Consider the following 115343-nt stretch of genomic DNA (forward strand, 5'->3'; position numbering starts at 1 on the left):
CAGGAAGCGGCATAATCAGATACTCTCACCACCGGCATGATGCAGTTGGGGTAGCTTTTCCACGCCCGAAGCCCGATCGAATATCGAGAAAGTCTTGGCCTTACGCCATAAACCAGTCCAATTTTTATCCCTCCCCCCTTCTTGAAGATACCTCCACACGTGAAGATCATCTTCTGATCAATCATGAGCATGGTGCACTTGCGAAGAAGGAAGTCCGTCAGGCGCTGGACATGGCGATCGACAAGCAGTCGATTGTCGATACCGTGACATTCGGGATTGGTCAGGTTGCGAATTCCTACATACCGAAGGGCGCTCTGTATCATTATGCCGATAATCTCAAGCGTCCATACGATCCCGAGAAGGCGAAACAGATGCTGGCCGATGCTGATGCAGCGGGCCTGTCGCTCAATTACATCGTCAATGCCGGCAACGAAACGGACGAACAGATCGCAGTTCTTCTACAGCAGCAGCTCCAGAAGGCAGGCGTTACCGTCAACCTCCAGAAAGTCGACCCTAGCCAGAGCTGGGATATGTTGATTGCTGGTGATTACGATATCTCCGTCATGTACTGGACCAATGACGTTCTTGATCCTGACCAGAAGACCACATTTGTTTTGGGTCACGATACCAATATGAATTACATGACCCGCTATAACAATGAGAAGATAAAAGACCTCGTTGCAGCAGCGCGTCTGGAGCTTGATCCAAAGAAGCGTGAAGCCATGTATATTGATCTTCAGAAAATGGCGAAGGATGATGTCAACTGGATCGATCTCTATTACAGCCCTTATATCAATGTCACGGGCAAGAATATTGAGAATTTCTACCAGAACCCGCTTGGTCGTTTCTTCCTGGAAGATACTGTGAAGAACTAAATTTGTCGTGGTGAGGCGCAAATGTTGCGGCGGGCAACGCCCGCCGTCTCTTATTCGTGTTATTTGCCGACGCGATAATTGACCTCAAAAAACTCAAGTTCGAGACGAACAGCGCGCAGGAAGAAGTCTCGACATATTTCTGATTGCGCTGGACCAACCCGGTCCAGTTCGGATTTGAGGAAACCTACAAATTCCCGGAAATGAGGATTGTCATGTAGTGTAATCCATTCTGCATGAACGAAATTATTTGGAAAGGGTGAGGGCGTACGCGATGCCCAGTCGAGATAAAGGCCTTCGGCAACATTGAGAACCGAGAGGATTGCGGCGTAGGAGCGTGTGACAGCAGCTTCACGCATGATTGCTTTGAACCCGATGGTTGGTTCGGTATCGGGGATATTTGCGCGTGCCTCTTCACTCACATCGAGTGCTGCAAAAGCACGGAGAAAATAGGTGTTTTCTTCTCCGGATACCATTCCGGCAAAGCGGCCAAAGCGCAGTCGCGCCTCAAATGTATCTGCTGTGGCCATTGCCGCACCCAGCAAAGTGAGAAAACTGTCGAGAAAACGATGATCCTGAACCAGATAGGATGCCATCGCTGGATCCGAAAGGGTGCCTGCACAGAGTTCTTTGACGAAAGAATGTTCAACGGCCTGCGTCCACAATGGTTCGCTTGCTTGCTTCAGTTTTTGAGAGAAATGTTCAGTCATAAAGCTACCTTTCTGCTGGTAGCGAGACCGCGTAAATTTGGCATTATACGGCCTCGCAGTGAGGCCGGCAAAAGGCTGGCTTAAACTTCCCCATCCCTTCGCCGGCATGATCCGGATCAGGTTCGAAGGGTCACGGCGCTGCGTTTGCCAGCCGTATCTCAGCCCCTTGCGGGACACCCCTTGGTGTTAGAAATCTTAATCGAGACTCTCGCCAATGTCGAGCCGTTGGGTAGTCGATGGTTTGGATATAACCGAACTGAAATCATCGTATCAACGATGCGCTAGTCAGTCAGTCTTGTTGGATTCCGCAAGTTCAGCCTCTCTTCGTCTCAGCATCTCGAACATGGATGTGGTACGCAGATTTGTCTCGCGATCAATCTCGCCGCCCTTTTGCCAGATGCCATATTTCTCACGGAAGTAATCGATGACAAGGAGATCTGCTTCGATACGGTCATGCCCTTCCTGAACCAGATTGAGCAGCGCATCTACTCTGCTACCTTTGCCTTCACGAAGGTGGCGTCGTTTTCCGGTATTCCAGATTGGAATGCCTACACGTTCCAAGTGTCCGGAAATCCATGGATCGTCTACTGTCCACATCACATCAGGAATATCGTAAAAAAGCTCATCGAACCATTCAGGGCGCACCAGAACACCAGCAAAGCCGGAAATCTGATCGACATATCCGGGAGTGGTTAGGTTGGGTTTGATGGTGAAAAGGCAGAGTATCCGTTTCACTCTGTATATAGAGTCTTTGTGTTTCCAGCGGCTGCGCGGGAGCCTGTCTGATGGGCGGCAATCATCGGATATATCCGGGAATGTTTCACCCACTTCAATAATACATGTATTCGGTTTCTTGGCCGCTTCGTTCTTAAAGCGTGCATGCCAGCCGCGATCATAAATCTTATCGTCGTCGCAGAATAGAATGTCGATATCCTGTCCCTTCAGATCCCGGGCTGCTGGAAGGACTTTCGTCGCAGGGCCATAATCCCGGTCACAACGGCAGATAGTTATGCCCTTCGGTACTACCGGCGGCGTTCCATCCCAATCCGGAAAGCGGCGGTATGTCTCAGGTATGTAAAGCCGAATTTCTTGAGCTTTTAAATTCTGAGATAAAAGAGACTTCAGAGTTGGCTGTAACAGATGAAAACGCGAAGGTATCGATGATAAGCTTATGATAGTCGGTCTTCTCAATGTCGACCCCTTTGAGCAATCTGGTATGTTGAAACGCGATTCCATGCGTTCCGATTAAATGCGTTGTTAGCTACAATTTTATCAAATGAAAAATTATATGAACTAATGAACAGCTCTACTCGTATTATATGCTTTGATCGAAGTTTGATAGCAAAAATGTTAGAGCTGCAAATACGACAATGCAAGCCGCAAAAAGCTGCGATTGAAACATTGAACCAGTACATGATCTATAATTTTCACACCCCTGCACTGCATAAAGATGACTGTTAAAATCATATTTAAATTGCAAGGGCTCTTATATGCACTGCAGAAGTTTTTTACTGCCTTGGCAGGCGGAACTATTCATGCCGACGAACATAACAGGCGAGCCGACGTGCTGCGCTTTTTTCAACGAGCGATGGCGGGATTCGATGGCATACTGCAATGGCAATAGGGCGCTGAGTGGAAAAGCTGCAGCCCTTGGGTGGATTGGCCGGACTTGGCAGATCGCCACGCAATACAATACACTTGCGCTGGCGCTGGGATATCGCTGGTCGGCAACCAGCATACCGAGGAAGCCATTGATCTTATCAGGAAGACCGAGACATTTGTCGTGGAAGGCTGGGTCACTGACAATGTGCTCGACATGGCGGTTGGCTATTCCATGACAGATGCAATGAGCAATGTCCTGCCTTCTACTGGAACGAGATCGCTGTCATATCGGCTTTGTGGGATATGGAGGCGCGTCTGCGCGTCGATACAGTGACCGTCTCCCGGCCTTTGAGGAAACCATGGCTGCGGCAGGTCTGGAATATCACCGGGTCTGCATTGTGGATGAGGTTGAAGGTTTTAGTGCTAGTCCCAAGACACTTGAAGCGCCGCGTTGTATCGATCCTGATATCGATGGTGTGATCTGTCCCACGGATATCGTGGCGGCTGGTGTGATATTCGAATGCACGCGCCTTGGGTGGAAAGTACCGGAGCGTCTTGCTGTCACCGGATGGGGGACTATGAAATCGCGTCGGAAATAACGTCGGGCCTATCGACGATCCAGCCGAACGCCTATGAAATGGGTGTAAAGAGCATGGAAATGATTGTCGACCGCGTCTCTGGAGTGGCAGCGGCAGACGTCGTCGTCGATATCGGTTATGATGTCGTGAAGCGCGAGAGTGCGTAAAGCACTCAGCCTCCACCGTTTGTTCAGGTGGCCCCTTTTTTGCGGAATGAAGAAGCGTCGATGCCGAGCCGGTTCAATCGGGCGTAGAGACTACGACGTGGTAGCTGCAACAATTCGGCAGCTTCTCCGACATCACCATTCAGGCGTGCAAGTGTGTCCTGCAAGACCTTGGCTTCAAACTGATCCATCTGCTCTGCAAGCGGCAGAGAGCTGGGTTCATTCGTTGGATCGTAACTTAGTCCCAATACCACTTGCTTTGCGAAATTTCGCAACTCCCGCACATTCCCCAACCACTCATCGGCGTTGAGCCGGGACTCTATCGTTGCATTGATGTCCGGACGCGGCTGACCGAACTGGTTTGCAGCTTCATCGAGAAAATAAGCGAATAAAAGCCCGATATCTTTGCGGCGCTCACGCAAAGGCGGGATGCGAAGCCGTACGGTTTCAAGCCTGTAGAAAAGATCTGACCTGAAGTGCCCGGCATTTACGACGCCTTCGAGATCTCCTTTGGCAGCAGCGATAACGCGCAGATTGACGGCGCGAGGTTCGCCCGTCATCGACGGCAACTCACGTTCTTCGACGACGCGCAAGAGCTTGCCTTGTAGGCTTGTTGACATGCTGTCGATTTCATCAAGAAAGAGTGTCCCGCGATCCGCGTCGGCTATGCGCCCACGTTGAATTCTATTGCCGAAAAGCACCTCATCGGCAATCGCGTCGGGGAGTGCTGCACAATCGATTGCGACAAAGCCGCGAGCGTGGCGTGTGCTCCAGCGATGAAGCAGTCGGGCAACAAGTTCCTTTCCGGTGCCAGTCTCGCCTTCGATCAGCACATCTACATCGACACTTGCAAGCTGGCGGATAGTCTCGCGCAATCGCACCATGACGGGTGTTTCACCCAGCAACGGGAAATCTTGCTCAGCTTCCGCAGCGGCTTTGCGAAGTCTACGGTTTTCGAGAACCAGACGGCGCATTTCCAATGCCCGACGAACACTTGAAACCATGTGATCGGCAGAGAAAGGCTTCGCAATAAAGTCGAACGCACCTTTTTTGAGTGCTGCCACTGCCATGCTGATGTCGCCATGTCCGGTCATGAGGATGACTGGCAACTCGGGGTCGCGTGTCAGCAGCGCTTCCATCACGGCATGACCATCAATGCGTGGCATCCGGATATCTGTGACGACGATCCCGGGAAAGTCGGCACTCAGATTGGCAAGTGCTGATTGTCCATCGCCATAGGTCTCGATATCCAGCCCAGCGATCTCGAAGGAATCTGCAAGAGCTGTGCGGAATGCCACGTCATCATCGATCAACATGACGCGGAGTGGTTCAGTGCCTGTCATGTTTGTTTTGCTCGCTTTACCGTGGCTGAGAAGGCAGCGCCGCCCAATGGCGAAGGCACGATACGCAACGTGCCTTCGAGCTCTGTCATGATGTCGCGTGCAATACCTAACCCAAGGCCCAACCCTTCCGGTTTTCCGGTTACAAAGGGGCTAAACACTTCATCGGCCAATGCTTGATCTATGCCGGGTCCGTTATCCGCGACAATCAGGGACACAAGTTGTTCCTCTTCCGAGATGAACAAAGCGATGCGCGGTTCAGATTTTTCAGCAACCGCATCAAGCGCATTTTGCAGCAGATTGACCAACACTTGTTCCAGCCGGACGCGATTTGCTAGAACCGCAAAATTGGACCCATTGGGCATTTCAAGAGTCACACCAGCTTTGTGAAAGCGGTCGCCCATCAAAAGAAGTGTGCCTTCTATCAACTCATCAAGGTGGACCGGAGCCAAGTCGCGGTGTCCGCGTCGCGCAAAGCGCCGCATTTCCTGTGTAATAGAACCAATACGCGACGTAAGTTCGACGGAAGTGGCCAGGTTGGCTGCGACTTTGTCCAGTTTGCCCTTTGCCAGGTGGTGTTGTGCATTTTCTGTAAGTGTTTGAATGGTGGCGACGGGTTGGTTGATCTCATGGACGAGACCTGCGGTGATAGACCCCAGCGATGCGAGCCTGTTTGCCTGCCCCAGTTCTTCGCGCGCTTCCCGAAAGCGTTTGTCGGCGCGCTCGCGCTCTGCCATTTCAGCGCTGAGTTCGGCCGTGCGTTCTGCAACTACGGTTTCAAGGGCTGCGCGGTCTGCAGCCAGGCGTGCTGCGCGCGTTATTCGCCAATAAACTGCACCGGCAAGCACGATGAGGATCAGCAGCGCTGACACAGTTATAAGTCGTGCCAGATCGTGTGCCGCTCGCATTGATGGGGCTACGGCTTCAACGTGGAGAAGTCTTAATTCTGTTCCGGCAATTGGCTCACTCACCGTGAGAAATTTTGCACCGGATGGTCCGCGCATCATGTTTTCGGGCTCGAAAGCATAATGGCTGGGTTGTAAGTCCGCGATATTGAACTGTCCGCTCTGGCGTATCTTTGCACGCTCTGCTTCGGAGATTGGTAGAAACGAACGCAGGTCTTCTGCCTTGTCCGTTGATGCCAATATGATGCCACGAGGATCAACGACGAACGTTTGGCCGGGATCGTTCGACCACGTTTGGACAAGCCGGTGAAATTCAAATTTGACGACTACAACACCAACGGGATTAACTTCATCACCAATGCGCCTTGCGAGGAATAGGCCAAAGCGCCTGCTGAGATCGCCTATAGCATAATATTCAGCAGCCCCTGCGGCCATCGCGCCTTGAAAATAAGGACGGTAGCCGTAATTGCGCCCAACGAAACTTTCAGGCGTATTGGCATTGGAAGAAGCAATGACGGTGCCATCGCGTTTGACAACATATATGATCGGTGAGCCGATCTCATAGGCAAGAAATTTCAGCTTCTCGTTAAGTCGTTCTGTCGCGTCCTGTCTCTCACCAGCAAGGACGTCGTTAAGGTCGCTATACTCTTTCAGAACAACCGGAAGCAGGCGGAACTTGGCCAGTTCGCTATCGATAAGACGGGTTTGTTGACGCGCAACAAGTGTCGCGGCCTCGCTCAAACGATCAAGCGCGCTTGTCTCAGTCCATGACCGTGCAATCGTCCAGAGGCCTATCGCCAGCATGAACGCGAGCGCGATCATCAGGATTCTGCGGAGCTGTCGCCATTTTTTCATTTGTGCAGGATTATGCATTTATTTGAGTAATGTCACGCATATTTTTGCACAAATTGAATGTTCAAAATGTGTCAAAATCGAGATTCTGCGAGTTAATTCAACAAACTAAACTTTTTAATCCGCCGCTCTGGCGGTCGACAGCCATGTCCCGCATTTTGGTACCACTTCGAAAGTGGGAGTTTCGTAGGGAGGAGCTAATCCGTGCAACCACAAAATCGTGTCTTTGTTCTCGCCCGATTTCTTGAAGGAGATCTGGGTATTGCGATGCAGGCTCAGGAAACTGAAAGCCGGCCAGACCAAGGGGCGCGGATCTAGAAATCAATCAATCAGGCCCATTTCCCAACAGGGGTTTTCGCCTTTTTAAGCTCTTCTTGGGCGCGGTTGCGACAATTCCCCAAGACAATCAGAAACACCCTAAAATATGCGTGGCTAATGGCGCGCTCACCACGGGTGAACCTCAAAAATCGTGAGATTTGAAGGAGTGACCGCATGGTCTCAATAACGTCCGAACAGAGTGCTGTGCCTAGCACCAACAGCCGACTGAAATCCATTATTGGCGGATCGACCGGTAACCTCGTTGAATGGTTTGACTGGTATGTATACGCAGCTTTCACGCTCTATTTCGCACCGCACTTTTTTCCTTCGGAAAGCCAGACTGCGCAACTTTTGAGCGCTGCTGCAGTTTTTGCCGTTGGTTTCATCATGCGCCCGATCGGTGCGTGGATCATGGGCATCTATGCTGATCGCAAGGGCCGTAAGGCAGGTCTGGCGCTGTCTGTGACGCTAATGTGCGCAGGTTCGCTTATCATTGCCCTGACACCCGGCTATGAAACTATTGGCCTTGTTGCCCCGGCGCTTCTGGTTCTTGCACGCCTCATGCAGGGCCTGTCTGTTGGCGGTGAGTATGGTGCCAGCGCGACCTATCTATCCGAAATGGCGGGCAAAAGCCGTCGCGGCTTCTTCTCGTCCTTCCAGTATGTGACGCTGATCTCCGGCCAGCTTTTGGCAATTTTGCTACTGATCGTGCTTCAGAGCACGATGGAAACCTCTGCCCTTGAAGCCTGGGGTTGGCGTATCCCGTTCTTCATCGGTGCATTGCTTGCGGTTGTCGTCTTCTGGCTGCGCCGGGGTCTTGCTGAAACCGAGAGCTTCAAGAACGTTAAAGCCAAGGGCGCACCGAAGTCAGGCTTCTGGACATTGATCAAGTATCATCCGAAGGAAACCGCACTGGTCATGCTTCTGACCGCTGGTGGTACGCTCGCCTTCTACGCATACTCGATTTACATGCAGAAGTTCCTGGTCAATACATCTGGCTTCAGCCGCGAAGTGGCCAGTCAGATCAACGCGGTCACGCTGTTCATCTTCATGTGCCTTCAGCCTGTCGCCGGTGCATTATCGGACAAGATTGGTCGCAAGCCGCTGATGATTGCCTTTGGTGCAGCAGGGGTGCTGTTTACCTATCCGATCTTCGCTACGCTCGAACAGACACGTGACCCTTGGGTTGCTGGGATGCTCGTCATGGGTGCCTTGATCATTGTAACGGGTTACACCTCGATCAATGCAGTGGTGAAGGCAGAACTCTTCCCGGCTCATATCCGTGCGCTTGGTGTGGCGCTGCCTTACGCTCTGGCGAATACTTTGTTTGGCGGAACAGCGGAATATGTAGCGCTGAGCTTTAAGAACGGTGGCTGGGAGCGTGGCTTCTACTGGTACGTAACCGTCATGATCGGCATTTCGTTGGTCGTTTATCTGCGGATGCGCGATACCAGCAAAGACAGTATGATCAAGGAAGACTAAGAAACCACAATGCCGGGCCAAAAGTCCGGCATTTTTTATTCCGCATCCGCCCTTCGGCCGCAGGATTATTTCATCGTAACGACGACGTAGGTCGGATAGACCTCAACGAAAATCAATGGTGTCGCGTTGATGATTGTCGCCTGATCGATTGGTGAAATGCGGACATTGGCAAGCATATTCTCGAGCTTGGCACGATTGTCCTTGCTGCTGAAGAATTTGTCTTTTTCATCTTCTGCATCGACTTTGCCAAACTGGTGAACATTGGCGCGGTCCTGTCTGATGATGCCTGCCACTTTGCTGAGGCGCTGGCCGGATGAGCTATAATGATCGCGCTCGCTTAAACGGGCGTAATAAGTGTCGATTGGTTTCTCAGCGGCTGTCGCCGTTCCTGTAACCGCCAGCACCATGGCTGCCATGATAGTCGAGCGCATGATATCTCCTTATATCCACCTCAACCACTAGCAGTTTCGGATGTGTTATTCAGTCTATTCCTGGCGTTTTACCCGAATTTTTATGGCAATGCAGTAACGGGTGAGTAATCAGCCGCATCGCAGGTCATTGCAGATCAGTTTATTCCGTAATGCAACTGAATCTCTGATTGTCAAAAAATCAGCCGCATTTTCATTACGCTATCACCTTGGATCTACAAATCACGTCTCGCCACCGTCTGGCGCTCAATGAGCTTAAAGCCAACATCAACGAGTGAAGATGATGCGGGACGTTCATCTGCATCGCCTTTTTCGAAAAGATTGAGCAGTAATTCGCCCGTTTTCACACCAATTCCGATCGCGTCGATACGTATTGTCGTGATCGCAGGAACCGACTGACGTGCGATATCGAAATCGCCAAAACCCATTAGGGACAATTGCTCAGGCACTCTAATGCCACGACGATGGCATTCCATAAGTGCTCCAAATGCCGAGATGTCCGATACTGCGAAGACAGCGTCTACATCGGGTGCGCGCTCAAGCAAAGTCGATATGGTGCGGGCCCCATGGTCGTGTGAAACGGGTGCCGTTCCTTCGCGTACGATCAGTTCGTCACTCATCCCCGCCTCCCGTAAAGCAGAGGCGAAGCCCATTAATCGGCTTTCACCACGCAAGTCGATAGCGTCGGCATCTGTGCGCGAGCCGAGTGCGCCAATGCGCCGATGTCCGAGTGACAAGAGGTATCGTGCGGCAGCGCGTCCAACTTCATAGTTGGAGAATCCAACCGAATGATCAATCGGCTTGTCGGGCTTGCCCCATATTTCGATGATCGGAATATCAGCGCGCAGCAGCATTTCAGTGGCTGCTTTCGTGTGAACCGTTCCCGCGACTACAATTGCATCGGGGCGGCGCTCAAGCATGGCACGAATGATGCGCTCTTCTTCCTCCAACTTATACATCGTGAAGCCGATCAGCAGCTGATAGCCTTTCGGACGCAAAGATTCTGCCAGTCCTTGAGCTGTATCGGCGAAGTTCGAGTTCGTCAGGGTTGGCAGAATGGCCGTGATGAAGTTGGTGCGTCGGGAAGAGAGGCTGCCCGCTACCCGGTCTGGAACGTAACTCAGTTGTTCAATGGCTTCCATCACCCGCTTGCGGGTGGCTTCAGACACCAGATCCGGGTCTGCGAGAACGCGTGACACAGTCATTTGCGATACGCCCGCGAGGCGGGAGACGTCTCGCATGGTTGCTTTTCTGGCGGGCGAGGTGATCATGCAAAGTCCTGTTTGATCGGTTGGTTTATCAGACGGTCAGCGTCGCGTCAGTTGTCGGTATCTGCTCATAGACGACATGATAGAAACGACCGTCAAACATTTCCATCATCCGGTCTGTGATGACACGCCCTTCAAGCCGTACCGGCGAAGCCAAGGCTTCCTCGACCGCCGCCATCGACGGATAATCTATTTCCTGCACCATGGCGATAGACGGCGAACCGGGGTCCACATTCAACATGCGCATGACCCGCACCGCTTGCGCGTTTGGCATGCGCTTCCAGACTGGAAGCAACTCTTCTTTCACGATGCGAAAAAAATCCTCCTCGCGTCCAGGATGGATTGTGCCTTCAAAAATTGCTGAACGTGTATGCATGACGGGTTCCCTAGTACTCGTTTTTATGTTGCAATGATATCGATAACATGCACTATTGCAAGCAACAAGAATGGGAATGCATAACTTCACAGCGGGTAATTGGATTTCGGCGCTGATTTTCAGCGCAACCAACAGATCAGGAGAATTTGACCTGCTGTTGTTACGGGAGAGAAGCTTGATATCTAACAGGGTTTAAGGGGTGCAATTTCGTGAATTGACGATGTTATCGAAAACATCGATCAATAACATCAGAGCGAATGTCAACGTATAACGATGATGCCTCGCTTTCATTCAGGGAGGGTTGAGTGAAGGCGGGAAACTGGAGGAGAAATCATGCGTATTCTGAAAACAATTCGTAATTTGGCCATGGGCTTAACAATGGCTGGCATGTTCGGCATGGCCGATGCCCATGCTGTATCCATTAGCGATATTTCGGCTCGTGGCACGGTCAAAATTGGCGTGCTGACAGGTGCCCCGCCGATGGGGATGGTTGATGAAAAGGGTAATCCAGCAGGATACGACGTCGATGTCGCCAATCTGCTTGGTACCTATCTTAATCTCCCGGTTGAACTGGTTCCGTTAACACCGCCAGCACGTATCCCGGCGCTGCAAACCGGCAAGGTTGATTTCCTCGTTGCTACGCTTTCTCCAACGGGCGAGCGTGCAAAAACGGTGATGTTCACGCAGCCATACAACGCTTTTAATATGGATATCATTTCTGGTCCGGATCAGAATTTTGCCAAGCTTGAAGATCTTGCAGGTAAGCGCGTGTCGGTAAACCGTGGTTCGACCCAGGAAACAGCGCTCCGCAAAGCTGCGATCCAGGGGCTTGAAATCGTTGTCTATGAAGATGATTCAACGAGTGCCCAGGCTCTGATTGCCGGACAGGTAGACGCCGTGGCGCTACCTTCAACGGTTGGCGAAGCGATTATCAAACAGCGTCCCGAAGCAGGCCTCAAGGTCGGTTTCACCTTCTTCAAACAGGGCAATTCCATGGCGACCAAGCTTGAAGATTTCGAGCTTCGTCAATGGTTGAACACGGCAATCTATCTGATGAAGATTTCAGGCGATCTGGACAAGATTGCGGTGAAGTGGACGGGTCGTCCGATGCCCGACCTACCATCATTCTGATTGTTTCGCCGTCGGTGCCCCAAAGCACCGACGGATTTCTTCACATCGTTGCATAAAAGAATCCGCACAAGCGCTGTTATTCAGCGGGAGGCCGGACCATGTCCTACACTTTTCAGTTCGGAGTCATCGCTCAATATCAGGATGCTCTGCTGGCAGGCATTTGGCTGACAATCAAGCTGTCGGTCATGTCTATCGTTTTGGGTTGCGCGGGTGGCGTTTTGTTCGCTTCGCTGCGTTCGATGAACAGCGGCATAATTCGCTTTCTGGTTGATGCCTATGTCGAAATCATCCGCAATACGCCATTCCTGGTGCAATTGTTCATCATCTATTTCGGGTTGCCTGCCGTGGGCTTCCGTGTGGGTGCCGAAGTTGCCGCCCTCATTGGCATGACAATCAACCTCACAGCCTATTCTACGGAAATCATCCGCTCAGGTATTGAGGCTGTCCATAAATCGCAGATTGAGGCGGGTGAGGCGCTGGGTTTCACGCGATTGCAGATTTATCGCCATGTGATCATTCTGCCAGCCTTGGCAAAGGTCTATCCGGCTTTGTGCAGCCAGTTCGTGTTGATGATGCTCGCATCCAGCGTTTGCTCGGTTATTTCAACGCAGGAGCTGGCCGCATCCGCTGCCTTTGTTGAATCCCAGACCTACCGCTCATTCGAGGTCTATATCGTCGTAACCCTGATTTATCTGGGACTGGCATTGTGTTTGCGCGCAGTCCTTGCACTGGTCGGGCTTTGGCTGTTTGGCCGTCGTGTCGCCCGTCGTGCGGTTGTAGCAATTCCGGAGGCGTCAGCATGACTTTTCGCAGCTTCGGACCAGACGAATTTCTGTTTCTGCTTGCGGGCTTGCATTGGACGGTACTACTGACCGCTATCGCATTGATTGGCGGCGGCATTGCTGGCTTTTTAATCGCGCTGGCCCGTGTTTCAACAATCAAATGGCTGCGTGTGGTCGCTGGCACTTATATCCAGATCATTCAGGGTATCCCCGTGCTGATGATCCTGTTTCTCTCTTACTATGGTTTGAGCCTCGCAGGATTTGATCTGCATCCACTGGTCGCTGCCGGAGCGTCGATGTCAATCTATGCGTCGGGCTATCTGGCAGAAATCTGGCGCGGTTGCATTCAGTCAGTTCCCAAACAGCAATGGGAAGCATCTGAGTCACTCGCTATGACGCGTGCTCAGCAGTATCGTTATGTGATCCTGCCGCAGGCTGTCCGTATTTCCTTGCCGTCAACGGTCGGTTTTGCCGTACAGGTCGTCAAGAACACCTCGATCGCGTCGATTATCGGCTTTGTCGAACTGGCCCGGGCAGGCACGCTCATCAATAATGCAACGTTCCAACCATTCCGCGTCTTTGTGGTGGTCGCAGCGCTTTATTTTGCCGTTTGCTACCCATTGTCATTGCTATCGCGCTGGCTGGAAAGGAGGCTCAATGTCTGAAGTCGTCATTAAGAATGTTCACAAGAGTTTCGGCAATGTCGAAGTCCTCAAAGGTGTCTCGCTTGCAGTTGAACGCGGTGAAGTTTTTGCCCTTATCGGTCGTTCAGGCTCGGGGAAAAGCACATTGCTGCGCTGCATCAATGGGCTCGAAAAGATCAACTCTGGCGAGATCGAAATCGCTGGTCATAAAGTGACCAGTGACGCCGCTCAGTTGCGTAAATTGCGCAAAGATGTGGGCATCGTCTTTCAAAGCTACAACCTGTTTCCGCATCTGACAGTTGGGGAAAACATCATGCTCGCGCCGAAAATCGTGAAGGATGTTCCAAAAGCAGATGCGAGAAAAAAAGCCGAGGAGGTTTTGAAACTCGTCGGGCTTTCGGAAAAATTCGATGCTTATCCGGATCAATTGTCGGGTGGTCAGCAGCAGCGTGTTGCTATTGCCCGTTCTTTGGCGATGCAGCCCAAGGTGATGCTGTTCGACGAAGTGACGTCAGCACTTGATCCGGAACTCACGGAAGAAGTGCTGAATGTGATGGAGGAACTGGCACGCGGTGGCATGACGATGATCCTTGTCACGCACGAAATGGCATTTGCCAGACGTGTCGCGACGAAAACCATCTTCATGCATCAAGGCACGATCTGGGAAGAGGGGCCTTCAGCCGAGCTGTTTGCCAATCCCAAGACGGCTGAACTTCGTCAGTTCGTTAAATCTGACGTCAAATAGCTCCCGAAATATCCATTGAAGAGAAATAGTATGTCCGTTGAAATACTCCAGCTTTGCCCATTGATCCCCGCAATGGAGCAAAGCCTGAACGAGCAGTATAAAGTCCATCGCTGGTTCGAGATTGCAGATCAGAATGCGTTTCTGAATGCCCATGCCGACAAGATCAAAGGCGTTGTCACCGGTGGTCATATTGGGATTCCCAATGAATTGGCAGACCGCTTGTCCACGCTTGAAATCGTCGCCATCAATGGTGTTGGGTTTGACAAGGTCGATCTGCCAAAGGCCCGCCAAAGAGGGTATCGTGTTTCAAACACGCCTGATGTTTTGACAACCGATGTTGCTGATACGGCGATTGGTCTCATCATTGCACAGGCGCGCCACATTGCGACCGCTGATGCCCATGTCCGTAAGGGCAGTTGGCCAAAAGCGGAAATCGGGCTTGGTACGCGCGTCAGTGGGCGGCGATATGGGATATTTGGCTTAGGCCGTATCGGCAAGGCAATAGCCCGACGGTTGGAAGGCTTTGATGGGCGGATCAGCTATACGGGCAGGGCAAAGCAGGATGTTGCTTACGACTATTACCCAAGCCTTCTGGAGCTTGCGCAGAACTGCGATGTTCTGGTGATCGCCGCTGCAGCAAGTGCTGAAACCCGACATGCGATCAATGTCGACGTACTTGCGGCCCTTGGGCCAAATGGTGTGCTGATCAATATCGCGCGTGGTTCGCTTGTCGATGAAGTGGCGCTGGTTAAGGCGTTGCAATCCGGACAACTTGGCGGTGCCGGGCTTGATGTCTTTGAGAATGAGCCAACGGTTCCCGCTGAACTTTTCGACATGCCCAATGTGGTGCTTACACCGCATATCGGCAGTGGAACGCATCAGACCCGAAAGGCAATGGCGGATCTGGTCTTGGCAAATCTGAGCGCGCACTTCAGCGGCAAAGAACTGGTGACTCCGGTCGTCTAGAGCGCCGTGCGCCCTCTTGGGCGCACAAAGGTCGCTCTAACAGTTTAAATTATGCAGTAGCCGAGCATTTCGAGCAGGCTGAAAACAATGAAGGCGGCCAATGGCCGCCTTTCTTACGATAACTTGCCGTCGAGCAGGCGCATCATCTCGGCGGAATCCCTATCGCCCAATCCTGCTGCGCAGAGAAGTCTGTGAATTTCAACCACCTGACCTGTCATCGGTAGCGGGGTCTTCGTCTTCATGGCGAAAGCCTGAAGCGAGTCCAGATCTTTCAGCATATTGTCGATGCGGCCGGTGGGGCTGTAGTCGCGCGCCGCAAATTTTCCCATGAACTCCTGCATGATACGGTTATCGGCTCGCCCGCCTGCCAGTGCTTGCGGAACGATTGCCGGGTCCACGCCGCCGGCTTCTGCGAGCTTGACGGCTTCCGCCACGGCCTGAAACGCCACGGCGCAGAAAAGCTGGTTGATGAGCTTGGTTGCCTGGCCCGCTCCACTTGGGCCCATCAATGTGTAGTTGGTGCTAAGGTATTGCATCACAGTATAGGCATGATCGAAGTCTTCTTTTTCGCCGCCTGCAACGATGGTCAACTCACCGGTCAGTGCGCGCGGTGCACCGCCAGACAGTGGGCAATCAACCCATTTCATACCGGTTTCAGATGCGAGTTGCTTGGCCATCTTTGCAGTTTCTGACGGATCGATGGACGACATGTCGATGAGGGTTTTCCCTGCGGATGCTGCCTGTGCAACGCCGCCCTCTCCAAACACAACGCTGCGAACGATATTGGCATGGTTGAGGCTCAGTATGACAAAGTCGCTTTGTGCGGTTGCTCCAGCTGGAGATTCGGCAGCTGTTGCGCCTTTCTCGACAAGCTTGGTTACCTTATCGGTATCCAAGTCAAAAATTCTCACACTATTGCCAGTTTCAAGCAATCGGGTGGCGATTGCCGTGCCCATGATGCCTGCGCCAACGACAGCGACATTTGAAGTCTTGCTCATCAATCTTCTCCCATGATTGACGTGAAACCCGCGCTCAGACGCTGGCGGTCATGCCACCGTCAACATGGAGTACCTGGCCGTTGACGAAGGACGAGGCGTTGCTGCTCAGATAGACCGCAGCCCCTACCAGCTCTTCCACATTACCCCACCGGCCTGCGGGTGTGCGCTTTTCAAGCCAGCTGGTGAACTCTGGATTGTCGACCAGTGCCTGATTGAGCGGCGTTTTGAAATAGCCAGGAGCGATAGCATTGATCTGGAGGCCATATTGGGCCCAGTCGGTGGCCATGCCGCGCGTCAGATTGCGCACAGCGCCCTTCGTTGCAGTATAGGGAGCAATGGATGGGCGCGCCAATTCACTCTGAACTGAGGCAATATTGATAATCTTGCCGTGCTTACGCCCGATCATATGGCGTGCCACAGCTTGGCCAACATAAAAGACGCTGGAAACATTGGTTGCAAGCAACTGCTGCCATTTGTCGTCGGGAAAGTCTTCAAGTGGCGTACGGAATTGCATGCCGGCATTATTGATAAGAATTTCGATGAGCCCGATTTCGTGTTCAATCGCGTCGACACCTGCCTTCACTGCTTCAATATCAGTGACGTCGAAATAGGAGGCATGTGCCTTGTGGCCTGTATCTCTTAGATTTTTTACTGCTGTATCGACTTTGGTCCGGTCGCGACCGTTAATGACGACCTCGGCGCCGTGCTCTGCGAGGCCTTGAGCCAGTGCTAGGCCAATTCCCTGGCTGGAGCCGGTTATCAGGGCCAGTTTGCCCGTCAGGTCGAAGAGCGGAAATGTCATTGGTTCCTCCCAGATATCGAAATGCTTTATCAGTCATTGACAGTATTGTTCTTGCATAAATGTTATCGATAACATATGCAAGTTAGATCAGGGAGGACCGCATGAAAACTGTCGTCATTCACGCCGCTAAGGACCTCAGAATTGAGGAGCGCGAACCTGAAGCTGTCAGCTCAAGCCAGGTTGAGATTGCCATTGAGGCAGGTGGGATTTGTGGTTCCGACCTTCACTATTATAACCATGGCGGTATCGGTGCCATTCGCCTGCGCGAACCGATGATACTCGGTCATGAAGTGGCGGGAACCATCACAGCTCTGGGGAATGGTGTGAGTGGTCTGGCTATTGGCGATCAGGTGGCTGTCTCGCCGAGCAGGCCTTGCAATGCTTGTCAGTATTGCCTCAAGGGCATGCAGAACCACTGCCTCAATATGCGCTTTTATGGCAGCGCTATGCCCATGCCACATATTCAGGGTGCCTTTCGTCAAAGACTGGTCGCCGAAAGCTGGCAATGCCACAAGGTCGGCGACGGTATCTCCATTCACGAGGCTGCATTTGCTGAACCTTTGGCTGTGACACTTCACGCTGTCGCACGCGCTGGATCACTGCTGAACAAGCGCGTGCTCGTTACAGGCTCTGGACCAATTGGTGCTTTGATTGTCATTGCTGCACGCGCCCATGGTGCGCGCGAGATCGTCGCGACCGACGTGATGGAGCCTGTGCTCGAAAAAGTGAGGGAAGTTGGCGCAGATCGGACCATTAATGTGGCGGAGAACCCGGAGCAGTTGACGAGTTATGCGGCAAACAAAGGCTACTTCGATGTCATGTTTGAAGCATCTGGCAATGAGCGCGCAATGCGGGCGGGATTAGAAGTGCTGAAGCCGCTTGGCATTCTGGTACAGGTCGGCCTTGGGGGCGATGTTTCCGTTCCACAAAATATTGTGGTCTCAAAAGAAATCGATATGCGTGGCTCATTCCGTTTTCACGAGGAATTTGGTCTTGCGGTCGATATGATCAACCGCAAAGCCGTCGATGTGAAGCCACTTCTGAGTTCCGTCTATCCGCTTGAAGACGTTCTTTCAGCTTTTGAGATTGCCGGGGACCGCAACCAATCCATGAAGGTTCAATTGACGTTCTAGGCCGTGGTGACGCTTTAACTTATCAGCGGCGCGAGCGGGATTTTGACGCTGGCGAGGAGAAGTGAGCGATGAGGAGTTATTCCTCCTTGAGCGAACTTCGACAAAGCCAGAGGGGAAATCCGCCGCGTCCCTTGAGGGATATGGTGAAAATCGCCCATCTTGTCGTCGTAAAACCTCAATGGAGAATACTCCACCTTCGGTTTTACTCCTAAAGCTGAACGATTTTCCCTCATACCGCTGCAAAAGTGAAATCGTCACCACGGCCTAGAGCGTGTCGCGCTTAATTGCACCCATGGCGCTCGCTCTGGATTCTTTTAATAGTCGCATGTTCGCGAACGCTAAATGACTCCATTTAGCTGCGACATGCTTTAGAGCCTCGTTGGTCAGGTTAGCAATTGTTATCGTTTAAGAAAGTGCCAGAAGCGCATCCGCGGCATCGCCATCTATAATAAGACCGTTGACAATGCCGCTTTTTAACAGCGCTTTTGCTGCGGCTGCTTTTTCCTGACCGGCGATGAGCAGAACCACTTGAACTTTCTGCAACTCTTCAAAACCCAGCGCTATGGTGCGCTGGTTCATTTCGTGATCGATCTGACGGCCTTCCTTGTCAAAGAAGATGCCATTGGTATCACCAATGGCACCAGCAGCACGCAGGCTTTCGAGTTCAGATTTGCTCAACATGTTCTGACGGCGCAGCAATGAATCTTCGGTCAACTCACCTGCGCTGATGAAGCAGACCGATGCGGTCCGAGCGATCTCCATTGCGCGTGCGACCGAGCGTTGGGAAATCAGCACTTTTCGATCTTCCGCAGAATCGGCGATGAACGGAACAGGCAGGAAAAAACCCTGTCCACCCGTGCGGCGGGCCAACATGTGCACAACCTCAAAGGGATTATAGGCGGAGTTTGCCGTCAGAGATCCCATAACTGAAATGAACCGGGCTTGCGGCGCGCGTACACCCGCAAGTTGCAATGTCATCTGCTCAATGGTTCGCCCCCAGCCTGTACCTACTGTGGCTTCCTGATTGTCAGCCAGAAAATTTTTGAGGTAAGTTGCAGCCGCCACACCAACGGCTCTGAACGAAACCTGCTTGCGGATTTCCGATGCTGTATCGTCAGCCATATCGAAGCCAAACGGCGGCGTTGAAACACAAAAATTCAACCCATATCGCCGCATCAGCTCGTTCTCTACGGGCAATGTGCCAGCATTCTGATGATCGATTGAAATACTGACAAGACCGCTTTCGCGGGCTTCGCCGAGGATTTTGTTCACGCGGGCACGTGTTAACCCAAGTCTCGAAGCAGTCGCCTCCTGGTTGAATCCGCCAACATAATAGAGCCATGCCACGCGCACCATCAGCCCGTCTTCTGATTCACTCATTGGTCCCTCGCTCAAATAGCAGTCTCTGAATTACAAATGTATTTCTATTTGACATTTGTAATTTGTCGACGCTTAATATCAAACATTCCGACGGACAAGAGCGCGAAAGAGCGACCGGGTCAATTGGAATGCGGGGCTGAAGTGATAGCGGAATGAGGGCGTCTTTCTCTGGAGGAGCAGAGTCTGACGACCGCGTTGCGACAGTTTTGGAGGAGCAGCGGGGGCATGCGCGGCGCGCGTAGTTATCGCTGAAAGTGTCTGGGGCGGATGCTGCATCAAACTTGATGTCATCACCGACCTCCGGTGCTGAGGTTTAACAATTTGAAGCCAGACGGTGGAGCCAACCACGTCGCTTCTGGGAGGAATAAAATGGGATCGGGATTTTTCAAGAAATCTGTCGCTGTTGCAGCTCTGGCCGTGCTGATGGGCACGGCGAGCGCGTCAGCCACGAATGTTGCCTGGGTTCATTCCAATGCTGCCGCGCAGTCTGAACAGCGTGCGAAGGCGGGCTTTGATGCATGGCTCAAGGAAACCGCCAAGGACTGGAAGATCAGTGTTCTTGACAGCGGTGGCTCTGGCGAGCGTACGGCTTCCAATATTCAGGATGCTGCGTCGCGTGGCGTGGATGCGATTATCGTCAGCATGTCGGACCTGCGGGCATCGCGTGCGGCTATTGATGCTGCCGTTGCCGCTAAAATTCCGGTCTTTGCCATCGATAGTGGTCAGGTAGATGGTGTGCTCGTCGACGTTACGACCAACAACTGGGCCATGTCGGCTTCAGTATCTCCTTATCTGCTCAACGAAATGGGCGGAAAAGGCAATCTCATTTTCTTGCGTATGGCAGAGCATCACGGCACCCGCAAACGCGGTGACGTCATGGCGACCGTGCTGAAGGAATATCCTGAAGTGAAGGTCCTTGCCGAACACAACATCGACTATACGGCCTTCTTCGAAGATACCACCAGCACGATGCAGGACTATGCTTCGCGTTTTGGTGAAGAGATCAATGCGGTATGGGCGCCATGGGATGAGCCGGCACAGGCGGCTATCAATGCGCTCAACGCTGCTGGCCTGAAGAACGTGAAAGTCATCGGTATTGATGGTCATCCGCAGGCAATCGAGGAAGTCTGCAAGCCAGACAGCCTGATGATCGCAACAGTTTCCCAGCCGTTTGAAAAAATGGGCGCGCAGACTGGCGAATGGATCGAAAGCATTGTGGTCAAGAAGGAAGATGCCGCAACCGTCATTCCTTCCAAGACCGTCTATCTCGACGCGCCGCTGGTAACAAAGCAGAACTGCAAGGACTTCCTCCCGAAGAAATAGGCACCCATGCCTGCAACTGGCCGGGGCGTGTTCGTTCCGCGTTCCGGCCGCTTTTTCTGAATTCGAAATTTAATCCACGGGAGCTCTTCGATGGCCGTAAGCCTTTCGCAGATCGTCATGTCCTATCCCGGCACGCTGGCCCTTGATCAGGTCAGCGCTGAATTCCGGTTTGATGAGGTGCATGGCTTGATCGGAGAAAATGGCGCAGGGAAGACCACGTTGGTCAGCATCCTTGGCGGCAGTAAAAGTCCGACTTCCGGTCATATCACAATAGACGGGACTGAGGTGAAGCTCAGCAGTGCCGGTGACGCCCTGCGCAAGGGCATTGCCCATGTCTCTCAGGAAGGCAGTCTTGTTCCCGGCTTGACTGCTGCACAGAACATTCTGCTTGGCGATGAGCCGCGAATGGGACTTGGTGTCATCGACAAACGAAAGCTTATCGCTCGCGCGGAAGAGCTTCTCAATCGCTGGTTTCCGCAGGTGTCGATTGATCTCGATGAGCAGGTCGATATGCTGCCGATGGCAGATCAGAAAATCATCGAAATTATCCGCGCTCTGCGCGGCAATGTGCGGCTGCTTATTCTCGATGAACCGACGGCAACATTACCCGCTCGCGAAAAAGAGAGCCTTTGGGAAATCATCAAAACCTTGCCACAACAAGGTGTTGGTATCGTTCTCATCAGCCACTTCTTGTCCGAGATTAAAGCGCTGAGCGACCGTATTACCGTTCTGCGGGATGGCCGCCATATCGCGACGCTTCAGGCTGAAGATTCAAGCGAAGCGCAATTGATCGACCTGATGCTTCAGCGCTCCTGCGGCAAAGATGCAGTCGAACAGGACGTTCCGCACACGCGCAATCTCGGGTCTGTGGTTCTGGAAGTCAGCGATTGGCAGGCTGGTGGTGTCCGTGCCGATCATTTCATCATCCGCGCTGGCGAGATCGTTGGACTTATCGGTCTGACAGGGGCCGGGCATTTTGGTTTTGCTCGTTCACTCTATGCCGCAAGCGGCGTGATTTCCGGGATGTGTCGGTTTCAAGGCGAGGTAGTCAGCAAAGTCGATGCCCGAACCATGCAGAAGAAGGGAGTGGCGCTTGTCCCTGATCATCGCATGGAAAACTCTCTCATTGGCGATTGGGACGTGCGCGAAAATCTCGCAATGGTGCATCCATCACACGCGACCTTTGGCGGTACAGGCATATTGTCCATGCGCCGCGAAGCAAGTGAAGCGGACCGCACAATGCAGCTTATGAACGTCAAGGCGCATTCACGCAGCCAGTTCGTGAAAGATCTGAGCGGTGGCAACAAACAAAAAGTCTCGATTGGTAAATGGCTTTATGGTGCTGATGATCATTATCGCCTGATGATCTTCATCGAGCCCACGGAAGGCGTCGATATTGGTGCCAAGCGAGAAATTCACGCGCAGATGCGCAGGCTCGCCGACAGGGGTGTCGCTCTCCTCGTCACATCGTCCGATCTTCTGGAAATCGCAGACGTGGCAGACCGCGTCATTCCCTTCGTGAATGGTGGCCCCGGGCCTCAGATTGAACGCGGCGCGTTTTCCGAAGCGAAATTTATTGCCGCAATGGCAGGAGTTACCCCATGAATGCTCGATTTTCAGCGGTTTCCCCGCAATCATCCCGCCATGCTCAAAGCTTCGGTAAAAAGCTGAAAGGCGAATGGCTGCTTAAATATAGTACGCTCTTCGTGCTGTTTCTTTTGTTTGCGGGCTTTTCGCTGACTGTTGACCGCTTTCTGACTGCAAACAATCTTCTCAATATCATTCAGCAGATTTCCATGCTGACGATTGTTGGAGCCGGACTGACTTTCGGCTTTGCGGCGCGTGAAATGGACTTATCGGTCGGCTACATGGTCGGCATGGCAGGTATTCTGGTGCCACTTATGCTGGTCGCGGGATTTCCTTTGCCCGTGGCTTTGCTTGCTGGTCTTGCTGCCGGTCTGGTGGTGGGTTCCATCAATGCAATTCTGGTCACATTTGTCGGCGTGCCGTCGCTGATTGCAACGCTGGCCATAGGCTCCATTCTTTACGGCATCAACTTTCTGATGACCGGCGGGCGGGCAATCTATGGTGGTCTTCCGGCGAATTATCTCTGGCTCGGTCAGGGCCAGTTGTTCGGAATTCCTGTGCTTGCCTATGCCATGGTGATTGTCGTTCTATTCGCCTGGTTCCTGATGGAGCGCACCGTGTTCGGTCGCTACATCTACGCAGTGGGCGGTAATCTGAAAGCTGCAGAGCTTTCGGGCGTGAATGGTCGTTTCTATCGCGCTGCGGCTCTTGTTGTCTGCTCGATTTTTGCGGCGGTTGCCGGTGCGCTTCTTGCGGCACGTCTTGGCTCTGGCCAGCCAAATGCAGGCGAACGCTATCTGCTCGATGGACTTGCCACGGTGTTTATCGGCATGACGATGTTTCGTCCGGGCACAGCCACGATTGCGGGCACATTCTTCGGCGCACTCTTTATCGGTGTCATCAATAACGGCCTCAACCTTATCGGCATGGACACATACATCCAGAGCATCGTGAAGGGCCTTATTATTCTTGTAGCGGTCGCGGTCGTTTCGCGCACCACCAAACTGAAGCTCCTTTGAGAGCACACGTGAGGCATTGAACTAAACATCATGAAACAAATGCAACAGACAAGTCTGTCGGAGGCGCACGTGCAAAATCCGAGTAACTCCAATCTTCTCGAACTCTACCGGACGATGCGGCGCATCCGCACCTTTGAAGAACGCGTGGGCGAATTGTTCGTACGCGGTCAGACGGCAGGTTCGATGCTTCATCTCTCGATTGGCGAAGAGGCAGCCGCTGCCGGTGTTTGCGCGGCAATGCAACCACAGGACACGTTCACCACGCACCATCGCGGCCATGGTATCTTTCTGGCGCGCGGCGCTGATCCCAAGCAGATGATGGCTGAAATCGGCGGTAAGGAAACCGGTTATTGCCACGGCAAGGGCGGTTCCATGCATATTGCCGATATGGCACTTGGCCACCTTGGCGCCAATGCGATTGTCGGCGGTGGCATTCCTTCGGTCGTTGGCGCGGGTCTTTCCAGCAAATATCTCAAGAAGAACTCTGTCTCGCTCGCATTTTTCGGCGACGGTGCAATGCAGCAGGGTATTCTTTACGAGAGCATGAATATGGCGGCTCTCTGGGGTCTGCCAGTGGTGTTTGTCTGCATCAACAATCAGTATGGCATGGGAACGCGCGTCGATCAGGCAACGGCCAATACGGCATTTGATCAGCGTGCCCATGCATTCGGCCTCAATGGCGCGATTGTCGATGGTATCGATGTGGAAGAAGTTAAAGCCGCGGCGCAAGGTCTGATCGACGATGCCCGCCTTGGAAAACCGGGCTTCCTGTCCGTCAGTTGTTATCGTTTCTTTGGCCATGCCCGCATGGACAAGAGCCCGTATCGTGCGGAAGCGGAAGAGGCCGAAGGACGCAAGAAAGACCCGGTGAAATTTACACGCGACCGGCTGGTTTCCGAAGGTTTGGCCGAGGAAACAGTGCTCGACGCGATGGACAGCGGCATTACTGCTGAAATGGACGCGACTATAGACTTCACAGTCGAGTCCAAGGCACCGCCGCTCACTTCAATGTTCAAGGATGTCTATGCGGTGGGTGAACCAGAGCCGGAACCCGTCCGCACCCGTATCGACCGCGTACTTTCCAGGGATGAAGCATAATGGTTGCCATGACTTACCGCGATGCGCTGCGTAAAGCGCTGGATGATGCCATGGCTGAAGACAACACCATTGTCGTTATTGGCGAAGAAGTGGGCCGCTATGGCGGCGCTTATGGCGTGACGAAAGACCTGATCGGCAAATATGGCGCTGAACGGCTTATCGACACACCCATTTCCGAGCCTGCGATCATCGGTGCCGCTGTTGGGGCTGCGATGACCGGTCTGCGCCCTGTTGCAGAGCTGATGTATATCGATTTTCTTGGCATGACGATGGACCAGCTTGCCAATCAGGCTGCTAAAATCCGCTATATGTTCGGTGGACAGATTGGTGTGCCGATGGTGCTTCGCACGCAGGGCGGCACCGGTCGTTCGGCGGGTGCACAGCATTCGCAGAGCCTTGAAGCATGGATCATGCACACGCCGGGCCTGCGGCTTGCCATGCCTGCCACAGTCCAAGATGCTTATCATTTGTTGCGCCAAAGCCTGACGAAGCCGGATCCGGTCGTCTTTATCGAGCACAAGGCGCTCTATACCCGCAAGGAAGAAGTCGATCTGGATGCGGAACCGCTTGAGTGGGGTAAGGCCGCAATACGCCGTACGGGCAAGGATCTGGTTATCGTGACCTATTCGCGCCAGCTTCACTATGCGCTGGAAGCTGCCGAAAAGCTGGCTGCCAAGGGTATTGAAGCGACGGTCATTGATCTTCGCACGCTCAACCCGCTTGATTTTGACACCATACGCGAACATGTCGAGCGCGTCGGAAAAGCCATGGTCGTTTCCGAAGGCGTGATGACAGCTGGTGTTGCAGCCGAACTTTCGGCCCGTATCACAGAAGAATGCTTCGACTATCTCGAACAACCTGTCGTTCGCGTTGCTGGTGAAGATATTCCGATTTCGGTTTCGCAGGACCTTGAAACTGGCAGTGTGCCGACAGTGGATCTTATCCGGTCGGTCGCAGAGAGAATGCTGTCATGACAGAACGTATTCTGAAAATGCCGCGTCTCGGCGAGACAATGGAAGAGGGCAAGATTGTCGGCTTCCTCGTCAATCCCGGCGATAGTTTCAAGCGCGGTGATTCAATCATCGAGATTGAGACCGACAAGACGGTTGCCGAGTTTCCCGCACTTGGCGACGGCACGCTCAATGAATGGATCGGATCGATTGGGGATCATGTCGTTGTCGGTGCGCCGCTGGCGCGCATCGATATCGGATCTGGTCCCGACTGGACCGAAGAGGGCAGCGAAAGTGCTACCTCCTCGGTGGAGCCGGCTGCGTCGCACCCCGCGCCCGCAGTCGGCTCACACCATGCACATGTTGTGACCAATCTCGACATGCCTCGTCTTGGTGAGACGATGGAAGAGGGTCGCATTGTCCGCTGGTTGAAAGCGGAGGGCGATAGTTTCGAGCGTGGCGAAGCCGTTCTTGAAATTGAAACCGACAAGACGGTTGCAGAATTTCCGGCACTCGTCGGCGGTAAGCTCGTCGAAATCCTGCGCCAAGAAGGCGACATGGTAACTGTTGGCGATGCCATTGCTCGTATTGAAGTGGCGGCGGATTCAATCACGCAAAAGACTGAAGCTGTCTCTCATGCAGAGACAGCGGCTGAAACGGCTCAACAGTCTGCTGTTTCGCGAGCTGCAAGAGCCGCGAGCCAGGGACAGCGCACGCGTGCGACGCCGCTTGCCCGCAGACTTGCGCGCCAGAAGGGCATCGATATCAACACGCTTTCAGGCTCTGGCCGCAGAAGTCGTGTGGAGAAAGAAGATGTTCTGGCAGCCTCTGGCAATGCGCCAGCAAGTGCTGATGTGAACTTCGTTGACCTTGCAGATGGCCGCGTTGCCTATACCGATATTGGCCCCAAAAACGCACGCGTTATTGTGCTGCTTCATGGCTTTTCGGGGGACCGGACGACATGGAGCAACGTTGCATCCGGACTGCGCAGGGCGGGCTTCCGAGTGGTCGCGCCCGATCTTCCGGCGCATGGGTTGACGACGATCAATGCTGCGAATGCTGACCAGCTTAGTCAGTTCCTTCCGGCATTCCTTGATGCTCTGTCGATCAAAAAGGCGGACGTCGTCGCGCACTCTCTTGGTGCGGTCGCAGCAACTGTATTTGCCTCTGCTCATACCGCCCGCGTTGCAAGTCTGACGCTCGTCGCGCCAGCGGGACTTGGCTCTGATATTGATGCCGGGTTTATTTCAGGTATGGCACAGGCAACGTCCACAGGCGAGATAACGCATCTTCTACGGCGTATTGCAGCAAAGCCTGTCGAACTCTCGCCGATGTTGGTGGCGGAGTTTGCCGCAACTATGGCCAGGGGGCGTCTGAAGGATCTGGCAGAAGCTGTTGTCGGGCCATCAGGACAGCGAACCGACATTATCGCATCGCTTGAAAAGCTTTCGCGCTCAATGCCGGTCCGTGTTCTGGTCGGATTGCAGGATCGTATCATTCCATGGCAGCAGGTGACTTCGTTGCAGCCGTCAATTGGCGTTCACTTCCTCGCGCAGTCTGGTCATATGCCGCAATGGGATCAGGCGAAGGACGTGACCGATCTGGTTTTAAACTTTGCTGGAGGCACGAATGACTGATGTGAAGCTGCGTCTGAAAGAAGCCCAGTCGCGACTGGGTGCTTTTGCCAAAGCAACGCCGGAACTCATGTCCGGCTTTGCCAGGGTCAGCAAATCTGCAACGGCTGCGGGTGCATTTTCTTCTGCGCAAAGAGAGTTGATTGCCGTCAGCATTGCTGTTGCCAAAGGTTGCGAAGATTGCATCCTTTATCACGTGGATGCAGCCATCCGTCATGGTGCGACTGAGAAGGAGCTGATCGAAGCGCTGGAGGTTGCCGTTGAAATGGGTGGTGGTCCGGCTGTGATGTATGCGGCCAAGGCACTAGACGCATTTCGCGGACTAAATTGAACGATTGCACGGTGATGCGCTCCGAGAGCTGGAGGAGCTTTCGGAGTGGCATTTGGGAGGATTTGAATGGCCTATTTTCTGACCGCCGATGGAGGAACGGAAAGTATCCGCGCGCGGGTCTATGATCTTTCAGGCACGTGTCTGGCGAGTGCCGCTGTGCCTTATGAAACGAAATTTTCAAGCGGAGCGCGTGCGGAACAGAACCCTGAAGACTGGTGGTCTTCGTTCGTTCAGGCTGCACGCAAGGCCATATCGGAATCTGCGATCGACCCGGCCGCAATCGAAGCTATTACACTTGCTACGACAAGCTGCACGGTCGTGGCGCTCGATGCGGATGGCAAACCTCTACGCCCGTCGATCATCTGGATGGATGTGCGTGCGAGCGATGAAGCTGAAGCAGTACTCGCGACCGGTGATGACGCGCTTCAGGCGAATGGCGGTGGGCGCGGCCCCGTATCAGCAGAATGGATGATCCCCAAGGCACTGTGGATAGCGCGCAACGAGCCGGAAGTCTTCGAGAAGGCAGAAACCATCTGCGAATATCAGGATTTCATGACGCTGCGATTGACAGGAGAGAAGGCGGCAAGTCTCAACAACGTGTCTTTGCGCTGGCATTATTCGACAGATCGCGGTGGGTTTCCAAAGTCTCTACTCGAGAAGCTGGGCCTTGAGGCGTTGTTGCAGAAATGGCCGTCACGGGTGGTTGCCCCCGGTGAAGTGATCGCCAATCTGAGTGCAAACGCTGCATCCGAACTTGGGCTCTCACAGAAGGTGAAAGTCGTACAGGGTGGCGCTGATGCGCTGATTGGCATGATCGGTCTTGGGGTTGCCAAGCCGGGGCAGCTTGCCTTGATAACTGGCTCATCTCACTTGCAATTCGGTGTTTCAGATAAGCCTCTCCATGCGCCCGGTATCTGGGGCAGCTATCCGGACATGGTCTATCCGAAACGTTATATCATTGAAGGTGGGCAGACATCGACAGGTTCGGTTATTGCCTGGCTTGGCCGCATGATGAACGGCACAATGGATATGGAAGAGCTGAACCGCAAGGCTGCTGTTCTAGAGCCGGGCGCGGATGGACTTCTGGTCCAAGATCATTTTCAGGGCAATCGCACGCCTTATACCGATGCCCTGTCGCGCGGGGCAATTGTTGGCCTGACACTTGCACATGAGCCGCACCATGTTTTCCGTGCCATCATGGAAGGCATCAGTTTCGGTACACGTGCGATCCTCGATGCCATGGCGGAAGCCGGTTATAGTGGTCAGGAAATCACGGTCGGCGGCGGCGCCAGTGCATCACCGCTTTGGCTGCAAATCCACGCCGACACAGCTGGGCTGCCCGTTTGTGTGCCGCAATCACGTGATGCGCCTTCGGTTGGAGCTGCCGTTCTGGCTGCCCATGGCGCCGGGCATTTTGCCAGCATTGACGACGGCATCGCCGCCATGGTCAAGCCGGGCACCCGTATCGAGCCACGTCCGCGTGAGACGGCCATCTATAACGAGATTTATCAACAATATCGTGCGCTGTATCCAGCTTTGAAGTCGGTTCGGGGTGCCTGAGGAAGATATTCGGGAGAAGACAATGCTCAAGGATTTTCAGCTGACGGGTAAGAGTGCTGTCATTACTGGCGGTGCCAAAGGTATTGGACGGGCTATCGCCGAACTTTTTGTCGAGGCCGGTGCCAATGTTATCATCACCGACCGTGATGAGGCTGCGGGTAAGCTAACGGTCGCAGAACTCAATGCCCAGAGAGTCTCGTCAGCGCGACTATATGTGCTTGATGTAACGGACAAGAATGCTGCCGAACGGGTGGCAGAGGCAATTTCCAACGAGATTGGCGTGCCGGATATTCTGGTCAACAATGCCGGTATTGTCAGAAATGCCGCCGCCAGCGATGTGACTGAAGATGATTGGCGGGCGGTGATCGACGTCAATCTCAATGGCGTTTTCTACTGCGCACAGGCGTTCGGAAAGCGCATGGCTGCGGCGGGTCGGGGCGCAATCGTCAACATCTCGTCGATGTGCGGGGAGATTGTCGTCTATCCTCAGCCGCAGGTGGCCTACAACGCTGCAAAAGCGGGTGTAAATCTCATTACCAAGTCACTGGCTGTTGAATGGGCAAAGCAAGGCGTGCGCGTAAATGCGGTCGCGCCCGGTTACACTGCAACAGAACTGACGCTTGCGGGACGCAGCAACGAAGAATGGTTTTCGACCTGGCTCGCCATGACGCCCCAAGGGCGGCTTGGTGAACCGCGTGAGATTGCCAATGCCGTTTTGTTTCTTGCATCCGATGCAGCAAGCTTCGTGACAGGCACAGTGCTGACAGTCGATGGCGGCTATACCGCTCTTTGATTTCTGGGATTTCTGGAGGATGAAATGACTGAACAGGCAAAAATAGCACTCGTCACAGGTGCCAGCCGCGGAATTGGACGTGCAATCGCTATTGGTATGGCCAAACGCGGCTTTGATGTAGCCATCAACGATATCGAACGCCAGAAGGATGCGTTACAGGATGTGGCGAAGGAAATTGAAAAAGCCGGTCGCCGGGCATTGACCGTTTACGCGGATGTCAGCCGCAAGATCGACGTCGAAGCAATGGTGAAGAACACCATCGACGCTTTTGGCCGTATCGATGCTGTCGTCAACAATGCAGGTATTCTGATTGCCAGCGACGTCGAGCATCTCAAGGAAGAACATTGGGACAGTGTTCTTGATGTAAATGCCAAGGGTACATTTCTGGTCGTTCAGGCCGTGTTGCCTCACATGAAAAAGCAGAAATACGGTCGCATCGTGAATATTGCCTCTATCGGTGGCAAGCATGGCGCACCAGAACAGGCGCATTATTCTGCATCAAAAGCTGCGGTCATGGGGTTCACACGCGTATTGGCACAGGAAGTGGGGACTTTCGGTATTACCGCAAACTGCGTCTGCCCTGGCATCATTTTAACTGACATGGGTCGCGTCAATCTTGACGATGTCGCAATACGCGAGGCCTGGCAGGAAAAGACCGCCATGCGGCGGATCGGTGATCCTGAAGACGTGGTTGGACCGGTTGCCTTCCTAGCTTCAGACGACGCAGCTTTCGTGACCGGCCAGAGCCTCAATGTCGATGGCGGTATCGTACTGAGCTGAACATAGTCGTTTTACAGCCACGACAAAGCGGTCCGCAGTGATACTGGCGGGCCGTTTTCATTTGCGACGTGTGTCACAAAACATCGAATAATTTCTGCTGTCTTGCATTAGCCACTTCAAATCTCACTCATTGAGAGATAAATTGTCATGGAGTGGATTCCTGTTAAATTAGGACAATCGATGTCTTGTAATGATCTTGTGACCATTGATGTTTGGCAACCAGCGCTGGAGATGCGAAAGGGAACCACCAAACATCGGCTTCTGACTGAAAAGATCGTTGAGGATATTGAGAAGGGCGTCCTGAAACCTGAGACGCGTATGCCAACGCATCGTGATCTCGCGCACAAACTGGGGCTGTCCGTTCAAACGGTCAGTATCAGCTACAAAGAAGCCGAGCGGCGCGGCTATCTGCGTGGCGAAGTCGGCCGGGGAACTTATGTCTGCAATCGCGTGACGGAGCGGGCTGATCGCTTCATGCTTGATCGGGATCCCAGCGGAACGGCGGATCTGTCCATCATTCGCGCCGTCTATACAGAAGCCCACGAGAATGGCTCGCGTCGTCTGCTGGAGGAAATGAGCCAGTCGGACAATGCAAGCTTCATGCGTCCGTGTCGTCCAATTGCTGGGCTGGACCGGCATCGTGCTGCCGCACGGGACTGGTTGCGTGGCCTGTCGGTTGATGTTGATCCGGGTCGCATCATTATTACGAATGGCGCTGCTCATGGCCTGTTTCTGGCAGTCGCAGCGGTTGTGCAGCCGGGAGAGGTAGTGCTGACGGAAAGCCTAACCGATCATGGCATCATCGGTCTTGCCAATGTGCTTGGCTTCACGCTGCGTGCGTTGCCGACGGATAGAGAAGGCATATTGCCTGATGCTTTTGAAACTGCGTGTAAGGCGGGAGATGTAAGGGCACTGGTGCTCATCCCAACGCTTGGCAATCCGACCAGTCATTTGATGGGAGCCGAGAGGCGTATCGCGGTCGCGGACATTGCGCGGCGATATGGCGTTTGTGTCATTGAGGATGAAGTCTACAAGCCGATCCTCGAAGAGCCTCTGCCGTCAATGCCGGAACTGCTGCCAGAGCTGGGCTTCTTCGTAACAAGCTTCACCAAGACAGTTATGACTGGCCTAAGAACAGGTTATCTTGTGGTGCCAGCGCATTATTCTATTCGCGTGACGTCGATTTTGCGCGTGACGAGCTGGAGCGGCGTTAATCTCGTTGCAGAGATGGCCAGCCGCTGGATCGAGGACGGAACGGCGACTGAGCTTCTGGATATTCAGCGTAGCGAACTGCGTTCAAGGCAGACATTGGTAGCCGATATTCTTGAGCCTCACATTGCAGGCAGCAATCCGCTGTCGCTTTGTGCCTGGTTGAAAATCCCGCGCAACTGGTCGGAGGATGGTCTGGTCCGTGCTCTGGCAAGCAAGGGCGTCGCTGTCACACCTTCTGATCCATTCGTGGCGGGCGGTGAGCGGGGGGATGGGGGTATCCGCATCTGCCTCGGCGGAAGGCTTTCGCGATCTGCCTTGCAGACAGCTCTGGAAACTATTCGCGAAACCTTCGCACAACTGCCGCCAGTCTATGACGTCAGTTCTATAGCCTGAGCGCTATAGAACTGATTGCAGAAACTCTTTCGTCCGCTCTTCAGTCGGAGACTGGAATATCTGTTCGGGCGTGCCCTGTTCGCAGATGCGTCCCTTGTCGAAAAAACAGACACGATCGGAAACTTCGCGTGCAAAGCGCATCTCATGGGTGACGAGGAGCATTGTCAGATCATGTTCTTGCGCCAGACTGCGAATGACCGCCAGAACTTCGCCGACAAGCTGTGGATCAAGTGCCGATGTAGGCTCGTCAAAGAGTAGAACACGCGGACGCATAGCCAATGAACGCGCAATCGCAACGCGCTGCTGCTGGCCGCCTGAAAGCTGTGATGGGTAGTGATCTTTCTTGTCTGTCAGGCCGACAAGAGCGAGAAGATCGAGTGCACGCGCCTCGGCTTCGTCCCGCTTCATACCGAGAACGTGAACCGGCGCCTCGATGATATTGCGCAGCACAGACATATGGGGAAACAGATTGAAGCTCTGGAACACCATGCCGACATGCGATCTGATTTTACGCAAGTGGGCTTCGCTCGCCCGAAACTGTCCTTTGCCGTTTGGTTGGTGATAGGACATATCTGCGAGTTCGAGCGTACCCTCCTGAAACGGCTCCAGTGTCATGAGAATGCGGAGCACCGTCGATTTTCCCGATCCTGATGGGCCGATCAGCGTTACTTTCTCGCCTGTCTTGACCGAGAAATTGAATTGATCCAGCACAGTCAGTGCGCCGAAACGCTTGGCTACGTCCTGAAAGCGGATAATTTCCTGGGTCATTTGAGGGCGATCCCGTTCTTTGGAAGTGTGCGTTCGAGCAGGCGTATGAGCGCCGAGCAGATGAGGGTCAGCACGAGGAAGATCAGGCCGACCATCGACAGTGGCACCAGATATTCGAAGGTGCGGTCGCCGATCAGATTGGCGAGGTTCAGCATGTCAACGATACTGACGACAGACAGAACCGGGGTCTCCTTCAGCATCGAGACAAGGTAGTTGCCCATAGCCGGGATGATCCGGGGTATGGCTTGCGGAATGACAATGTCGCGATAGGTGCGCCATGGTGTAAGGTTCAGGGCGCGCGCTGCTTCCCATTGTCCGCGCGGAATGGCTTCGATACCTCCGCGATAAACCTCCGACGTATAGGCCGAATATTGAAGGCCAAGCGCCAATGCGCCGGTCAGGAATGCGGGCAGAACAATGCCATAGACAGGCAGCACGTAGTACAGGAAAAACAATTGCACCAGCAACGGCGTATCGCGCAGAAACTCCACAACGACCACGGTCGGCCAGGATATGATTTTGTATGGGCTGCGGCGCAAAAGCGCGAAAACGAGGCCGAGCACCAGCGCAATCGCGAAGCCGGTGGCTGCGGCCTTGAGTGTTACTGTGAGGCCAATTCCCAGAATTGGTAGAATGGAAATCGCAAAGGATAGCGTGGACGAGGTGTCCCATGCATAGCCGTAGATCATGCGAAACCTCCTGCCATTGTCTGGCGTTTCAGTCGTCGCTCAAGCCAGCGGATCGCGGAGGCGAGCACCAGAGCCATTGCAAAATAACCGAGTAGTGTCAGCGAATAGATCGTCACATTGTCGAGCGTCAGATTGCGCAAACGCTGGGCCTGGAAAGTCAGATCGCTGATGGCGATAAGCGAGGCGAGTGCTGTATCTTTCAGATTATGAATGGCCAGATTGCCGAAAGCCGGCATCATCTCGACAACCGCCTGTGGCAGGACAATGTGAAACAGTGTGTGGCCTCTGCTGAAGTTGAGGGCTCTTGCGGCTTCATGTTGCGCTTCAGGAACGGACTGCAAGGCGCCACGAACGACCTCAGCACCATAAGCACCGATATTGAGGCCAAGCCCCATAATGCCGGTCGTGATCGGATCGAATGAAATGCCGATCAATGGCAGGGCGTAATAGAGCCAGAACAATTGCACGAGCAGTGAAGTACCCCGGAATATCTCGATATAGATCACCGCAATCGTGGAAAGGATCGGCCCACCCGCAAAACGGGCAATGCCGGCTGCGAACGCCAGCAGAGTGCCGATAGCCATCGAACTGAGGGCAAGAACGACGGTGATTTGTGCGCCTTTGAAAAGGGCGGGAAGATACTCCGTCCAGTGCATATGGTCTTCTCCCGATAGAGATGAGACAAGGCCCGCCGAACCAATCATCATGGCACGGCGGGCGACAAAAGCGTTACTTTGCGTTGCAGAGGCTGGCCGTATCAACAGTCCGCGCCGCTTCGACGCTCTCTTCGCTAAGCCCATAGGTCATCAGGATTTTCTTGTAGTCATCGGTCTTCTTGAACTCGATGAGTTCCTTGTTGAAGGCGTCGTAGAATTCCTTGTCCTCTGGACGGAAGCTGAAAGCGCCGAAACTGCGCGCGGACTTGCCATCCACAACCGGATCGGTAAACGGATGCGCCTGTTCCAGTTGTGGCGAATTTTCAACGAGCTTGGCCACTGTCAGCTCTGTTGCGGCATAGGCATCCGCACGACCAGTCTGAACCGTGGATGGAGCGTCAGCATTGCCCTGAATCATGATGATCTGCGATTCATCGATACCCATTCCATGCAGGAAATCGATCTGATCGGCACCCGAAACAATTGCGACTTTCAGAGACGGATCTTTCTTGATGTCGTCATAGGAATGAATGTTTTTCGGGTTGCCTTTTGGAACCAGCAAACCTTCACCATAGCTGGAATTGGCGACCGTGAACTGAACCTGTTTGCAGCGGTCGGGCAAAACATTCTGCTCGGCGGCGACAAACTCAAAGCGTTTGGCTTTCAATCCGGGAATAAGCGAGCCGAATGGCGTAACAGTCCAATCGACTTCTTCAATTCCGAGTTTCTTGAAAATTGCTGCGGCAACGTCCGGGCCGATGCCTTTGGCTGCACCACTTGCGTCCATATAACCATAAGGCACTTCGTTGGCAGTCGCTCCTCGCACAAACCCTGCGCTTTTCAGATCGTCAATGGTGACGGCCTGTGACGGGATTGTAAGAGCTGCAAATGCTGTCGCGGAAAGCAGAGCGGAAATCGTATGAAGTTTCATGCGCATGGTGTTCACTCCTCTTTATGGATGCCGGTTGTTTTTGGTCCGGCTTTTCAATTGGTCGGTACTGATTGATTTAAGACGAAGACGGCTCCTCGCTGATCGTGGCGATGACCGAAAGGCAATCACCCATCTTGATGAGACCCGGAAAATGGCGGGCGGCCAAAACGCCGTCGAGAGCAGCACGATATTCCTGCGGCGCTCCGCCAGTGCGCGTCACGTTATGAACGCGGGCAATGAGGTCGCCCTTGCGTATTTCCGCGCCAAGATCGACCAAAGGTTCAAGCAAACCTTCGGTATCGGCAAAGCCGAAGCATTCCTGCGATGGCATATCGAGCCATGTGGTGGGCGAAAGCTCCACCTCTCCTTGCAGAATGTCTGCGTGGCGCAATAGGTTGCGGATGCCGCGTTTGGCGATTGCTGCCGACCGTGCTGAAATCGTGCCGCCGCCAGAAAGCTCGGTCGTCACAAACACCTTGCCCGCTTCTTCAGCGGTCGTGTCGTACATGCCTACAGCATCGATCTCGATCATTCGCATGGAGAAAGGGGCGGAGAATGCTTTGACGGCAGCAAAGCATTGGGCTTCCTGAGTTGCATCGGGCAGGGCGTGCGCGGCGGCATAGGGTAGGAAGTCGAGTGTTCGTCCGCCGGAATGAAAATCCATGACGATATCGGCTGTGGGCAGCAGATAGCGGGTGAAATAATCGGCGATCTTTTCAGTTACCGTGCCATCCGGGCGGCCGGGAAAACTACGATTGAGATTGCCTTTATCTATCGGCGATGTGCGTGTTCCCGCCGTGAAAGCTGGAAAATTCATTGCAGGAACAATGATAACGCGTCCGTTGATCTCAGCCGGTTTCAGATTGGCGGCGAGGTCGTAGAGGGCAACCGGTCCTTCATATTCATCGCCGTGATTGCCACCCGTAAGAAGGGCGGTCGGGCCGTTGCCGTTACGAATGACGCAGATTGGCAGCATCAGCGAGCCCCAGGCGGAATCGTCTCTGGACCAAGGCAACCGCAAATGTCCGTGCTGCACGCCGTCGCGGTCAAGATCGACAGTCGGCGTGATCGGGGAGGAACGTGATGGAGGCGAGCTAAGCATCATCGCAGCGTCCTAGTCCTTGACCACGAGCTTGCGTGGCACATTCGACAGGCATTCGACACCGGTTTCGGTGATCACGATGCTCTCGGTAATCTCGAGCCCCATGGTTTCCAGCCAGAGACCTGTCATGAAATGGAAGGTCATCCCGGGCCGCAACTCGGTGCGATCGCCGGGACGCAGGCTCATCGTGCGCTCGCCCCAATCCGGCGGATAGGACAGACCGATTGAATAGCCGGTGCGGTTGTCCTTGATGATCCCGTATTTCTTCAAAACAGCGAAGAAGCCGTTGGCGATATCTTCGCACGTGTTGCCGGGGCGAGCAGCAGAAAGTCCCGCTTCCATACCTTCGAGCGTTGCTTTTTCTGCATCAAGAAAAGCCTGCGTCGGCTTGCCGAGAAATACAGTCCGCGACAGTGGGCAATGATAACGCTTATAGCAGCCGGCGATTTCGAAGAAAGTACCTTCTCCGGTCTTCATCGGTAGATCATTCCAGGTCAGGTGCGGGGCGGAGGCGTCAGGTCCAGAAGGCAGCAGTGGCACGATGGCAGGATAATCGCCGCCGAAATTGTCAACGCCGCGCGTGCCTGCATCGTAGATTTCAGCAACCAGATCGCATTTGCGCATACCCGGCTCGATCTTTTCGACGATGCGCCGATGCATGGCTTCCACGATGCGACCAGCTTTGCGCATATAGTCGATCTCGGTTGCACTCTTCACCGCACGCTGCCAGTTGACGAGTCCTTGCGCATCTTTGAAACGTGCGTTGGGCAGATGCTTCTGCAGAGCATGATGCGCTGCAGCCGTGTACCAGTAATTATCGAACTCGACGGCAATCGTCTTGTTGCCCCAACCCTTTTCCTCAAGGATCGAAGCCAAAAGATCCATCGGGTGGCGTTCCAGCGATTGCACGTAATGGTCGGGATAGCCGATAATGTTGTCATGGCTTATCCACGCGGTGCGTTTAGCACCGTTGCCATCCTGACCGCGACCATACCAGATCGGTTCGCCTTCCATCGAAAGCACAACGCATTGATGGACATAGAAGGACCAGCCATCATAACCGGTAAGCCAGTGTATGTTGGACGGGTCTGTGACGATGATGACATCGAAGCCTGCCTTCTCCATGGCGCGACGGGTTTTGGCTATCCGCTCATCATATTCCGCGCGGGTGAAGTTGAGTTCCACACTCATCGACTGGCTCCTGCAGTTTTGGTTGAATCAATTTTCGTGCCTGCGTCGCGCAGGCTGGCGCGCTCCGTCGCAAGACGGGCGATTGCAGTATCCTGAACCCCGGTGCCCGTGAGGTCGCAGAAGGTTATGTCCTCTGCCTTCCGCTGGAATGTGGAGGCATTGAGAACGATCTGGCCCAGTTCTGGAAAGACAGTATCCGCTGCAACAATCCCAGCCGAAATTGCGTGGTGCAGTTCGCCAAGCCTGCGTGTCTGGGAGAGGCTGTCAGCGACATAGATGATTGATCGCTGGAAAAGAGCAGGGTCGATCTCGTTCTTATGTTCGGCATCCGATCCCATAGCAGTAACGTGCTGACCGGGTGCAAGCCATTCAGCCTTTATGAGCGGCGTTTCCGATGGCGTGGTCGTGACGATGATGTCAGTGCCATCACAAGCTTCCTTTGCATCTGCGATTGCCGTCACCGGTATTCCGAGCTTTTGGGTAAAGTTCTGCGCGGCTTTTTTCGCGCCATCGAAGTTGCGTGCCCAAATCCGCGCCTCGGTGATGGGGCGCACAAGCGTCAGCGCTTCAAGCTGCATTCCCGCCTGCATGCCCGCACCGAAGATGGTGGCGACACGGGCATTTTCCCGCGCCAGATATTTTGCTACGACAGCACCGGCAGCCGCTGTACGCACATCGGTCAGATAGCCATTATCCAGCAACAATGCTTCGATAAGCCCGGTCTTTGCCGAAAACTGGATCATCAGCCCATTGGTGGATGGTAAGCCGATGGAAGGATTGTTGAAGAAGCCGGGACTTACCTTAATGGCAAAGCTGTCTAATCCAGGAATATAGGCCGTCTTCACATCGACTTCGCCACGCTCTGCAGGGATATCCAGTCGAAGAATGGGCGGCATGCTGACACCGCCACTGGCGAGTGCCCGGAAAGCATCCTCCACGCACGCCACGCTTTCAAGGTCGAGGGCTATGATCTGTCGCAGATCAGCTTCGGTCAGAATTCTCATTTCAGCCATCAGCCTGCCCTCCGATAGCGGTCTTCCATGATTGCGCGGTGTTGTTCGGGATCGATATTGCCACCTGAGACTATGATGACGGCCGGTCCTGTCGGCCTGATCTTGCCACTCAACAAGGCGGCAATACCGACGGCCGCGGCCCCTTCGATGACTTCGCCTTCTTGCGTTGCGGCATGTCTGATCCCCGCTGCGATCTCCTCTTCATCGAGCAGGATCACATCATCAAGCAGCGAGCGGCACATCTCAAAAGTCCAACGGTTATCGAGGCCTATGCCACCACCGAGGGAATCTGCCAGCGTATCCTGTTCCTCAACATTGACTGGTTTGCCCGCTTCAAGGCTCGCTTGCATCGCCGCGCCGCGGCGCATGGAAATTCCAATTACCCGCGCTAGTGGGCGTTTTGCTTTCACTGCTGCAGCCACTCCGGCGGCAAGGCCGCCACCAGAAAGCGGAACAAGCACGGTGTCCAGTTCAGGGAGGTCTTTGACAATTTCCAATCCCATCGTTCCCTGTCCGGCAATGATGCGCGGATCGTCGAATGGTGGGATGGCATTCATGCTTTCATCACGCACAAGTCGCATGACTTCTTCCATCGCATCGTCCTGTGAGTTCCCAACGATGCGCACATCCGCACCAAGATCGCGGATTGCCTCGACCTTATTGCGCGGTACAAGCGATGAAAGGCAGATCGTGGCGGTCAACCCTTGCGTGGACGCCGCATGAGCCAATGCGCGCCCATGATTTCCGGTAGAGGCTGTGACAAGTCCCTGCTTGCGTTCATTTTCGGACAGGCTGAGAACGGCATTTGTTGCGCCGCGAAGCTTGAAACTACCCGTTGGTTGTCTGTTTTCAAGCTTGAGAAAAACCGGCACACCTGATCGCCTGCTGAGACTTTCGGAGTGGATCAGCGGTGTTCTTTGGACATGACCATTCAGCCTGTCTTGGGCTTGCTCTATTTCGTTGAGGCTGATCATTTGCGACACACTTCCCGACATCCGCACTGCCGTTCAAAGCGGCGTGACAATGGGGAATACTGCACCAAGCAAAGCACTTCTCCGCTGCAGGCGAGCAAATTGAGGGCGCAATAAAGCACCATATGCGAAACCATTAGGCCGCATTCTCGTTCCCCATTTATTTGATTTTTGTTCTTGGCTATATGTGTGAAAGACCAATTACATCATGTCAATAATTATATTGGATCATTACAATATTGCTCTGAAGTGATTTATTACTGGCGCAGGCTTGCCTGTGCTATGCGACCATGCCAATGAGAATGGCCTTGAAACGCAAATACTCACTTACATTGGACCGTTATAATGAAATCCGCCCTCAAGCTTGATGCTGTTGATCTTCGCATTCTGGAAGCGGTGCAGCAGAACGCGCGGATCACCAAGCTCGCGCTCGCAGAGCAGGTGGGTTTGTCACCGACACCGTGCTGGCTGCGATTGCGCAAGCTGGAGGAGGCGGGCGTTGTAACGGGTTATCACGCGCGCATTGCCTATCGCAAAATCGCCCCCATCGCGCATGTCATGGTTCAGATCACGCTCGGTAATCACCGCCAGAGCGATTTTGACCGCTTTGAGCGCGCAATTGCTGTCATTCCCGAAATTGTCTCGTGCTGGTCGGTCGGTGGCGGCATAGATTATTTTCTGATGATCATGGCCCGCGATATAGATAGCTATCAGCGTCTGATTGACCGCCTGTTGGATCAGAATATCGGAATCGAACGCTATTTCACATACATCGTGACGAAGCTTGTCAAAGACGAGCGGACTGGAACACCCTTGTCGATCCTCGCCGACGATGTGGAATAGTCCAAACGATCTGTTTGATTGCTGAAGTTTAGTCCAATCCTGCTGTTCTTCGTTATGCCTTTGGTCCGAATAATGGCCCAGCCTATGAGATGTTTCTTCCAGAATTGGGAGAAGCACAATGAACGCCGTTCTGGATCATCCGATACAACATGATGGCCTTAACAGGCTTCGGGACAAACATCTTTTTCGCGAGCTTGGCTATATTGATGGACGCTGGTTTGCGGGACAAAAGGCCGAAACCTTCCCTGTTCTCGATCCTGCAACTGGTCAGCGGCTTGCCCGTGTGGCTAGTCTTGGCGAAGCTGAGACGACGCTCGCGATCGATGCGGCAGTAAAGGCCTTTTCGGCCTGGCGGGATAAGCTGCCCCAGGAACGATCCGCGGTCTTGCGGCGTTGGTTCGAGCTGGTCACGGCAAATCGCGAAGATCTCGCATTGCTGATGACGCTGGAGCAGGGCAAGCCGCTGGCGGAATCGCGCGGCGAAATCGACTATGGCGCATCTTTCATCGAGTGGTTTGCAGAGGAGGCCAAACGGCTCAACGGCGAAACCATAGCGAGCCATCTCCCCAATGCCGAGATGCTCGTGCGCCGCGAGGCGTTGGGTGTCGTAGCACTTGTTACTCCATGGAATTTTCCGCATGCCATGATCACCCGCAAGGCGGCTGCAGCGATTGCCGCCGGTTGCCCGGTCGTCGTGCATCCGTCTTCAGAAACACCGCTTTCCGCGCTTGCCTTGGCCGAGCTGGCCGAACGAGCTGGGATGCCTGTGGGTATCTTCAATGTGGTGACTGGCAAGGCCGCGCCTATCATCGATGTATTGTGCCGCGACGAGCGTGTACGGGCACTGAGCTTCACCGGTTCGACTGAGATCGGCAAGCTGATCGCCACCAAATGTGCGAATACGATGAAGCGGCTCGTCATGGAGCTTGGTGGGCATGCGCCTCTGATTGTCTTCAACGATGCAGATGTTGACCGTGCAGTTGATGTTGCTATGGCCGCCAAATTTGCGACCTCTGGTCAGGATTGCCTTGCTGCAAACCGCATCTTTGTTCAGCGCGGCATTCTGAAAGCGTTCACAAAGGCTTTTGCAGCGCGCATTGCGGCGCTGAAGGTTGGCAACGGTCTTGATCCGACGGTGGAAATTGGGCCTCTGATGCACAGCCGGGCGGTGGACAAGGTCGAAGAGCACGTGCGGGACGCGGAAAAGCGCGGCGCTCGTATCGAAGTGGGTGGCAAGCGGATTGGTGATCAAACGCTTTTCTTCGAGCCGACATTGCTGACCAATGTGCCTGACGATGCGGCGATTATGCACGAAGAGACATTCGGACCGGTAGCTGCCGTCACGGTTTTTGACGATGAGGACGAAGTCATCGCCCGCGCCAATGCCACACAATATGGTCTGGTTGCCTATGTCGTAACGGCGAATGGTGCCCGACAGCTCCGTATGGGGCGCGCACTCGAATATGGAATGGTAGCCATCAACCGCGCGAAAATTACCGGCGCACCGATCCCCTTTGGCGGCTGGAAGCAATCCGGTCTTGGCCGCGAAGGCTCCCATCAAGGCATCGAAGCCTTCACCGAACTCAAATATCTCTGCATCGATACCGCCGCGTGAAAGCGTGGCGACAGGAAAGGAACATAACCATGTTGAATAATAGCAATGAACTGACCGCTTGGGATCGGGATCATTTCTTTCATCCGTCCACGCATATGGGTATGCATGCCCGTGGTGAAACGCCAACGCGCGTGATCGAAGGCGGCGAGGGTGTGTACATTGCCGACGTGAATGGCCGGAAGAGCCTTGATGCCTTCGCGGGTCTTTATTGTGTCAATGTTGGTTATGGCCGCACGGAAATTGCGGATGCAATTGCAGAACAGGCTCGGAAGCTCGCTTATTACCATGCCTATGTCGGCCATGGCACCGAGGTGTCTATCACGCTTGCCAAGATGATCATCGACCGTGCACCGGACCATATGAGCCGCGTTTATTTTGGTCTGTCCGGTTCGGATGCCAACGAAACCAACATCAAGCTGATCTGGTATTACAACAATATTCTTGGCCGCCCGGAAAAGAAGAAGATCATTTCTCGCTGGCGCGGATATCATGGTTCAGGCGTGATGACGGGAAGCATGACGGGTCTTGCAACCTTCCATAATGCATTCGATCTGCCGCGCGCTCCGATCTTGCATACGGAATCGCCATACTATTTCCGTCGCGCGGACCGCTCGATGAGCGAAGAACAATTCTCGCAACATTGTGCCGACAAGCTCGAAGAAATGATCCTTGCAGAAGGCCCGGAGACAATCGCAGCCTTCATTGGTGAACCTGTTCTGGGCACCGGCGGTATCGTTCCGCCACCTGCTGGCTATTGGCAGAAGATTCAGGCCGTTCTTGATCGCTACGATATTCTGCTGGTTGCCGATGAAGTGGTCACCGGTTTTGGCCGTCTTGGCAGCATGTTCGGTTCCGACCATTACGGGATGAAGCCCGATCTGATTACCATCGCCAAGGGCCTGACCTCGGCCTATGCACCGCTCTCGGGTTCAATTGTATCGGATCGTATGTGGCAGGTGCTGGTTCAGGGGTCTGATCAGATGGGCCCGATTGGTCACGGCTGGACCTATTCCGCCCATCCGATCTGTGCCGCAGCAGGCGTAGCCAATCTCAAGCTCATCGACGAGTTGAAACTGGTTGAAAATGCTGGCTCCACAGGCGCCTATTTCCGCAAGGCACTGCAGGATGCTCTTGGTGATCACAAGCATGTCGGCGAAGTTCGCGGCGAAGGTCTGATGGCGGCAATCGAATTCGTGGAAGATTGCGATGACCGCAAATTCTTCGATCCTTCGCTGAAGATTGGCGCACAGGTTTCAACGGCACTTCTTACCAACGGTGTTATTGCTCGCGCTATGCCTGAAGGCGATATTCTCGGTTTCGCGCCGCCTCTGTGCCTGACGCAAGAAGAGGCCGATAAAATCATCGATGCCACCAAGAAAGCCATTACGACGGTATTTGTCTAATCTGATCTTTGTGAGCTTGCGATATCAGCCTTCACCATCTTGTCGGGTGGTGAAGGCTTTCCTTTAACGCGCAGATTGTCGATTCATTGAACCTGTATGTCGATTGGTCCTAAAGCTATTGCTGATTTAAAGAAACACACGAGAAACTACTTGCTGATTTGAATATATTTCAGGGCGGCAAGGAATGACTGTTTTTGATTTGAGACAAGGCCACGCTTATGTCCCTACTCAGCGTCATCGTGGACAAACAGATTTTACCGGGCAAGTAAAACCCAATATTCAAATCCGAAGACAATCGCTCAAAGCATCGACAGCGATGTCCAGTGTTTTTGCTGTTATCGCAGCCATGGCCACTTTTTCTGGCCTTGCATTGTCGACAGTTCCTGTTCTTGCGCAGCAAGTGTCAGGACATGGTGGGGCAGGTGGACAACATGCGATCAGTCGTCCTCGGGCGGGGGGCTCCGGTGCCGCTGCCATCTTCTATTCAGGTGGCGGCGGTGGTGGCGGTGGCGGAAAAAACTCGACCTCTGCTTCAGAGGGTATTGGCGGAACTGGCGGAAGTGGCCCACATGCGCGGGGCGGTGGAAGTGGCGGTCAATGGAACCAGCCTGGCCGTGATGGAACCAAAGGGGCTGATGGTGTTGCGAAGGGCTGGATTTGGACACCCGGTAACTTCGGCCATGATGGTGGCAGTGGTGGCGGAGGAGGAGGTGGTGGTGTGAGTACCTCACTCGCTTCCGGTCGCGCTTATGATATCTCTGCCTCCATAACTGGAGGTATTGGCGGCAGGGGCGGGAATGGCGCCATTGGTGGCATCGGCTATTCAGCTGCAATATTGCCGTTCTCCTCTTTTTGGGATGGAAGCGGTGGTGGTGGTGGCGCTGGTGGCGGCGGCGGTGGCGGTGGAGCTGCTCTTACTTTCAGCTCTTCGAACCAGGGGCCAATGCCTGCCGGGCAAGTCGCGGCCAATATTTCGGCCAATATTACCGGTGGAGCAGGTGGCGATGGTGGTTACGGCGGCGACGGCGGTGCCGGTGAAGCCAGAGGAGGTGGTGGCGATAGCGATTATGCCTCTGACTATAACCTTGGTAATGGCGGCAATGGTGGAGATGGTGGGGCCGGTGGAACGGGTGTTGTGTTGGGCGGGTCGAACGCGGACCAAAGCCACATCATTCTGGGCGACGGTGCCAGCGTCAAAGGCGGAAAAGGCGGAGAGATAGGGTCCGGCGGAGGCGCCGGGTTTGTTTACAAAGGTACAATGTCGCCAAACAACGGTATGGACGGTCGCCAAGGCAATGGCGGCCAAGGCGTCTGGCTGAGTTCCGGGAATGGGCTTCGCATTGAGATGGGGGCTGGTGCCGTTATTCAGGGGGGCGACGGAGCCTCCGGCGGGATTGGTATTGAAGGCTCTGCATCGCAGTCGTTCGTAAGCGCTGCAGGTACCATATCGGGCGGACGTGGTTCGCATGGAACCCATGCTGCAGCAATCTCCATTAACGGCACGAACAACGTGCTTCAGCTTCTCAATGGTTATCATTTTGTCGGTGGCGTTAATCTTGGCACTGACGCCACGTTAACTTTGGCTGGCGCGGAGAATTCTACGTTCGATCTTTCTTGGGTGGGTACGCAGTTTCAAGGTTTCAACCACTTCCTCAAGGATGATCAGAGCACATGGACGCTGAGTGGAAAAGCCAACACAAAATTTAAAGATGTCACCGTCTCTGGTGGCGTTCTGGCGCTTGGTCCTGACCAAACAGAACTGCAATCGGATAGGGGGCTTATTGATGGCGGTAAGGTCATTGTAGCTGGCAATGGTGCCCCCAGCCCTGCAAAATGGTCTGTTGAACAATCTTTGGTCGTTGGCGACATCAAAGCAGGTGACCTGGAGATTTCCAATGGTGGGATGATCAAGGCTGGCGGTGATTTGATCATAGGTAGTCAGAACTCAGCGTCAGGCACCGTAAATATCGCTGGTTCGCAATCAAGCCTGACCGTGGATGGCATGCTGGCTGTTGGCGATTCCGGCAATGGAACGATGATCGTTTCAGATGGCGCGCAAATCCAGTCCGGTAAAGTCGCAATTGGGAGAAACACTGGTTCGACTGGTTCCGTTCTTATCACTGGAGCAGGCACGAAATGGGCGGCGCGGGACATCTATGTCAGTGGTGGTAATGCTGATAATGATGGAGGTCATGGTTCGTTGACCATCGCCGACGGCGCGGTTGTTGGTACGCTCGGTGGAATGATCGATGTCGGCGATAATGGCGCTTATGGTGTTCTGAATTTTGGTGCGGCTGAAGGTGAAAGCGCTGTTGCTCCGGGCATCTTTGCCGGTCGCTATCTGATGCTTTCACCGTTTACCGATACGGTTTTTAATCACAATGCGACTGACTACAGTTTTGATGCTTCAATATTGGGTTCTGGGAATCTCAAGTTTCTTTCAGGGAAGACGAAGCTGACAGGAGTCAGCTCGTCTTTCGAAGGCAATGCAACCGTATCCAATAGCACTGTAGAAGTCGCTGAGAGAGTGAAACTGAATGGTACGTGGGCAGTCAATAATGCAGGGCGGTTGGAAGGGGCGGGCCAGGTTGGTACGACGACCATAAATGCAGGGGGTGTTTTGGCCCCAACCGGCACACGCTCATTGACACTAAATGGTGGGCTCACCCTCAATGCGGGTGGCTCCATTTTACCCAGCGACGCGGCTTCGCTCATTGTGAACGGTAAGGCAACGTTCAACAACAGCGGGCTTTATACGTACAATCTCGCTACTGGCAGTTCAGGGACGACCGCAACGACTGTTGTGAACGGTGATGTTGCGCTTAATGGAACGACGCTGAATGTAACGGGTGCACCTGCGATCGGTTATCACCGCGTCATTTCATACACAGGCGCTCTGACACAAACTAATGGTGGCCTAAATGTTGGAACGACGCCCAACACAACACCATTCGGCTTCAACTATACGATTGATACAACACAGGCACGGGCTGTTGATCTTTTTGTCAGTCCGCAAGGCTTGAACATTCTCCAGCTATGGGATGGTGGAACTCCGGGTAGCGGTAATCAGGATGGTGTATGGAACAGCACGAACCAGAACTGGTTAGACCCTGTCGGTGGCATTGCTGACACCGCATGGGGTAGCGGCTATGCTATTTTCCGTGGATTGGGTGGCACAGTCACGATTGATGGTATGCAGTCAGCTGTCGGATTGCAGTTTGCGGGCGGTAATTTCAGAATTGAGGGTAATTCCGGTGCAACGCTCGATCTGACTGGCTATAGTGGATCCGGCATCAATATCGAAGTCCCGGAAATACGTGTCCTTGACAACGAAGGGGCGCTGATAAGTGCCTCGATTACCGGCACGTCGGGTCTGGAAAAAACCGGAGATGGATTGCTGGTTCTTTCGGGAGATAACACTTATTCCGGCAATACCTATCTCAGCGGCGGCATTCTTCAGATCGCGTCCATGCAAAATCTGGGGTCGGCAAACAACACGCTGAATATTAACAATGCTACCTTAAGAACCGCCGATAGTTTCGATCTGACACAAGCCGTAACTCTGGGTGGCATTTCGACGATCGATGTTTTTGTCGATAAGGAAACGAAACTCACGGGCGGCGTTTCCGGTGACGGAATGCTGCTCAAGGATGGTGGCGGCACGCTTCTGCTCAGTGGATCAAACAACTGGTCGGGTGGCACATGGATCAATGATGGCACATTACGTCTTGAAGCAGGTAATCTCTCGGCGATTGCCTCCAACTCCGATTATGTTCTTACAGGTGGACAGTTTGATCTGAATGGCAATGCCTTGCAGATGCGCTTCTTGATCGGAACCAGTGGTGAAATCTCAATCGATGGGACGACACTGACAATTGCGCAAGACACCGACACTATTTTTGCGGGTAGAATAACGGGTAACAATTTCAATAGTAATCTGGTCAAGAGCGGCAGCGGGATGCTCGTGCTTTCCGGGACCAATAGCTATTCGGGGAACACCACCATCAATGGTGGATCTCTGGCTATTTTTGATGCGGCAAATCTCGGAATCAATTCCAGCGCCACAGCACTTGAAATCAACAATGCGGCGCTCATAACGCTTGGTGATATAGATCTTACTCATCAGGTGGCTTTGAGCGGGACAGGTACAGTGAACACGCTGTTTGGAACCACGCTTGAGTTGAGTGGCGCAATTTCAGGGCCCGCGGGAACGTTGTATAAGGATGGTGCCGGACGGCTCATCATTTCCGGAAACGGGACTTATGCAGGTGGCACGACAATTGCGGGTGGTATTCTGCAGATCGGTGATGGCGGAACAACCGGTTCCATTATCGGTAATATTACCAATGACAGTTTGCTGGCGTTCAACCGTTCAAATGCTTTGAGTTATGACGGAACAATATCCGGTGCAGGCGCTTTGCTTCAGGCTGGAACCGGGACGACTGTTCTGACTGGCAATCACAGCTATACGGGCAATACATTCATCACAGATGGCACATTGCAGATCGGGAATGGCGGTACAGCGGGATCAATTGGCGGTTATGTGCTCAACGATGGCACGCTCGCCTTCGATCGCAGCGACGACTACACTTTCTCAGGTTTGATTATTGGTACTGGTGCGCTGGTTCAGGCAGGCTCGGGTACTCTTATCCTGAATGCCGACAACTATTATACGAGTGGCACGCGTATTGAGGCTGGGACACTTCAGATCGGGAGCGGCGGCACGTCAGGCTGGATCACAGGCGATGTCATCAACAATGGAACACTGGCCTTCAATCGCTCGGACGCCTTTGAATTTTCTGGCAGCATCAGCGGAACCGGTGGATTGCAGCAGAAGGGCGAGGGCGCTGTCGTTCTGACGGGCGACAGCAGCTACACAGGTGCCACCGATGTTCTGTCAGGACGGCTTGCCGTCAATGGCTCCATCGCTTCTTCGGTACTCACAACGGTCTATGAAGGTGCCGAACTCGGCGGCACCGGCACGGTGGGGCAGACATTCATCAATGGTGGTACGCTGGCGCCGGGCAATTCTATAGGCACGCTCAATGTGGCTGGAGATTTGCGATTAACAGCCTCCTCTCTCTATGAGGTTGAAGTCTCTCCTTCAGGTTCAGACCGCGTGAATGTTACGGGGCAGGCTGACTTGGGTGGTGCGACGGTCCATGCGTCGTTCGATCCGGGTGCTTATGTGATGAAGCGCTATAACATTCTCAATGCAGGGGGTGGTTTGGCCGGGAGTACATTCGGTGAAGAGGTGACGACAAATCTGCCGGAGAATTTTGTCTCGCTCTTGCGATACGACGCCAGCAACGCCTTCCTCGATCTCGAAATGAATATCGGCGGCTTGAATGTGAACCAGCAGAATGTATCTGCGGCGCTGGTCGGTTACTTCGATGAGAACGGGCAAATCCCATTTGCATTTGGTGCATTGGATGCTGACGGTCTGACAGCTGTTTCAGGTGAGTTGGCAACGGCGGCACAACAAACGACCATCGACGCCATGAGCCAGTTCATGAATACGCTCACGGATCCTCTGGTAACCGGTCGGGCGGGGCGTGTTACAAAAGCGCGAGCATCCGACACAAGCTTGTTTGAGAACCGCTGGAGCGTATGGGGCGCAGGTTACGGCGGTTCACGCACAACGGATGGTGATGCGATCATTGGGTCGCATGACGCGCGTGGTCGTGTTTATGGTGTCGCTGTCGGTGCGGATTATCTCGTGTCACCCGATACGATTCTGGGCTTTGCCATCGCTGGTGGAGGTACCAAATTCAGCCTCGCCGATGGCCTGGGCAGCGGCGACTCCGATCTGTTTCAGGTGGGTATTTATGGCAGGCATAATATTGGCAATGCCTATATTACCGGCGCGCTTGCCTATGGCTGGCAGAGCGTCGATACTGAACGCATGGTTTCGTTCTACGAAACCGATCAGCTCAATGGCAGCTATCGCGCAAATTCATGGTCGGGGCGGCTTGAGGCGGGCTATCGTTTTGACACGCCCTGGCTGGGTGTAACCCCTTATGCGGCGGGGCAGTTTGTAAGCTTTGATCTCCCATCCTATTCCGAAAAAGCCTACGCAGGCAGCGATACTTATGCGCTCAACTATTCGTCACAGCGCGAAACGGTCGGGCGCGGCGAACTTGGCCTGAGTTTCGACAAATCTCTTGCACTTTCGGACGGTGTATTCACAACGCGCGGACGCGTTGCCTGGGCTCGCAACTTTAACAATGATCGTAACGTCTTTGCCGCGATTAATGCATTGCCGGGAGCGGGCTTTGTGGTCAATGGTGCTTCGCAGCCAAAGGATGTCGGGCTTGCAAGTGTTTCGGCCGAGATGGCCTGGAACAATGGCCTGTCGCTGGGTGCCGCGTTTGATGCCGAGTTCTCCGGCGCCAGCACCAATTACGCTGGTAAGGGTGTGCTTCGCTACAAATGGTAAAGATTGGAACTTGGGCTATTGTGGCCCAAGCTCTGCAGCGAGTTCATGAACGCTCGCCCGAATGTCATCGAACATTCCGCATTGAGAACAAGTGTTGCACCGAACAGGACAGAAGGGTGAATCAACCAACCGGTTGGATGAACGAACATCAAGTTTGAACGGCTGCAAGTTCACTTCCTTACACACCTAGCCTTTCGCGCAAGGGTTTACGATAGACGCGGGAAACCGGCCAGGACTGCTGTATGGCGCGCATTTTGATGAGCCATTTATCTGGCTTGCTTCGGTCTAAATCTGAAACGTGCAAGGCATTGACAAAAGCGGTGCGATGAACGCGGAAGAAGTGGCTTTCCGGCAAGATGCTTATCCAGATGCCGAGGGGGCGTGAATCAAGCAGCATTGATCCGTCGTTTAGCCAGATCTCGCTATAATTCCCTGCAGAACGTACACCAACGATTGTCTCGGGCGCCACGCCGCGCACGACCCCGCGTTTGCGAAGATAGACGAGCGGTGCGGTTTCTTCTTCCGGGTTGATGGTTATCTGATTGTTGTTATTGCCATACTGGGTTTGAGCGATGAGATTGGCGCATTGAAACATCGCCTTGATTTCAGCGCCAGACCATTGGTGATATTCACGCGTTGTATCGAAGCCGATGATGCCGCGCAGTCTTCCATCGTAAAACATTGGGATGCTAAGGATGCTTTTATTGCCCTGACGGACGAACTCAACCTGTATCGCCCGGGCAGCGCGTGGCAGACTGTGTACATTGTTTACCGCCACGGCTTTTCCGGCAATTAAGTATCGATGCAGCCAGCCGATAAGGGTTGTTGGAGCCTCCTGCAATTCTTCAAGAAAAGAGGCAGTGCCACCTCTGCACCATTCGTAGGTATTGCGAAAACGAAGCAGATCCTGGCCGTATTCGATTATCCATGCACGGTCTGAATTGGATGCCTTGCCGACAAAATTGAGATAATCTGAAATAGCGATATTGAGCGGATGTCTGAGCAATTCCATTGCACAAATATAGGGCCAATCCATGGATGGCTCATTTGCGCAGTCCTGTTCAGAACAAACCTGATAGGCTTCAACGATATGGTCCAAACCTCACTCCGAAGTTTGCCTGAATTGGTTTTAGGCCGGATTTTATTGTCAGAGCTCGCCGGAGCCCTTTGGCATCTTGCCCAAAACCCGAGTGAAAGAATTGGGTCTATACTATCCATTTCTGATCTCTGAGCACCAGAAAATAATGGGAGAAACTGCGATTTTCGTTGCACATTAAGCGAAAATCACAGGGTTCACGTCTCGTCGAATATTTAGGATTGGATTTCTCATACTATCTCTTGCCACCTTACTATTTAATGTAATAACATTACATATAGAAGTCATTTTCGATCCCGTTCAGATCAGTAGAAGCGCTGGAATCCATGACTAATGCGTGCCGGAATTTTCACGACCTGACGCTTGGCTATAACGGTCATCCGGCGGTCCATCATCTCAGTGATGCCGTTCGCACTGGCTCGCTAACTGTAGCTGTCGGTACAAATGGTTCAGGAAAATTTACCTCGATGAATGCGGTGGACGAGCAAGCCGTTGCCAACCTGTTTGGACTGATCAAGAACCGGCATCATGGAGAGCGTACCATCGTGGTCATTGCGAACGATCTTGATCTGATCCGGGCGCATTTTGCTGAAGCAGCGTTCCTGTTTCGATACGGGACACAGTCATTCGCATCTGATGGCCCCCGAGCCTTCTTATATCGAGATGATGCGCCACAATACTGAAACCATTCGTGCTGCGATCATTCCCCAATAAGCGCAGTAAATATCCCCACTGCCGCGACTTTGAATGTTATGTAATATCATTAATAAGGAGAGACTTATGAGAAAAATGATGCTGACTGCTTCGGCCCTTGCGATGGCCGTTTGCATGACGGGCGGAAGTGCATTGGCAGATGAAGACAATGTAACCGCTTGGCGGTTATTTGTGTCTGACCATGCTGAGCCTGTCGTCAATGTCATTGATGCTCTTGATGGCGATAAACTAGACACTTTCAAACTAAAGGGGGCAGCATCGCTCTACCGTAGCGAAAGTGGAAAGACTGTGTTTGCCGTACAGGGTTCCGCAGGTGCGGTGTCAGCTATTTCTTCCGGCATATCATTTCATGATCATGGGGATCATGCGGATATTGATGTAGATGACTCCAAACTTCTCAATGTGGAGTGGACTGGCGCAAAGCCCGCACATTTAGTCGAACGTCAGGGCAATATCGCACAATGGTTTGACGGTGAAGATGCGGCGCGATTCTTCACTGAGAAAGCCGTTCTTGACGGAAAATCAGATGTGAAAACGGCGAATGTGGTCGCTCCGCATCATGGCGTGTCTGTTCCTTACGAAAATCATGCGGTTGTAACGATTCCAAACCCGGACGACGCCTCCAAACGGCCGATCGGTGCACGTATTGTTGATTTCAAGGGTAACAAGGTTGGCGACGATGTTGCATGCTCCGGTTTGCATGGTTCCGCGGGATCAGGCAGTGTTTATGCACTTGCCTGCGATACAGGGTTGCTACTCATCACGCAGGACGGTGACAAGCCTGTTATTAAGCATCTGCCTTACGGAAAATCTTTGCCCGAAGGCAGTTCCTCTACTCTGATCGGTGGCAAGGGGCTGCAATATTTCATCGGCAATTATGGCCCGGATCGTATTGTTCTGATTGATCCCTCAGAAGCCGAAGGCGGTTTCCGTTTGGTGCAACTGCCCACGAGACGCGTGCATTTTGCGGTTGATCCGGTGCGGCCGAAATTCGCCTATGTCTTTACTGAGGACGGCCAGCTTCACCAGCTGGATGTTCTCAATGGTGAAATCGTCACGTCGATCAAGCTGACAGAGCCATACTCGATGGATGGTCACTGGAGTGATCCGCGTCCACGGATCGCAGTTGCAGGCGACAATGTTGTTGTGAGTGACCCGCTTAAAGGTCAGCTGCACCTCGTCAATGCTAACTCATTTGAAAAAGTGGGCGATATCGACGTCGCTGGCAAGCCCTTTAACATCGTCGCAGTTGGTGGTTCCGGTAGAGTCCATGCGGGCGAGGCCGGGCATAGCCATGAGGGACACAAGCATGAGGAGCATAAGCACGACTGACAATATTTCCATCCCGTCGCAAAACTTGGCCCGGCCTTTCTAGGTTGGGTTCTTTTTGAGCACTAATTCTTTGTTTTACGCATGTCACGAAGACGTCGAGTTGTTGTTCTTACTCAATTCCCGGCTGTGTGGGTTGTGTCATCCCCTTGTCACGCACCCAGACTAAAAGCGCGCAAACCATACAGATTGCGCGCTTATGTTACATGAAACTAAATTACACGCAGACGTTGCTGTTAAGGCTGAAGGATTGAGCCTCGCCTATGGCAGCAGCACGATCCTCAAGAATATCGATTTGACTCTTCCAAAAGGTCAGACGCTTGCGTTGCTGGGGCCATCGGGATGTGGAAAAACCACGCTTCTCCGACTGGTGGCAGGGCTGCTTGCACCGACCAAGGGTTCCATAATCATCAATGGTGTAAAAGTCGCTGATGCGACGAGCGGAACTTTTGCACCACCGGAAAAGCGTCACCTTGGCATGGTGTTCCAAGACTATGCGCTCTGGCCGCATATGTCGGTTTATGGGAACGTTTCGTTTCCGCTGGAAATGCGTGGTGTTGGACGTGCAGAGCGCGAAAAGCGAGTAAAATCGGCATTGGATCGCGTCGGTCTTTCCGGTTATGGGGATCGTTCCATCAGCGACATGTCTGGGGGGCAGCAGCAGCGTGTTGCCATTGCACGTGCCATCGTTGCAGAGCCGGGCTTGGTGCTTTTCGATGAGCCGCTATCAAATCTTGACCGTGAATTGCGTGAAAACATGGTCAGTGAGATTGGGCAGCTTGTCGCCAATCTCGGTCTGACAGCGATCTATGTAACACATGATCAGAGCGAGGCATTCTCGCTTGCCCATCAGGTAGCAATCATGCGCGCGGGCGTGATCGAACAGCTTGCAGCACCTGAAATGCTCGTCTCTCATCCCACAACACCGGCAGTTGCTGATTTTTTGCGTCTTGGCTGTGTGATGCCAGTCGAACGCGAAGATAGCTTCTACCGTATTTCTCAAACCGAAATTCGGCTGAACCATGCTGCCATGCCCGCCGATGCAACGCATGTCCTTCTGCCGTCTCGTTCGGTGCGCAGTGTTGCAATCGACGATGCAGCAATTCCGGCAACGGTTTTGCGTACCCATTTTCGTGGGGACGGCCACCTGACGACCGTTCGTATTGGGGTGCAGCATGTTGGCCATGAGCTGACCTATCTCGATCACAACAGACTTTCGCCCGGTATGCCAGTCGGCATTGCCATCGATACAGAACAGCTGCGCTGGTTCTCGTAGCAATCACTTCACGTCACTGCATCTCAGGAGAGATTTATGAAGAAGTCCATCATCGGCGCCACTATGGCATTCGCTGCAGCCTTGCTGGCGAGCACTGCGGCATTTGCCGACATTACCGTTTATTCGGCAGGTCCGGGCAAGCTGATCGAAGGTCTCGCTGCAGGCTTTACTGCCAAGACCGGTACGAAGGTCAATGTCTTTCAGGCAACGACCGGTAAAGTCATGGCGCGTATTGAAGCTGAAGCTGCCAACCCTGTCGTAGACGTGCTGATTTCGGCTTCTTGGGACACAGCAACCGACTTTGCAAAGCGTGACTGGCTCGTGGCTTACACCAGCCCGAATGCCGAAAAGGTTCCTGACTTCCTGAAGAACGAGACTGCTGTTGCTCAGGGTGTTTCGGCTCTCGGTATTGCATGGAACCCGAACAGCAAAACCCCAAAACCAACTGAATGGGCTGATTTGGCCAAGCCAGAATATAAGGACCTGGTCAATTTACCTGATCCATCGCAGTCGGGCGCAACATTTGAGCTCGTTGCTGCCCTTGCAGAGACGCAAGGCTGGGATCTGTTCAAGCGTCTGCATGAAAATGGTGCAATTGCTGCTGGTGCCAATGCTGAAGCTCTGAACCCTGTGCTTCAGGGTGCCAAGGCCGCAGTATTTGGTGCAGTCGACTACATCTCGCTCGCAGGCAAGGCCAAGGGCGAAGCCATCGATGTCATCTTCCCGGCATCTGGCACTGTTATCGCACCGCGCCCGGCCATGATCCTCAAGTGGTCGAAGAACCAGGACGAAGCCAAGCAGTTCGTCGACTACATGCTGTCGGATGAAGGTCAGAAGATGGTGGCTGACACCTATCTGATGCCTGCGCGTTCTGACGTTGCTGCAAACCGCCCGCTGATTAACGATCTGAAGATTTTGAAGATTGATGCCGCCGCTGTTTACGGCAAGCGCAATGAAACACTGAAAGAATTCAACGCGGTCTTTGGCGCGAAGAAATAATCAGATTGCGGCTCTTCCTGATTGTCAGGGAGAGCCGCTTACTTATTCTATTCAATAGATTATGAGCTGCCGGCTATATTGCAGCTGTTGCTCGGTGACCACAGAGGCAATCATGAGTGCAAAGACCGCTACCGCCGCAAATCCACTTGGCTTTGTGGCTGTCATCGGACTCGCGATTGTCGTTGCAGTTCCATTCATATTTATTGTTCTGCAGGCCATTTTCCCGCAGATCGGTCAGGGTATGCTGACGGCACCTTTTGTGCATCTGCCAGCACTTTTTGAAGATCCAAAACTCTTACGCATGACCGGGAACACTGTGTTGCTCGGTCTTTGCGTTGTTGCATTGTCTGCGTTGATCGCTGTGCCTTTGGCTGTGTTTCGCGCGCTTTACAAAGTGCCGTTTGCGCTGGTTTGGGACGTGCTGATGCTGGTGCCCTTCATGATCCCGCCTTATATCGCAACTCTTGGCTGGATCATGACATTGCAGCCGCGGGGGTATCTCGAACAGCTCGCGGGCTTCAACCTTGCGTCATTCCTGTTCTCGCTTGCAGGCATGACATTCGTCATGGCGCTCAACACATTCCCGCTGGTCTATTTCGCTGTATCGCGCACCATTGAAGCGGTTGGTGCGCGCTATTCGGATGTGGGACGTGTTTTCGGGGCGTCGCCATGGCGTTCGTTCTTCCGGATCACGCTGCCGCTGGCAACTCCGGGATTGGCGGCAAGCCTGTTGCTTGCTTTTGCCTCGGCAATTGAAGAATACGGCACGCCTGCGGCACTTGGCAGCCGTTCCGGTTTTGAAGTTCTGGTAACGGAAATCGATTTGAGAATATCCGATTGGCCGATTGATCTATCAGGAGCAGCGGTCTTTTCGTTGGCCTTGGTCTGCCTTTCGCTTGCAGCGTTCATGTTTCAGCGCTGGATTCTGACCCGCCGCTCCTATGTGACCACAGGCGGAAAGCCGCAAAACAAAGACAAGCGTGAACTGGGCGCGCTCAAAATCCCGGTCGTGATCTTGTTTGCCGTGATAGCCTTCGCTGCAACCGGTGTGCCGCTCCTTGCAATCCTTGCTACGGCGCTGTCCAAGACCATTTCAGGTGGATTAACGCCTTCAAATATCGGTTTCGATAATTTTGCTGATATCGCCGATAATAGTGCGGGCGCGATGCGTGCTTTGATCAATAGTCTGTCTTTGGGTGTAGCGAGCGCTCTGCTGACTGGCTTCCTTGGTGCTGTCGCCGCTTATGCTGTGGTAAAGATGCGCTTCCGCGGACGCTTTTGGCTCGATGTGCTTACCGTCTTACCCAATTCGCTGCCGGGCGTTGTGGTTGCGGTTGGCCTTATCCTCGCTTGGAACCAGCCATCGCTGCTGATTTCGCCTTATAATACACCGCTTATTCTGCTGCTTGCTTATTGCTGCATTCTTCTGCCGCAGCCAATACGCTACGCAACGGCCGCATTTCATCAGATCGGCGATAATCTCGAAGCCGCAGCACGCGTATGTGGTGCAAGCAGTTTCACGACTTTCCGTCGCATCATGCTGCCGCTGATTGCGCCAAGCCTGATCACAGCGATGTTGCTGGTATTTGCTGTAGCAACGCGCGAGCTCGTTGCATCAATCCTCGTAGCGCCTGTTGGTATGCAGACCATATCGATTTTCATATGGCGGCAGTTTGAGCAGGGATCAGTTGGTCTTGGCATGGCAATGGCGTTTATCGCGATTTTGCTGACAACGCTGCTGCCATTGCTCTTGATGGGGCTTCTGAAACGGACAGGTCTGGTAAAAATCTGACCCTGTCGACAAATTGCGTACAGAGATTTATTCTTTCGGTGTGCCACAGAGTCCGTGGCTGAGGCTGAAAGGATCAAGCAATGTCTCTCACTACCCAACCGCCGCGCATTTCCAATGAAGAGCGGCTGCAGCGTATCAATGTTCTGCGCCGTAATCTGAGCGAAAAAAACATTGGCGCTTTGCTGCTTGGGTCTACCGAGAGCTTGCTCTATTTCACCGGACTTGTCTGGCATTCCAGTGAGCGTCTGCTTGGTGCAGTCATTACGCAAAGCGAAATCGTCTACATCGTACCGGGTTTTGAGCAGAGCCGCGTTGAAAGTCTTCCACATCTATCGGGTGAAATCCGCACCTGGCAGGAAGAAGAAAACAGCGCCGCACTTGTTGCCTCGCTGCTGAAGGCCAATGAAACACTTGCCGTTGATGATGCGGTGCCGCTGTTTGTCTACAATAACTTGCGTAGAGAGATCGGCGCTGATCGTCTGGTTGATGCGGGTCCGATCATTCGCAAACAGCGCATAGCCAAATCGCAAACCGAAATCGACATCATCAAATATGCCATGGGGCTGACACTTGAAGTGCATCGCCGCTCGCATCAGTTCATTCGTCCGGGTATAGCTGCGTCAGATGTCGTACGCTTTATTGATGAGCAGCATCGTGAACTGGGTGCAAGCGGCGGCTCGACTTTCTGCATCGTCTCTTTTGGTGAGGCAACGTCGCTACCCCACGGTGCGGATGGCGAGCAGTTTTATAAGAACGGCGACGTCATTCTCGTTGACACCGGTTGCCGGATCGATGGCTATCATTCTGATCTGACCCGCACCTATATGCTGGATGAGCCGACCGCCGAGTTTGAACGCATCTGGACGATTGAGCGGCAGGCGCAACAGGCCGTATTTGATGCAGCAAAAATCGGTGCCGCCTGTTCCAGCCTTGATGATGCCGCCCGCGCGGTGATGATGAAGCATGGTCTCGGACCAGACTATCAACTTCCTGGTCTGCCGCATCGCGCGGGCCATGGTCTGGGTCTGGAAATCCACGAAGCTCCCTACATTGTTCGTGGCAATCAGTTGCCACTCGCGCCGGGCATGTGCTTTTCCAATGAACCGATGATCGTCGTGCCGGGTCAGTTTGGTGTTCGTCTCGAAGACCATATTTACATGACGGCTCAAGGCTCTGAGTGGTTTACGCAGCCTGCCAAGGGGCCAACCGAACCATTCGCGTAATTTCCGACAGAAGGACAGGCTGATGACGGATAGTGAAATCACTCTGACGAATGAGCGCAAACGCGGTTCGGGCGTTAAAATGGTCTATGACCTGCTGCGTGATGAAATTCTTGATCTGGTGCTGTCGCCCGGCAGCCCGATCGATGAGGTGCAGCTTGCGGAGCGGTTCAAGATGTCCCGCACGCCAATCCGTGAGGCTTTGGTGCGGCTGGCAGGCGAGGGGCTCATTGATACATTGCCCAATCGCTCGACGATGGTGTCAAATATCGATTTCCTCAATATGCATACCTATTTTGACGCGCTGACGCTGATGTATCGCGTCACGACCCAACTGGCAGCCAAGAATCATCGTCCCGAAGATCTTGAGATCATCGCTGGGCATCAGAAAGAGTTCGCTGCAGCGGTTGAGGCACAGGATGCACTTGGCATGATTGCCACCAATGCAGCTTTGCATCTCGCAATCGCGGAAGCGGGTCGCAATCCTTATTTCACCACACTGTTCAAACGACTTCTTGATGAGGGGCGCCGGATTCTTCGGCTTTACTACCAGTCTTATAATGATCGCTTACCCAAACGCTTTGTGGAAGAGCACGACGAAATGATTGCCGCAATTACTGCGCGTGACACGCAACTGGCCGAGCAATTGGCACATGAACATGCAGAGCAGATTGTGCGGCAGGTACAAAAACTGGTGATGCGAGACGACCGTTTGGAAATAAGTTTGTAGACCTGTCTTATTTTTGTCGACAAATAAAATACAGACTGATATATCAGTTGCAGGGAACTAAAACGAGGCAATGTGCCACGATAGTTTCAACCGCGCTGTTTTTTGTTTTGCTGCATTGTCCTTTGCGAAGCTGTTCAACAGTTTCGCCGGAAATGCTCTGAGAGGAGTTTTAGATGGCTGCCAATATTTTCTCCGGCGTGATTCCGGCTCTGATGACCCCATGCAAGGATGATCGCACGCCCGATTTCGATGCGCTGGTGCGTAAGGGCAAGGAGCTGATTGCGACTGGCATGTCGGCTGTTGTTTATTGCGGTTCGATGGGCGACTGGCCTCTGCTGACCGATGAACAACGCATGGAAGGTGTCGCGCGTCTGACTGCAGCGGGCATTCCTGTTATCGTCGGAACCGGCGCTGTGAACACTGCCGTTGCCGCTGCACACGCTGCACACGCACAGAAGGTTGGTGCAAAAGGCTTGATGGTGATCCCGCGCGTTCTGTCGCGTGGTTCGGTGATTGCAGCACAGAAGGCGCATTTCAAAGCTATTTTGTCTGCTGCTCCTGATCTTCCGGCTGTTATCTACAATAGCCCGTATTATGGCTTTGCAACTCGCGCCGATCTGTTCTTTGCGGTTCGCGCAGAGCATCCGAACCTCGTTGGGTTCAAAGAATTCGGCGGTCCGGCAGATATGCGTTATGCGGCCGAAAACATTACCAGCCGCGATGACGATGTCACGCTGATGATTGGCGTTGATACGGCTGTGTTCCACGGCTTCGTCAATTGCGGTGCTACAGGCGCGATCACTGGCATCGGCAACGTTCTGCCGAAAGAAGTCATCCAGCTCTGCAAGCTTTCGCAGGCCGCAGCTGCAGGCGACGCTGATGCGCGCCAGCGTGCGCTTGAACTTGAACAGGCCCTTGCTGTCCTTTCGTCTTTTGATGAAGGTCCGGATCTCGTGCTCTATTTCAAGCACATGATGGTTTTGAAGGGGGACAAGGAATACACGTTGCATTTCAACGAAACCGACGCTCTTTCGGATAGCCAGCGTGGTTATGTCGAAGCGCAGTTCAAGCTGTTCAACAACTGGTATGCCGAGTGGAGCAAGCTTCCGGGCGCTGTGCAGAAGTACAAGGCTTAATTGAGCCTTAGACTGAAAAGGCCCTTCGTTTGGAGGGCCTTTTTTGTTTAGAGCGTTTCTTACTTTGATTGAAACAGGGGAAACGCTCTAAGTATTTGTTTTATCGCATTTACCTCACGCAAAACCGCTTCGCACTTTTACTGGAAATGCTCTAGGAAATGGCATCGAGGCCTTTTTCAAGGAGGTGGTCGAGCTGGTCGATTTCCGCCTTGGTGAGTTTTACGCCTTCGCTTTCAGACTCAATGCGCGCTTTGAACCGTCGCTGTGAGGGCAGGCGTGCGCCCTGACCAACGATTGCCTCGAAGAACGCCTCTGCGCGGGCAAATGGGTCGCCGGGGCGGCCTTTTGCAAAAGCTTCTGGCGAAAACGCTATGATAAGTTCGCCATGTACGGGCGACAATGTGGTGGTGCCGAGGAAGTCGAGCACTTCCGGGCTCGTCAGGTCGCCAATCATGATGGCAGCGAGTAGCTCAACCATTGTGCTGATTGCCGAACCTTTATGCCCGCCAAATGGCAGCATGGCACCAGCCAATGCTGTTTCCGGATCTGTCGTCGGGTTGCCGTCGGCATCCAGTGCCCAGCCTTCCGGCAACTGCTTGCCTGCGCGGCGATGCAGTTCGATCTCGCCACGTGCGGCAACGGATGTTGCAAAGTCGAAGACGTAAGGTGATGTTGCCTTGCGCGGCCAACCAAATGCGAAAGGATTGGTGCCGAGCAACGGCTTGTTGCCGCCGGTCGGTGCCACCGTCGCATAACTCGGACACATGACGAGAGCAGCCAGACCTTCGGCTGTCAGCGCTTCGACTTCCGGCCAGAGAGCGGAAAAATGCGTGCAGTCATTAATAACAAGTGCTGCAATGCCATTTCTGCGCGCACGTTCGGCCAGAACCGGAACGCCCATCTCGAACGCGGGGTTTGCGAAACCGTAATTGGCGTTCACCCGCACAATGCTGGAAGCTTCTTCCGTAACGATTTCAGGAATTGCGTCCGCTTTTACCTTACCGGCCTTGACTGTGCGAAGCGCACCCTCGATACGGTATATGCCGTGGGATTTGCAGTGATCGCGTTCACCAGCAACAATCACACGAGCGACGGCTCCAGCCTGTATAGCGTTGAGACCTGCTTTACGAAAAATCGCCTCTACGCGATCGTGAAGCGTTGCAATGCTCAGGATAGTGGTCTCGCTCATCATGCGTCTTTCATGGCTACGCCTGATGGGAGGGCCCACAGGCAATTGATATCTGCGCACATAATGTATACAAACATTAGGCAAGTGCAATTTAGATGCGGTGGGATACTGGCTTAATTGCACGCCGATTTCTACAGGAGGATGAACGAATGGCATTCACGCCCAAAGGAAAACACCTTGTTGCTGGCGAATGGCTCGACGGAGCTGGCACATTTCAGTCTGCACCAGCAAGTGGGCCTGCCCATTCTTTCGCAGTTGGAACTGTTGATCTGGTAAACCGCGCCTGTGAAGCAGCGGAAGATGCTTTCTGGACTTATGGCTATTCGAGCCGCGCCGAGCGCGCCGTATTCCTGCGCGCAATTGCTGACGAAATCGAAGCACGCATCGCCGATATCGTCGTCATCGGTTCGCAGGAAACCGGCCTGCCGGAAGCACGCCTTCAGGGCGAGACGGGACGCACGACCGGTCAGCTTCGTCTGTTCGCCGATCATATTGAAAAAGGCGATTATCTTGATCGCCGTTTTGATGCAGCACTTCCTGATCGTCAGCCAGCGCCGCGCCCTGAGATTCGTCTCGTTCAGCGCCCAATTGGTCCTGTCGCAGTCTTCGGTGCTTCCAACTTCCCGATGGCGTTTTCGACTGCCGGTGGCGACACAGCAGCAGCCCTCGCGGCCGGTTGCCCAGTTGTCGTGAAGGGCCATTCAGCACATCCAGGCACAGGTGAAATCGTTGCTCAGGCTGTTGAGGCTGCTATTGCCAAGACCGGCGTTCACCCGGGTGTGTTCTCGCTCATTCAGGGCGGTCGCCGCGATGTCGGTCATGCACTGGTACAGCATCCCAACATCAAGGCTGTCGGCTTTACCGGTTCTCTCGGTGGTGGCCGCGCATTGTTCGATCTTTGCGCAGCACGTCCTGAACCGATTCCATTCTTCGGTGAGCTTGGTTCGGTCAATCCGATGTTCCTGTTGCCAGAGGCAATGAAGGCCCGCGCCGAAGCGCTCGGACAGGGCTGGGCCGGTTCGCTGACCATGGGCGCAGGCCAGTTCTGCACCAATCCGGGCATTGCCGTTGTTCTCGACGGTGCTGACGCAGATCGCTTTACGGAAGCAACAGTCGAAGGTCTCAAGAAGGTTGGTCCGCAGACCATGCTGACCGATGGTATCGCTCAGGCATATCACGACGGTAAAGAGCGTTTTGATACACGCAATGCCGTTAAACCGCTGTATGAAACCGAGTCATCAGGTCGTCAGGCTTCGCCAAATCTGTTTGAAACGACTGGCGAGCGTTTCCTGTCTGATCATGCTCTGGGCGAAGAAGTGTTCGGTCCTCTTGGACTGGTCATTCGCGTTGGTTCTGTCGATGAGATGGAAAAGCTCGCTCGTGGCTTTGAAGGTCAGCTGACTACCACGATCCACATGGATTCAGGCGATCTCGACGAAGCACGCCGTCTTCTGCCCGTTCTGGAGCGCAAGGCAGGCCGCGTGCTGGTCAATGGCTTCCCGACTGGTGTGGAAGTGGTTGACTCGATGGTGCATGGCGGACCGTATCCGGCATCGACAAACTTTGGTGCGACAAGCGTTGGCACCATGTCCATTCGCCGCTTTCTGCGCCCTGTTTCTTACCAGAATTTTCCGAAGGGCCTGCTGCCGGAAGATTTTGAATAATCTTTTCGTTACAGATAAAAACAGAAAGCCCCTCCTTTGGAGGGGCTTTTTTGTTCTATTCGTAAAGTGCTGCAGCCAATTTTCGGACAGCTTCAGCAGTCCTTGGGCCAAATCCCAGCATATATGGGCCTTCCAGCACAATCAGGGACTGGCTTTTGGCAGCGGGTGTTCTCTGTAGAGCTTTCACGGAGAAAACGTCCTCGCGGGTCGGACCGCCATTACCATCTGAGAGCATGAGCACGACATCGGGCTCCGCCTTGACCAGCCATTCTTCTGCGACGGGTTTATAACCAGAATAGACCGACAAAGGATTGATGCCACCTGCATAGCGGATGAAAGCATCAGCTGCCGTGTCGCTGCCAGCACCACTCAGGCGAGCCAGCCCATGGAAAAATACCACCTTCTTTTGCTTATCGGCTGATATCCTGCTGGCATAGGCTGTTGCCATATCGAAGTCCTCCACGACTTTCTGCGTCAGAGCTTCGCCTTGCTTCTCAAGATCAAGCCTCTTTGCGATGAGCCCAATCTTTTTGATCAGACCGGCACGGCTGTTGTCGACAGGCACATAGAGGATCTCGACCGCTGACTGGTTCAGAACATCGGTGGTTTCTGGCGGGCCGATATCTTCGGATGCAATGATCAAGTCTGTATTAAGCGTGAGTATGCCTTCAGGAGACAGGCTTCGCCGATAGCCGAGATTTGCCCTGCTTGAGGTTTCAGCAGGGTACTTGCTACTGCGGTCAACCGCGACAACCTTATCGCCAGCACCAAGCGCGAATATGATTTCGGTCACGTCCGGACCAAGCGAAACAATGTGTTGTGCCTCTCTGATTTCCGCGACGGCTGATGATTGGGCGATCAGCGGGAGGCCGACGAGAAACATCAATGCGAGCAGAGGACGGACGGAGATGGCGATTAAGGAATGCACGGTTGCTTGATCCGATCAATGGAATGAACTGATCAAGCAACCTATTTAATATGAGTATTATTATCAAGTTAAATCATGCGCCCCCGATAAGGGCGCTGGAAGTTCTAACTAATGGTCGCTTTTGACTTGCGAGGGGAATATTTTTTCACAAGACGGAAACTTTGCTTCGTCGTTGGGCGATCGTTGGAGTCCACCAGCGCTGACAAAGCACGCGCGTAATCGAGTACAAGTCCGGGAGTCCACGCCATGGATTCTGCACGCTTGCGCATAAGGCCCGCGGCCCAGAGTTCTGGAAACACGATGGCCTGCAGCGCCCTGAAAACTGGCCATCTGTGCTCGCGATAAACGCCTTCAAGAGCTGCATCCAATGCGTCGGCGACAGCACTTGAACAGTTCCTGTTGGTCAGATTGTAAGTGTCGTTTGCACGATAATGCTTCCAGAATGTTTTGAGGCGTGTTGCGTCAATATTATTGATTTCAACTTGCACGGTAGACGGACACCATTCGCCTGACTCTACCTCGTAGCTCGGCAAAAAACGACCAGCAACATTGTTGTCGGCGGTGGCACGCAAAGTACGGCTGAATTCGTCAGGGTTGCGGTCGATTTCAGCTGCGGGGTAATGACTGATATATATATCGGGAGCCATTTCCAGCGCTGCGTGTCCTGTCGAGATAACACCGTTGCTGTCGACGGCCGCAATATAGCGGTTGATCGCTCTTTGCCGAAGCGATGTCATTGCTGTGCCTGTTGGTGTCCAGACGTGAACGATAAGCTTTTTGCGGTTTCGGGCGCTCCGCTTGCGGTAGAGCTTTGCCGCGCGTTGATTGAAGGGGTTTCTGCTGAGAATGCTTGTCAGCGAGGCATCTGCTTCAAGCCGCTTTATTCGGAACGCGATGCTGAGCAAGCCAACGCCAGTCAGGATGAGAACGGCACCCACATTCGTGCCAACTGTGCCTTCATACCATGTCGGCCAAGGCTGCAACGTTGCAATTGCCAGCAGGACTTCGACGATGCCTCCGGCCAAACCGACTTTCCAGCGCGGGTATCGTACTACCCAGGCGCTGCCGATACGCACAATACCATCGATGAGAAAACACAAGCCGAAAAGAACAGCGAGCGCAAAGTTGCTCGCAGGTGTCGAGCTTATGATCAGGATGCTCACACCGAGAAGGGCTACGCCTTGCACGATGCGCATTCTGCGAGCTGTGCCATAGCTCGCAATGGCCGCGAAGAGGCACAATGCGGCTTCAGGCAAGAGGAAATAACCAAAAACCCGTGCGGGTAGGACGGTATCGCCGTCAAGTGCGTCGATAACGATCAGTGCACCACCGATAATCCAGAGCACAGAGACTACCAGCAAGGTTCTCCAGTGCCGCTGAATAATTTCGCGGCCCAGTAGTAGAAACAGTATTCGTATCACCCCACCACTCCGCATACTTTCAACGCATTTGTTAATAGCCGCAAAGAGGGAGGCTTTTCAATGTAAAAGGGATTCTAACTCGGTGACATTTCCATGATGGCTGGATCGGTTGCAACTTCTCTAAGAGAAAAAGCCCCGCGGGGCGGAGCTTTTTATTCAATGCGATGTCGACGCTCTAATCATTTGTTCTTACGCGTATTTTTCCCAAAAACTGTTTCTCACTTTTTGGGATGCGCTCTAACTTATTGCTCGTCCGACCCAGATCAGAATACACGCGCCGATGAAGCCCGCCACCAGATAGCCGAGCCAGCCACCGAATGAGACGCCCAGAAAACCAAAGATAAAGCTGGCAATTGCCGCACCAATGATGCCCAAAATAATGTTCATGAATATGCCTGTGTCGCTATTCATGAAGTTGGATGCAATCCAGCCAGCAAGACCGCCAATAATAATTGCAGCAATCCAGCCTACACCTGCTTCACCCATTTTCGTCTCCCTATCTAACTTGATGAATAAGGATATGTATCAGTCCGCAAATTCGGCAAGGCCGCAACGCCGACGTCTCAATCCGCAAGACGGCTTGTAAGAACTTGTTGTATGCCTGCGCGTTCTGCCGATGTTAAATCCAGTCTTTCAAACTGGTCATCAAGCAACACTGGCAGCGTATTGTCGGCTCGAACTGCCACAGGGCCAAAGGTCTCATCGCTTTTCTCGTTATAATACAGATAAGATCACCGGGCAAAGTGATGCCACACCATTCGCCCGATCATGACATTGGGACACCCTCTTTATTCAGATCCGTTTCGAAGTTTTCGGGTTAAGCTCTAAATTTCCCGCATCCGATTGCCGAAATTCACGAATATGAACTGACCTGCATAGGCTGCAATTGCGGCCTTGAGCAGATCGCCAGGTACGAAGGCAAGATCGCCAATGATGGCGCTGAATGGAGAGAGGCCAACATAAGCAATGAGCCAGGCGACGCCAAATGCGTGATCGATGATGACACCTACTGTGGCAGCAAAGAAAAAGCCTGAGAAAGTTTTCCAACCGCCGCTTGAGCTTTTAGCCACCTTGTTTGAAATCCAGCCTGTGGCAAAAGCTGCAGGCAAGAAGCCCACGAGATATCCAGCTGTTGGGCTGAGAAACACAGCAAGACCACCTCTGCCTCCCGATAGAACTGGCAGGCCGATTGCGACGAGCGCGATCAGCAGTAGCACCGAAAGTGTGCCTCCGCGTGCGCCAAGCACGACACCAGCGAGCAGAACTCCCAGACTTTGCGCATGAATTGGGACAGGTATGAAGGTAAGCATTATTGGGGGTATCAAGCCCAGTACCACGATGATTGCGGTAAACAGCGCTATCATAACCAAAGATTTCGTTTGCACGTCTTGTACCTTCTTAATGGCGAAGCGGTTATGCGCTTACGTGTCTATATTGAATTCTGTTTACGGTGTTCATTGCGAATGCATCTTGCATCAATGGCATTTGCAATTTCGTCTGCACTTTGCAGTGTACCAATTACCATTGGTACGATCACTGTAGATAGCCGCATTTTCAGCCCCCGTGCACGATGTGCCTCCGCTACTGATTTGTAACGGGCGTGCACCTCGGGAACGAAGCGTATGACCAATCCGATCGCCAACCCGATGTCACGTGCATTGCCTATACCAATCGCCTCCAATGGTCGAGCGGCTCTGGTGATCGTGTCTATAAACTGGCCAATTGTCGTAGTCGCTGTAATCACAGTGGCAAAGAGGCTCAATGAGCCCAGCCGCATGAGAACAATTGATGCCGCTTGAAGGCTGTCTGCATAGGCGGTCCAAATAACGACAACCGCAATCGTCAGCAGAAGTGGCCATGATTTTAGCCATTGAGCAACAGCGGTTCGGCTCGAGATGAACGAACCCACGACGACCAGAGTGGTTAAAACTCCAAGAGCTACAGGAGATTTGAAGGTAAACAACACCACACTCAACCCGAAAAGGGTGATGAGTTTGACCGCTGGCGGCACTCTGTGAGCCGGTCCATCACCGTGGGTTTCATAAAAGTTCATCATGCCAGCGCCAGATAATGGGCGATAGTCTCGTCAACGGGTCCATCCTGGATGAGTTTACCTTGATGGAAGAGCAGTACGCGGTCGAAACCTGACAGCAAGGTTAGATCATGGCTAACCACGATAACGTTCTCTTCAAGATCGCGGATGGTCTGTTCTACGATATTCCTGTTTCTCAAATCGAGTTGGTTGGTCGGCTCGTCCATGATGACAATATCAGGCGATGTAACAAGAACGGAGGCGAGGGCGGCAAGCTGAAGTTCACCGCCGGACAGCTCGTGTGCCCTGCGCTCTGCCAGATGCGCAATTCCGATGCGATCAAGTACGTTTGAGACTGCGGCGGCTATTTCCTGCTTGTTGAGCCCGCGCGATTGCAGGCCCAAGGCAATATCGTCTTTTATCAGCGGTAGTACGATTTGGTTTGCAGGGGTCTGGAAGATATAGCCAACAGCTGTGCGCACTTTTGCACCGTCAGTCGCAGTATCATGGCCATTTGTCACGACACGGCCCGACGACGGCAGTATCAATCCATTCACCATGCGTGAAAAGGTGGATTTCCCTGATCCGTTCAGGCCGATGATGCCGATACGCCGTTGTGAAAGCTCGAGCGAAAGTGGCTCTAAAACCACCTTATCGGCAAACTTCGCCTCAGCTTTATCAAAAAGAATTTTCAACTTTTGACCCCACACAATGCGACATCGCTTGGCTCGACGCAATCATGGCGTTCAAGACGTCAATGCAATGCGATTGGTTAAAGCTGATCGGCGCGCGGTGCAATAAGGCCGCTCTTCTTTTATTTGTGGGCTTCTGGATTTTTGATCCTTTGTAAAAGTTCGAGCAAACGGCGGTGTGCAGAGTGTTTGTGTCATTCAGAAAGCATAAAAGCGCTGATGATCAGCGCTTTTCGTCTTCTTTGGTGAGATGCGGGCTCCAACGCCCTGCATCTGTCATAGCTTCAATCAGTGTGATTATTTGCGCAACTCGGCTTCGATCTGATCGAGAACCTGATCCTTGCCGATGCCTGTGAGGAAGGGCAGGCCCTTTATGACGGGCTTGGTCACCGAAGCCGAAATAGGTGTGGTGGAAACGATGAAATCCACATTGTCAGCCAGAGAAGCAACTTCAGTTGCTTTTGCCTGCTGAGCGTTGAAGGTAAGCCCGCGCTTTTTCATTTCTTCGGTGACGGTTGCATTCACTGCCGTAGATGTCGCTACACCTGTACCGCAAGCGAAGAGAATTGTTTTCATTTTAGCCATGGTTTCCTCCAATTGGTGCTTGTGTGTTCAGAGCGCTAGAGCATTTCCTGTTTTTCTTGAATCATTGGAAATGCTCTATTCTTTGTTTTTTCGCATTATCCGACGCAAAACCGCTTCGCACTTTTGCTGGAAATGCTCTAGCCTTTATTGCAAGGCAGTTTGAACGTCCTCAAGCGTGCGTGCGGCCTTCAGCCTGTCGAGTGCATCAGCGTCCTGAATGGTTGCCATGATCTGCTGCAAGGTTTCAATCTGTTTGTCCTTGTCATTGATGGCAAGCAGAAACACATATCCAACCGGGACAGCTTCTTCCGGATCTTCCATATTGGCGAACTGGATAGGCGATTTCAGCGTCGCAAAGGCGATTCCAGCCTTGATCACATGTTCAGGATCGGTGTGAGGGACTGCGACGTTATCATCGCGCTCTAGCGGCAATCCGGTAGGCATGGACAGTTCGCGGCTGACGACGGCATCAGCATAGCTTGGCTTGACGTAGCCAAGTTTCTCCAGCTTGCCCGCCAATATCCGGATAATCTCTTCGTTGGTTTTTGCGTCGCTCTGAAGCTCGATCGCTTGTGGGTCGAGAAAATCAATCAGACCAGCAGCCATTCCATTCTCCATTCAAAGAAGGTCGCACGCCGATCTCGACGTGCGACTTGTATTTCATGCAGCGATCATTGTCGCGCTCAGGCTGCAATTTCGTCTGCAGGTTCGTCCTCAGCACCCGCAGCGCGTTCCCATGCCTGCGTATTGCGACGATAGAGCATGAAAAGTGCTGCAATAACCACGGCGATTACCGCGATACCAATAGCACCGAGCCATTGGATGGCCGAGATGATGACGTAAGGCACCCACAGGAATCCATCGACCACCGAAGTAATCTGCAAGGCGTTCTCAGGCAGCTTGAAGCCCGACGAAACAGCCGCGCTGGTGAACAATGGTGCGAGCGCATTGGCGACATAGAAGCCGATGGCCAGTGTGATGGTTCCGACGACGACCATACGGAACACGTTTCCTTTCAGAAGCGGCGCCGTCATGGCGACGATGAATGGAATGACGGCAAGATCGGCGAACAGGATCACGCGGTTGCCCGGCAGGATGACCGACAGAATGATCGCAATCGGCACAAGAATGAGTGACGACGAGATTGCAGCCGGGTGTCCGATCAGGATTGCCGAGTCGAGACCGACAAGAAGTTCGCGGTCGCCTGTGCGCTTGCGCACAAATTCCTGTGCAGCATCAGAAACCGGCAACAGACCTTCCATCAGGATTTTCACCATGCGCGGCAGAAGCAGCATGACCGCTGCGAGCGTCATGCCGGTGCCGAGAACCTTGGCGAGGATCGTGCCGAAGTCGCCTGCATTATAAAATGCGATAGTACCAAGAACGAGGCCGATGATCAGCCCCATCACGACCGGCTCACCGAAAACGCCGAAGCGACGTTCGATGGTTTCAGTGCTGATGTTGATCTTGTTGATGCCGGGAATGCGATCCATGATCCAGTTGAGCACGATGGCGATTGGCAGGATCTGCGCCGAGGCCAGATGTGGCACGGACACACCGGGTACGCCATAGAACTGCTGAACAGCGCGTGCGGACCAGTCTGCAAACAGCAGCGACAGTGCTGCAACCAGTGCTGCAATGATGATGCCGTAAGCGAGATTATCGGTTGCAGCGACAACCAGCGAGCCTACGAAAGCAAAGTGCCAGAAATTCCATACGTCCACATTGAGCGTGCGCGTCCAGCGCATGAGCAGGAGGACGATATTGACCAGAATACCTACTGGAATAACCCACAAGCCCACGGATGAACCAAAGGCAATGGCCGCAGCGGAAGGCCAACCGACATCAACGATGTCGCGTTTGATGCCTGTATTGGTCACGATTGCCTGAGCCACTTCACCGATGGAGGTGAACATAAGGCCAAGGACCAGATTGATACCGATGAAAGCGACGCCAATTGTTATGGCTGCACGGAAGGCTTTGCCGACCTTCGCCCCAAGTACCACTGCAATAATGAAAATCACGATAGGCAACAGCACTGTCGCCCCAAGCGTATCGACTGCCGTTTTAAGTCCGCTCAGAAATGCGTCCATTTATCTCTCCTCCCCCTCGGAGCACGTCCCAAAGTGCACCGAACTAACAGAACATCATTATTAGCTCGCACGTATCGACGTTTCAAAATGTGAATTGGGCGAAACGGCAGAACATTTGTATTCTATAGCAAACTAAAGTTGAATAACAAGATGGCATTTCGTGAGGTGTGAACGTTGCGAGAAGTGAACACTGGTATTGACTTAGAAACAAATGTTCATTAATCGATAATGCATCAGAGGAGACTGCGAGAATTTTGCAGGGACGTTCAGGAGGAAACGATGGCAACCAATGTGGCGTTGACAGGTTTGGCGCGTGACATGCAGGCGCGGGCGGATAGTGGGCGACCAATTCGCATCGGACTGATTGGCTCCGGCGAAATGGGCACCGATATCGTCACGCGCGTTGCACATATGCCGGGCATCGAGGTTGGCGCTATTTCTGAACTGCGCGTTCCCAATGCACTCAAGGCCGTGGATATTGCTTTTCAGGAAGAAGGCCATGGCCGCGAGGTCTCGACAGCTTCCGACCTGACTGCTGCTATGGAAGCGCACAAGGTTGCTGTAACCGACAATGCCAATCTGATCCTCGAAAATGATCTTATCGATGTCGTTATCGATGCAACCGGCGTTCCGGCTGTGGGGGCTGAAATCGGCCTGCGCGCCATGGAGCATGGCAAGCATCTTGTCATGATGAATGTCGAAGCGGACGTCACCATCGGTGCTTATCTGAAAGCCGAAGCCGAACGCCTTGGCGTGACCTATTCGCTGGGCGCAGGCGATGAGCCTTCATCCTGTATGGAGCTGATCGAGTTTGTGACCGCGATGGGCCACCCGATTGTGGCTGCGGGCAAGGGCAAGAACAATCCGCTCAATATTGATGCTGTTCCGGATCAGTATCTGGAAGAAGCAACCCGCCGTAACATGAATGTACGCATGTTGGTGGAATTCGTCGACGGTTCAAAGACCATGGTTGAAATGGCTGCTATCGCCAATGCAACAGGTCTTGTTCCCGACAAAGCCGGTATGCACGGTCCTGCTGCAACGCTCGACCAGCTCAATAAAACCCTGATCCCTGAAAAGGACGGCGGCGTGCTGTCGAAGGTCGGTGTGGTCGATTATTCCATCGGCAAGGGTGTTGCGCCGGGCGTATTTGTTGTCGCCGACATGTCGCATCCGCGTATTTCCGAGCGCATGGAAGATCTGAAGATGGGCAAGGGGCCATATTTCACGTTCCATCGCCCGTATCACCTGACTTCCCTTGAAGTGCCGCTCACCTGCGCCCGCGTTGTGCTCTATGGCAAGCCGGACATGGTGCCGCTTTCAAAGCCGGTCGCCGAAGTGGCAGCTGTTGCAAAGAAGGACATGCAGCCGGGCGAAAAGCTCGATGCCATCGGCGAATATTGCTACCGCGCGTGGATCATGACTTCGGGCGAAGCGCGCAATGCGCACGCGATCCCTTGCGGGCTTCTGCAGGGCGGCAGCGTGACCAAGCCGATCAAGAAGGGCGAGCTCATCACTTACGATAATGCGGCTGTGGCACCCGGTTCCAAGATTGCCGAACTGCGTGCACGTCAGGACAAGCTCGTTTACGGAGCGTGAGGACAAAACATCATGGTTCAAGCCAAAAAAGTCGAACCGCAGGATACGGGCGACCGTCACAACTTGCCTTATGCTTTCCGCACTTATTCGCCGGAACAGTTGAAGGAAGCACTGCATAAAATGTATCTCATCCGCCGCTTTGAAGAGGGCGCGGAAGAAAGCTACACGCGTGGCCTTATTCACGGAACGATGCATCTTTCTATCGGGCAGGAAGCGAGTGCGATGGGATCGTGCCTGCCGCTCAACGACGATGACATGATTACGTCGACCCATCGCGGCCACGGTCATTGCATCGCCAAAGGTGCAGACGTGAAGCGCATGTTTGCGGAGTTTTTCGGCAAGGAAACCGGCTATTGCAAAGGCCGTGGCGGCTCGATGCACATTGCCGATGTTTCCAAGGGAAATCTCGGTGCGAACGGTATCGTCGGAGGGGGTATCCCGATTGCGGTCGGTGCAGCTCTTTCCGCCAAGAAGCAGAAAAACGGCAAGGTGGTCGTTTCGTTCTTTGGCGATGGTGCGAACAATGAGGGTGCTTTTCACGAAGCACTCAATATGGCTTCGGTCTGGAAGCTCCCTGTCATTTTCGTGTGCGAAAACAACGGTTACGGGATGTCTACTTCGACCAAGCGCTCGACGGCGGTTGCCAATGTCGCTGATCGTGCATCGGCCTATAACATGCCGGGCGTGATCGTGGATGGCAACAATCTGTCGGAAGTGGCAGAGGCCGTCAACGAGGCTACCGAACGCGCGCGGCGCGGCGATGGACCGACGCTCATTGAAAATAAGACATACCGCATTCGTGGTCATTCCAAGAGCGATCGCAACCGCTATCGCACTAAGGAAGAAATTGAGCATTGGCAGAATGATCGCGATCCAATCGCGCATTTTGAGGCCGACTTGAAAGCTTATGGCTTCATCAACGATGCCGAGATCGAGGCGATCCGTGCTGAGGTGGAGAAGGAAATCGCTGAGGCGATCGAATTTGCCAAGAACAGCCCTGCGCCTGATCTGACCAACCTGACCCGCGACGTTTACACGGACGATATTTGAACATGGACACAGCAATCCGTGAGTTGAGCTACTCGCAAGCCATTCAAGAAGCTATGGCAATTGCCATGGAACGCGACGACCGCGTTTTTCTGATGGGTGAAGACATTGGCGTCTATGGCGGCGCATTTCAGGTGACGGGTGATCTGGTGCATCGCTTTGGCGAAGACCGGGTTATGGACACCCCAATTTCAGAACTGGGCGGCGCAGGTGTTGCTGTCGGTGCGGCCTTGACCGGTATGCGTCCGATTTTTGAGTTTCAGTTTTCCGACTTTGCTGCCCTCGGTATGGAGCAGATTGTCAATCAGGCGGCAAAAATCCGCTACATGCTTGGCGGTGCGGTTTCTGTGCCACTGGTCATGCGCTTCCCTGCAGGCTCTGGAACAGGTGCTGCGGCGCAGCACAGCCAGAGCCTTGAAGCATGGCTTGGCCATGTTCCGGGTCTCAAGGTTTTACAGCCTTCAACGCCGCATGACGCCAAAGGCATGTTGCTTGCGGCCGTTGAAGATCCAGACCCCGTCATGATCTTTGAACATAAGCTGCTTTATAAGATGAAAGGTCCGGTCCCTGAAGGCTTCTACACCGTGCCGATCGGCAAGGCAGAAGTGGTTCGCGAGGGTCGCGATCTAACCATCGTCGCAACAGCAATCATGGTGCACAAAGCACTTGATGCGGCTGCCGAACTTGCCAAGGAAGGCATTGATGTTGAAGTGATCGATCTGCGCACCGTGCGTCCGATTGATCGCGAAACCATCATTAAAAGCGTCAAGAAAACATCCAAGCTCCTCTGCGTTTATGAAGCTGTGAAGACGCTTGGTATCGGCGCTGAAATCTCCGCAATCGTCGCGGAAAGCGATGCTTTCGACTATCTCGATGCGCCAATCGTGCGTCTTGGCGGGGCAGAGACTCCAATTCCTTATAATCCTGATCTTGAACGTGCGACTGTTCCACAGGTGCCTGATATCCTGAAAAGCGCGCGTGATCTGGCCAAGGGAGTGCGCTGACTATGGCTGTGGAAGTCATTCTCCCCAAGGTCGATATGGATATGGAGACGGGGCAGATTTCGCGTTGGTACGCCAAGGATGGCGACACTGTCACGAAAGGCCAGCTTCTCTTTGAAATTGAGACTGATAAGGCGGCGATGGAAGTCGATGCGCCAGCAACGGGCATCATCGCAGATATCAGCGCCGCAGAAGGCGCTGTTGTTCCGGTTGGTCAGACTGTCGCTTGGATTTACGACGAAGGTGAAAAGCGAGTTGGAGCTTCGGCACCTGTTGTCGAAGAGAAGCCAGTCGCAGCTTCCGTTGAAACGATCATCGAGCCGGCCATTCAGCAACAAGTTGAGCCTAAGCCCTCCCGAGACGATGTAGCCGGCTCAGCTGATGATGTGCGGGCAACACCGCTTGCTCGTCGGCTCGCCCGTGAAGCAGGCATTGATCTCGCCACCATTCAGGGCTCAGGGCCGAAGGGCCGTGTGCAGAAGAAGGACGTTGAAGGCAATACCGGCATTGCGAAGCCTGCGGTATCGGCTAAATCGCCTGCAATTAAAAATGTTGACCCATCCGCGCCCGGTCAGCTCAATGCAGTCTGGTTGCGTGAGGGCGAGGCCGATCGGTTGCCGATTGTGCTGATCCACGGCTTTGCCGCAGACCTCAACTCATGGCGTGGCTTGTTTGCGGGGGCGTCGCTTGGCCATCCGATACTGGCGCTTGATCTTCCGGGACACGGCAATTCACCACGTGTTGTTCCTGAAAGCATCGATGATATTGCTACCGCCGTCGAAGCGACGCTTTCTGCTTTCGGTGTGACGTCTTGCCTGTTGGTCGGTCACTCGCTTGGTGGAGCTGTCGCCACAATCACCGCTGCGCGTGGCGTTGTCGACGTGCGTTCCCTGTTGCTTATTTCTTCGGGGGGCTTGGGGCCGCAGGTCAATGGTGCATTCATAAAAGGTCTCGTCGGCGCGAAAAGCGAAGCCAGCATCGTTCCCTGGTTGAAACTGCTCGTTGCCGATGAGAGCCATCTGACGAAGCCGTTCATCAATGCAACAGTTGCACAAGCGGCTGATGCAGAACTGCGCGATACGCAGGAAGCGATAGGTGCGCGGTTCTTTGCTGATGGCACGCAGACTTTTGAGGTTCGCTCAAGCATTGCCTCGCTTGCAATGCCGGTGCGGCTCATCTTCGGTGCCGAAGATCGGGTTATTCCCGTTGCCCAGGCCCATGGTTTGCCGGGGAAAGTTGGCGTCCACATTTTCGCAGGTTGTGGACATATGCCACAAATCGAAGAGCGGGCTGCGGTGCTGCAAATTCTCAAAGAATGCGCAGCCGCCGCCAATTGATGCGGTAACCGAAAAAAGCACATCGTTTTGTGACGATGTGCTTTTTGTCATTACTCGGACTGCGCCCTGTCCTTGAGCATCTGTGTCGCACTTTCTTCATCGGTGATGAGAACGGTGGGCTTCAGAAGTTCGATTGCGCCAAGCAGAGCGGCAATTTTCTCTTTGCCGCCTGATGTAAGAATACGCTGCGGCGTCTTCTGAAGACTTTCAATTTTTGCCGACATAACGCGATCGTGCACGGGATCATCAACGATCTTGCCGTTCTTGTCATAGAAGTGGAAAAGCACGTCGCCAACAGCGCCATTCGCGATGAGCGAGAGCTTCTGTTCTTCATCAATCAGGCCGACACGATAAGACGTGCTGCTGGCGGTTTGAATGTCGCCAACGCTGAGCAGAACCATGTCCAGCTCTTCGGCCATATCCAGCACAGTATTCAATCCGCAACGTTCGATAAGAGCGATCCGTGTCTCTTTGCTATCAACCAGAGCAGGGGCAGGGATCAGATAGCCTTCACCCTGAAAAATCTGCGCAAACTGCCAGGCAAATTCCGGCGGATTGGAACGGCGTGGCTGCACGATGCCGCCGAGCAGCGAGATGACTTTCAAATCGTTGAGTGGGCGGGCACCGATGTGCTGCAGAGTGCTGGAAAGAGTACGCCCCCAGCCGACGCCAATCGTCATGCCGTGCTGCACCTTTTCCGACAGATAAGCGCCAGTGGCAGCACTGATCGGTGGAATAGGATCAATGTCGGATGAAGAGAGCGGCGCGACAATCGCGCGTTCCAGACCAAAGGTCTTTTCAAGCTCTACTTCGAGTGCAGTCAGACTTGCCAGCTTGCCTTCGATGGTAATTTTTACTTCATTGCGAGCACGGGCATCAGCGAGAAGACGAACGATTGTGACACGGCCGACGCCAAGCGCTTCAGCAATGTCGTTCTGGGTCATTTGTTCGACGTAATACATCCACGCGGCACGCGTTCTCAACCGGCTCGTGCGGTTTTCGGCGGCAACGCCTTCCGATCCAATGATGAGGTCAGCTGTCTCCGGATTCTTTTGCGTCTTCTTGCCAGCTTTTTTCAAAATAATCCCTCAAATTATTGGCGCAATACTGCTTTATAGAAGTGATACTCTTAAAGCGAACCTATTGCTTTTCCACGTGAAGGCAAACAATAATTCATGTGCTCTGTCCAGGCTGTTCCGGTGGCGCTTCGGTTAAGGAAAATGAACATGCTACGCATTCTTTCGGAAGAAATTGCAGTCAATCTGAAGGACCGTTTGCGCGAGGTTCGATACATGATTCGCCGCAATCGTCATGAAAGTTTGCAGGGCGAACAGGCCTCTTCGCGTCCGGGTGAAATCGTGTCACCGGAATTGCTGCTGGGACATGCCGCGAGCATGATGGACAAGGCGCTGACGACGGCTGAAACAATCTCCATTTCACTGATTTCATCGAACCCGAATGTTCATAACAGTGCGCCGCATGTGAGAAGCCTGTCAGTTTATTTCGGCACAGGAGCTGAAGGTGGGCGCGCGTTCCGCAAGGATATGTATTATCTCACCAAAGAAGTGCTCCGCCGCCATCAGTTGCAGAATGTGCTGATTCAGGAAGCTGTGTTTGTAACGGTGCATGCAAGAATGATGCGCAAACATGGAGCTCTCTTGAAGAGCGCGGTTGCCGCCGAAGTGGGTGACAAAAAAGTAGCCGAAACGGCCAAGGCCATCACGGCCATGTTTTTCGAGCTTCTTGCGGAAAAGCCGGTTCGTTTTATCTCACTGGATGGTCATTGTGATCCGCAGGCTTTGCGTAAATTCGAAACGATGTGTTTCGCTGCTGTTGGCCTGGCATGTGGGCTGGCGACAGCCAAAGCTGGCGATCTGGAAGGAATTGACCCACTTGAGAGTGCCATTCTGGCTTTGGATGCAAGACATGAGCGTCTGATGCAGGCCGCTGAAGATCGGGATCAGTCACAGCTCGAAAATCTGTTCCAGACCTTGATTGCACACTTGCCATAAAGCAAAGCCCGGATATTAGAGCGCAGATCTTACTCAATCAGATCGGCGCTCTAATATCCGGGCTTTGCTTTACATGCGTCGCAAGCGACTTCCTAATTTACCAGCATATCCGTGATCGTCTTTTTTGCACGGGGGATTGAAGCGGGGCTCATGCTGAACTCGGTCAGCCCCATGCGCATAAACTCTCCGATAAGTTCCGGCTTACCTGCAGCTTCTCCACACATGCCCACCATGATGCCTGCTTCGGTACCCGCCTTTGCGGTCATCTCGATTGCCGCCATGACAGCCGGGTGGCTTACGTCGTTGAGCTTCGCAACGGTTGGATTGAGCCGATCTGCAGCCATCACATATTGCGTGAGATCGTTGGTGCCGATGGAGAAGAAAGCCGCTTCTTTTGCAAGTTCGCGGGCTGCAAAAACCGCCGCCGGCGTCTCAATCATCACGCCAAGGTCGAACTCGGCGAAAGCTTTACCTTCGCTTTTAAGTTCGCTGATGCATTCTGCGATCAGTCGTTTGGTTGCGCGAATTTCTTCGACATCCGAGACCATCGGCAGCATCACCTTGAGATTGCCGTTGACAGCTGAGCGCAACAAGGCGCGCAACTGCGGCTTGAATACATCCAAACGATCCAGACACATGCGAATGCCGCGCCAGCCAAGGAAAGGGTTTTCTTCCTCGGGAAATTCGATGCCCGCAATGGGCTTGTCGCCACCGATATCGAGCGTTCGGACAATAACCGAATGTGGTGCAAATGCTTTGAGAAGCGCCGAATAGGTTTCGGCCTGCATGTCTTCGGAAGGCAGATGAATGTGCTTCATGAAGAGAAGCTCAGTGCGGAAAAGACCAACACCCATCGCACCGGCTTCGAGCGCGACGTCGATCTCCTCAAGCGCGCCCATATTGGCGGCAACTTCGATAATATTTCCATCTGCGCGTCGAGGAATTATCGAGCGGTAGGCATCAAGCGCCTGCTTTTCCTGCAATGCCGCAGCGATGCGTGTTTCGATATCGCTGCAGGTGGCCGCATCCGGGTCTGAATGAACGATACCGCTACTTCCATCTACAGCAACGACTTTAGCGTTTTTAAGCTGCTGAACCGCACTTCCGAGGCCAAGAACAGCCGGAATGCCATGCGTGCGGGCAATGATTGCAACATGCGATGTCGCACCGCCATGTCCGCAGACAACGCCTTTGATTTTCTTGAGCGGAGCCCGTGCCAAATCCCAGGCGCCGATGTCTTCAGCGATAAGTACGGATCCTGCTGGCAAGCCCTCCAGATTGATGTCTTCTTTGCCGAGAAGGGCGAGGCAGATCTGGCGGCTGACAGCATGCACATCATCTGCACGTGCATTGAGATAAGGGTCATCGAGTGCCGCAAACTGTCCGGCAACTGTGGATGCGGCTCCCAGCATTGCGGAAATTGCATCCATGCCGCCGCGAATAAGCGAGATAGCTTCTTCAGTCAGGCTGTCATCAGCCGCAATATCTTTTAATGCAGCGATGATACCGCGATCTGTATCCGCAAGGTTCCCTGCTATGAGCGATTCATCCATGCGTTGTTGCACAGTCGTAATTGCCGATTTGAAATGGGCAATTTCTGCGTCAATTTCGGACGCTGCAAGCTTTCGACCCAGTGGCTTTATTTCCTCAGGAAAAAAGGGAAATGCCGTGCCTAAAGAAATGCCTTCGCTTGCGCCGACGCCCTTTATTTGCCCATCGGGAAGCTTTGCGATTGTTGCTGCTTGAGCGACCGGTGCAGGTTTCGGTTCGGTGCCTGATGTCGAAATGGTAGGCGTTACCGCGCTGATTTCTTCAAGACCAGCCTGCGGGTTTTCCAGATAGCCGATCAGCGCTTCGATGGCTTCAATGGCATCGGCACCATCGGCACGAACGGTCACTTCATCAAGCTCTTTCACACCAAGCAGCATCAGCTTGACGGAGCTTTTGGCACTTACGCTTTTTCCGGCCTTGGCGATTTCGATGTCACTTTCAAAACCTTTGGCCAGTTTAACGAAGCGGGTTGCGGGGCGCGCATGCAGCCCTTCATGCACCCGGACGATAGTCGAGCGTTCCATTTATATAAGCCTCAAAGCGACATCTGAAACATTCCAACATTTTGAATGTCGAAACTTGTTCCAATTATCTGTTTTAACACGTAATTCCAAATCCAATGATGGCCAGATTCAGCCGCCAATGGTGATAATCTGCCCTTCTTTGAGAGCAGCGACAAGCTCTTCGCCGACGATTTCAGTAGCGCAAATTTCGCCTGGACGATCTGTGGACTGCGCGCCCGTAAACGAAATAACGACATGGCCGATTTCTCGTACTTTTTGCCAAGCGCTATCACCGACGGCTGTGATTTCTGCGTTGAGTGAGCCGATGGTGATGCGGGCTCCGACAGTGGGGGCGGCAGCTTCAGGGCCTTCTTCCACGACATGCATTACGGAAACTTCAGCGAGTTCGGGTGGCGACCCATCTGCAAAAAGAATGAGAACGCCGCCTTCAGCGAGATCCGCAACTTCCGGGCCGATTGCGGTGATCCGCGTTTTCAGATGTATCGACATAGAGGCGGTCCTTTCTTGGTATGGTCTTCGATACTCGGGAAAATCGACGAAGAGCATCGCTATTGCATATGTTTGGGAGATTGCCTGCCGCCACTTTTGCCGCGGCAGGCTGAACGTCTTAAAGCACTGCGAGGCTGACAACCCATGCGATCAGGACTGAAACTGGACCCATGATCTGACGGCTGATCAAAACAGCTGGAACGCCAATTTCGATTGTCTTGGGTTTTGCTTCACCGAGCGCCAGACCAACTGGCACGAAGTCGCAACCGACCTGCGTGTTGTAGGCAAAGAGCGCAGGCAGGGCCATAGCCGGAGCGATGGTGCCGTTGGCGATCTGCGGTCCTATGATCGCCACGCCGACGACCTGCGCGATAACCGCGCCCGGTCCGAGGATTGGCGAAAGGAACGGCAAGCCGCAAATTGCAGAAAGCACAAGCAAACCGACAATATTGTTGGCTAGCGGTCCGAGCGGCTGGGCAAGAATATCGCCGATGCCGGTATAGAGGATCAGACCGATCAGCATGGTCACGAATGCCATGAATGGCAAAACGTTACGGATAACCTGATCGATTGTGCGGCGCCCCGCCTGGAAGAAGATACCAACCACACGGCCCATGACACGACCGATACTGCTGATCAGTCCGACCAAACCGCCTTCGCTCGGCTGTTCTACCGGTGCAGACTCTTCTTCTTCAACTGCGGCAACTGCAGGGGCAGCGGTGGCCGAGCCATCGGCAGAAACGATGTCTTCCGGCTTCACACCTGACACGTAAATGTCCTCGGTGATAAACTGTGCCAGTGGCCCGGATTGTCCAACCGGTGTGATGTTTACCGTTGGAATGCGCTTGCGCGGATAGACGCCGCAACGGGCAGTGCCGCCACAATCGACAACCACAACTGCCATTTCGCTTTCGATTGGTGGTGAGCGGAAGCCGTCAACGGCCTCTGCTCCGGTCAGTTCGGCAATCCGGCGTGCAAGCGGATGAATGCCGCCGCCAGTGACCGAAACCACCTTATTGCGTTGCTCTGTCGGCTGAATGACAAGCGGACCGCCCCAGCCATTTGAGCCGCGGGAAATTTTAACTGCCTTATAGGTCTTTACCATGTCGTCCTCCCCAATTCCCGCTTAAAGCTCAATGCCTTGACGCCGCGCCATGATGGCGGTGATGCGTTCTGTGAGCATGCCTTTAAGGAGGATCACGACGAGACCAACGATGGCGTACCAGATGGCCACGTTGATGTGATAACCCGTTGGAACTGCGCCCTTCTTTTCCAGTTCAAGAAGTGCGACGAGAATGCCACCCCAGACGAAATATTCGCCCGGATTGATATGCGGAAAGAGGCCCAGTGGCGGATGAACGTAGGAAACAGCCGCGTCATAGAAGGCGGGCTTGTATTTCTCGTCCAGAAACGAACCGAATGTGTAGGCCATCGGGTTGGTCAGGAAGAACACCGAAAGAACCGGCAGAACGGTATAGCGGGTGAGCGCGATACGTCCGGCGCTGCGCGCGATGCCATGGACGCGCTTTTCACCGACCAGTTCGGTTACGGCATAGAAGGCGGTCATCAGCACGACGAGTGTCGGGATAATACCCGTTACAAACCCAGCAAAAACTTCGCCACCTTTCTGGAAGACGCCAATGAAATGCTTGCCGATTGAAGCAAGCCAGCCAAGCTGTTCTTCCTGCTGGACGTTCTGAAGGCGTTCCTTGAACTGATCAACGGTAATTCCGCTGCTGCCGGCATCGGCAGGCGCGGTGGTTGTTGCTTGCGCAAGCTGCAGAAGATCATTTCCCGCGTGGTCTGCGGCATGTTTGCCATGCAGGGCAGCATCGGAAATCATGCTGCCAGCCATATGTATAGATTGCATTGTTACGTCGGCATGTTGTGCCAACATCGTGACTATCGACATTGCTCCTCCTCGATTGCTTGTTTCAGGCAAGCAACTCCTATGCTCCCACTGCCTTCAGACCTTCGAGCTCGATCCCATCGGATTGATCTCTTATGCGACCGATCTGCTCTATCGCCTGCTTGGCAGCAGCCACCACTTCAGGCGTTCCTTCTCCAATTGCGGGACTGTCCTGCAACTCGCTGAGGCGCATTCCCTCAAAGCCCTCGCGGCGGCTGAATTTTGCAAAAACCGTCCGACCGCTCATTTGCAGGAAGCGTCGCACCACCAAGTTGCGGTCTACGACGAGCAAAACAATGACGCCTCTGCCGAAGCGGCCTCGCACATGACCCGCGCCGACAAAACCGTCAGAATATTTCGAGGTGATACCTTTCATCACATCGGAATAGTGGCGCATCTGAAACCAAACGCCCAGAGACTGAAAGCCCCAAAGCAAGGCGAGCGCCAGCAAAGCCCATTGCCAGATAGCCATTTTGTTCTCCTCCCACGAAGAGTGAGCCGGATATTACTCAAGCTCACCTTTCGTCAATTAGAGAACATTTGTCTTCTTGAATGTCAATATGTATAATTTTTTCGATAAGTGAGAGCGAATGACACCTGACTTTTCAATCGGTTTCGCATAATGTCATTTACAAACGGGAGGCCGCTCGCAACATGGACTTGCTACTCAGAGAACAAATGGCATCTATGCCTGATTTGCGCCATCGGTTGCGCCAGCTGCGTTGGTTCAGGGCGACGTTCCGCAAGCACGCCAGTCTGTTGCATGAGCTTTATGGCGTCGAATATGAGATTGATGAAAAGAAGCTCACCGAAGCTTTCCTGAACTGGGTGGAGCTCGTTGATCAGAACAAGCGTTTTGCCAAAGTGGACCGCAAAGACTTCATCACCTTCGCCGCAGGTCTTGTGTTGCGAGAGCTGATCCGCTTGTCACCTGCGAAGGTCGTTTTGCCGCCAAAGCACGCCGCAGACGATGCCGCGCGTCTTTACGAAATCGTCAGCTTCTGGCCAGAAGGTTTTCTCTACACAAACTACTGTATCTGCGCGATTGCTGCTGTGCAGGAGCAGGAATTCGGTACTGTTCCGGATATCGATCAGTGTGCTGACGAGTTGCGAACGTGGTGGTCTTACAAGGAAAACGTCTCGGAAATGCCGGGTTATGCGATTGCATTTCTCGATAAGTTTCTTGGTGGCGAGCCGAACTGGGTCATGCCGGATCTGGCTTCAGCGCGCGCTGCGGTGAAGCGTGCGCTCGGCGAAAATAATCCCGTGACGAAGATTCAGAATACATAGTTGCCCACTATTTCCTGCTGATTTTTCCGTCGCCCGTACTTTCACGGTTTGAATGATGGTATTTCCCTCTTTGATCCGGTCCGCCTGTTTTTAAGAGCGCGTTTCGATCTGATTGGATCAGATCGGCGCTCCAAATATTTGTTTTAACCCGCATCGTTGTCCGAAAACCGTTCCACACTTTTCGGGATGCGCTCTAATGCCGGCGGTGTGGTGTCGTATGCGCAAGAATATCTCCCAATTATCGAGTTGAAGTATCCACCGTTAAGCCTCTGGTGAAGAGGTTGTTCCGGACTGATAATTGTATTCTTCAAAAATCTTACATTTTTCGATATTCAGTCGACAAATGTAAGATTTTTGATTATCAATGAAGCTAGGCATTGGGGGAGGGCGTCGTCGGATCAGAATAAATGTCCAAAAAAGCCGGGAATTCCGGCTTTCGGCAGGCCCTAAACAAAATGTGTTGACAAGCGACAACATAGACTGACAAATGTCAGAACTGGATGGCATAGTTTAGTTGGGCTGAATTTCTGATTGATTGCCATTTCAGTTAAGGGGTGGGAGCCCTGATGTTGAGAGGAGATGACGTGTCATCATATGGCGTGGATAGGCAGACGATTTTTCTGCTTTTGATCAATGGCGCAGTGCTGGCTGCCGGCGCAGCTTTTGCTGGCGCCAATTTCATGGATAGCTATAATCTGCAGTCCATGGCCGCTCAGGTGCCTGAACTTGGTCTGCTCGCACTCGGCGTTATGCTTGCCATGATTTCCGGAAATGGGGGTATCGATCTTTCCGGAATTGCGCTTGCCAATCTCGCTGGAATCATCGCGTTTCTTGTAACCCGCAACCTCATTCCAGTTGCTGATGCGCCGCTTCTGTTCTCATGGACATTTGCTGGATTGGCGCTTGCAGTTGGACTGGTCGGCGGGTTGGTCAACGGGATTATGATCGCCTATGCGCGGTTGACGCCATTGATCGCAACGCTTGGTACGCAGTTGGTTTTCACTGGTATTGCCGTGTTTCTGACCAATGGTTCGGCAATCAGCCTTGGTTATATCGAGCCGCTGGATAATTTCGGCAATATGCCGATCCTGAGCATTCCGATGTGCTTTGCACTGTTCCTCGCAATCGCTGCTCTTCTGGCTTTTCTTCTGAAATATACGCCCTTTGGTGTGAAGCTGATGCTCATGGGCAGCAACTCGAAAGCCGCGCGCTACGGCGGTATCAACGAAAAGCGTATGCTGCTTGTCACCTATACGATTTGCGGTGTGCTTGCATCGGTGGCGGGCATCATCATTGCGGCGCGCAATTCTTCCGTGAAGTGGGATTACGGTGGCTCTTATGTGCTGATCGCCATCCTTATCGCAGTGCTTGGCGGTGTTAAGCCGGAAGGCGGATATGGCAAAGTGTTGTGCGTGCTGCTGGCAGCGACAGCGCTTCAGATTCTCTCAAGCCTGTTCAACTTCATGAATATTTCCAACTTCTTCCGCGATCTGGCCTGGGGCGTATTGCTTCTGGTGCTGCTGGCATCAGCGCGCGTGCACCTTGGTTACTGGCTGCGACTGAGGCGATGACCAATTCCCTTACGGCCCAGCGGGGAGGAAACTTGCGGGCCTTCAGGAATGAAACTCAACAATAAGCATCATTATAATTGGAGGAGAAGCATGCGTAAAATTTCCAAACTGGCTGCCTGCACGGTGCTCGCAGGTGTTGCGATGGGTGGCATTGCCATTGCACAGGACAAACCAACCATCACAACGGTTGTAAAGGTTACCGGTGAAAACTGGTTCACCCGAATGAATGAAGGTGTGGATGCTTACGGCAAAGACAATGCCAATGTCAGTGTGAGTCAGGTCGGACCAGCCAAGGCAGATGCCGCACAGCAGGCCCGCATTCTTGAAGATCTCGTTGCAAAGAATGTGTCTGCGATTGCAGTTGTGCCGATGGACCCATCAGCGCTTGAAGGTGTTCTTCGTCGCGCTGCTCAGCGTGGTATCAAGGTCATCGCCCATGAAGGCGACAGCCTGACCAATGTCGATGTTGATATTGAAGCCTTCGACAATAAGGCCTTTGGCACACGCATCAACGAAGCACTTGCAAACTGCATGGGCAAATCTGGGAAGTGGACGTCATTCGTAGGTTCGCTTGGCAGCCTCACGCATAACCAGTGGGTTGATGCCGGTGCAGCGAACGCAAAGCAGTATCCAGATATGGAACTGGTTGCGGAGAAGAACGAATCCTTTAACGACGCCAATAAGGCTTACGAAAAGGCTAAGGAAATCCTGCGTAAATACCCGGATATCAAGGGCTTTCAGGGTTCGTCCGCTATCGACGTGATTGGTATTGGCCGTGCCGTTGAAGAAGCTGGTCTTCAGGACAAGACCTGCGTTTATGGTCTTGGTCTGCCAAAGGATACGGGTCCATATCTCGAAAGCGGCGCTGTTGATCAGATCTTCTTCTGGGACCCGAAAGACGCCGGCTATGTCATGAACAAGGTCGCAGATCTGGTTCTCAAGGGCGAGGAAATCAAGGATGGTATGGACCTTGGCGTTCCCGGCTATGAAAAGATGACCGTGATCAAGGGACCGGGCAAGGGCGTCATCATGCAGGGTCAGGCCTGGGTGGACGTAGACAAGTCCAACTACAAGAACTTTCCGTTCTAAGAAACACCCCGCCTGTCTGATAATATTTCGGGGCTGCTTGGCACCACAGCAGTCCCGGAATTGCGGTATCGCACCAACCAGTTTGTGCGCCTTGAATGAACATACGGCGCAAAAGTGTCTGAGAGTTTCAGGAATTTTCCATGCACGCTACAGATTCAACACCTGCATCAACGCCACCCTTTCTTGAAATTCGAAACGTCAAGAAATCCTTTGGTGGTGTTAAGGCGCTTAAAGAAGTCAGCCTTGTTATCGAAGCAGGCCAAATCTATCACCTGATGGGTGAGAATGGCTGTGGCAAAAGTACATTGATCAAAATCCTCTCTGGCGCGCAGCCTGCCGATGAGGGGCAGATTTTCATTGATGGCAAACCAACAGGCGCCCATGCTGGCGACATTGGTGCTATCGGTTCCTTGCGTGCTGGAATTGAAACGGTCTATCAAGACCTGTCATTGCTTCCCAACCTTTCTGTTGCCGAGAACGTCGCCTTCACCGAGCAGCTCGTTGAAGCATCAGGCAAGCTTGCACGCAGGCTCGATGTAGCGGCACTGAATGAAACGGCGAGACGCGCTTTGGCGGAAGTGCATCTTCCAACAGATGCAGCTTTTCTCAAACGCAGAACAGATACCTTGCCGCTTGCCACGCGACAGCTCATTGCAATCGCTCGTGCGGTTGCGTCAGAAGCGCGTCTGGTCATCATGGATGAGCCGACAACCTCGCTGACGCGACAGGAAGTCGTCAATCTCCTGCGCGTTGTCGAAAAATTGCTCAGCAAAGGCGTTGCTGTTCTTTTCGTGACCCACAAGCTCGATGAGTGCAAGTCACTCGGCGGTCGCGCGATCATCATGCGCGATGGTTTGAAAGTTGCGGAGCTTGATGTTGCCACGCATACCAAGGCTGAGTTCAGTCATTGGATGACCGGTCGCGAGATCAGCGAAACCCGGTATCGCACCGACCCGAAACTTGGCGAAGTGATGCTCGATGTTGACCAGCTGAGTGACGGGCAGAACTTTGAATCCGTTTCGCTTTCTCTGAAGAAAGGCGAAATTCTCGGTGTGACTGGTCTGCTTGACTCAGGTCGCAATGAACTGGCGCTGGCGCTTGCCGGTGTTGTGCCGGCAAGCTCTGGCAAAATCCGGCTGAACGGCGAAGAAATCGCGCCGCAATCGGCAGCTGACGCAATCCGCTTTGGCATTGGTTATGTTCCGGAAGATCGGCTTACGGAAGGTCTGTTTCTGGAAAAACCTATCCAAGACAACATAACGCTTCCGGTACTTGATCGTTTGCGCAATGCGCTGGGCATGATCAGTGGTAGGCGAGCGAAGAAAATTGCAGAAGACAGCGTTGCCGATCTTCAGATTGTTGCGCCGGATGTATCGATCCCGGTTCAATCGCTATCCGGCGGCAATCAGCAACGTGTCCTGATTGGACGCTGGCTGACGATTAATCCGCAGCTTCTAATCCTGCATGGTCCGACAGTCGGCGTCGATGTCGGCTCGAAGGATACAATCTTCCGTATTATCCAGCGCCTCGCTGACGATGGAATGGGGGTTATCATTATCAGTGATGATCTGCCGGAGCTCTTGCAGAACTGCGACCGTATCCTTGTTATGCGGCAGGGCCGTATCGTTGCTGCACACAATGCCGATGGACTGACTGAAGACGCGATCTACGCATCCATGGCCAGCACTGCAAAGGAGATCGCGCAATGACCGACATCGTATCGGTAGAAAAGACCAGTGCGAAAGAGCGCGGTATCACGCTCCGCCTCTGGGATCTGATGGGTGCAAGGCCTGAACTGTTCACGCTTCTGCTGACAGTTATTACCTGCTTTGTGGTTATCGCGGCCAATCCTGACTTCCTGCAGATGAGCAATCTGGTGGACATCCTTCGCGCATCTGTCGTGCGTGGTTTGTTTGCTATGGGTGTGCTGGTCGTTCTGGCTTCAGGCGGTATCGACGTCTCGTTTACGGCTATTGCCGCTTTTGTCATGTATGCGCTGACAATGCTGGTGACAAACCTGTTCCCTGAAATGCCAATGGCACTCATTCTGGTGCTGGCCGCGCTCGGCGGAGCTTGCTTCGGTGCACTAAACGGCTTTCTCGTGCAGAAGCTGCAAGCTCCTTCGTTGATCGTGACGATTGGTACGCAATATGTGATCCGAAGCTTTCTTCTCACCTTCGTTGGAACAGCGCTTTTCATGAATATTCCGGCTGCAATGGATGCATTCGGTAAGGCGTCGTTATTTACACATCGCGCATCGAACGGCGTTGTTTCGGTTCTGCCCGCAACTGTGCTGGTGCTGGTCGTTGCAGCTTTTGTGACATGGTTCATCCTTGAGCGCACATTGATGGGGCGCGCGATTTTTGCGGTTGGCGGCAATCCATCGATTGCTGAGCGTCTTGGCATCAACCTTTTCCGTGTCCGTATTTTTGTCTTTGCCTATGCAGGCTTGTTGGCTGGTATTGCGGGCGTGGTTCACGTTTCCAGTAATCGACTGGCCAATCCTTTCGACCTTGCGGGAATGGAGCTGGAAATTATTGCAGCGGTGGTGCTCGGCGGAGCACGTATTACCGGTGGTTCTGGCTCGGTTATTGGGACGCTTCTGGGGGTTCTATTGATAACACTCGTCAGTAACGTGCTGATCTTTGTGGGCATTCCAAGCACGTTGCAGCTGGCAATTGTTGGGGCTTTCATCCTGCTTGCCGGTACGATCTTCGCACTGCGCGACAGAACCTGAAGCAAGCCGACGAGCTGAACCATCAAGTATCTGAATTGAATAGCACTGGGAGGTCTGTGTTGTTTTCGCAGACTGCCCCCACTCGAAATCTGGGAGGATCTCATGTCTCACGATGTGTCCGTTATCGGGCTCTATATTCTCGATGTTCTCGGGCGCCCTGTTGATGCAATTCCGGCGGGCGGCAATGTCGAGTTTATCGATGAAATCCGGCTGACAGTGGCAGGAACTGCTGGCGGAACGGTGGTTGATCTGGCGAAACTTGGTCTCAACTGCCTTGCGGTCGGCGCCGTTGGTGATGACGAGAAAGCCGATTTTGTGCTCGCGACCTTGCAGCGCTTTGGTGTTGACGTCGCCGAGATGCAGCGGTTGAAAGGCATACCAACGTCTTCATCGATCCTCAATATTCGCCGCAACGGTGATCGTCCGGCGCTGCATGCACGCGGTGCGTCCGATCATTTTGAGATTGCTGACAGTGCTTTGGATGCAGTTCTGGCACCGCCAATTATTCATCTTGGCGGAACAGGTCTGCTGGCAAAACTTGACGGTGAACCGAGCCGCAAACTGCTTGCGGAAGCAAAGGCGCGCGGACGCACGACGACATTTGATCTTCTGGGTGCTAATGATGGCACACTGGATCTCATCTCGCCGCTTTTCCCGCTTATTGATTATTTCATGCCTTCGATTGAAGAGGCGAAGCAGATTTCCGACGCTAGTGATGTCGAGGGTGCTGGACGGTTTTTCATAGAACGCGGCGTCAAGCACTGCGTCTTCACCCTTGGTGGCGATGGCGTATGCTTCATGGATGCGTCTGGTACCGTTCTGCGTCAGCCAGCATTCCAGATCGAAGTCGTCGACACGACCGGTTGCGGCGATGCGTTCGATGCAGGTTTTATCACAGCATTGCACCACAAAATGGATGTGAAAACAGCGCTGAATTTTGCGCAAGCCTCTGCAGCACTGGTCGCAACAGGGCTCGGCTCAGATGCTGGTATCCGTTCGTTCGAGGATACCCTTAACTTTATGAATACCGCGCCAATCAAGCAGTGATTGAAAATGCGGCGGACCGCCCAAAACGATCCGCCGCTTTTTTCTATTGTGCGAGCAGAAGTTCTGCCGCTTCAAAATCGGTGACGAGGTGGGTGGCATAACCGCCGGTTAAAACGGCGCGGATCGCTTCCACCTTGCGCGCCCCGCCTGCAACACAGAGCCTGCGTGGAACACGGTGCAGCTCATCAAGTTCGATGCCGATGACGCGTTGGTCGAGTTCGCGAACGACCTGTTTTCCATCATTGTCGAGGAAACGACAGATCAGTACCGCGACGGCTCCATCTTTGGCATAGGCATCGATCTCTTCATCACTGGTGACATCAGCGACGCGCATCGTACTTTCAGATGATAACCCGCCAACCCCGAATACGATCATGTTTGACTGGGCAATCAATTCAAATTGCCGCTTAAGTGCAGGCTCACCCATCAAGGCATCGCGTAATCCAGCGCTGCTCAGGATAGCCGGAGCCAGCATATTCACGCTGGTTGCACCAATATTGCGGGCCATGATCGATGTGCAGAGTTCTGCCGCAAATTCACGTTTGCCCATTGATGATCCTGTGACCTGAACAACGCTCAACCCTTCGACAGGGCGAGGAAGGGAGATAGCGTCCGCGATCGCAAGGACGGTTCGCCCCCAGGATACGCAGATCGTATCGCCTGGCTTTACCATGCGTTCGATGAGGCGTGCGCCGCCGGTTCCCAGCGCCTGCAGCCGTGTTTCGGGTGAAGCGGCTTTCTCGCTGGGGATGACGAGAACTTCATCCAGAGCGTATTTGGCGGCTAGCTTATGAGCGATCTCTGTACGCGTAAGAATTTCTGAATTCATCAGAATCTTCACCACGCCCCGCTGTCTCGCTTCCTGCAGATAATTGACGATCGTTGCGCGAGAAACGCCCATCTTCTTTGCAATATCGTTTTGGGTTAGCTGGTCTTCATAATAGAGCCAAGCCGCCCATACGATCACGTCATCAAACTCAGCCGGGATGGCATGCGTAGACGGTGTCAGATCGTCCGATGTCATACTGATTTCCTGATGTTAGCCGTTCATCTGACTCGCACAGAAACGAGTTTTAATCAACAAGCCAATCAAGGAAGTTGACTAATGTCAGTATATAGTGTCAATTGTTTCAAGAGTGAGGAAGCATCTTCATAAAATATTGTTTTGCCATGGAAAATCGTGTTTTCCGTGAGCGCTTGTCTATGTCTGCGGCTTGGAGGTTGCAGATTGCCAACCGAGGAGCAGGCAGATGAAGTCGAATTGGTCAGATGCGGATTTTAACGCAATTGTCGGAGCCTATGAGAAGGCGGGTATCAATCGCGATGTTGCTATCCGCACTTACACCACTCGTTTGCTGGGATCTGAACCAAAACTCGTTCTCCATGGCGGTGGCAATACCTCAGTCAAGACCGTGCTGAATGACCATGATGGTACACCGGTTGAAGTCCTTTGCGTGAAGGGCAGCGGTTGGGATATGGGCAAGATCGAGCCCGCAGGCTTGCCTGCGCTTCATCTTGAGCGTCTCAAGGCAATGGTCAATTACGACACGTTGAGTGATGACGATATGGTGATGTTGCAGCGCCGCCTGCTTCTTGATCCGTCATCGCCAAACCCTTCCGTTGAAGCCATTCTTCATGCAATTCTTCCCTTCAAGCATGTCGATCACACTCATGCCAATGCGATTGTAGCGCTGACCAATCAGCCGAATGGTGAGGCAATCATTCGAGAATTGTTTCCGGAAATGATCATTGTTCCTTATGTCATGCCGGGTTTTGATCTGTCCAAAGCTTGCCTGAAAGCATTTTCCGAACGCCCGGATGCGCCGGGTATGATCCTGCTGAAACACGGTATTTTCACATGGTCTGAAGATCCGCGTGTGGCTTATGAGAATATGATTGAAGCAATTGATCGGGCCGAGAAGCGCATTGCGCAAGGCAATCCGTACCCGTTCGGTCGTGCAAGCACTAAAGAACACAAGGAAAAGCTTGCTTCAATCGCCGACATTGCTCCGATTTTGCGTGGGGCAATCGCACTTCCGGGCAAGGAAGAAGGGCGTCCGCGCCGCTTCATCATGGAGCATCGCTCGAACGATGAAATCCTTGATTTCTGCGGTGCTCCCAATGCTGCCGATCTGGTACGTCGCGGCAATGCAACGCCTGAGCACGTCATCCATATCAAGCGTTATGGCGTATATCTACCGGCACCTTATGCACATGATCTTGAGAGCTGGACGCAGATTGTCAGAGAAAGCGTCGCGTCTTATGTCGCTGCTTATAAAGACTATTTTGAACACAACAATGCGCGTGTTGGTGGGGGCAAAACCATGCTCGATCCGATGCCGCGGGTTTTTTACATCGATGGTATTGGTTTGTTTGCGGCAGGACCGACGCAAAAAGCGGCCCGTATCGGTGCGGATGTGGCTGAAGCAACCATTGAAGTGATCCGTGGCGCCGAAGGAATTGATCAGTTCGAGGCGCTTAGTGAGGAAGACCTCTTTGACATTGAATACTGGTCGCTTGAACAGGCGAAACTCGCCAAACAGACGGAAAAGCCACTCACCCGACAGGTTGCGGTTATCACTGGCGGCGCAGGCGGCCTCGGTTTGGCCATTGCTGAGCGTCTCAGAGAGCAGGGTGCTGAAATTGCTTTGATCGACATTGACGCAGAGCGCGTGAAAACGGAAGCGAAGCGTCTGGATGGAAAAGCTGTCGCTTGCGATTTGACCAACGCGCAATCCGCTGAGCAGGCAATAGCCGATATCGTTGCAACCTACGGCGGAGTGGATATCCTTGTTTCCAATGCTGGTGCAGCTTTTCAAGGTGCACTCGCATCGGTCGATGATGCTTTGTTCAGGAAGGCCTTCGATCTCAACTTCTGGAGCCATCATTACATCGCCCGTGCTGCAGTGAATGTTATGAAACGTCAGGGGACTGGGGGTTCCATCGTGTTCAATGTGAGCAAACAGGCTGTTAATCCGGGTCCTGATTTCGGCCCCTATGGGACTTCAAAAGCCGCACTCATGGCTTTGATGCGTCAATACTCTCTGGAACACGCCGCTGACGGAATTACGGTCAACGCCGTCAATCCAGATCGCATACGCACAGGTTTGATGACTGATGAAATGGTTGAAGAGCGGGCACAGGCTCGTGGCGTGACGCCGGAAATCTATATGCGCGGTAATCTGCTTAAGCGCGAAGTGTTGGCGGATGATGTTGCGGAAGCATTCCTGCACCTAATTTCAGCACGTACGTCCACCGGCGCGGTTGTCACGGTTGATGGCGGCAATGTTGCAGCGATGATGCGCTAATATAGGTTAATGCAAATATCAGGGCGGGAAGCTTTCATAGGAAAAAGAAACAGACCTTTTGGTCCAAATCTCAACGCACAAAATCCATAACTGGCTTATAAAGATCGAAGAGTTGGCTCGCAAAGCCCTTCATTTGACTGGAGATTCTTATGATCAAGCTTATTACGCTCACCTCATTGGCGGTTACATTGCTTTCTTCGACGGTTCTGGCTTCTGCCTCAGGCTCCATCGATGCAATTACGTTGTCATCGGGTGGGGTGGCGGAAATATCCAGAAAGCCTGCGGTTTCCAATGATGGAATTGTTGAGATCGAAGTTCCTCTCAATCAGGTCGATGATGTACTCAAAAGTCTTGTTCTCAAAGGTGGAAAGGGCGCGATAAAAAGCATTTCTCTCGCTGGCCCAAATCCGGTTCAGGAAACTTTCCAACAGCTCCCATTTTCGCCATCGGACCTGTCCTCAATGTCGGCTTTCCTGTCTTCGATTCCGGGAACGTCGGTAACGGTTTCGAGTGCTGGAAAAACCGTGAAGGGCAAAGTTCTGGGTGTGGAGGCTGTGGCCAAATCCGACGATGCCAAGTTACACGTGCTGACTGTGCTTGATCAGGATGGGCAGATCCAGACCATTAAACTTGGTGAAGACACATCGCTAAGTGTGGATGACGCCGAGATGAAACGAAAGCTCACAAATGCAACAGCAGTTTTGGGGCGGGGGAGCAACGATAGTGCTCGTGTAATTCGCATAACAGTCGGCGGGCTTTCGGCGACGGATTCCCGCTTGGCTTATGTCGTTGCAGCCCCCATCTGGAAGACGGCTTACCGGATTTTAACGGAGCCAAATGGTAAAGCCAGACTTCAGGCTTGGGCTATCGTTGAAAACGCCAGCGGCGAAGATTGGAAAGACGTCAAGTTGACGCTTACTTCGGCTGATCCTGTTACCTTGAGGCAGCGTCTGCATCAAATTTACTGGAAGGATAGGGCTGAGGTCATTGTAGACACAGCGACCAATAACGTCGTTGAGGCGGATACCGGAAATCTGGCGAACAGAGCAAGAGCTCGTTCGGCCGAGAGTGAAAAGGCTGCGGTCTTCGAGAGTGATGAACAAGTGGCGGGTGCGATGCGTGTCCCGGCACCTGCCATTAGTGGTTATGGAGGAGGCTCCACAACAGAAAACACGGACAGCGCCGTTGCTGCGGCCTCTGAAAATGACACCAGTGCAAGTTTTGAGCTTCCCGGAACATTCAGTCTGACAAATGGCGATAGCTTGTCTGTGCCTATTGCTGATGCGCAGATTGAAGCGGAGATGATCTCAATTTATCGGGGCGGTAGCAGCAATATTCATCCAGTTGCTGCGATCATGCTGAAAAATTCAACGGGCAATAGCATGCCGGGCGGTATCCTGACCGTTTACGACAGCGGTGCTGGTTACGTTGGTGATGCTCAACTCTTGAGCCTCCCAAAGGGTGACACGAGAATTGCCGCTTTTGCTACAGACCGTAAAGTGACAATAACGCAGGAGCAGGAACCAACCAGACAGATTGCCGATATCAAGGTCGTTGATGGTGTTGTTCGCATTTCGCAGAAAGCGCGTGAAACCACGACCTACCGTATATCGGGTGCTCTTGATGCTGACAGGACGGTTATTATTGAACACCCTGTTCGGGACGGCTGGTCATTTTCTTCTCAGGCTGATGATGGCAGAACAGCTACCAATCATCGGTTGAAAGCCTTGGTTAAAGCTGGTGAAGAACAATCGGTCGTTGCTGTCGATGAACAGCTTCAGAACGAAAGTTACGGACTTATCGATGTCGATCCAGCTGCGCTTTTAAGTTGGTCGTCCTCAGCCTCTGACAAGGGCGTTGCGGAAAAGTTCAGCCAGCTTGCCAAGGTGCGGCAGCAGCAGATTGACAAACAGCTCGAACTTCAAAGGTCTGAGGAAAAGCTTCAAGATCTCCAGAGTGAGCAGGAACGGATTCGCGAAAATATCGCAGCTGTGCCGGAGAACAGTGACTTGAAAGCCAAGTATCTGACGATGCTTGAGGAAAGTGAGAACTCCATCTCAGATGTTTTGAAAGCCAGGCAAGCAAGTAAAGTAGAAATTGATCGCTTTACCAATGAACTCCGAGAGCAGATACGGAATTTCTAAAACGAGACGGCCTCTCCCATCTCAAAGGATCGGCTCAAATACACTAATGTATATTGTGACCGTAGATAACAAAGGACACTATTGCGGTTAAAGCGCCAATAGCTGCGAGCAGATAAGCACGTCGAGAACAATGGTGATTTTTGTTGGCCAAGCCGATTGCTGTTGTGGTTAGAGTCCACAAAACCAAAAATGCCAGAAGCAACAATGTGTAGATTGGATTGGAAAGATCATATCCGCCTCCACCGATTGAGGGGGCCGCGGGTGGTGTCGGATTTAGCAACCAGTTAAACCCACCTGTCACTAAAGCGAAGATAGCAACCCAAAAGAAAAATATACGATCTCTCAAGTTTAGCTCCCCGGCTGATAAACGTGACTAGTAATGCCCCATGGCTTCCTGTTCGATAACTACGCTCATTCCCATTGATAGCAAGGTGGTCAGCATATCATTGAGTTCAGAACCGAAAGCCCCATTCGTCAATGCGGCAGGAAGAATGTCAGGACAGACGAGTGCAACTGCATGAATTATATCGCTTGGTGTGGCTGCGTCTTTTAACGCGGCCTGAAGCTCCATTGCTTTGGGGTCATTCAGCGGCAGGAGCTGATCGCCGGGATCCTTTCGCACGAGAAAGGCAAGCCAAGCGGCCAAGGCAAACACAAAGGGACGTATCGATCCACCAGCCGCTATCGTTTCCAATGCTGGGGCCGTTATGCGTTGGGGAAGCTTTTGGGTGCCATCCATTGCGATCTGCGCCGTAGAGTGAGCAATTGCCGGATTGGAAAATCGCTCGGCCAAGGCAGATGCATAGCTATTGAGATCAATGGCTAGTCCTTTGACGGTTGCTGCGGCCGCAGCAAGATGGCGCTCAACGAGGGCAGCGTGATGAGGGTCCACCATAACATCGCGTACAAATGTTTTGCCTGACAATTGTCCACTATAAGCCAGCATGGAATGGGCACCGTTCAGCATCCGAAGTTTCATGCGTTCATATGGAGTAACATCATCGACAAACAGGGCGCCTGCGCATTCCCATTCTGGCCGTCCGGTGCTGAACTGGTCCTCAATTACCCATTGAGTAAATGGCTCGGTTTCGACCGCTGCCTGATCTTCCCGCCCCGTCAGTTCTGCAGCCAGTTTGGCAGTATCGGCATTTGATGCCGGAGTGATACGATCGACCATGGATGACGGGAAACGGACATTGTTTTCTATCCAGTTGGAAAGCTGCTCTCCGCGAGTTTCTCGAGCGAAAGTCAGTACCGCGTTGCGCAGCTTCTGGCCATTGTGCGATAGGTTATCACAACTCAGCACTGTGAATGGCGGCAGGCTCAATTTCATTCTGCGGGCGAGTGCAGCAACAATCAGGCCGATCACTCCAGTCGGGGTTTCGGGATTTGCAAGATCGGCAGCGACTGCGGGATGATCATGATCGAGTTGCCCGCTACTGGTGATGCCATATCCTTTTTCTGTCACCGTCAGACTGACGATGCGGCAGTCGGGTGATGCCATGGCGTTTAGTGCTTCGCTGCTGACGTCTGGTCCGGCCAATACCCGTTCGAGTGCACCGATCACGCGTGCCTCCGTGGAAGCGCCGCGCGTGATCATCGTGTAATGACCATTCTGCGGGTTCAAACTATCAGCAACTGCGGTTCCGCGTAGCGACACGCCGACCACCCGCCAGTCGCCACCCTTTTGTGCAAGAACAGTATCGGTATAAGCCAGCAGATGAGCGCGAGCAAAGTTGCCAAGCCCCAGATGGACGATGCCAACCCCATGATTTTCCGGCTTATAGCCGGGCCAGGTAGCTGCTGTTCCATCACTCGCCATTGCTGAAAGTCTTGTCATTCAACGACCCTGACATCTGGATGCGATAGCGCAGTCATGATCCCACGCAACTCGGCCAAACCTTTCAATCGTCCAATGGACGGATAACCCGGCTGTGCTCTTCTGTTCAAATCGTCAAGAATATCCTGACCATGATCTGGCCGCATTGGAATTTGCCAGTCTGTACGGCCCGCAGCTTTACGCCGGTTTTCTTCTGACAGAATGGCAGCGATCATGGCGACCATATCGGTATGGCCTTCCAAGTGAGCCGCTTCATGGAAGGATCCGCCAAGATGGGGTTCTTCGAGTGCGACATTGCGCAGATGCAGGAAGTGTACTCGTTCGCCCAGGCGTTTCATCATGCCCGGCAGATCGTTGTCGGCACGTGTCCCCAGTGATCCGGTGCAAAGCGTAATGCCGTTTGCCGGAATATTCACCGCGTCCATCACCGCTTTGTAATCGGCTTCAGTCGACATGATGCGCGGCAAGCCGAGTAGAGGAAACGGTGGATCATCCGGATGACAACACAAACGTACGCCGAGTTCTTCTGCCAGCGGGCTCACCTCTGCCAGAAAATCGATCAGGTGTCCCCTGAGACGCTCAGGTGAAATATTGTCATAATGTGCAAGATGGAGCTTCACATCTTCCATCGACATGCGTTCGGCGGCGCCAGGCAAACCGAAAACGACATTGCCCGAGAGTTCCAGACGCCGGGCGTCGGACATCTCCGCGAAGCGCTTGCGTGCTGCTTCAAGAACCTCTGAGCTGTAATCATCCGATGCGCCGTCGCGCTGCAGAAGAAACAAATCGAAGGCTGCAAAATCGATGGCGTCGTAGCGCATACAAGTGGCGCCGTTTGGCAATCGATAAGCCAGATCAGTGCGCGTCCAGTCTAGGATTGGCATGAAGTTATAGCAGATCACCTCAATACCCGCATCGCGCAGGTTTCGCATCGAGGTTTTCCAGTTTGCGATATGTGTTTTCCAATCACCTGTCTGGCGTTTGATGTCTTCGGATACCGGGAGGCTTTCGACGACCTCCCATCTCAGGCCGGAGGCATCCCCGTTTTTCATTCGAGCGATGTCTGCTTTGCGTTTTTCGATTTCCGCGGACGACCAGACCGCACCAGTTGCAACATGGTGCAAGGCTGTCACGACACCTTCTACTCCTGCCTGCAGCATGTCATCGATGGATACCAGGTCCTTGGGGCCGAACCAGCGCCAGGTCTGTCTCATATTGTCGTCTCTCTGTTTTCAGGGCCGTGCAGATGCATTGGCAAAAATAATTTGAACCTTGACTGATTGAGATCGGTCAGTCGCTGCGTGAAATGCGGAAAGCGCTTCGCTTACGGGCAGTGTGGCTGTGATAATCGGGCGGGGATCAATTGCGTGCGATCCGATAAGGCGCACGGCTTCAGCGAATTCGATATCGAAACGCTGCGAACCAACGAACTGAATTTCCTTACCGACCATCACATTCAACGGCATGGTTGTTGGTCCGGCGACCCCCACCTGCACCATTGTGCCGAGCGGTCGCAGACATGAAATCGCATCATTGATTGCGGGTGCCGCGGCCGAACATTCGAAGACCAGATCAACCTTGCCCTTGCCGTCTTTCCATCGGTCGAGCCCGGTGGGATTGGCTGAAATGTTGACCGTGTGATCAGCTCCCATTTTTGCAGCAATAGCCAGCGTCGCGTCCTGAATATCCGTCACGATGATTTCGGAAGCGCCTCGCATCCGTGCAACTGCCACACAAAGCGCCCCGATAGGGCCTGCGCCGGTTACCAGCACGACTTTACCTGACAAGCTTCCAGCGATTGCTTCACCGCGATTGGCTGCATGCAGGCAGACTGCCAGCGGTTCCGAACAGGCCGCCGCACCCGGTTCAATGTCATCAGGCACAGCAAAGCATTGATCTGCAGCAATCACCATTTTGTCGCGAAACATCCCTTGCTGATGCGGAAGGTACATTGCTGAACCTTTAAAACGCATCGCGATGCAGTGGCGCGGCAAGCCTTGCTGACAAAAACTGCAGGTGCCGCAGGGCTGGGACGGGTTCATGGCAACAAGCTGACCGACGGCGAGGCTTGTTACGCCTTCGCCGAGTGCTTCGATACGCCCGGATGCTTCATGTCCGAGAATGATGGGTTCACGAACACGAATTGTACCAATGCCGCCTTCCAGCCAGTAATGCAGGTCCGACCCACAAATGCCACCAGCCTGAACGGCAACAAGCACTTCGCCGGGGCCGGGTGTTTCGAGAGGTCTGCTTTCTATCCTCAGATCATCTTGCGCGTGAAGGCAAATTACACGTGTTTCCGACAGCTCTGTCATTGCAACCTCAGGGCATCAATGTGTTGGGCAACCACGTCGCCAAAGGAGCGAAATAGCTGACCATCAGAAGAACGATAATATTCGTGATGACGTAGGGAATTATTGCCCTGATCACCGGCGATAGAGGTAGCCGCGCTATATTTGACGCGACGAACAGGCAGACGCCAACGGGAGGTGTCGTCAGACCGATCATCAGGTTCAGCACAGCAAAACAGGCGAAGTGAATGGGGTCGATACCAACTGCGATAGCCAGAGCCTGCAAAGGCACAAACAGAATGATCAGCGCGGCAATGGTTTCCATGAACATGCCAACAAACAGAAGCAGAATATTAATCAGCAGGATGACAAGAAACTTGTTGTCCGTAATGGAAAGAACTGCGTCTGCGAGTGTCTGCGGAATGCGCTCTGCGACCAAAATCCAGCCAAAAACATTGGCTGTGCCAACCAGCACCAAGATGCCGGCCGAACTGATTGCGCTGTCGATGATGATCTTTGGAATACGGCTTACCGGCAATTCCCGATAGATGAACAGACCGACGAGGGCAGCATAGAGACACGCCACTACAGCAGTTTCTGTTGGCGTGGTGATCCCAATCAGCAGGCCACCGACGATCAGGGCGGTCATTGCGATTGCCCATATCGCGCCAGTGAACGACGACAGCAACTCTCTGATGCCCTTCCAGTCTTCACGAGGGAAGTTCTTTTTCTTTGCGATGAAATAGGTGGTCACCATCATCGCAAAGCCCATCAGCAGACCGGGCATTGCGCCGGCGAGAAACAGTTTTCCCACTGAAAGTCCGGAGAGCGATCCGACAATGATCATGGGAACGCTTGGCGGGATCATCGGGCCGACAGTCGACGAGGCAGCGGTGACTGCAGCCGAGAAATCTGCGGGATATCCGACTTTCTTCATGCCGGGGATCATCATGCCGCCAACCGATGCCACATCGGCGACTGCGGTTCCGGAAATGCCGCCGAAGAGCATGGAGGCCGCAATATTGGCTTGTGCCAAGCCACCGCGCATCCAGCCGACGAGGGCATTGGCGAAGCGAATGATCCGCTCGGTAATGCCACCGGAATTCATCAGGTTTCCAGCCAGAATGAAGCCCGGAATACAGAGCAGCACGAAACTGTCCATTCCGGCATACATTTTCTGAGGAATGACAACCAACGGGATATCTGCGAACAGAAGATAAGCCATTGAGGACAGGCCCAATGTCACGGCAACGGGCAAGCCGATGGCAAGGCCTAGCACAAAGGTGCCAAGAAGAAGGGTCAGACCCATCAGTTTTCCTCCGAATTGGGGATGGGGCGCCCGTCATGGCGGCCTGTCAGCATTTCGATGATGCGCATCAGCGCCCAAATGATCAGCGCAACGAAAAGAATAAGTTGCGACGCGTGGATGAAATCCATGCGCCAGCCCAGAGACGGAGCCGTTTGACGGCTACCAATCGTGGTGTAATCCCATGCGGCTGGCAAAAGGACGGCTGCAAAGACCACCGTCAGAATTGCGCTCACCAGTCGTAAGAACCAAGGCATACGCCCGGGCAGGCTTTCACATAAGAGATCAACGTTGACCATATCTCCGCTGCGTAAGGCGAGGCCTGCGCCGAGTGCTCCGATGTAGAGCAGGCAGAATCTCGTAAGCTCCTCAGTCCAGACTGGAGCTGTGCTCAGAAACGTGCGTGCGTAAACCTGCAGCAAAACCGCGCCCATAAGCACAAGAAATGTTGCGAGTATCAGAAGGCGGCATACACCCTCCAATCCTTTGAATGTCTTTGTCATGGTATCCTCGACAGGGTCGCTGCCGGATTTTATCCGGCAGAGCCTTGATCTCAGTCGTTGAAAACCTGCTCAACCAGAGGACGGATTTCCTGCGGTACCGATGCGATGACGGCGTCCTTTGCCTTGCTCGCAAATGCAGCTTGGTCGACTTCCACGAATTTAACACCGCGTGCTTCTAGATCGGCAACGAGTGCTTTTTCGTCAGCCGTGAACAATTCACGCTCGTAAGACTGTGTTGTTTTGGCGGCTTCCTTCAAAGCAGCCTGATCTGCTTCCGACAATTTGCCCCAGCTACGCTCTGATATTGTCAGGTAAATCCATGAGCGAACGTGTTCAGTCTTGTTGACGACCTTCTGAACTTCGTAAAAGCCACCCGACTTGAAGAGGGCGAGCGGATTTTCCTGTCCTTCGATGGTGCCGTTCTGAAGCGAGGTGAACACTTCCGAGAAGGCCATAGGGGTTGGGTTTGCACCAAGCGCTTGCCAAGCAGCCACAAAAATAGGCACATTTGGCACGCGGACTTTGAAACCCTTCAGATCTTCCGGCTTTGTTATTTCGCGATTGGCGGAAAGATTACGGGGGCCGCGTGCGAAATAAGTCAGAGGGCGAATGCCTGCCTTTTCGATGATTTCGGCCTCGATTTGCTGGCCGATATCACCCGATGCAACCTTGTCCATATGTTCAAGCGACTTGTATCCATATGGCAAAGCCAGCAAAGCCGCTTTGGGCGCCCAATTCTGCAGACTTTCGCCGGTGATGGTCATATCGGCGGTGCCAAGCTGCATGCCGTTGATGACGTCGATTTCCTTACCGAGCGATTCATTGGGATAGACTTCGACCGCTACGCGCCCTTCGGTGCGAGCCTTGACCTCTTCAGCGAATTTCAATGCGGCCTTGTGCCAGATGTTCTCTTCATTGGCGAGGTGGCCAAGCTTAAGCGTGACTTCCTGTGCAAGCGATGTGCCTCCCATCAATGCGAGCATCGCACAGGTTGCCGCTATGTGTTTAAAATTCTGAAACTTCATTCTTTCCTCCTCTGGAATGGTGTCGGCGCCGTCTTTGTCCGGCGTTATAGAAAATATTCGGGCCGTTCCTGCTCGATGATGGGGAGATCGATCAGAATCCCCTGTAGGTGCTGCCGCATGAATTGTTCCGCCCGCGCGGCGTCTCCCGATGCAATGGCGTCAACCACCTCGCGGTGCTGAGCAATCAGACGATCAACCGGAAAATGCATGCTCGAAAGAAAACGCACTCGATCCATCTGCGCCTTCATTTCAACCACGACGCGCCAGGCTTTGCCCTTGTCAGCTCCTTCAGCCAAAGTGCGGTGGAATATTTCGTCGGCATCCATGAAATCCCTTGCCGATCCGCCGATGAGTCCTTCCTGACGAACAAGCTGCGCCCGTAGTTCGGTCACAAGCGCATCGTCTGGTGATTGGGCCAGAAGCTTAACGATGTCGGCTTCAACGGCTTCGCGCACAAAGCGTGCATCCATTACTGCCTGGAGTGAGATTTTTGCGACGAAGGTTCCTCGCTGCGGGCGGACCTCCAGCAACCCTTCATTGGCAAGCGTAATAAAGGCTTCACGCACAGGTTGGCGGCTCACGCCATACTGCTGAGCCACGTCAGCTTCTGAAATTCGCGTGCCGGGGGACAATGCATTGTCAATGATGGCAGCCCGCAATGCAGCGTAAAGCTGATCCACCACACTGATGTGCTTTGGTCGCAACAATGGACTTTGCATATTCTTAGTCTCCTCGATTTCTGATTATACCATACTACCATACCAGTCAATATGGTGACGCGTTTGCACGGCGGTGGTTCAGCTTGCTGATGTGTACTCCGGTGAGTAAATAGCCGAATTATCTCGGCTTTCCGTCAATTGTTCAGGCAATGAAAAATTGGATGATGTGTCGATCTGCAGGCTGCAAAACAGGCTATTCCGCCGCGCAGCTCATTAGAGCGCATCCAGAAAAGTGTGAAACGGTTTTCGGAAAAGATGCGCGTCAAAATAACGAGATAGAACGCCGATCTGAATGTATCAGACCAGCGCTTCAGCAACTTATTTTGAAGTGAGTCTCATCTCGAAACGCGCTCCTTGCATTTTTCAGGAAGTGTTCATTGAGTGATTGCATGAACCAGAGCATTTCCTGCTTTTCTTGAATCATTGGAAATGCTCTATCTCTTTGTTTTTTCGCATTATCCGACGCAAAACCGCTTCGCACTTTTGCTGGAAATGCTCTAATCACACGGTTTGATATGAATTGGTGTCGCTTCCTCTTTGCCCAACTCAACGCATTTCTGTGCCGCGCAAAAGGTCCAGCCGCCGCCTGTTTTTCCGGATGCAGCCAGGACGATTTCCTGCCGGGGCGGTATATGCGGACGATATTTATACCAACCGTCCTTCAAGACAGCGTCAGCCGGTGGATCCATACCGGCTCCGGAGCCTTTGATACGCGCCTCTGATAGAACCAGCCCCTGTGAAGTGAGTATCCACGACTCCTCCCATGGTATTTTTTCAACGCTGTGCGTCCATGAGAGGAGAAAGCTTGTGGTGGCGATTTTTACAATGCTACCAGCTGTTGCGATGCAGATTGCCATTTAGCTGGACGACGCGACAACCGAAGGCCGCGATCTCCAGAAATGCCAGACGAGGAATGCAGCACAGGCAGCAAAGCCCAGTTCATCGCTTAAAGGATAGGTTGCGAGCATCAGGGCGATGGCTGCGAAAGCCCATATACGCTCCCATCTATTTAATGGTGTGCGAAGATGGCCGATCGCCGCTGCACCCCAAAGAAGGATACTGAGCAGCGCCTTAATGAACATATAGGCGAAAGCCGGCCAGAATCCGAATTTTTCCGAGAGAGGGCCGCCTTCCTGTAGCATGATAATCGGTTCGTACACCGCCATAAAAGGTACGGCGAAACCCGCCACGGCAATGCGGATCGCCTGCATACCAATTTTCATCCCCGATTCCCGTGCGATTGGCGCTGCCGCAAAAGCAGCGAGTGCAACGGGCGGAGTGAGGTCAGCCATGATGCCAAAATAGAAGACAAACATGTGCGACACCAGAAGAGGCACTTCGAGATGAAGAAGCGCAGGTCCTGCTATCGAAGAGGTGATGATGTAATTGGGAATGGTCGGAATGCCCATGCCGAGTACGAGACAGGCAAGCATGGTAAGTATCAGCGAGAAGAACAACGAATTTTCCCCCACACTGACAATTACACGGGCAAACGTCGATCCTGCACCGGTAAGCGCCAGAACACCGATAATGATGCCAACCAAGGCGCAGGCGATACCCACTGGGAGGGCATTTTTGGCACCTTCCCCGAGGCTTTGAAGGCAAAGGTTGAGCGTTTCGCGACCGCCGCGTACCAGAAAGTTTATCGCGACCAGAAGCACTACGAGAGCGATGATCAGCGTAATTCCTCGTAGGGTATAACCGAAGATATTGAAGGTTGTGCCGAAAGCCGCTGCCGACATGACGCCAAGCGCGACCCAGAACAGCACGCGCAAAGGCATAGACATGGAGCCGGAGACCGGTACGCCGAGAATGATAAGTGCGGTCAGGCTCAGGCCGACGGTGCCTGCAAACAGTGGTGTGTAGCCCGAGAAAAGAAGCCATACCAATGCGACCAGCGGCAATACAAGAAACCAGCGTTTTTTGATTGCTTCGAGCGCGCTTGGCATTTCGCTTTTATTAAGGCCCTTCATTTTGAGACGCCGTGCCTCAAGATCCACCATCACGAAGACAGTGATGAAGTACAGAATTGCCGGAACAATTGCCGCCTTGACGATCTCGACATAGGGCAGGCCAAGCGTTTCTGCCATGATGAAGGCAACCGCCCCCATGACCGGAGGCATGATCTGGCCCCCCATCGACGCAACGGCTTCGACACCGCCAGCAAAGGCAGGGCGGAAACCGGAGCGCTTCATGAGCGGAATGGTGAAAGCGCCTGTGGTCACAACATTGGCGACACCGGAACCGTTGATCGTTCCCATCAAGGCTGATGAGATCACCGAAACTTTTGCAGGTCCTCCACGCGACGCGCCAACCGTTCCCATGGCAATATCATTGAAGAGTTGGATCATGCCAGCGCGTTCGAGAAATGCCCCAAACAGAATGAAAAGAAAAATATAGCTCGAAGAGACATAGATCGGCGTGCCGTAAATTCCTTCTGTTCCCAGAAAGAGAACCTCGACCACCTGCTCGAAATCATAACCGCGATGATTGAGTGGATGCGGCAGATATTGCCCGAACAAGCCGTAAGCCAGAAAAATCGCGCAGATGAGCGGCAGTGTCCAACCCATCATCTTTTTCCCCGCCCAGAAGACGAGAGCGACCACGAGAATGCCGATTATGATATCCGGCGTGTTGGGTTCGCCCGCGCGGATCACCAGGTCTTCATAGAACACCCAGTGATAAAGACTGAGCACGAAGGCTACAATGGCTGCTAGCCAAAAGGCAGCTCGTTTTGCAGCCACTGTGCTTGCATTGGCGTAAAGGCCGAAGAGAAGCAGAAGCAGAAATCCGACATGAACAGAGCGGACCACCTGACTTGGCAGCGGTGAATAGGCGGAAGTCCAAAGCTGGAAAACAGAAAAAGCCACGGCAATGGCAAACAGGATTTTCGCGCCGGTGCCTGTGCCCCAGGCCGGAATATGCTCAGCCGATTCTACGGCGCTGTTCTCACTCTGCGTCATGAACGAACCTTCATCAGATTGTGCATTTAAAACGAACAGTTACGGAAGAGATCCGATTGAGAAGGATCGGGCACTGTCCGTCAGAAAAATGGCGGTGCCCGAGGTTCTCCCGGGTACCGTCCGCCGCGCAGGATTGCTCCCAGCTGGTCTTATTCTATGCCTTTTTCCTTGTAGTAACGCAGTGCGCCCGGATGGACAGGGACTGGTGACACAATTGTGCTTTTGTCCAGCTTGATTGCCTTTGCCGAAGCATGGGCTGCGGCCAGCTGATCCAGATTCTCAAATAGCCGCTTGGTCATCTGATAGACCAGCTCTTCATTCAGATCTGGGCGAACGATCAGGTAGTTGATCACGGAAGCGGTCACGACATCCTTGTCCTGTCCGCTGTATGTATTTGCAGGGATCGTGTTGACCTGATAGGGCGCGCCGATTTTCTCGATGACGTCCGCCGGAACCTCAACAACATTGATGTCCACGGAATTGGCCAGATCGCGCAGCGAAGCGACACCGAGTCCGGAAGATTGCAAGGTAGCGTCCAGCTGTCGATTCTTCATAAGTTCGACAGATTCTGCAAAGGGCAGGTATTCAATCTTACCGAGGTCGTCATAGGAAATTCCAGCGGCCCCCAGAATGGTGCGTGCATTCAGTTCGGTTCCGGATTTTGGCGCGCCGACGGAAAGTCGTTTCCCTTTCAGGTCGGCCAATGTCTTGATGCCGGATTCCTTGGAGGCGACGATCTGGACGTAATTCGGATAGATTGCCGCAAGCGTGCTCAGATTGGTGAGCTTCTTCTTAAAACCGGCTGCTTCATTGCCTTCATAGGCATCGCGCAAGGAATCGCCCAGGGTGAACGCGATTTCGCCGCGGCCGCTATTGATGAGGTTGATGTTTTCTATCGATGCTTTTGTTGCCTGAACCGATGGTCGCACGTCAGGAATGCTGGAATAGATTTTTTCCATCGCAACGCCGAGCGGATAATAAACACCACTTGTGCCGCCAGTCAGAATATTTACAAATTCCTCAGCTTTAGCCTGTGCAGCACCAAGAACAAGTCCTAGCGCCGTGGCCAGAGAAACAGTCGTTTTCCGATTGAAAATTTGCATATTTCCTCCTCTCATAAATAAATGTCACCATGGCTATAGAACCATGGCCAAGCAGGAGATTTTGCAGATTGGTCCCCCGCTGCATTTGAAAATGTCCTCCCTCGGAACTGGAGGAAACGCTATAGCATTATTGAAAAAATCCCAAATGTTTTTGGTCGTTATTATTTGGTGAGTATAATTCATCAAAGCGGGTGGCGTTTCTTTGAGCAAAAGGCATGGCTCAAAAGCCGTTTCGCTGGGAGGCAAGAAACGGAATAATGCTATCATTTCAATAATATATATTTGTTTGTAAAGCTATTTTTCTGACCATATCGAATAGTCGATCTTACCTTTGAGTTCGGGAAACTCATCTGGATCGAAACGGGGTTCTCCCGTTTTTTTCTGATTAAAATAGTCTTTGGTTATTTTGACGACGGTTCCGGAAAGAAGCACAATCGCAATCAGGTTCACTGATGCCATCAAGCCCATCGCAGCGTCGGCCATATTAAATACCGTCGCTACCGTCGTATAGGCACCCCAGATTACCATGATCAAAACAGCGGCGCGTAGTGTGCCGATTGTCCGGCGATTGTCGAGTTTCAGGAACACCATCGCATTTTCTGAATAGGCGTAGTTGCCAATGATCGAGGTGAACGCGAAGAAAAAGATGGCAATCGCAATGAAATAGCGACCTGCCTCGCCAATGTGAACCACCATTGCTTCCTGTGTCAGTGGCGTTCCTGTCAGTTCTGAACCAGGTGTCATGACGCCCGATAACAGGATCATAATGCCAGTGGCTGTACAAATCAGGATCGTATCGATGAATACGCCCAAAGCCTGCACAAAACCCTGGCTCGAAGGATGATGCGGTGAGGGGGTGGCAACCGCCGCTATATTGGGTGCTGAACCCATGCCAGCTTCGTTTGAGAACAGGCCGCGTTTGACGCCATTCAGCATAGCTCCCGCAATGCCGCCAGCGGCCTGTTCGATGCCAAAAGCACTCTTGACGATGAGCGCAATCACGCCGGGTACGGCAGTAATGTTTGCGATGACCACATAAAATGCCATGCCCAGATAGGCGATGGCCATGAATGGAACGACGTATTCAGCAACCTGTGCAATCTGACGAATGCCGCCGAATATCACGATCCCGGTTAAAACAGCGAGAATGATTCCGACCCATATCTTTTGAACGCCAAAAGCTCCCTGCACGGCATCGGCGATAGAGTTTGCCTGAACGGCGTTAAAAACGAGGCCGAACGCGATAATGAGGCAAACCGAAAAAATCGCACCTGCCCACGGTGCATTTAATCCACGTGAGATATAGAAGGCAGGCCCGCCGCGATACTGGCCATTGTGATCTTTGATCTTATACAGCTGTGCCAAGGCGCTCTCGGAATAGGCGGTTGCCATACCAACGGTCGCCACCACCCACATCCAGAATAAAGCACCCGGACCGCCCAGAAATAAAGCCACTGCTACGCCAGCCAGATTGCCGGTGCCTACACGCGATGCGAGACTTGTACAAAGTGCCTGAAACGGCGTGATCCCACTGGTGTCGTTTGCGGGTGCGCGCAAGACGGATCGGAAAAACTCCGGAAAATGTCTGAACTGTATGAAGCCAAGCCGAAATGTAAAATACAGTCCCACCGCAATCAGGCCATAAAGGAGAATGTAGCTCCAGAAGATCGTATTTAGAAAGTCGATGATTGCATTTACTATGGTCACGACGATCTCCTACTAATTGGACTGCGGTGGATCTATCTTTAGTCAGGGCGGCATTAATTCCTGCGCTCAGTATTTCAATAATTACAATAATATTAGCTTATTTAGCGAGCGTGAAATGAATGTCCAGGCGGTAATTGGTCAGCCACCGGAATTGAATAAGATAGCAGTCGTACAGAGATTTACCAGCGCAACCATATGCGCCCGCCGATCAATCCGAGAAGCCCGGTGATGGCGATGCCGAGCGTATACCAGGCGGCAACAAACGGAATACCTGTTTCTGGACAGTGAAGCGAATAGACGAGCGCACCACTGCTGCCCGATACGATACCAGCAGCGAAACCCGCGAGCGCCGGATGAGCTGGAGCTAGTCTGCGCATGGCTACGAGGAGCGATGCCAACATTGGCAGCGATATGAGTACGATCAACCACGGACAAACGAGTGCCGTGTGGCCCCACAGTAGTACATCCCTTTGTTCGGGTGCAACACTCTCCCACTGGTACAGCGCCGCCCCCATCAGGCAGACAAGAAGAAGGACTACCGGTCGCCAGTGCGGCTGGCTTCGGATCGGTCGAGATAAGACAAAAACTGCTGGAACCAAGATCAGAAGCAGAAATATCCCGTAGAAAAACTTGGTCCAGAATGAAACGGTTGTCATAGCCAAGGATAGATCGTGGCGTATGCCCAGAAACAGGAGCATGATGGCAAGTCCCGCAACTACACCGCCTGTAGCGTGACGCAGAAATAGCCAGCGCATGGCATCAGCCGAAACGGGTTTGGCGTTGACAGCCAGTCGGTTGATCAGATCATCAGTCATTCTGTTTACCCCCGAATTTTTGGGCAAGCGCGACAAGACCACGATGAATGGCCACTTTGACGGCGCTTTGGCTCATACCGCTGCTACGCGCGGCATCGTCAATCGATTGTCCCTCGATTTTTACCCTGCGGATCAGTCCGGCGGTGCGTTCCGGTATGTCGCCCAACATCCTGTCCACATCCATGCGGGCATCGGTGGCATCGGCTTCATCGGTAAACGGAATGTCCTCATCAAGTGCTGTTGTGGGGCGTCGTCCTTGTCGGCGCAGATGGTCGAACAGTTTGTATCGAGCTATTGCGCTGACCCAGGACATGAAGGGCATATTGCGATCATAGGTTATGCGGCGGGTGTGGATCGCTAACAGCGTTTCCTGCATGAGATCCTCGGCTTCCGCTGTACTGCTGAAAAGGCGCCGTTGGAAATAGGACGTGAGCAGGCGCGATAGTTCACCCAGCAGCGTCCTGTAGGCTGCTTCATTTCCATCCAACGCCAATAGCATCAGGCTCTTCAACCTCTCTTCGTTCGAATAAGTCAGATTGCAACTCCCACTCACCTGCATATTCGTAAAATAAACGGAAAAGGTTACATAGCCCAGTCAAATGATCACATCGGTGTGATTGATGTAACCATTTTCCTCCGTCTGACGAAACCCTTCACGTCACGCGCCGCTGGCGCCGAAATCAACAGGAGTATCGTCATGACCATCAAACAGAACATCGTTGTCCTTCCGGCACTTGCCCTGCTTGCAGGCCTTTCTTTCACGTCAGCATCTCTCGCACAAGACGCAATGAAGCCCGATGCCATGAAGTCTGACACGATGAAAACAGACACCATGAAAAAAGATTCCATGGGCAAGAACGACGCGATGAAGGGAGATGCCATGCAAAAAGATGCCAAGACAAAGATGAAGAAGCATGGCGACGAGGCAATGAAAAGCAATGGGATGAAATCTGATGCCATGAAATCCGATGCTATGGAAACCGATACTATGAAGAAGCCGCAGTAATTGCGATGGCCCGCCGGTCTACCCTCGGGCTGGCGGGCATACTATCGGACAGCTCGTATATCGTCAGCGTTTATTGACACGCCGTACACACGGGATCGGGGAAGAAAGCCTATTTTTCCTGCTTCTTTCAGGGTGCTTACAGTATGGGCGCCATCATACTTATGGTATTTTGCATCAAACGTTGATGAAACGGCCAGTCTTCAACGCTTTTTTGCGTCACGGGATTTGAGACGCTGAGATAGCCTTCCTGACGCGTGCGTATCGCTTTGGTAACACGCGCATCAGCAATCAGAAGATTATTCTCAAAGTTGAGTTGCATGCTTCGACGATCCATGTTCGCCGATCCGACCAAGGCCATCTTCCCATCCATGGTGATGGATTTTGTGTGCAGCAATCCCAAGGGATATTCATAAATATTGACGCCACTAGACAAGAGCGCCGGGTAACAGCTGCGGCTGGCATATTTGACCAACCAGGAATCATTGCATTCTGGAAAAATGATCGTCGTCTTAACGCCACGTCGCGGCGCTGCGCACAACGCGTGCATGACGGCTTCGTCAGGAACAAAATACGGCGTTGTAATCAGAAGTTCTTTGTTCGCGGAGTAAATCGCGCCCGTAAACGAACCCGACATCGCATTGCCCGGGGTAGAGGGGCCGGTTCCATACATCTGCGCGATAGTTCCCCGCTCGAAGCGCTCTGGTAGAGGTTTTGCTACAGCCAGCTCTTCCAGAGGTTCACCAGTTTCGGCTATCCAGTTGCAGAGAAACAAATATTGAGCCTGTCGCGAAATTGGACCCTCGCATCGCAGAAACATATCCACCCATGGGGCGTAACTTGCCTTAATCCTGAATGCCGGATCCGCACAGTTCTGGCTGCCGCAATAAGCTATTCGATTATCGATGACGACCAGTTTACGATGATTACGTAAGTCGAGCCGACCAACGGCAAGATGACCCAGTCGCGGAATATCGTTCAAAGCCGCAACAAGGATCACGCCAGCTTTGTGCATTTGTTGCCAGCGTATGCTTTTGATAAAAGCGCGTGAGCCCAAAGCGTCTACCATTATCCGGCAGCGGACACCCCGTTGCGCGGCAGCAATTACGGCATCAACTACCTTCCCGCCGTTATCATCGTCCAGCCAGATGTAAAAACAAATGTGCACGTGTTCCGTTGCCTGCTCAATATCTCGAACAAGGCTCGTTATCGCACTGTCAGAATCGAGTGTCGGTTGATGCACTGAAGCTCCCGGGCAACCAACCAGTGTGATGCGATTTCCCTCAATTGGAGCCAACCCGTTGATTGACTGACAGAAACCGAACTGAAGGGTTGCTTCAGATGGAACTGTTTCAGTTAGAGGAACTGATGCTTCCGGCTTGGCTGTTCGCTCCTCCGCAGCCTTCAGTCGCCGCATTCGTCGCTTTCCAATACTGGTTTCTCCCAGCATGAGATAGGCGATGACCCCCAACAAGGGTAAAAGCATAATGATTGCTACCCAAGCCACGCGGGCAGAGGGTTCGCGGTTTGGGCGCGTAATCGCCCTGGCAACGGTCAAAAGATGTATGATGAATAATATTAGGTTGAACGTCGTTAGCATCTACTAGTCATTTCACCTGTTGCTACGCTCAATTTCAAATGCTTACAAGAATCGTCTGTTACGTTCCTGCGATGAGCTATACAATAGTTTGAGTGCCTCCAGTGCAATGAGGACATAGGTTCCATTGTTATCCATGTCTTTATCTGTCGACAAGTCAAGCTGTTGCCAGACACCTTGAGGGCTGCAACCAGCGGGGTGTAGCGGAGGCATCTTGTCATGATGTAACACCGTTTAATCTCTCCTTTGTCCGAAGCCTACGGACGCGCGCAGATATAGAGCCGTTGCATAATTTCGAGTTACTGTTTTCTCACAACGCGAACTGGAATTGATTTTACTGCGGGCGTCCCACTGATGCGGTCATAATAATAAGGCGGCAAAAGCGGGTTGAGTTCCGGATAATAGCCTGCAACTGCGCCGCGCGGCATCGGATAATCCAGCACGGTGAGGTTTTCGACACGCCGGCGAGGAGGAATGTCCAGATGAAATCCATGCTCTTTTCCGTGAACCAGATGACCGCGATTAAGTTTGGTCGTTATCCCGACTGTCAGCTCGAGCTTGCGCATGGCGTCGTAAGAGCGATCGGTATCGGAAATGGCACGAATGAAATTGCCGCCCAATCCAGTGAACACCTTTGCGGTGCCAGCATGCATCGCCTCGACAGTTTCAACTGCATGATGCCCGTGTTCGCGTTGGGGGCAAAACCAAACACATCGCGCACACGATCGAGATATGCCTGCGTGGGCTTCTCATCGATGCCGACCGTCCGATTACCCTGCACGTTCGAATGACCGCGGATCGGAAAGATTCCGGCACCCGGTTTGCCAAAATTTCCACGGAGCAGAAGCAGATTTACCACATGCTGGAGAAGGCGAGATCCTTGCTGATGTTGCGTGAGGTCCACTCAGTAACAAATGATCGTGGCGCGCGAGCGGATGTAAATTTCTGCGCAACGGCGTATCTGGGCTTCTTCGAGGCCTGACACCCTTACGATGTCTTCCCATTTATGGGCTATCCCGCGTCTTTCAAACAGCTTGTCTCGGCGGATAATCTGTCCATCAAAATATGACAATCTGACTTGGTCGGGAGATGGAGGTGTGGCAAGCTGTCTGTATTCGCACCCATTTTTATTTTGGCACGACAGTTGCCTACTTCTTACAGTCGCTTACTTCTTTGAGTGTTGGAGTTGAATCCACATGGATGAAGCGCGGCGGTCCATCGAATTCAGAGACAAACCAACGTTTCAGCTACTGAACCGATATGAATGAGGAGTCATGTGGTGGCCAAAGTTATCGGCATTGATCTTGGAACAACCAATTCGTGCGTAGCGGTTATGGAAGGCAAGAACACGCGTATCATTGAAAATGCTGAAGGCGCGCGTACCACGCCATCGATTGTAGCATTTACAGCTGATGGTGAGCGCCTGGTCGGGCAGCCCGCACGCAGACAGGCGGTAACCAATCCGACTAACACCATTTTTGCGGTTAAGCGTCTGATTGGTCGACGTTATGATGATCCTACCGTTGAAAAGGACAAGGCGCTTGTACCTTACAAAATTATAGAAGCTGCGAATGGCGATGCCTGGGTGGAAGCGGAAGGAAAGCCCTATTCGCCGTCGCAGATTTCAGCCTTTATTCTTCAAAAGATGAAGGAAACGGCTGAGGCGAACCTGGGCGAGTCAATTACCCAGGCTGTGATCACCGTTCCTGCTTATTTCAATGATGCTCAGCGGCAGGCCACCAAGGATGCTGGCAAAATCGCTGGTCTTGAAGTGCTGCGCATCATCAACGAGCCAACCGCTGCCGCACTGGCTTACGGTCTGGAAAAGAAGAAGCAGGCCAAAATTGCGGTTTATGATCTGGGAGGTGGTACATTTGACGTCTCGATCCTGGATATCGGTGATGGTGTCTTCGAGGTCAAAGCTACCAATGGCGACACATTTCTGGGTGGCGAAGACTTCGACATGCGGCTTGTCAACTATCTCGCTGACGAGTTCAAAAAAGACACTGGCATTGACTTGCGCACGGATAAGCTCGCGTTGCAACGCCTGAAGGAAGCGGCGGAAAAAGCCAAGATCGAACTTTCTACTGTAACGCAGACAGAAGTGAACTTGCCGTTCATCACCGCTGACGCAACGGGACCGAAGCACCTTCTGGTGAAGATCACGCGGTCCAAATTCGAAGCGCTCGTTGAAGATCTTGTTCAGAGAACAATCGAGCCATGCCTGAACGCATTGAAGGACGCTGGCCTAGCGGCTGCGGAGATCAACGAAGTCGTTCTTGTTGGCGGCATGACGCGTATGCCGAAAGTCCAGGAAGTCGTGCAGAAGATATTCGGCAAGGAACCCCATAAGGGGGTCAATCCCGATGAGGTCGTGGCTGTTGGCGCTGCAATTCAGGGAGGTGTGCTTCAGGGTGATGTCAAGGATGTCCTTCTGCTCGATGTGACGCCCCTCTCATTGGGTATCGAGACTTTGGGAGGCGTGTTCACGCGACTTATCGAACGCAACACAACCGTTCCTGCAAGAAAGAGCCAGACCTTTTCAACCGCAGAAGACAATCAAAATGCAGTGACCATACGCGTATTCCAGGGCGAACGAGAAATGGCTGCAGATAACAAAATGCTCGGCCAATTCGATCTTATGGGTATTCCGCCCGCTCCGCGCGGTGTGCCGCAGATCGAAGTGACTTTTGATATCGACGCCAATGGTATCGTCAATGTCTCCGCCAAGGATAAGGGCACAGGAAAGGAACAGCGTATCCAGATACAGGCATCCGGTGGCCTTTCGGAAGCCGATATAGAGAAAATGGTCAAGGATGCGGAGGCACACGCCACGGAAGACAAGAAGCGCAGGGAGCTCGTTGAAGCCCGCAATTCGGCTGAAGCAGTCATGCACGGGACGGAGAAGGCTCTGACTGAATATGGGTCGAGAATTAGTGACGCTGACCGTAAGGCAATCGAAACCGCAGTATCAGAGCTACAAGACGCCATATCAGGCGATGATCTTGCAGTCATCGGTGCCAAAGTTGATGCCCTTCAGGAAAAAGCGATGAAGCTTGGCGAAGCAGCTCAAGCGGAAGCGGCGAATGCATCGGATACTCATTCGGCGAACAATCAAACCGCTGGAGATAATGTTGTTGATG

The 115343-nt window shown here is 53.1% G+C and carries 101 protein-coding genes, 2 pseudogenes and 1 riboswitch (1 of these 104 running past the window's edge); of the genes and pseudogenes, 51 read left to right on the plus strand and 52 right to left on the minus strand.

Going from position 1 to position 115343, the window contains the following annotated elements; translation table 11 throughout:
• On the plus strand, positions 1–875 hold an 875-nt coding region (locus CEV33_RS22620), incomplete at its 5' end, for an ABC transporter substrate-binding protein (RefSeq protein WP_141211621.1).
• A gap of 59 nt (positions 876–934) precedes the next feature.
• Here the strand turns inward: CEV33_RS22620 and CEV33_RS22625 are convergent.
• From CEV33_RS22625 to CEV33_RS24720, 3 genes are all read right to left on the minus strand, one after another.
• Positions 935–1582 carry a TenA family protein gene (locus tag CEV33_RS22625; protein ID WP_094542614.1) on the minus strand — a complete coding sequence of 216 codons (648 nt, stop codon included), beginning with the start codon at positions 1580–1582 and terminating at the stop codon, positions 935–937.
• Positions 1583–1658: 76 nt separating this feature from the next.
• Positions 1659–1773, minus strand: a riboswitch (TPP riboswitch).
• A 94-nt stretch (positions 1774–1867) separates the two neighbouring features.
• A complete protein-coding gene (locus CEV33_RS22630; RefSeq protein WP_094542754.1) occupies positions 1868–2773 on the minus strand; it encodes a hypothetical protein in 906 nt (301 codons plus the stop codon).
• A 338-nt stretch (positions 2774–3111) separates the two neighbouring features.
• Positions 3112–3270 (minus strand): hypothetical protein, encoded by a 159-nt coding sequence (locus tag CEV33_RS24720; RefSeq protein ID WP_328588606.1) that lies wholly within the window; start codon positions 3268–3270, stop codon positions 3112–3114.
• A gap of 165 nt (positions 3271–3435) precedes the next feature.
• Here CEV33_RS24720 and CEV33_RS22640 point away from each other — a divergent pair, with 165 nt between their 5' ends.
• Positions 3436–3783, plus strand: coding sequence for a substrate-binding domain-containing protein (locus tag CEV33_RS22640; protein WP_094542616.1), 348 nt, complete (start codon positions 3436–3438; stop codon positions 3781–3783).
• On the plus strand, positions 3753–3929 hold the full coding sequence (locus CEV33_RS24105; RefSeq protein ID WP_167388226.1) for a type 1 periplasmic-binding domain-containing protein: 177 nt from the start codon (positions 3753–3755) through the stop codon (positions 3927–3929). The genes CEV33_RS22640 and CEV33_RS24105 overlap by 31 nt, the downstream gene beginning before the upstream one ends.
• A gap of 23 nt (positions 3930–3952) precedes the next feature.
• Here CEV33_RS24105 and CEV33_RS22645 read toward each other — a convergent pair whose 3' ends face one another.
• Together CEV33_RS22645 and CEV33_RS22650 are read right to left on the minus strand one after the other, a co-directional pair.
• Entirely contained in the window at positions 3953–5269 is a 1317-nt protein-coding gene (locus tag CEV33_RS22645) for a sigma-54-dependent transcriptional regulator (protein ID WP_094542617.1), read from the minus strand.
• Positions 5266–6993, minus strand: coding sequence for a sensor histidine kinase (locus tag CEV33_RS22650; protein ID WP_235818510.1), 1728 nt, complete (start codon positions 6991–6993; stop codon positions 5266–5268). Before CEV33_RS22650 ends, CEV33_RS22645 begins: the two co-directional genes overlap by 4 nt.
• A 522-nt stretch (positions 6994–7515) precedes the next feature.
• On the opposite strand from CEV33_RS22650, the gene CEV33_RS22655 reads away from it, so the two are divergent.
• A complete protein-coding gene (locus CEV33_RS22655) occupies positions 7516–8823 on the plus strand; it encodes an MFS transporter (protein WP_094542618.1) in 1308 nt (435 codons plus the stop codon).
• 65 nt (positions 8824–8888) lie between these two features.
• Here CEV33_RS22655 and CEV33_RS22660 read toward each other — a convergent pair whose 3' ends face one another.
• From CEV33_RS22660 to CEV33_RS22670, 3 genes are all read right to left on the minus strand, one after another.
• Positions 8889–9254 carry a hypothetical protein gene (locus CEV33_RS22660; RefSeq protein WP_094542619.1) on the minus strand — a complete coding sequence of 122 codons (366 nt, stop codon included), beginning with the start codon at positions 9252–9254 and terminating at the stop codon, positions 8889–8891.
• A gap of 212 nt (positions 9255–9466) precedes the next feature.
• Entirely contained in the window at positions 9467–10492 is a 1026-nt protein-coding gene (locus CEV33_RS22665; protein ID WP_094542756.1) for a LacI family DNA-binding transcriptional regulator, read from the minus strand.
• Between the two features lie 58 nt (positions 10493–10550).
• On the minus strand, positions 10551–10895 hold the full coding sequence (locus CEV33_RS22670; protein ID WP_094542620.1) for a hypothetical protein: 345 nt from the start codon (positions 10893–10895) through the stop codon (positions 10551–10553).
• 366 nt (positions 10896–11261) lie between these two features.
• Here CEV33_RS22670 and CEV33_RS22675 point away from each other — a divergent pair, with 366 nt between their 5' ends.
• The 5 genes from CEV33_RS22675 (at position 11262) to CEV33_RS22695 (ending at position 15163) form a co-directional block, all read left to right on the plus strand.
• A complete protein-coding gene (locus tag CEV33_RS22675; protein ID WP_374817668.1) occupies positions 11262–12026 on the plus strand; it encodes a transporter substrate-binding domain-containing protein in 765 nt (254 codons plus the stop codon).
• A gap of 98 nt (positions 12027–12124) precedes the next feature.
• Positions 12125–12829, plus strand: coding sequence for an amino acid ABC transporter permease (locus tag CEV33_RS22680; protein WP_094542622.1), 705 nt, complete (start codon positions 12125–12127; stop codon positions 12827–12829).
• Positions 12826–13473 carry an amino acid ABC transporter permease gene (locus tag CEV33_RS22685; RefSeq protein ID WP_094542623.1) on the plus strand — a complete coding sequence of 216 codons (648 nt, stop codon included), beginning with the start codon at positions 12826–12828 and terminating at the stop codon, positions 13471–13473. The genes CEV33_RS22680 and CEV33_RS22685 overlap by 4 nt, the downstream gene beginning before the upstream one ends.
• The gene (locus tag CEV33_RS22690; RefSeq protein WP_094542624.1) at positions 13466–14197 is read left to right on the plus strand and encodes an amino acid ABC transporter ATP-binding protein; all 732 of its coding nucleotides are present in this window, start codon (positions 13466–13468) and stop codon (positions 14195–14197) included. Before CEV33_RS22685 ends, CEV33_RS22690 begins: the two co-directional genes overlap by 8 nt.
• Positions 14198–14227: 30 nt before the next feature.
• Positions 14228–15163: a 2-hydroxyacid dehydrogenase gene (locus tag CEV33_RS22695; protein WP_094542625.1), complete on the plus strand. Its 936-nt coding sequence runs from the start codon at positions 14228–14230 to the stop codon at positions 15161–15163.
• A 113-nt stretch (positions 15164–15276) separates the two neighbouring features.
• Here CEV33_RS22695 and CEV33_RS22700 read toward each other — a convergent pair whose 3' ends face one another.
• Both CEV33_RS22700 and CEV33_RS22705 read right to left on the minus strand, forming a co-directional pair.
• Complete coding sequence (locus tag CEV33_RS22700; RefSeq protein ID WP_094542626.1) at positions 15277–16161, minus strand: NAD(P)-dependent oxidoreductase; 885 nt, start codon at positions 16159–16161, stop codon at positions 15277–15279.
• Between the two features lie 34 nt (positions 16162–16195).
• Positions 16196–16963, minus strand: coding sequence for an SDR family oxidoreductase (locus CEV33_RS22705; RefSeq protein WP_094542627.1), 768 nt, complete (start codon positions 16961–16963; stop codon positions 16196–16198).
• Between the two features lie 101 nt (positions 16964–17064).
• Between CEV33_RS22705 and CEV33_RS22710 the strand changes: the two genes are divergently transcribed.
• Positions 17065–18096 carry an L-idonate 5-dehydrogenase gene (locus CEV33_RS22710; protein WP_094542628.1) on the plus strand — a complete coding sequence of 344 codons (1032 nt, stop codon included), beginning with the start codon at positions 17065–17067 and terminating at the stop codon, positions 18094–18096.
• Between the two features lie 405 nt (positions 18097–18501).
• Here CEV33_RS22710 and CEV33_RS22715 read toward each other — a convergent pair whose 3' ends face one another.
• Positions 18502–19476: a sugar-binding transcriptional regulator gene (locus tag CEV33_RS22715; RefSeq protein WP_094542629.1), complete on the minus strand. Its 975-nt coding sequence runs from the start codon at positions 19474–19476 to the stop codon at positions 18502–18504.
• 369 nt (positions 19477–19845) lie between these two features.
• Between CEV33_RS22715 and CEV33_RS22720 the strand changes: the two genes are divergently transcribed.
• The 11 genes from CEV33_RS22720 to ehuR all read left to right on the plus strand — a co-directional run bounded on the left by CEV33_RS22720 (position 19846) and on the right by ehuR (position 32156).
• The gene (locus CEV33_RS22720; protein ID WP_094542630.1) at positions 19846–20799 is read left to right on the plus strand and encodes a sugar ABC transporter substrate-binding protein; all 954 of its coding nucleotides are present in this window, start codon (positions 19846–19848) and stop codon (positions 20797–20799) included.
• Between the two features lie 90 nt (positions 20800–20889).
• Positions 20890–22404, plus strand: a complete 1515-nt coding sequence (locus CEV33_RS22725; protein WP_094542631.1) for a sugar ABC transporter ATP-binding protein — start codon at positions 20890–20892, stop codon at positions 22402–22404.
• Positions 22401–23405: an ABC transporter permease gene (locus tag CEV33_RS22730; protein ID WP_094542632.1), complete on the plus strand. Its 1005-nt coding sequence runs from the start codon at positions 22401–22403 to the stop codon at positions 23403–23405. Before CEV33_RS22725 ends, CEV33_RS22730 begins: the two co-directional genes overlap by 4 nt.
• Positions 23406–23474: 69 nt before the next feature.
• Positions 23475–24503: a thiamine pyrophosphate-dependent dehydrogenase E1 component subunit alpha gene (locus CEV33_RS22735; RefSeq protein WP_094542757.1), complete on the plus strand. Its 1029-nt coding sequence runs from the start codon at positions 23475–23477 to the stop codon at positions 24501–24503.
• The gene (locus CEV33_RS22740; RefSeq protein WP_167388228.1) at positions 24503–25477 is read left to right on the plus strand and encodes an alpha-ketoacid dehydrogenase subunit beta; all 975 of its coding nucleotides are present in this window, start codon (positions 24503–24505) and stop codon (positions 25475–25477) included. Before CEV33_RS22735 ends, CEV33_RS22740 begins: the two co-directional genes overlap by 1 nt.
• Positions 25474–27090, plus strand: coding sequence for an acetoin dehydrogenase dihydrolipoyllysine-residue acetyltransferase subunit (locus CEV33_RS22745; protein ID WP_094542634.1), 1617 nt, complete (start codon positions 25474–25476; stop codon positions 27088–27090). Before CEV33_RS22740 ends, CEV33_RS22745 begins: the two co-directional genes overlap by 4 nt.
• Positions 27083–27418 (plus strand): carboxymuconolactone decarboxylase family protein, encoded by a 336-nt coding sequence (locus CEV33_RS22750; protein WP_024897983.1) that lies wholly within the window; start codon positions 27083–27085, stop codon positions 27416–27418. The genes CEV33_RS22745 and CEV33_RS22750 overlap by 8 nt, the downstream gene beginning before the upstream one ends.
• Before the next feature lie 66 nt (positions 27419–27484).
• Complete coding sequence (locus tag CEV33_RS22755; protein ID WP_094542635.1) at positions 27485–28978, plus strand: FGGY-family carbohydrate kinase; 1494 nt, start codon at positions 27485–27487, stop codon at positions 28976–28978.
• 22 nt (positions 28979–29000) lie between these two features.
• Positions 29001–29771: an SDR family NAD(P)-dependent oxidoreductase gene (locus tag CEV33_RS22760; RefSeq protein WP_094542636.1), complete on the plus strand. Its 771-nt coding sequence runs from the start codon at positions 29001–29003 to the stop codon at positions 29769–29771.
• 24 nt (positions 29772–29795) lie between these two features.
• Positions 29796–30551: an SDR family NAD(P)-dependent oxidoreductase gene (locus tag CEV33_RS22765; protein ID WP_094542637.1), complete on the plus strand. Its 756-nt coding sequence runs from the start codon at positions 29796–29798 to the stop codon at positions 30549–30551.
• A 180-nt stretch (positions 30552–30731) separates the two neighbouring features.
• Complete coding sequence (gene ehuR, locus CEV33_RS22770) at positions 30732–32156, plus strand: MocR-like ectoine utilization transcription factor EhuR (protein WP_094542638.1); 1425 nt, start codon at positions 30732–30734, stop codon at positions 32154–32156.
• Between the two features lie 3 nt (positions 32157–32159).
• Here the strand turns inward: ehuR and ehuA are convergent, their stop codons facing one another.
• The 8 genes from ehuA to eutB all read right to left on the minus strand — a co-directional run bounded on the left by ehuA (position 32160) and on the right by eutB (position 39480).
• Complete coding sequence (ehuA, locus tag CEV33_RS22775) at positions 32160–32924, minus strand: ectoine/hydroxyectoine ABC transporter ATP-binding protein EhuA (RefSeq protein WP_029927582.1); 765 nt, start codon at positions 32922–32924, stop codon at positions 32160–32162.
• A complete protein-coding gene (gene ehuD / locus CEV33_RS22780) occupies positions 32921–33613 on the minus strand; it encodes an ectoine/hydroxyectoine ABC transporter permease subunit EhuD (protein WP_094542639.1) in 693 nt (230 codons plus the stop codon). The genes ehuA and ehuD overlap by 4 nt, the downstream gene beginning before the upstream one ends.
• On the minus strand, positions 33610–34269 hold the full coding sequence (gene ehuC / locus CEV33_RS22785) for an ectoine/hydroxyectoine ABC transporter permease subunit EhuC (protein WP_094542640.1): 660 nt from the start codon (positions 34267–34269) through the stop codon (positions 33610–33612). The genes ehuD and ehuC overlap by 4 nt, the downstream gene beginning before the upstream one ends.
• A gap of 73 nt (positions 34270–34342) precedes the next feature.
• Complete coding sequence (ehuB, locus tag CEV33_RS22790) at positions 34343–35206, minus strand: ectoine/hydroxyectoine ABC transporter substrate-binding protein EhuB (RefSeq protein ID WP_094542641.1); 864 nt, start codon at positions 35204–35206, stop codon at positions 34343–34345.
• A 70-nt stretch (positions 35207–35276) separates the two neighbouring features.
• Positions 35277–36305, minus strand: a complete 1029-nt coding sequence (gene doeB / locus CEV33_RS22795; protein ID WP_094542642.1) for a N(2)-acetyl-L-2,4-diaminobutanoate deacetylase DoeB — start codon at positions 36303–36305, stop codon at positions 35277–35279.
• A 9-nt stretch (positions 36306–36314) separates the two neighbouring features.
• Positions 36315–37493, minus strand: a complete 1179-nt coding sequence (doeA, locus tag CEV33_RS22800; protein WP_094542643.1) for an ectoine hydrolase DoeA — start codon at positions 37491–37493, stop codon at positions 36315–36317.
• Positions 37490–38506 (minus strand): cyclodeaminase, encoded by a 1017-nt coding sequence (locus tag CEV33_RS22805; RefSeq protein WP_094542644.1) that lies wholly within the window; start codon positions 38504–38506, stop codon positions 37490–37492. Before CEV33_RS22805 ends, doeA begins: the two co-directional genes overlap by 4 nt.
• Positions 38506–39480 (minus strand): hydroxyectoine utilization dehydratase EutB, encoded by a 975-nt coding sequence (gene eutB / locus CEV33_RS22810; RefSeq protein ID WP_094542645.1) that lies wholly within the window; start codon positions 39478–39480, stop codon positions 38506–38508. Before eutB ends, CEV33_RS22805 begins: the two co-directional genes overlap by 1 nt.
• Before the next feature lie 342 nt (positions 39481–39822).
• Between eutB and CEV33_RS22815 the strand changes: the two genes are divergently transcribed.
• From CEV33_RS22815 to CEV33_RS24625, 4 genes are all read left to right on the plus strand, one after another.
• Positions 39823–40320 (plus strand): Lrp/AsnC family transcriptional regulator, encoded by a 498-nt coding sequence (locus CEV33_RS22815; protein ID WP_094542646.1) that lies wholly within the window; start codon positions 39823–39825, stop codon positions 40318–40320.
• Positions 40321–40438: 118 nt separating this feature from the next.
• A complete protein-coding gene (locus CEV33_RS22820; RefSeq protein ID WP_094542647.1) occupies positions 40439–41935 on the plus strand; it encodes an NAD-dependent succinate-semialdehyde dehydrogenase in 1497 nt (498 codons plus the stop codon).
• A gap of 29 nt (positions 41936–41964) precedes the next feature.
• Positions 41965–43338, plus strand: coding sequence for an aspartate aminotransferase family protein (locus CEV33_RS22825; RefSeq protein WP_094542648.1), 1374 nt, complete (start codon positions 41965–41967; stop codon positions 43336–43338).
• Between the two features lie 316 nt (positions 43339–43654).
• Positions 43655–49777: an autotransporter domain-containing protein gene (locus CEV33_RS24625; RefSeq protein WP_141211622.1), complete on the plus strand. Its 6123-nt coding sequence runs from the start codon at positions 43655–43657 to the stop codon at positions 49775–49777.
• A gap of 178 nt (positions 49778–49955) precedes the next feature.
• On the opposite strand, the gene CEV33_RS22850 is transcribed toward CEV33_RS24625, so the two are convergent.
• Entirely contained in the window at positions 49956–50876 is a 921-nt protein-coding gene (locus tag CEV33_RS22850; protein WP_208620257.1) for a GAF domain-containing DNA-binding protein, read from the minus strand.
• A gap of 323 nt (positions 50877–51199) precedes the next feature.
• Between CEV33_RS22850 and CEV33_RS24840 the strand changes: the two are divergent.
• The 8 genes and pseudogenes from CEV33_RS24840 to CEV33_RS22890 form a co-directional block, all read left to right on the plus strand.
• A pseudogene (locus CEV33_RS24840) lies at positions 51200–51352 on the plus strand (zinc ABC transporter ATP-binding protein AztA); the annotation flags it as partial.
• Positions 51353–51653: 301 nt separating this feature from the next.
• Positions 51654–52919: a zinc metallochaperone AztD gene (aztD, locus tag CEV33_RS22860; RefSeq protein ID WP_094542652.1), complete on the plus strand. Its 1266-nt coding sequence runs from the start codon at positions 51654–51656 to the stop codon at positions 52917–52919.
• Between the two features lie 196 nt (positions 52920–53115).
• On the plus strand, positions 53116–54192 hold the full coding sequence (locus CEV33_RS22865; RefSeq protein ID WP_094542653.1) for an ABC transporter ATP-binding protein: 1077 nt from the start codon (positions 53116–53118) through the stop codon (positions 54190–54192).
• 36 nt (positions 54193–54228) lie between these two features.
• Positions 54229–55191, plus strand: a complete 963-nt coding sequence (locus CEV33_RS22870) for an ABC transporter substrate-binding protein (protein WP_094542654.1) — start codon at positions 54229–54231, stop codon at positions 55189–55191.
• Positions 55192–55303: 112 nt separating this feature from the next.
• Positions 55304–56983, plus strand: coding sequence for an ABC transporter permease (locus CEV33_RS22875; protein ID WP_094542655.1), 1680 nt, complete (start codon positions 55304–55306; stop codon positions 56981–56983).
• A gap of 80 nt (positions 56984–57063) precedes the next feature.
• On the plus strand, positions 57064–58206 hold the full coding sequence (locus tag CEV33_RS22880; RefSeq protein WP_094542656.1) for a M24 family metallopeptidase: 1143 nt from the start codon (positions 57064–57066) through the stop codon (positions 58204–58206).
• 22 nt (positions 58207–58228) lie between these two features.
• A complete protein-coding gene (locus CEV33_RS22885; RefSeq protein ID WP_094542657.1) occupies positions 58229–58933 on the plus strand; it encodes a GntR family transcriptional regulator in 705 nt (234 codons plus the stop codon).
• A 173-nt stretch (positions 58934–59106) separates the two neighbouring features.
• Positions 59107–60069 (plus strand): dihydrodipicolinate synthase family protein, encoded by a 963-nt coding sequence (locus CEV33_RS22890; protein WP_094542658.1) that lies wholly within the window; start codon positions 59107–59109, stop codon positions 60067–60069.
• Between the two features lie 151 nt (positions 60070–60220).
• Here the strand turns inward: CEV33_RS22890 and CEV33_RS22895 are convergent, their stop codons facing one another.
• Positions 60221–61258 carry an Ldh family oxidoreductase gene (locus CEV33_RS22895; RefSeq protein WP_094542759.1) on the minus strand — a complete coding sequence of 346 codons (1038 nt, stop codon included), beginning with the start codon at positions 61256–61258 and terminating at the stop codon, positions 60221–60223.
• Positions 61259–61407: 149 nt separating this feature from the next.
• On the opposite strand from CEV33_RS22895, the gene CEV33_RS22900 reads away from it, so the two are divergent.
• Positions 61408–62922 (plus strand): aldehyde dehydrogenase (NADP(+)), encoded by a 1515-nt coding sequence (locus tag CEV33_RS22900; protein ID WP_094542659.1) that lies wholly within the window; start codon positions 61408–61410, stop codon positions 62920–62922.
• A 55-nt stretch (positions 62923–62977) separates the two neighbouring features.
• Here the strand turns inward: CEV33_RS22900 and CEV33_RS22905 are convergent, their stop codons facing one another.
• The 9 genes from CEV33_RS22905 to CEV33_RS22945 form a co-directional block, all read right to left on the minus strand.
• Positions 62978–63850 carry a heme/hemin ABC transporter substrate-binding protein gene (locus CEV33_RS22905; protein ID WP_235818511.1) on the minus strand — a complete coding sequence of 291 codons (873 nt, stop codon included), beginning with the start codon at positions 63848–63850 and terminating at the stop codon, positions 62978–62980.
• Between the two features lie 104 nt (positions 63851–63954).
• Positions 63955–65211 (minus strand): HdeD family acid-resistance protein, encoded by a 1257-nt coding sequence (locus CEV33_RS22910; protein ID WP_094542660.1) that lies wholly within the window; start codon positions 65209–65211, stop codon positions 63955–63957.
• A gap of 297 nt (positions 65212–65508) precedes the next feature.
• Entirely contained in the window at positions 65509–65757 is a 249-nt protein-coding gene (locus tag CEV33_RS22915) for a GlsB/YeaQ/YmgE family stress response membrane protein (RefSeq protein ID WP_024896494.1), read from the minus strand.
• Positions 65758–66095: 338 nt separating this feature from the next.
• The gene (locus CEV33_RS22920; RefSeq protein ID WP_167388229.1) at positions 66096–66656 is read right to left on the minus strand and encodes a biotin transporter BioY; all 561 of its coding nucleotides are present in this window, start codon (positions 66654–66656) and stop codon (positions 66096–66098) included.
• Between the two features lie 44 nt (positions 66657–66700).
• On the minus strand, positions 66701–67327 hold the full coding sequence (locus CEV33_RS22925; protein WP_235818512.1) for an energy-coupling factor transporter transmembrane component T family protein: 627 nt from the start codon (positions 67325–67327) through the stop codon (positions 66701–66703).
• Positions 67324–67998, minus strand: coding sequence for an energy-coupling factor ABC transporter ATP-binding protein (locus tag CEV33_RS22930; RefSeq protein WP_094542662.1), 675 nt, complete (start codon positions 67996–67998; stop codon positions 67324–67326). Before CEV33_RS22930 ends, CEV33_RS22925 begins: the two co-directional genes overlap by 4 nt.
• A gap of 294 nt (positions 67999–68292) precedes the next feature.
• The gene (locus CEV33_RS22935) at positions 68293–68580 is read right to left on the minus strand and encodes a PTS sugar transporter subunit IIB (RefSeq protein WP_010659301.1); all 288 of its coding nucleotides are present in this window, start codon (positions 68578–68580) and stop codon (positions 68293–68295) included.
• A 144-nt stretch (positions 68581–68724) separates the two neighbouring features.
• On the minus strand, positions 68725–69186 hold the full coding sequence (locus CEV33_RS22940; protein WP_010659300.1) for a PTS sugar transporter subunit IIA: 462 nt from the start codon (positions 69184–69186) through the stop codon (positions 68725–68727).
• Positions 69187–69263: 77 nt separating this feature from the next.
• Positions 69264–70673, minus strand: coding sequence for a PTS galactitol transporter subunit IIC (locus CEV33_RS22945; protein ID WP_012093447.1), 1410 nt, complete (start codon positions 70671–70673; stop codon positions 69264–69266).
• 279 nt (positions 70674–70952) lie between these two features.
• Between CEV33_RS22945 and CEV33_RS22950 the strand changes: the two genes are divergently transcribed.
• From CEV33_RS22950 to CEV33_RS22965, 4 genes are read left to right on the plus strand one after another with little or no spacing between them, the layout of a single operon-like run.
• Complete coding sequence (locus tag CEV33_RS22950; protein ID WP_094542663.1) at positions 70953–72272, plus strand: NAD(P)H-dependent oxidoreductase; 1320 nt, start codon at positions 70953–70955, stop codon at positions 72270–72272.
• Between the two features lie 12 nt (positions 72273–72284).
• Complete coding sequence (locus CEV33_RS22955) at positions 72285–73322, plus strand: thiamine pyrophosphate-dependent dehydrogenase E1 component subunit alpha (protein WP_094542664.1); 1038 nt, start codon at positions 72285–72287, stop codon at positions 73320–73322.
• A 2-nt stretch (positions 73323–73324) separates the two neighbouring features.
• Positions 73325–74323: an alpha-ketoacid dehydrogenase subunit beta gene (locus CEV33_RS22960; RefSeq protein WP_094542665.1), complete on the plus strand. Its 999-nt coding sequence runs from the start codon at positions 73325–73327 to the stop codon at positions 74321–74323.
• 2 nt (positions 74324–74325) lie between these two features.
• Entirely contained in the window at positions 74326–75657 is a 1332-nt protein-coding gene (locus CEV33_RS22965; protein ID WP_094542666.1) for an acetoin dehydrogenase dihydrolipoyllysine-residue acetyltransferase subunit, read from the plus strand.
• A 50-nt stretch (positions 75658–75707) separates the two neighbouring features.
• Here CEV33_RS22965 and CEV33_RS22970 read toward each other — a convergent pair whose 3' ends face one another.
• Positions 75708–76736, minus strand: a complete 1029-nt coding sequence (locus tag CEV33_RS22970; RefSeq protein WP_010659294.1) for a sugar-binding transcriptional regulator — start codon at positions 76734–76736, stop codon at positions 75708–75710.
• Positions 76737–76883: 147 nt separating this feature from the next.
• Between CEV33_RS22970 and CEV33_RS22975 the strand changes: the two genes are divergently transcribed.
• Positions 76884–77669 (plus strand): hypothetical protein, encoded by a 786-nt coding sequence (locus CEV33_RS22975; RefSeq protein WP_094542667.1) that lies wholly within the window; start codon positions 76884–76886, stop codon positions 77667–77669.
• A 92-nt stretch (positions 77670–77761) separates the two neighbouring features.
• Here CEV33_RS22975 and ptsP read toward each other — a convergent pair whose 3' ends face one another.
• The 5 genes from ptsP to CEV33_RS23000 form a co-directional block, all read right to left on the minus strand.
• Positions 77762–79744: a phosphoenolpyruvate--protein phosphotransferase gene (ptsP, locus tag CEV33_RS22980; RefSeq protein WP_094542668.1), complete on the minus strand. Its 1983-nt coding sequence runs from the start codon at positions 79742–79744 to the stop codon at positions 77762–77764.
• 108 nt (positions 79745–79852) lie between these two features.
• A complete protein-coding gene (locus tag CEV33_RS22985) occupies positions 79853–80233 on the minus strand; it encodes a PTS glucitol/sorbitol transporter subunit IIA (RefSeq protein WP_094542669.1) in 381 nt (126 codons plus the stop codon).
• Positions 80234–80351: 118 nt separating this feature from the next.
• Positions 80352–81338, minus strand: coding sequence for a PTS glucitol/sorbitol transporter subunit IIB (srlE, locus tag CEV33_RS22990; protein ID WP_094542670.1), 987 nt, complete (start codon positions 81336–81338; stop codon positions 80352–80354).
• A gap of 21 nt (positions 81339–81359) precedes the next feature.
• Complete coding sequence (gene srlA / locus CEV33_RS22995; RefSeq protein ID WP_094542671.1) at positions 81360–82145, minus strand: PTS glucitol/sorbitol transporter subunit IIC; 786 nt, start codon at positions 82143–82145, stop codon at positions 81360–81362.
• Between the two features lie 37 nt (positions 82146–82182).
• Positions 82183–82614 carry a transcriptional regulator GutM gene (locus CEV33_RS23000; RefSeq protein ID WP_094542672.1) on the minus strand — a complete coding sequence of 144 codons (432 nt, stop codon included), beginning with the start codon at positions 82612–82614 and terminating at the stop codon, positions 82183–82185.
• Positions 82615–82796: 182 nt separating this feature from the next.
• Here CEV33_RS23000 and CEV33_RS23005 point away from each other — a divergent pair, with 182 nt between their 5' ends.
• From CEV33_RS23005 to CEV33_RS23030, 6 genes are all read left to right on the plus strand, one after another.
• On the plus strand, positions 82797–83432 hold the full coding sequence (locus tag CEV33_RS23005; RefSeq protein WP_094542673.1) for a hypothetical protein: 636 nt from the start codon (positions 82797–82799) through the stop codon (positions 83430–83432).
• Between the two features lie 584 nt (positions 83433–84016).
• Complete coding sequence (locus CEV33_RS23010) at positions 84017–85003, plus strand: ABC transporter permease (RefSeq protein WP_094542674.1); 987 nt, start codon at positions 84017–84019, stop codon at positions 85001–85003.
• 90 nt (positions 85004–85093) lie between these two features.
• Positions 85094–86092, plus strand: coding sequence for an autoinducer 2 ABC transporter substrate-binding protein (locus CEV33_RS23015; protein ID WP_094542675.1), 999 nt, complete (start codon positions 85094–85096; stop codon positions 86090–86092).
• A gap of 140 nt (positions 86093–86232) precedes the next feature.
• Positions 86233–87801, plus strand: a complete 1569-nt coding sequence (locus CEV33_RS23020) for a sugar ABC transporter ATP-binding protein (protein WP_094542676.1) — start codon at positions 86233–86235, stop codon at positions 87799–87801.
• Complete coding sequence (locus tag CEV33_RS23025) at positions 87798–88829, plus strand: ABC transporter permease (RefSeq protein WP_024896470.1); 1032 nt, start codon at positions 87798–87800, stop codon at positions 88827–88829. The genes CEV33_RS23020 and CEV33_RS23025 overlap by 4 nt, the downstream gene beginning before the upstream one ends.
• A gap of 102 nt (positions 88830–88931) precedes the next feature.
• Positions 88932–89876, plus strand: a complete 945-nt coding sequence (locus tag CEV33_RS23030) for a carbohydrate kinase family protein (protein WP_094542677.1) — start codon at positions 88932–88934, stop codon at positions 89874–89876.
• 43 nt (positions 89877–89919) lie between these two features.
• Here CEV33_RS23030 and CEV33_RS23035 read toward each other — a convergent pair whose 3' ends face one another.
• Complete coding sequence (locus tag CEV33_RS23035) at positions 89920–90900, minus strand: sugar-binding transcriptional regulator (RefSeq protein WP_094542678.1); 981 nt, start codon at positions 90898–90900, stop codon at positions 89920–89922.
• Between the two features lie 226 nt (positions 90901–91126).
• Here CEV33_RS23035 and CEV33_RS23040 point away from each other — a divergent pair, with 226 nt between their 5' ends.
• Positions 91127–93184, plus strand: a complete 2058-nt coding sequence (locus tag CEV33_RS23040) for a bifunctional aldolase/short-chain dehydrogenase (RefSeq protein WP_094542679.1) — start codon at positions 91127–91129, stop codon at positions 93182–93184.
• Between the two features lie 257 nt (positions 93185–93441).
• Complete coding sequence (locus tag CEV33_RS23045) at positions 93442–95328, plus strand: DUF4139 domain-containing protein (RefSeq protein ID WP_235818513.1); 1887 nt, start codon at positions 93442–93444, stop codon at positions 95326–95328.
• A gap of 373 nt (positions 95329–95701) precedes the next feature.
• On the opposite strand, the gene CEV33_RS23055 is transcribed toward CEV33_RS23045, so the two are convergent.
• From CEV33_RS23055 to CEV33_RS23120, 13 genes are all read right to left on the minus strand, one after another.
• On the minus strand, positions 95702–97168 hold the full coding sequence (locus tag CEV33_RS23055; RefSeq protein ID WP_094542682.1) for a mannitol dehydrogenase family protein: 1467 nt from the start codon (positions 97166–97168) through the stop codon (positions 95702–95704).
• Complete coding sequence (gene uxuA, locus CEV33_RS23060; RefSeq protein WP_094542683.1) at positions 97165–98382, minus strand: mannonate dehydratase; 1218 nt, start codon at positions 98380–98382, stop codon at positions 97165–97167. The genes CEV33_RS23055 and uxuA overlap by 4 nt, the downstream gene beginning before the upstream one ends.
• 18 nt (positions 98383–98400) lie before the next feature.
• A complete protein-coding gene (locus CEV33_RS23065) occupies positions 98401–99483 on the minus strand; it encodes an L-idonate 5-dehydrogenase (RefSeq protein ID WP_094542684.1) in 1083 nt (360 codons plus the stop codon).
• A 7-nt stretch (positions 99484–99490) separates the two neighbouring features.
• Positions 99491–100768 (minus strand): TRAP transporter large permease, encoded by a 1278-nt coding sequence (locus CEV33_RS23070; protein WP_094542685.1) that lies wholly within the window; start codon positions 100766–100768, stop codon positions 99491–99493.
• Positions 100768–101268, minus strand: a complete 501-nt coding sequence (locus CEV33_RS23075) for a TRAP transporter small permease (protein WP_094542686.1) — start codon at positions 101266–101268, stop codon at positions 100768–100770. Before CEV33_RS23075 ends, CEV33_RS23070 begins: the two co-directional genes overlap by 1 nt.
• A 50-nt stretch (positions 101269–101318) precedes the next feature.
• Positions 101319–102293 carry a TRAP transporter substrate-binding protein gene (locus CEV33_RS23080; RefSeq protein WP_094542687.1) on the minus strand — a complete coding sequence of 325 codons (975 nt, stop codon included), beginning with the start codon at positions 102291–102293 and terminating at the stop codon, positions 101319–101321.
• A gap of 44 nt (positions 102294–102337) precedes the next feature.
• Entirely contained in the window at positions 102338–103012 is a 675-nt protein-coding gene (locus tag CEV33_RS23085; protein WP_094542688.1) for a GntR family transcriptional regulator, read from the minus strand.
• 497 nt (positions 103013–103509) lie between these two features.
• Positions 103510–103869: a DUF1850 domain-containing protein gene (locus CEV33_RS23095; RefSeq protein WP_094542690.1), complete on the minus strand. Its 360-nt coding sequence runs from the start codon at positions 103867–103869 to the stop codon at positions 103510–103512.
• The gene (locus tag CEV33_RS23100; RefSeq protein ID WP_094542691.1) at positions 103870–105975 is read right to left on the minus strand and encodes a TRAP transporter permease; all 2106 of its coding nucleotides are present in this window, start codon (positions 105973–105975) and stop codon (positions 103870–103872) included.
• A gap of 149 nt (positions 105976–106124) precedes the next feature.
• Complete coding sequence (locus CEV33_RS23105; protein WP_094542692.1) at positions 106125–107078, minus strand: TAXI family TRAP transporter solute-binding subunit; 954 nt, start codon at positions 107076–107078, stop codon at positions 106125–106127.
• A gap of 294 nt (positions 107079–107372) precedes the next feature.
• On the minus strand, positions 107373–108779 hold the full coding sequence (locus tag CEV33_RS23110) for an alanine/glycine:cation symporter family protein (protein WP_094542762.1): 1407 nt from the start codon (positions 108777–108779) through the stop codon (positions 107373–107375).
• Between the two features lie 185 nt (positions 108780–108964).
• Positions 108965–109600 (minus strand): NrsF family protein, encoded by a 636-nt coding sequence (locus CEV33_RS23115; RefSeq protein WP_094542693.1) that lies wholly within the window; start codon positions 109598–109600, stop codon positions 108965–108967.
• A complete protein-coding gene (locus tag CEV33_RS23120; protein ID WP_235818514.1) occupies positions 109593–110099 on the minus strand; it encodes a sigma-70 family RNA polymerase sigma factor in 507 nt (168 codons plus the stop codon). The genes CEV33_RS23115 and CEV33_RS23120 overlap by 8 nt, the downstream gene beginning before the upstream one ends.
• Positions 110100–110297: 198 nt before the next feature.
• On the opposite strand from CEV33_RS23120, the gene CEV33_RS23125 reads away from it, so the two are divergent.
• Positions 110298–110606 carry a pentapeptide MXKDX repeat protein gene (locus CEV33_RS23125; protein WP_094542763.1) on the plus strand — a complete coding sequence of 103 codons (309 nt, stop codon included), beginning with the start codon at positions 110298–110300 and terminating at the stop codon, positions 110604–110606.
• A gap of 43 nt (positions 110607–110649) precedes the next feature.
• Positions 110650–110766 (plus strand): annotated as a pseudogene (locus tag CEV33_RS24880) (cytochrome b/b6 domain-containing protein); the annotation flags it as partial.
• Here the strand turns inward: CEV33_RS24880 and cls are convergent.
• Both cls and CEV33_RS24295 read right to left on the minus strand, forming a co-directional pair.
• Positions 110743–112203: a cardiolipin synthase gene (cls, locus tag CEV33_RS23130; RefSeq protein WP_094542695.1), complete on the minus strand. Its 1461-nt coding sequence runs from the start codon at positions 112201–112203 to the stop codon at positions 110743–110745. The pseudogene CEV33_RS24880 and the gene cls overlap by 24 nt on opposite strands.
• A 296-nt stretch (positions 112204–112499) precedes the next feature.
• The gene (locus CEV33_RS24295; protein WP_208620259.1) at positions 112500–112853 is read right to left on the minus strand and encodes a molybdopterin-dependent oxidoreductase family protein; all 354 of its coding nucleotides are present in this window, start codon (positions 112851–112853) and stop codon (positions 112500–112502) included.
• Between the two features lie 134 nt (positions 112854–112987).
• Here CEV33_RS24295 and CEV33_RS24300 point away from each other — a divergent pair, with 134 nt between their 5' ends.
• Positions 112988–113182: a hypothetical protein gene (locus tag CEV33_RS24300; protein WP_208620260.1), complete on the plus strand. Its 195-nt coding sequence runs from the start codon at positions 112988–112990 to the stop codon at positions 113180–113182.
• Positions 113183–113479: 297 nt separating this feature from the next.
• A protein-coding gene (gene dnaK / locus CEV33_RS23140; protein ID WP_094542764.1) for a molecular chaperone DnaK crosses the window boundary here: on the plus strand, positions 113480–115343 show its 5' portion. The gene runs 44 nt beyond the window's last position; only the first 1864 of its 1908 coding nucleotides appear in the window; the start codon lies at positions 113480–113482; its stop codon lies off the right edge, out of view.

The sequence above is a fragment of the Brucella grignonensis genome, from assembly GCF_002252505.1.
Taxonomy (GTDB): domain Bacteria; phylum Pseudomonadota; class Alphaproteobacteria; order Rhizobiales; family Rhizobiaceae; genus Brucella; species Brucella grignonensis.

Bases quoted from the DNA above. Each gene is read 5' to 3' on its own strand.
- CEV33_RS22625 (WP_094542614.1), bottom strand. From the start codon at position 1,582: ATGACTGAACATTTCTCTCAAAAACTGAAGCAAGCAAGCGAACCATTG.
- CEV33_RS22640 (WP_094542616.1), top strand. From the start codon at position 3,436: ATGTCCTGCCTTCTACTGGAACGAGATCGCTGTCATATCGGCTTTGTG.
- CEV33_RS24105 (WP_167388226.1), top strand. From the start codon at position 3,753: ATGGGGGACTATGAAATCGCGTCGGAAATAACGTCGGGCCTATCGACG.
- CEV33_RS22645 (WP_094542617.1), bottom strand. From the start codon at position 5,269: ATGACAGGCACTGAACCACTCCGCGTCATGTTGATCGATGATGACGTG.
- CEV33_RS22650 (WP_235818510.1), bottom strand. From the start codon at position 6,993: ATGATCGCGCTCGCGTTCATGCTGGCGATAGGCCTCTGGACGATTGCA.
- CEV33_RS22655 (WP_094542618.1), top strand. From the start codon at position 7,516: ATGGTCTCAATAACGTCCGAACAGAGTGCTGTGCCTAGCACCAACAGC.
- CEV33_RS22660 (WP_094542619.1), bottom strand. From the start codon at position 9,254: ATGCGCTCGACTATCATGGCAGCCATGGTGCTGGCGGTTACAGGAACG.
- CEV33_RS22665 (WP_094542756.1), bottom strand. From the start codon at position 10,492: ATGCGAGACGTCTCCCGCCTCGCGGGCGTATCGCAAATGACTGTGTCA.
- CEV33_RS22670 (WP_094542620.1), bottom strand. From the start codon at position 10,895: ATGCATACACGTTCAGCAATTTTTGAAGGCACAATCCATCCTGGACGC.
- CEV33_RS22675 (WP_374817668.1), top strand. From the start codon at position 11,262: ATGGGCTTAACAATGGCTGGCATGTTCGGCATGGCCGATGCCCATGCT.
- CEV33_RS22680 (WP_094542622.1), top strand. From the start codon at position 12,125: ATGTCCTACACTTTTCAGTTCGGAGTCATCGCTCAATATCAGGATGCT.
- CEV33_RS22685 (WP_094542623.1), top strand. From the start codon at position 12,826: ATGACTTTTCGCAGCTTCGGACCAGACGAATTTCTGTTTCTGCTTGCG.
- CEV33_RS22690 (WP_094542624.1), top strand. From the start codon at position 13,466: ATGTCTGAAGTCGTCATTAAGAATGTTCACAAGAGTTTCGGCAATGTC.
- CEV33_RS22695 (WP_094542625.1), top strand. From the start codon at position 14,228: ATGTCCGTTGAAATACTCCAGCTTTGCCCATTGATCCCCGCAATGGAG.
- CEV33_RS22700 (WP_094542626.1), bottom strand. From the start codon at position 16,161: ATGAGCAAGACTTCAAATGTCGCTGTCGTTGGCGCAGGCATCATGGGC.
- CEV33_RS22705 (WP_094542627.1), bottom strand. From the start codon at position 16,963: ATGACATTTCCGCTCTTCGACCTGACGGGCAAACTGGCCCTGATAACC.
- CEV33_RS22710 (WP_094542628.1), top strand. From the start codon at position 17,065: ATGAAAACTGTCGTCATTCACGCCGCTAAGGACCTCAGAATTGAGGAG.
- CEV33_RS22715 (WP_094542629.1), bottom strand. From the start codon at position 19,476: ATGAGTGAATCAGAAGACGGGCTGATGGTGCGCGTGGCATGGCTCTAT.
- CEV33_RS22720 (WP_094542630.1), top strand. From the start codon at position 19,846: ATGGGATCGGGATTTTTCAAGAAATCTGTCGCTGTTGCAGCTCTGGCC.
- CEV33_RS22725 (WP_094542631.1), top strand. From the start codon at position 20,890: ATGGCCGTAAGCCTTTCGCAGATCGTCATGTCCTATCCCGGCACGCTG.
- CEV33_RS22730 (WP_094542632.1), top strand. From the start codon at position 22,401: ATGAATGCTCGATTTTCAGCGGTTTCCCCGCAATCATCCCGCCATGCT.
- CEV33_RS22740 (WP_167388228.1), top strand. From the start codon at position 24,503: ATGGTTGCCATGACTTACCGCGATGCGCTGCGTAAAGCGCTGGATGAT.
- CEV33_RS22745 (WP_094542634.1), top strand. From the start codon at position 25,474: ATGACAGAACGTATTCTGAAAATGCCGCGTCTCGGCGAGACAATGGAA.
- CEV33_RS22750 (WP_024897983.1), top strand. From the start codon at position 27,083: ATGACTGATGTGAAGCTGCGTCTGAAAGAAGCCCAGTCGCGACTGGGT.
- CEV33_RS22755 (WP_094542635.1), top strand. From the start codon at position 27,485: ATGGCCTATTTTCTGACCGCCGATGGAGGAACGGAAAGTATCCGCGCG.
- CEV33_RS22760 (WP_094542636.1), top strand. From the start codon at position 29,001: ATGCTCAAGGATTTTCAGCTGACGGGTAAGAGTGCTGTCATTACTGGC.
- CEV33_RS22765 (WP_094542637.1), top strand. From the start codon at position 29,796: ATGACTGAACAGGCAAAAATAGCACTCGTCACAGGTGCCAGCCGCGGA.
- ehuR (WP_094542638.1), top strand. From the start codon at position 30,732: ATGTCTTGTAATGATCTTGTGACCATTGATGTTTGGCAACCAGCGCTG.
- ehuA (WP_029927582.1), bottom strand. From the start codon at position 32,924: ATGACCCAGGAAATTATCCGCTTTCAGGACGTAGCCAAGCGTTTCGGC.
- ehuD (WP_094542639.1), bottom strand. From the start codon at position 33,613: ATGATCTACGGCTATGCATGGGACACCTCGTCCACGCTATCCTTTGCG.
- ehuC (WP_094542640.1), bottom strand. From the start codon at position 34,269: ATGCACTGGACGGAGTATCTTCCCGCCCTTTTCAAAGGCGCACAAATC.
- ehuB (WP_094542641.1), bottom strand. From the start codon at position 35,206: ATGCGCATGAAACTTCATACGATTTCCGCTCTGCTTTCCGCGACAGCA.
- doeB (WP_094542642.1), bottom strand. From the start codon at position 36,305: ATGATGCTTAGCTCGCCTCCATCACGTTCCTCCCCGATCACGCCGACT.
- doeA (WP_094542643.1), bottom strand. From the start codon at position 37,493: ATGAGTGTGGAACTCAACTTCACCCGCGCGGAATATGATGAGCGGATA.
- CEV33_RS22805 (WP_094542644.1), bottom strand. From the start codon at position 38,506: ATGGCTGAAATGAGAATTCTGACCGAAGCTGATCTGCGACAGATCATA.
- eutB (WP_094542645.1), bottom strand. From the start codon at position 39,480: ATGATCAGCCTCAACGAAATAGAGCAAGCCCAAGACAGGCTGAATGGT.
- CEV33_RS22815 (WP_094542646.1), top strand. From the start codon at position 39,823: ATGAAATCCGCCCTCAAGCTTGATGCTGTTGATCTTCGCATTCTGGAA.
- CEV33_RS22820 (WP_094542647.1), top strand. From the start codon at position 40,439: ATGAACGCCGTTCTGGATCATCCGATACAACATGATGGCCTTAACAGG.
- CEV33_RS22825 (WP_094542648.1), top strand. From the start codon at position 41,965: ATGTTGAATAATAGCAATGAACTGACCGCTTGGGATCGGGATCATTTC.
- CEV33_RS24625 (WP_141211622.1), top strand. From the start codon at position 43,655: ATGTCCAGTGTTTTTGCTGTTATCGCAGCCATGGCCACTTTTTCTGGC.
- aztD (WP_094542652.1), top strand. From the start codon at position 51,654: ATGAGAAAAATGATGCTGACTGCTTCGGCCCTTGCGATGGCCGTTTGC.
- CEV33_RS22865 (WP_094542653.1), top strand. From the start codon at position 53,116: ATGTTACATGAAACTAAATTACACGCAGACGTTGCTGTTAAGGCTGAA.
- CEV33_RS22870 (WP_094542654.1), top strand. From the start codon at position 54,229: ATGAAGAAGTCCATCATCGGCGCCACTATGGCATTCGCTGCAGCCTTG.
- CEV33_RS22875 (WP_094542655.1), top strand. From the start codon at position 55,304: ATGAGTGCAAAGACCGCTACCGCCGCAAATCCACTTGGCTTTGTGGCT.
- CEV33_RS22880 (WP_094542656.1), top strand. From the start codon at position 57,064: ATGTCTCTCACTACCCAACCGCCGCGCATTTCCAATGAAGAGCGGCTG.
- CEV33_RS22885 (WP_094542657.1), top strand. From the start codon at position 58,229: ATGACGGATAGTGAAATCACTCTGACGAATGAGCGCAAACGCGGTTCG.
- CEV33_RS22890 (WP_094542658.1), top strand. From the start codon at position 59,107: ATGGCTGCCAATATTTTCTCCGGCGTGATTCCGGCTCTGATGACCCCA.
- CEV33_RS22895 (WP_094542759.1), bottom strand. From the start codon at position 61,258: ATGAGCGAGACCACTATCCTGAGCATTGCAACGCTTCACGATCGCGTA.
- CEV33_RS22900 (WP_094542659.1), top strand. From the start codon at position 61,408: ATGGCATTCACGCCCAAAGGAAAACACCTTGTTGCTGGCGAATGGCTC.
- CEV33_RS22915 (WP_024896494.1), bottom strand. From the start codon at position 65,757: ATGGGTGAAGCAGGTGTAGGCTGGATTGCTGCAATTATTATTGGCGGT.
- CEV33_RS22925 (WP_235818512.1), bottom strand. From the start codon at position 67,327: ATGATGAACTTTTATGAAACCCACGGTGATGGACCGGCTCACAGAGTG.
- CEV33_RS22935 (WP_010659301.1), bottom strand. From the start codon at position 68,580: ATGGCTAAAATGAAAACAATTCTCTTCGCTTGCGGTACAGGTGTAGCG.
- CEV33_RS22940 (WP_010659300.1), bottom strand. From the start codon at position 69,186: ATGGCTGCTGGTCTGATTGATTTTCTCGACCCACAAGCGATCGAGCTT.
- CEV33_RS22945 (WP_012093447.1), bottom strand. From the start codon at position 70,673: ATGGACGCATTTCTGAGCGGACTTAAAACGGCAGTCGATACGCTTGGG.
- CEV33_RS22950 (WP_094542663.1), top strand. From the start codon at position 70,953: ATGGCAACCAATGTGGCGTTGACAGGTTTGGCGCGTGACATGCAGGCG.
- CEV33_RS22955 (WP_094542664.1), top strand. From the start codon at position 72,285: ATGGTTCAAGCCAAAAAAGTCGAACCGCAGGATACGGGCGACCGTCAC.
- CEV33_RS22960 (WP_094542665.1), top strand. From the start codon at position 73,325: ATGGACACAGCAATCCGTGAGTTGAGCTACTCGCAAGCCATTCAAGAA.
- CEV33_RS22965 (WP_094542666.1), top strand. From the start codon at position 74,326: ATGGCTGTGGAAGTCATTCTCCCCAAGGTCGATATGGATATGGAGACG.
- CEV33_RS22975 (WP_094542667.1), top strand. From the start codon at position 76,884: ATGCTACGCATTCTTTCGGAAGAAATTGCAGTCAATCTGAAGGACCGT.
- ptsP (WP_094542668.1), bottom strand. From the start codon at position 79,744: ATGGAACGCTCGACTATCGTCCGGGTGCATGAAGGGCTGCATGCGCGC.
- CEV33_RS22985 (WP_094542669.1), bottom strand. From the start codon at position 80,233: ATGTCGATACATCTGAAAACGCGGATCACCGCAATCGGCCCGGAAGTT.
- srlE (WP_094542670.1), bottom strand. From the start codon at position 81,338: ATGGTAAAGACCTATAAGGCAGTTAAAATTTCCCGCGGCTCAAATGGC.
- srlA (WP_094542671.1), bottom strand. From the start codon at position 82,145: ATGTCGATAGTCACGATGTTGGCACAACATGCCGACGTAACAATGCAA.
- CEV33_RS23000 (WP_094542672.1), bottom strand. From the start codon at position 82,614: ATGGCTATCTGGCAATGGGCTTTGCTGGCGCTCGCCTTGCTTTGGGGC.
- CEV33_RS23005 (WP_094542673.1), top strand. From the start codon at position 82,797: ATGGACTTGCTACTCAGAGAACAAATGGCATCTATGCCTGATTTGCGC.
- CEV33_RS23015 (WP_094542675.1), top strand. From the start codon at position 85,094: ATGCGTAAAATTTCCAAACTGGCTGCCTGCACGGTGCTCGCAGGTGTT.
- CEV33_RS23020 (WP_094542676.1), top strand. From the start codon at position 86,233: ATGCACGCTACAGATTCAACACCTGCATCAACGCCACCCTTTCTTGAA.
- CEV33_RS23025 (WP_024896470.1), top strand. From the start codon at position 87,798: ATGACCGACATCGTATCGGTAGAAAAGACCAGTGCGAAAGAGCGCGGT.
- CEV33_RS23030 (WP_094542677.1), top strand. From the start codon at position 88,932: ATGTCTCACGATGTGTCCGTTATCGGGCTCTATATTCTCGATGTTCTC.
- CEV33_RS23035 (WP_094542678.1), bottom strand. From the start codon at position 90,900: ATGACATCGGACGATCTGACACCGTCTACGCATGCCATCCCGGCTGAG.
- CEV33_RS23040 (WP_094542679.1), top strand. From the start codon at position 91,127: ATGAAGTCGAATTGGTCAGATGCGGATTTTAACGCAATTGTCGGAGCC.
- CEV33_RS23055 (WP_094542682.1), bottom strand. From the start codon at position 97,168: ATGACAAGACTTTCAGCAATGGCGAGTGATGGAACAGCAGCTACCTGG.
- uxuA (WP_094542683.1), bottom strand. From the start codon at position 98,382: ATGAGACAGACCTGGCGCTGGTTCGGCCCCAAGGACCTGGTATCCATC.
- CEV33_RS23065 (WP_094542684.1), bottom strand. From the start codon at position 99,483: ATGACAGAGCTGTCGGAAACACGTGTAATTTGCCTTCACGCGCAAGAT.
- CEV33_RS23070 (WP_094542685.1), bottom strand. From the start codon at position 100,768: ATGGGTCTGACCCTTCTTCTTGGCACCTTTGTGCTAGGCCTTGCCATC.
- CEV33_RS23075 (WP_094542686.1), bottom strand. From the start codon at position 101,268: ATGACAAAGACATTCAAAGGATTGGAGGGTGTATGCCGCCTTCTGATA.
- CEV33_RS23080 (WP_094542687.1), bottom strand. From the start codon at position 102,293: ATGAAGTTTCAGAATTTTAAACACATAGCGGCAACCTGTGCGATGCTC.
- CEV33_RS23085 (WP_094542688.1), bottom strand. From the start codon at position 103,012: ATGCAAAGTCCATTGTTGCGACCAAAGCACATCAGTGTGGTGGATCAG.
- CEV33_RS23095 (WP_094542690.1), bottom strand. From the start codon at position 103,869: ATGGCAATCTGCATCGCAACAGCTGGTAGCATTGTAAAAATCGCCACC.
- CEV33_RS23100 (WP_094542691.1), bottom strand. From the start codon at position 105,975: ATGACGCAGAGTGAGAACAGCGCCGTAGAATCGGCTGAGCATATTCCG.
- CEV33_RS23105 (WP_094542692.1), bottom strand. From the start codon at position 107,078: ATGCAAATTTTCAATCGGAAAACGACTGTTTCTCTGGCCACGGCGCTA.
- CEV33_RS23115 (WP_094542693.1), bottom strand. From the start codon at position 109,600: ATGACTGATGATCTGATCAACCGACTGGCTGTCAACGCCAAACCCGTT.
- CEV33_RS23120 (WP_235818514.1), bottom strand. From the start codon at position 110,099: ATGCTATTGGCGTTGGATGGAAATGAAGCAGCCTACAGGACGCTGCTG.
- CEV33_RS23125 (WP_094542763.1), top strand. From the start codon at position 110,298: ATGACCATCAAACAGAACATCGTTGTCCTTCCGGCACTTGCCCTGCTT.
- cls (WP_094542695.1), bottom strand. From the start codon at position 112,203: ATGCTAACGACGTTCAACCTAATATTATTCATCATACATCTTTTGACC.
- CEV33_RS24295 (WP_208620259.1), bottom strand. From the start codon at position 112,853: ATGCATGCTGGCACCGCAAAGGTGTTCACTGGATTGGGCGGCAATTTC.
- CEV33_RS24300 (WP_208620260.1), top strand. From the start codon at position 112,988: ATGACCGCGGATCGGAAAGATTCCGGCACCCGGTTTGCCAAAATTTCC.